Genomic DNA, 115,343 nt, shown 5'->3' on the forward strand with positions numbered 1-115,343 from the left:
TCGCCGGCCGCACCGGCCGGGTCCGGTCCCGCCGGGTTACGCCCGTTCCGGTTCACCGCCGCGATGCCCGGGTTGGACCGGCCGGTGGCCCGGTGGCGTGACGAGATCCGCCGGATCGAGGACCTCGGCTTCGACTCGGTCTCGGTCTCCGACCACTTCACGGGCGGCTGGGCGATGGACCCGCTGGTGGCGATGACGGTGGCCGCCGAGGCCAGCACCCGGCTCAGAGTGCTGGGCATGGTCTTCTGCAACGACTTCCGGCATCCGGTACTCCTGCACAAGGCGCTGGCCAACCTCGACGTCTTCTCCGGCGGCCGGGTGGAGATCGGCCTCGGCGCCGGATGGCTGCGCGACGACCACGACGCGGCCGGGCTGCCCTTCGACCCCCCGGCGGTACGCGTCGCCCGGCTGGCCGAGTCGATCGAGATCCTGCTCCGGCTCTTCGGCGACAAGCCGGTCGACTTCACCGGTCGGCACTACCGGGTCAGCGGGCTGCTCGGGTTGCCGGAGCCGGTGCAGCGCCCCCACCCCCCGCTGCTGGTCGGTGGCGGCAGCCGGCGGATCCTCGAACTCGCCGGTCGGCGCGCCGACATCATCGGGATCAACCCCCGGCTCGCCCCGGACGTCGACCCGCTGGCCGCCCTCGCCGAGATGAGTCCGGAGCGCTTCGCCCGGAAGCTGGCCTGGGCCCGGGACGCGGCGACGGCCGCCGGGCGGGATCCGGCCGACCTGGAGTTCCAGTCCCGGATGTTCGACGTACGGGTGGTGCACCGGGGCGTCGCGCATCGCGCCTCGTCCAGTCACGCCCGACTCGTCGACCCGGCCGCGCTGGCCGCCTCGCCGTCGGTACTGCACGGCAGCGTGTCCGAGTGCGTCGACAGGCTCCTCGCGCTCCGCGACCGGTACGGCGTCAGCTATCTGCACCTCGGCGGCAACCTGGACGCCGCCGCCCCGATCGTGGCCCGGCTGGCCGGACGATGACCGCAGCGGATCCCTGCGGCGGGAGGGGTTTCGGAACCGGCCGCGACAGGAGTCGTCCGGAGGTCCTCCGAGTACAGTAGATCCGGTAAACAGGAACGCGTCCGGCGGGTTGAGTTGACCTTGTGAACTGGGCGCGATAGTACGGCTCGGGCCTTGCGAAGCACCCCGGTAAGTCTGCAAGTATGTCCCAATGCCCCAGCAGCCGTCCTCCCCTCTCGCGTTCTTCGACAACGCGAACTCGCAACCAGACTTCACGGTGGCCCTGCGCGGCTACGACCGTGAGCAGGTCAACAGCCACCTGGGCCGATTGACCGCCGCACTGAACCAGTCCGAGCAGGCCCGCGCCGAGGCCGAGCAGCGGATGAACGACGCACAGCGCCGGCTCCGCCAGGCCGAGCAGCGACTCGCGTCGGTCGAGCAGAAGCTCACCGACACCAACAAGCAGCTCGAGGAGAACAACCGCCCCACCCTCTCCGGCCTGGGCACCCGGGTCGAGCAGATCCTGCGCCTCGCCGAGGAGCAGGCGAACGACCACCGCGGCGAGGCCAAGCGCGAGTCGGAGGGCATCCTCTCGGCCGCCCGGCTGGAGGCGCGGGAGATCACCGACAAGGCCCGCGCCGAAGCCGCCGCGATGAAGGCCAGCGCCGAACGGGAGGCGGGCAGCGTACGCACCGCCGCCGAGCGGGAGGCCGCCGAGGCCCGGGTACAGGCCCGCCGGGAGGCGGACACCCTGCGCGCCGACGCCGAGCGGGAGACCAAGCAGCTCCGTACGGTGACCGCGCACGAGGTCGCCGAACTCAAGTCCACCGTCGAGCGGGAGGTGGCCACCCTCCGGGCCACCGCCGAGCGGGAGATCACCCAGCAGCGTGCCAAGGCGGCCCGGGAGGCCGAGGAGAAGCGCGCCGAGGCGACCAAGCTGCTCACCGACGCCCGGGACAAGCGCGACAAGGACCTCCAGGCGCTGGAGCTCCAACTCGCCGAGCGCCGGGAGAAGGCCGAGCGCGAGGAGTCGGAGCGGCACGCCGCGCAGGTGGCCCAGACCCAGAAGCTGGTCGCCGAGGCCGAGCAGCGGGCCCGGGCGGCACAGGACCGCGCCAAGGAGATCGAGCAGCGGGCCGAGGCGCGTCGGGTGGAGTCGGAGCGGAGCGCCAACGAGACCATCGACAAGGCGAAGGCGCTCGCCGACAAGACCCTCAACGAGGCCCGCGCCGAGGCGCACCGCCTGCTCACCGAGGCGCGTACCGAGGCCGACCTGACCACCCAGGCAGCTCGCCGCGAGGTCGAGGACCTCACCCGGCAGAAGGACGCCGTCACCTCGCAGCTCGGCCAGATGCTCTCCGGCCTGGCCGGCATCGTGCCGGGTGTGGGTGGGGCAGCCGCCAAGCCCGAGGCGCCGAAGGCGCCCGCCGCCGAGAAGGCCGAGGCGGAGGAGCGGGTTCCCGCCGACGCGACGAGCTGACCCGACGCCGGTCGCGGGTCGGACTGCGGGGCAGCAGCACGGCCGGGGCCGTACCGGAACTTCCGGTACGGCCCCAAGTGCTGCGCGGCGTACGGTCCGATAGGTCTGACAATGTCACCACCAGCGAGCTTCGTCCCATCAAGCCCCGCCGGGTATCGCCGCAGAACTGGGCGACCCGTGTGAGGATGGGAGTATGTCGCACGGCGAGGAACTGTTTGCCCTGAACGGGGACGTGGCTACGGAGCCGAGCTTCGAGCCGGCCTTTCGGGGCTACGACAAGGGGCAGGTGGATCGGTACGTCGCTCGCGCCGAGAACGACATCGCCACCCTGGCGGCCCAGCGTGAGCACGCGTACACCCAGATCCACAATCTGGCCGGCCAGGTCGAGGTGCTGCAACGCGACCTCACGGCGGTACGCCGGCAGATCGGCGTGGTCGACCGGGCGTCGTTCCGGCACCTCGGTCCGGTGGTCGAACAGATCCTGACGCTCGCCGAGGAGCAGGCCGAGATCATCCACCGGGACACCCTCCAGGAGATCGAGGCCCGCCGGGCTGAGGCGGAGCAGGTGCTCGAGGATGCCCGCCAGCAGGCCGCCGACGCCCTGCGTGACTTCGAACTCGCCCTCGCCGCCCGCCGCGCGGAGGAGGAGAAGGTCAACACGGCCCGCCGGGCGGAGGCGGACGCCGCCGTCGCCGCCGCCGCCGAGGAGGCGAGCCGGCTCCGCGAGGCCGCCCAGGCCGCCTTCGAAAAGACCAAGCAGGAGGGCTCCGAGCTGCGCAACCGGGCCGCCGAGGAGGCGAACCGGCTGCGTGAGGCCAGCCAGGCGGCGCACGCCAAGGCCGTACAGGAGGCGAAGCAGCTCCGGGACACGGCCGAGCAGGAGGCGAACCGGCTCACCGAGCTGACCAACCAGCAGGCCCGGGAGCTGACCGAGCGGACCGAGCGGGAGAGCCAGCAGGTCGTCGAGCGGGCCCGCCAGGAGTCGGCCCGGCTGCGGCACGCGGCCCAGCACGAGGCCAACCGGCTACGCGATGCCGCGCAGCAGGAGGCGACCCGGTTGCGCGAGGCCGGACAGGCGGCGCACGTCAAGGCCCAGCAGGAGGCGCAGCGGCTCACCGACGCGGCGAGCCAGGAGGCCGACCGCATGATCGAGATCGCCAAGCAGGAGGCCACCCGGCTGCGCGAGGCCGGCCAGGGGCTGCACGCCAAGGCCAAGCACGAGGCCACCCAGCTCCGCGAGGCCGGCCAGGCGGCGCACGCCAAGGCCCAGCAGGAGGCGACCCGGATCAACGAGGAGACCGCCGAGTACGTCCGCAAGTCCCGGGCCGACGTCGAGGACTACGCCCAGAAGGTACGGGCGGAGACGCAGCAGGAACTGGGCGCCTGGCGGGCCGGCGTCGAGCAGGAGGTGAACCGGCGCCGTACCGCTGCCGAGGCGGAACTCACCGCCCAGCGGAGCGCGGCCGAGCAGGAACTCGCCGCCGGCCGGGCCGCGCTGGAGGAGGAACTCGCCGCCTACCGGGCCGGGGCCGACCGCGAGTTCAACCAGCGCACGTCCGAGCTGGAGCAGGGGTTCCAGCAGCGGCAGGCCGAACTGGAGCAGCAGTTCGACGCGCGGCGGACCGAGCTGGAGGAGTCGTACGAGACCCGCCGGGCGGAGATCGAGGGCGGCGCCGACCGGGTCCGCCAGGAGGCCGACGAGTACGCCGCCCAGGTGCGCGGGGCGGCCGACGAGCAGGCCGTGGAGATCCGCCGGGAGGCCGAGGAGCGCCTCGCCGAGTTGCAGCGGCAGGCCGACGAGCAGGCCGCGACGTCCCGCCGGCAGTTCGAGGAGTACATGGCCACCGCGCAGCAGCACCTGGCCACCACCCAGCAGCACCTGGCGAGTACCCAGCAGGAGTCGGCCGCCGGCCGGCAGCAGTTGGCCGAGGTGATGCAGGAGATCGCCGAGGCGCAGCAGGCGCTCGCCGACATCCGGCAGGAGACGGTCGCCTCCCGCCAGGAGTCCGACCGGATCCAGCGGCAGCTTGCCACCGCGCGGGACCAGCTCGCCGGTGAGCAGGACCGGTTGACCGGTACGGAGCAGTCGGCCCAGCAGGCCGAGCAGCAGTTGGCGCAGGCCGAGGCGGACATGCAGCAGATCGTCGAGGCCGCCGCCGAGCAGGTCGCCGCCGACCAGCACGCCGGATCGGCGGACGGCGAGAAGTCCGGGGCGGGCCGGGTTACCGAGCCGGTGACCGGCGGGGCCGACGGTGGCAGCATCGACGGCGAGCCGACCGTGGCCGCGGTGCCCGGCACCGGTGGCCGGGAGCCGATGCCGACCCGGATCACCAGCACCGGCGACGCCGGAAAGCGGAGCGGCAAGCCGACGGTCGAGGACCAGGGCACCAAGTCGAACAAGGTCACCGTCGACTCCGAGTAGGTCCCCGCACGCGTAACGGGCCGATGCCAACGCACCGGCCCGTTACGCGTGCTGGGCGTGTGAGCGGACTGGTCAGCGTTCAAACGCCGTTCAGTCTGCCTCCAGTCACTCGCCCTAGGTTCGGTACCTGTCGATCGGCATCGTCAGTCCCCTACCCGCAAGGGAGAGAAGACCTATGCGTCGACTCGTCACTGGACCACGGTCCCTCGTCTCAAGCGCGTTGATGACCGCGCTGGCCACCCTGGTCGTCATGGCCGGTCTCGCCGTCGCGCCGACTGCCGCGTCAGCCGCACCCGACGCGGCCACGACGAAGGCGGGCTTCACCGAACTGTCGGAGGTGCCAGCGAGCCTGGCCAAGGGTAACGGCGCAGCGCTGGCCGACCAGGGCATCGCTTCAGTCTACGGCTGCCGGTATGCCCTTATTACCCCGTCCGTCGTTGACTTCATCTGCGTGGTCACGTCGGGCCGGATCCAGCTGTGGATGAACTGCTCGAACTTCTCCAGGTACCTCGGCCCCATCTGGGGCCCCGGCACCTACTCCATCCGCGGAACCTGCCCCTTCCTCTCCACGGTTGTCAGCGTGGGCGCGAACGAGTTCGCCTGATCCGCCTGCCTTGACGGGATCCGGGGTGGCCAGCCGCCACCCCGGATCAGGGCACCAAGTCGAACAGGGTCACCGTCGACTCGGAGTAGACCGTCGGGCCGACTGCTGCTGTGACCTCTTCTTCTTGCTGGGGCCGGCCTTCACGGTCCTTTGTGTACCAAGACGCCGGGCAGATTGTCGGCAACCTGTACGCACGATCCGCCGTTACCACCGGACTGGCGGTCAGGCCGGCCCGCCAGGCCCAGTTAGCCGGCCAGGGTTTTGGTCGCCCTCTCGACCGCGCAGCCGTACCAGAAGCGCTTGGAATTTTGGTAGCCCTTGCTGACGGTGAGTGTGCGGTCCTTGTCCGGCGCCACGGTGACCTCCTTGAACTGGCTGCCGAGGCTGTCGGTGGCGAACTCGCTCTCACCAGCTGTGAAGTCGACCGTGAAGGAGTATTTGAACGCGTGGTCGGCCGAGGAGTTCTGGATCGACAGGTCGAACTTGATCAGCTGGGCCTTGTCGTCATAGCGGCAGTTCGTGCCGACGACCTCGCCCGTCGCGTTCGAGTCGTAGGTCGGCTCAGAGGTGGGCTTCTCCGCGCCGGGGGCGGAATCCGAACCGGACGAGTCGCGACCTATGTCCCGCACGAAGCCGCAGCCGAGACTGGTCAGGGCCAGTACGCTCATCATGGCCGTCACGGCGATGCGGACGCGGCGCTGCTCTCGCACGAAGACCCCCACGATTCAAATTATCGGACAACACCTTACCGCGACTGCATAATCCCCGCAGACCGTGCGCCCGTAACGCCGGCAGGGCCACCTTGTCGAGCACCCTCGACTCCGACCGGTCGGCCGGGCCGACGTACCCTCGCACCCGTCGGACCGGCCCGATAACCTCTGCCGAGACGATCGGTCGGGAGGTTCGAGGTGGGAAACGAGCGGCCAGCGGCGCACGGCGAGCGGCGAGATGGCACGGACGACGGACCGGATGTCGCACCCGGACCGGCCGCGCCGGCCGGCACGGCGCCCGACCCGAGCCCCAGCCCGGCCGCCCCTGTCGCCCCGGGCCCGGCGACCGGCGCGGGCCCGGCGACGGAGCCGAGAAGCACCGCGACGGAGCCGGGGGGCGGGGCGTACCCGGCTGATGGCGTCGACGGTGGTCCGGGCGAGCGGCCGGGCGGCGGCGGGGCAGGGCGGTACGGTCAGCCGGGCCAGCCGCTGCGGCTCAGTCCGTTCCTGGTCGGGCTCACCGGTGGGCTGGGCGTGCTGCTGGCGTACACGATCTTCCTCGCGGTCCGGAACGCGGGCTCGGTGCTGGTGCTGGTCTTCATCGCGCTCTTCCTGGCGATCGGCCTGCACCCGGCGGTGGTCCGGCTGCGCTCCTGGGGGCTGCCCCGTGGCGTCGCCGTGACGGCGGTGACGCTGACCCTGCTCGCCGTCATCACCGGCGCGGTGTACGCGCTGGTCCCGCCGGTCGTCAGCCAGACCGGTGAGCTGATCGGGCAGGTGCCCGACTACGTCACCGAGCTGCGCCGCAACGACGCCGTCAACGACCTGATCGTCCAGTACGACCTGGCGGGCCGGATCGAGTCGGCGGCCACCACGGAGAACATCACCCGGGCCCTGGGTGGGGTCTTCGGGGCGGCCGGGTTCATCTTCGGCGCGGTCTTCAACGTCGTCACCGTGATCGTGCTGACCATCTACTTCATGGCCACCTTCGACCGGCTCCGCGACCTCGGCTACGGCCTGGTCCCGGCCACCCGGCGGGACCGGGTACGGCTGATCGGCGACGAGATCCTCGCCAAGGTCGGCGCGTACATGGTGGGTGCGCTCGCGATCGCCCTGCTGGCCGGGGTGAGTACCTTCGTCTTCGCCATCGTCGTCGGCCTGGCGTACCCGTTCGCGCTCGCCGTGGTGGTGGCGATCTGCGACCTCATCCCGCAGATCGGCGCGACCATCGGGGCGGTGGTGATCAGCCTGGTCGGCTTCGCCACGGACGTGCCGACCGGGATCGCCTGTGTGGTCTTCTTCCTGATCTACCAGCAGCTGGAGAACTACCTCGTCTACCCCCGGGTGATGCGCCGGTCCGTGCAGGTCAACGACGTCGCGGCGATCGTCGCGGCACTGCTCGGGGTGGCCCTGTTCGGGGTGATCGGCGCGCTGGTGGCGATCCCGGCGGTGGCCGCGATCCAACTGGTACTCCGCGAGGTGGTGCTGCCCCGGCAGCAGCACCGCTGACCAGCAACTTCTGTCCGCAATCCGTCTGAAACGAGAATAGTAACCCCTTCAACACGGCTTGTAGTATTCATTCATGGCCAGTAGATCGAGACGATCGGGAACGCACCCCTCCTGAGCTGGGAAGGTGTCTCGACCGCGCGATCGGGTCGACTCGGGGGGAGTCGGCGCGGACCGGCCGAATCGGCGGTGGGCGCCTCGTGGCGCACGAGCGGTGGCCCCTGCCTGTGTGCGAACGCGCCCGTGGGGGGTAGCCGTGACCGACACCAACGCCGGACCTCCGATCGAGCCAGCGGGTCTCGTCCGCCAGCCACACCGCAACCGGCGCCGGGCGACCATCGTCGGGACCTTCGGCGTCACGGCCGCCCTCCTCGCCGCCAGCGGCTATCTCGTACTCAACGTCGCGGGTCAGCCCGTCCAGGCCGCGCCGATGGTGCTCGACCAGCCCGCGACCGTCCTCTGGGGGCAGACGGTCGACCGCCCGATCGAGGTCGCGGCCGACAACGTCACCATCCGGCGGGTGACGGTACGCACCGGCGGCGCCGCCGCCATCGTGATCCGGTCCGGGGTGGTCGGCACCCTGATCGAGGACACCGAGATCCAGTGCACCTCCGCCGGGACTGATGGTGTGGTGCCGGGCGGATACTCGGCGTTACGGGTCCGGGTCAACGGCTGCCGTCAGGCGTTCGGGCAGGCCGACGGCAACCCGGCCACCATCGTCGAGTCCTCGCAGGACGGAAAGCCGTACGGGGGTGCGGTGCCGAGCAGCCCGACCGGGTCGGTCCCGCCACCCGCAACCGACCCCGACTCCCGGGCGATGGCGGAACGGCCGCCGTACGCGCCGGCCGCCGCGCCGCCCACCCCGATCACGTACTGGCCCGGGCCGGGCAACACCGGTGTGCCGGCCGGTACGGCGCTGCGCAACTCCGGATCGCTCAGCCTGCGTACCGCCGGGCAGGTGGTGAGCGGGCTGAACATCGTCGGCTGTGTCACCGTCGCCGCCGCCAACGTGCAGATCCTGCGTTCCCGGATCACCTGCAACAGCACCACGTACTCGATCCGGACCCTGGCCGGGACGACCAACCTGCTGATCCAGGACGTCGAGATCAACGGCATGGCGAAGAACTCGGCCTCGATCTGCTGCGGCGACTACACGCTGCGCCGGGGCAACGTCTACAACATGATCGACGGCCCACGGCTGAGCAACAACACCAGGATCTTCGACTCGTACCTGCACAGCCTGGCCCGGGTCGCCGGCTCGCACAACGACGTGTTGCAGAGCACCGGCGGCAACAACATCATCGTCCGGCACAACACGCTGCTGTCGTACAACCCGGCGACCCAGGACCCGTTCAACTCCTGCCTCACCATCGGCTCGGAGACCAGCCCGTCGCTGACCAACCTGACCTTCGAGGACAACTACTGCAACGGCGGCAACTACTCGATCGGGATCAGTCCCCGGCTGGTCGGCTCCAACATCCTGTTCCGGAACAACAAGTACGGCCGCGACTACCGCTACGGCGTGGTCTCCGGCTGGAACCGGCCCGGAGTCACCTGGGAACGCCCCACCAACGTCTACTTCGACAACGGTCAGCCGGTGGTCTGAGGGCCGGGGTCAGCCGGTGGTCTGCGCCGGGTCCGCCGGGACCCGCGCACCGGGCGCGGGCGCCGGAACCGTCGGCGCCGCCCCGGCCCGGCTCGGCGGCCGGTGCGGCTCCAGCACCGCCGGCTCGCGCAGCCGCTTGCGACCGATCCGGCGCAGCGTACCGAGGGTGGAGCGGAGCTTCTCGACCGTCGACAGGTGCCGCCACCAGAGCCCGGCCATCGGCAGGTTCCGCAGCCGGGGCGTCATCAGGCCGGCGACCCGGAGCGTGCCGAGCCGCCCCCACACCGCACCCCGGGCCCGGAGCAGGTTCGGCTGCGAGGCGGGCAGGATGTCGGCGGTCACCGGGGTCAGCACCAGCGCGCCGGCCGCGATGGCGGCCTCGACCAGCCGTACCCCGCGCTCGGTGCGGGCCAGCACCAGGGACTGGCCCGGGTCGTCGCCGGTCGGCCTGTACCACGGGTCGCCGACCGCCACGTCGGCGAACTCGCCGGTGTGGTCGGCGCAGAGGTAACAGCGCCACTGCCGGTGCTGCTGGAGGATGTCGCCCCAGGACTCGGCGTAGCTCAGCTCGCGCCGCTCCTCCGGCGGGTCGTCGACCAGCCGGGCCCGGGCCGATCCGGGCCAGCCGGCACCCCGGTAGTGCACCGACTCCAGCCGGGTCGGGTCGGCGACACCGAGCCGGTCCAGCATCTCCAGGGTACCCCGGGTGGTGGGGGTGCCGGCGCAGAAGATCGCGATGGTCAGCCCGAGCTTCCGGTCCAGCTCCGGCCGGACCTGCCGGGCCATCCGGACCGCCGCCACGTCGCAGGGCTTGCCGACGAAGACGCACGGCGCCTCGGCCGACTCGACCAGGTCCAGCCGGTCGCAGGGGCTCGCCGGGGCGTACCGGGAGCCGGCGTTCGCCAGCAGTTCGGCCGGGGTACGGGAGAGTCGGGTCTCGTTCAGGTACGGCACGTCGGCCCGGGCGCCGATGTGCAGTACTCCGGCCATCCCTTCGCCGGTCAGGCAGTGTCCGGCCAGTGCGGTCGCCACCCCACCGCTGGAGCCGGCGTACCGGATCGCGGGGTCGGCCGCGTACCCCTCCCAGATCGCCCGGACCGGTCCCCAGGCCGCGCGCAGTTCGGGGATCTCGCCCGGCGCCGGCCGGCTGCTGCCGTGCGCCAGCCGCACCCCCGGGCAGCAGTCCAGCGCCGTCGCCGCACCGGGACCGGCGGCACCGGACCCGACCGGGGTGATCGGCAACGGCCGCCGGCCGTGGTCGAGTACGTCGACCATCCGCACCTCGTCCGGCGCCAGATACGCGCAGACCCCGCAGCCGGTGCAGAGCTTGCCGGACGCGACGTCGTGCACGGTGCGGGGCCGCACCATCAGCGCACCCCGGCCGGCGCTCGGCGGTCCCGCTCGGCCCGGGCCAGCGCCACGAACTCGTCCATCTGGGCGGCGGCCCGGCCGACCGCGTCCGGAGTCCGGACGGCCAGTTCGGCGGCGGTCTCGGCCCGGGCGGTCCAGGAGGTCCAGAGCGCGTCCAGCAGTGCGTCGTCGGCGAGCCGGCGGGCGTCGGCGACGTGCCGGCGCTGCCCCACGCTGGCGAAGACGCCCCGCGCCTTGTCGCTGTACGCCACCACCGCCGCCGGTACGCCGGAGGAGAGCGCCGCGATCGTCGAGTGCATCCGCATCCCGCAGAACCAGCTCGTGTGCCCGATCACCCACTTGCTCTGGTGCGGGTCCAGCCCGGCCGGGGCGAGCCCGACCCGGTCACCGTACCGGGGGGCGAGTGCCGCGTAGAGCCGCTCGCTGGCCACCCGGTCGTCGTCGGCCCCGTTCGGGGTGAGTACGTGCGGGACGATGATCACCCGGGTGTCCGGCTGGTCCAGCAGGCGTGCGCAGAGCCGGTTGGCGACCCGGGAGGTGTCCCCGGCCAGTCCGAACTGGACCCGCCCCTCCGGCCGGGACATCAGCCCGCTCACGTTGATCCCGGCCACCGGCCCCGGATCCGCCTCGAACCACCCCGCCAACCGCTGGTACGCCGGCTCGTCCGGCACCCTCGGCTCCAGCGCGAACGCCACGTCCACGCCCTCCCGGTGCCGCCCCGGGTCGAGGTCGGGGCCGAGCAGGTCGGCCAGGGCCGCGTAGCTCTCCGGATCCCGGGCCCAGGCGGTCCGGGCGCCCCGGACCAGCGCCGCCGCCTCGGCCCGCAGCCGCGCCGACCGGAACGGCCCGTACGTCTGCGGCAGCAACACCAGCGGGCGGCGCCGGAGCAGCGCCAACCGCTTCGGCCAGGCCACGGAACGGAACCGGTGCTCGCCGTAGATGTCGCTGAAGCTGTCCCCGCCGCTGACGTCGAGTACCACGTCGGCGGCGTCGATCCGGGCCAGCCCGGCGTTGCCGAGCCCGCCCAGCGCCGCACTGATCCGCATGTTGAGGTAGGACTCCGGCCGGTGGTAGCGGCGCGAGTGCCGGGCACCGGCCAGCGAGATCGGCACCGGCCGGCCGGCCACGAAGGTGTGCCCGGCGCGCTGCCCCCAACCGTCGTCGAAGACGGTGACGGCCGCGCCCGGTTCCCGGGCCAGCAGCCCGCCCAGGGTCGCCGCCCGCAGCGCGCCGACACCCAGGTTCAGGTGTGCGCCGGGCACCCCGAACAGGCACGCCGACACCGCTCTGGTCCGGGTGCCCGACTCGATCTTCTCGCTCGCTTCGGTCACTGCTCGATCACCGCCTTCTCGCACCGGAACGCCTCGGCGTACCGGGACCGGCACTCCATCCCCCGCAGCCGGGCCAGCCCGAGGAACACCTCGTCGTCCCACCAGTCCCGGGCCTTCTGGGACGGATAGCTCGCGTGCAGCAGCTCGACCTTGCGGCGTACCCGCTGCTCGGTCAGGGGCAGGTAGACGTTGCGCCGGCCCAGGTCGCCGTCCCACTTGGGGATCTCGTAGTACAACACCGTGGCGTCCCGAAACGACGTGGGCACCAGGGCGGCGAGTGTGTGGTGGTCCTGGTGCGCGTCGTCCGGGCTGGGCGCCAGTACCAGGTCGGCGTTCAGGGCCGCGGCGGCGGCGTCCACGATCTCCTTCGCCTCGCCCCATCGGGCCGGCACCCGGCCGTCCGGCAGGTCGTGCAGGGCGAAACTGAGCCGGGCACCGGGCAGGAAGGCCCCGGCCGCCGACCGGGCCTCGGCCTGCCGGGCGGGGGTGCCGGTGAGCAGCACGTAGTGCACCCGGAGCCCGGGTACGTCGCCGAGGGCGAGCAGCAGGCCGCCGGCCCCGATCTCGATGTCGTCCGGATGTGCCCCGAGCAGCACCACCGAGCGGGCGGCGGAGAGGCGCAGCGGCACCATCAGCCGGTCAGCCCCAGGTCGCGGGGCGCACCGGCGCTGCCTGTGGCGGCGAGTACCGGCTCAAGGGTCGCCGGCCGACGGCCCCGGTTGCGGTTGGCGTCCCAGAGCATCCACGGGCAGCGGGCCGAGTGGTAGAGCTGCTCCAGCTCGGCCCGGTCCTTGAAGGTGTCGGCGGCCCGCCAGAACCCGGTGTAGCGCTGGGCGATCAGCCGTTGCTCCGGCAGCAGCCGGTCGAACGCCTGCGGCACCAGGTCCTCCCCCTCGCGGAGCACGTCGAAGATCTCCGGACGCAGGATGAAGTAGCCGCCGTTCTCCCACTGCATCAGCTCGCGGATCGGGCGTACCCGGGTGACCTGGTCGCCGGGGGCGATGTCGATGACGTGGTGCGTCGACTGCACCGGTACGGCGAGCAGGCTGGCCACCGCGTCGGTGAAGCGGAACCGGTCGATCATCTCCGGCAGCGGCGCGTCGGTCAGGGTGTCCGCGTAGTTGGCCAGGAACATCGGCTCGTCCTCGACGTACGGGCGGACCCGGATCAGCCGCTCACCGATGCTGGCCCCAAGGCCGGTGTCGATGAAGGTGATGTTCCAGTCGGTGATGTCGGCGGAGAAGAGCCGCACGTCCCTGCCGTCCATGGCGAGGCTGAAGTCGTTGGAGAGCGTCTCGTCGTACCGCAGGAAGTAGTCCTTGACCGCGACGGCGCCGTAGCCGAGGCAGAGGATGAAGTCGGTGTGCCCGAAGTGGGCGTAGTAGCGCATCACGTGCCAGAGCAGCGGGCGGTCCCCGATCATCGCCATCGGCTTCGGCGCCGAGGCCGCGTCCTCGCGCATCCGCATCCCCAGGCCGCCGCAGAAGAGGACGACCTTCATCACACCACCTCCAGGGCGGGGATCGGGAAGACCAGTCGCCCGCCCCAGTGCCGTACGTAGGCGAGCTGGGCGGAGATCTCGGTGCGCAGGTTCCAGGGCAGCACGAGTACGTAGTCGGGGCGGTCCTCGGCGATCCGCTCCGGCGGGTGGATCGGGATGTGCGTACCGGGCAGGAACTTCCCCTGCTTGTGCGGGCTGCGGTCCACCGTGTATCCCACCAGGTCGGACCGGATGCCGCAGTGGTTGAGCAGCGTGTTGCCCTTGCCCGGTGCCCCGTAGCCGACCACCCGCAGGCCCTGGGCCCGTGCGGTGAGCAGGAAGTCGAGCAGCTCCCGCTTGATGTCGAAGACGGCGTCGGCGAAGCCGAGGTGCCCGGCGACGGTGTGCAGCCCGGCCTCGGTCTCGGCGTCCAGCACCGACTTGACGTTGCCGGACGGCTCCCCCGCCGCCGCGGCCGGCCGGGCGTGCAGCCGCAGCGAACCGCCGTGCGACGACAGCTCGTCCACGTCGACCACGATCAGCCCGGCGGTGGCCAGCGCCCGCATCGCGGTACGCAGGGTCAGGTATTGATAGTGCTCGTGGTAGATGGTGTCGTACTGCCGGCGCTCGATCAGCCGCAGCAGGTGCGGCACCTCGCAGGTGACCAGCCCGGTCGGCTTGACCAGCGCGGCCAGCCCGGCGGTGAACCCGATCAGGTCGGGCACGTGCGCGTAGACGTTGTTGGCGGCCACCAGGTCGGCCCGGCCGTAGCGCTGCGCCAGCTCGGCACCGGTCTCGGCGCCCAGGAACCGTACCTCGGTCCGGATGCCCCGGCGCCGGGCCACCTCGGCGACGTTGCCGGCCGGCTCCACCCCGAGCACCGGCACCCCCTTGGCGACGAAGTGCTGGAGCAGGTATCCGTCGTTGCTCGCCACCTCGGTCACCAGGCTGTCCGGCCCGAGCCCGAGCGCCTCGGTCATCGTGTCGGCGTACCGCCTGGCGTGCGCCACCCACGAGTCGGAATACGACGAGAAATAGGCATAGTCGGAAAAGATTTCCTCTCCGGACACGTACGCCGGAAGTTGCACGAGCAGACAGTTCGAACAGATTCGGACGTGCAGTGGATAGAAGGTCTCGGCCGAATCGAGTCGATCGGCGCCCAGATAGCTCTCGCAGAGCGGCGACATGCCCAGGTCGACAAACGTTTCGGTCAATACCGCCGCACACAGCCGGCATTTGGCATCGGTCATGCCCCACCCACCCCGATATGATCGGAATACCGGCGCGGCGCCCGCCCGCCTGCGCGCCACGCTAACCAGCACTCCGGCGCGGCGGGAGTGGTTGAGTAAAAAGTCCGACAATAGCCCGGCCGGTCAGTGGGCCACCCATAAACTCGCCTTCTCACCCGCGCGACGACGGGAGCTTTGCCGTGCGTGTTCTCGTGACCGGCCACCATGGTTACCTCGGCGGCGTACTCACCCCGATGCTGCGCGCCGCCGGGCACGACGTGACCGGGCTGGACACCGACTACTACGCCGACTGCCTGCTCGGTCCGGCACCGGCTGCCGTGCCCTCGCTCGCGATGGACCTGCGGGACGTCCGGCCGGAGCAGCTCGCCGGATTCGACGCGGTCTGCCACCTCGCCGCGCTCTGCAACGACCCGATCGGCAACCTCAACCCGGAGCTGACCTACGAGATCAACCACCGGGCGACGGCACGGCTGGCCGAGGCCGCCAGGTCCGCCGGGGTGAGCCGGTTCCTCTTCTCCTCCTCGTGCAGCCTCTACGGTGCCGGCACCGACGACCGGCCGCTGGACGAGACCGCCGGCTTCGCACCGGTCACCCCGTACGGCGAGTCGAAGATCCGGGCCGAGCAGGACGTCGCCGCGCTCGCCGACGACGACTTCTCCCCGGTGTTCCTGCGCAACGCCACCGCGTACGGCTTCTCGCCCCGGCTCCGTGGCGATCTGGTGGTCAACGACCTCGCCGCGCACGCCCTGCTCACCGGCGAGGTACGGCTGCTCTCCGACGGCTCGGCCTGGCGTCCGCTGGTGCACGTCGAGGACATCTGCGCGGCCTTCCTGGCCCTGCTGGAGGCGGACCGGGGCACGGTGCACGGCCGGGCGTACAACATCGGGGTCACCGCCGAGAACTACCTGATCCGGGATGTCGCCGAACTCGTCGCCGAGGTGGTGCCCTCCTCCCGGGTGACCTTCGCCGGTGGTGCCTCGGCGGACGCCCGCAACTACCGGGTGAGCTGTGACCTGGTCGCGGCGGAGGTGCCGGGCTTCCATCCCCGCTGGACGGTACGCAAGGGGATCGAGGAGCTGGTCGAGGCGTACCAGCGGTACGGGCTGACGATCGAGGCGTTCGGGAGCGAGCGGCACCAGCGGCTGCGCCGGATCCGGGCGCTCACCGAGGCTGGCCGGCTCGACGCCGAGCTGCGCTGGAGCACGCGGTGACCGGTGCCGGTGGCTCCGGCGGCCGGCAGCCGGTACACCGGTGCACGGCCTGCGGGCGGCACGACCTGGTGCCCTTCGCCGACCTGGGCGAGATCCCGGTCTACTGCGGCGTGCACTGGGCCAGCCGGGCCGAGGCGCTGGCCAGCCCGCTCGGCCGGATGTGGCTGGCGTACTGCCCGGAATGTGGGTACGTCCGCAACCTCGCCTTCGATCCGGCCGTTCTGGTCTACGACACCACCATGGACACCAACCTGCACCACTCTCCCGCGTTCGGCGTCTTCTCGGCGGAACTGGTCAAGCACCTCGCCGGGCGGTTCCCGCTGCGCGGCGGCACGGTGCTGGACGTCGGCTGTGGCCAGGGCGAGTTCCTCCGCGAGCTGTGCCACGTGGCCGGCTGCCGGGGCATCGGCTACGACGCGATGTACGCCGGCCCGCCCGGCCCGGACCCGTCCGGCGCGACCTTCCACCGGGGGCACGCACCGCTGGACGACGACACCGGAGAGTTCGACCTGGTCACCTCCCGGCACTGGTTCGAGCACCTGGACGACCCCTACTCCTTCCTGGTCCGGCTCCGCGAGCTGGCCGGCGACCGCCCGGTGTACGGCTACCTGGAGGTACCGGACGCCGGCTACGACCTGAGCACCGCCGGCTGGGAGGTGATCTATCCGCACGTCTCCTACTTCGACGGATACTCGCTCTGCCGGATCGTCGAGCGGGCCGGCTGGCGGGTACTCGCCACCGGCCGGCTCTTCTCCGGCATGTTCCGGTACGTCGAGATCTCGGTGAACGCGGCACCGCCGGTGGCCGGCACCGAACTGCCCGGGGCCGAACTGCCCGGGGCCGAGCTACCCGGCACCGAGCTACCCGGGGCCGAGTTGCCGGACCTGGCCGACCGGGACCGCCAGCTCGGCTCGATCGCCGGCTTCGCCGCCCGGCACGCCGCCGAACGGGAGCGCTGGCGCGGCACCATCGACCGGCTGCTGGCCGCCGGCGACCGGCCGGTGCTCTGGGGCGCCGGTTCGCGCGGGGTGCAGTTCCTGCACCTGGCCGACCCGGACCGCCGGCTCGCCGCGGTGGTGGACGTCAACCCGCGCAAGTGGGGCCGCTACCTACCGGTGACCGGGCACGAGGTACGGGATCCGGCCACCCTCGCCGGCTCCGGCACCCGATCGGTGATCATCACCAACCCGGCCTACCGGGACGAGATCGACGCCGCGCTGCGCCAGCTCGGCGTGCACGCCGAGCTGCTGGTCGCCTGAGCGGAGGACACGATGGAGCCAGCGCCACGGGTGAGTCTGGGCGTGCCCCTCTACAACGCCGAGCGCTATCTCGAAGGCTGCCTCGACGCCCTGCTCGCCCAGGACTACCCCGACTTCGAGATCATCGTCAGCGACAACGCCTCCACCGACCGGACCTGGGAGATCTGCCAGCGGTACGCGGCGAAGGACACCCGGATCCGGCTCTACCGCAATCCGCGCAACTTCGGCGGGCACGTCAACTACGCCCGGGTGGTGGAACTGGCCCGGGGCGAGCTGTTCAAGTGGGTGGCGTACGACGACGTCTGCCTGCCGGCGTACCTCGGCACCTGTGTGGCGGCGCTGGACGCGGCCGGGCCGCACGCCGTACTCGCCTATCCGCGTACGGTGCTGATCGACGAGGTCGGCGAGGTGATCGGCCCGTACGCCGACCGGCTGGACCTGCGCGACCGCCGGCCGTGGCGCCGGGTGGCCGGGGTGGCGAAGAACATCAACCTCTGCCACGCGCACTTCGGGGTGTTCCGGATGTCGGCGCTGCGCCGGACCGGGATGATCCGCCCGTTCCTCTCCTCCGACTACACGCTGATCGCCGAGGTGGCCCGGCTCGGCGAGATCCACGAGGTGGCCGAGCCGCTCTTCCTGCGCCGGATGCACGGCGCCTCCACCCGGCAGGCCAAGGACGCCAGCCCGGCCTCGGCGCTCGCCTGGTTCGCCCAGAGCGGCAAGCGGGTCCGGGCGCCCCGGCTGCGGATGCTCGCCGAGACGCTGCGCACCCTCTCCACCGGCTCCGAACCGCTCGGCACCCGGCTCAGTTCGGCGGTGGCGTTCCTGGCCACCTGGTGGGCCCGCCGGGTCCGGGTCCGGCTCGGCCGGCTGCGTCGCCGGGTGATCCGCCGGCGTACCAGCGCGGCGAAGGGCAGCGCCTAGGGTGGCCGCGGTCCAGCCCGCCCGGACGGCTCCGGAGCAGCCAGCCAGCATCCCGGCCGAGGACCCGGAGTCGCCCCCGTCGGGCGGCGGCAGTCGGCTGCGCTCGGCGATCGGCTGGTCGTACGTGCTCACCGCCGGCCGGATCAGCTCGTCGATCCTGGTGACCTTCCTGCTCGCCCGGCTACTCGGGCCGAGCGAGTTCGGCCTGGTGGCGATGGCCACCGTCTTCATCACCGTCGCGCAGACGCTGATCCAGCAGGGGCTGGTCTCCGCGATCGTGCAGCGGGACAGGCTCACCCCGGAGCACCTGGACGGCGCGTTCGTGGTGCTGGTGCTGGCCGGGGTGGTGATCGGCGGGCTCACCGCCGCCGCCAGTCCACTGTGGGCGCTGGCCAACCGGGCACCGGAGCTGACCGCGATCTGCGTCGCGCTCTCCCCGCTGGTGCTGTTGCAGGGGCTCTCCATCGTGCCCGAGGCGGTGTTGCGCCGGGAGCTGCGGTTCCGCGCGGTCGCCATCCGTACCCTGCTCGCCTCGCTGCTCAGCGGTGCCGTCGGGGTGGTGCTGGCGCTGGCCGGCGCGGGCATCTGGGCCCTGGTGGCGCAGCAGTTGGTGAACGCGACGGTCGGCCTGGTGGTGCTCTGGTGGGTCTGCCCGTGGCGGCCGAGCCGCCGGCCCCGGCTGGCCGGCATCAAGGACCTGCTGGTCTTCTCCGCCCACTCGGCCAACGCCGGGCTGGGCCTGATGCTCAGCTCCAAGGCGGACGTCCTCTTCACCGGCCTCTTCTTCGGGCCGGTGGCGACCGGGATCTACCGGCTGGCCGCCCGGCTGCCGGACATGCTGGTCGACGTGACGGTCCGGTCGCTCCAGCAGGTGGCGCTGCCGTCGCTGTCCCGGTTGCAGCGGGACCGGGCGGCGCTGGTCGCGCACCTCAACCAGCTCCAGCACCTCGGCGCGCTGGCCGGGCTGCCGGTGCTCGGCATCCTCGCGGCGGCGGCGCATCCGCTGGTCACGCTGCTGGGTCCGCAGTGGGCCGGCACCGAGGTACCGCTCCGGCTGCTCTGCCTCTTCGGCGCCGTCAACGTGTACGGCGTGCTGCTCGGTCCGGCACTCCAGGCGATCGGCCAGCCGGGCAAGCTCGCCGCGATCCTCTGGACCCGGGGCGTACTCGGGGTGGCGATCCTGGCCGCCGTCGGCACCCTCTTCACCGGGTACGGCGACGTCGCCGAGGCGACCGCGGTGGCGGTGGCCGGGGTCGGCATGCAGGTCGTGGTGACCGCCCTCGCGGTCTGGGTCACCGTGCGCCGGGCCGCGAGTGCGTCGATCGTGACCTTCCTCGCCCCGACGGTGCCGGCGATCCTGGCTGCGGTGGCCGCCGCACTGGTGCCGCTGGCGGTGGCCCGGACCGGCCTGGACGCCGGGCCGCTGGTCGAACTGCTGGTGCTGGGCGGTACGGCCGGGCTGGTCGCCGGGGTGCTGCTCTGGGCCACCGACGCCCGGCTGCGCCGACTGGTGTACGCCCGACTCCCCCGCCGCCGCAGCAGGGTCGAGGCCGGCGCGACCGTCAGATGATCGCCGTCCTGGCACTGCTGGACGGTCGCGGTCTGTTTCCGTCGTTCAGCGGTTGCGATGGTAGGCGATCCAGTCCCGGAGTCGCTGCCGTACGGCGGGTGGCACGTCAAGGGTCTCGATCCGTTCCGCGACGACCTTCGGGTCGATGAGGCCGCACCGGATGAGCGCGGCGGTGAAGACGAAGTCCTTCTCCCGACCGGCAACAAGCTTCGACACCACGCAATCGTGTGGATCGAGCAGATAGCCTCGTCCAGGGGCCGTGCTGGCGGTCTCCACCACGACGAGCCGGTCGCGCCAACCGGTCGGCAAGACTGCTGTCGAAACGCTCACGCCCTGTGCGTAGTAGCCGTACATCTCGTGGAAGGCGGAGAGTTCACCGATTGCGCCGTCGACCTGATCCGCCTTCTGGTCGTCGGGATCGTCGAAGAAAGCCACGTCCACCTCGATGGAGGCGGTCGCCTCCGGCGGAAGCACCTCCTCGGCGATCCCACCCAGCACGGACTGGCTGCCGATGACCAGCACCTCGGAATCGCCGGTGATCTGAGAGGCGGCCCGTAACACATGTTCCAACTGCTCGCGCCTCATGCCGCCCGGTCGCTCCGCCAACTCTGCGTGAATGCCGCCAGCACCGCTCTACGCTCGGCCTCGGGCAGGACGCCTGCGAACGGTGAGTTCTGCCGCAACTCGACATCGTCAGGGCGACGGGAGGTCAGGACCGTCAAGACCGACTCCACCCCGGCGTCGAGGACTTCCCGCCAGCGTTCGAGCCACTTGGCGGCCATTCCGTCCGGGTGTACTGAGCGTAACCGTTCGAGGTTTGCCGCCGCCTTCGCCAGCACCCCGTCGGGATCACTGACCAGACGCCCCGCGACCGCGCGGTGCAACCACAACGCCTTGAGCTGATCCCGGGTCAACTCGGGCCGCAGAACCGCTTCGACGTCGCTGCGACGCAGGCGGCGATGCGATCCGATTCTGACGTACGGCAACAATCCCTGTTCACACATATCGACCACATGCTGACGGGACGACCTGAGCAACACTGCCGCCTCGCCGGTCGTCAGAAGATCGTCCTCACGTGCAGTCACAGCTCAAGCATGTGCCAACAAACACCAAAAACGCAAGCACAATGCCGCGATCGACTTACTGGGCCGCTACCAGTGGCAGCAAGGGCTAGCCGGTCGGCCAGCGCAGTACGCGCGGGTTGGCCAGATCGTCGTTGTCGACGAGTACGTCCGCCCGGGTGGTCGGGTCCGCCTCGGTCCGGTAGATCTGCTGGCCCGGGAGGTAGCGCTCCTGGTAGCGCTCCCGGACCGACTCGGCGCTGCCGAACAGCTCCAGGTCGCGGACCAGCGCCCGGCGCAACGACTCCGCCGGGCCGATCGCCAGGCTTGAGCGTAGTGGTTTGGTCAACGGGAGGTGGTGCCGCTGATCGAGGCGGTTCCGACCATCGCGGCCGGCGGGGTGAAGACGACCGCCTTGCCGTCGGCCAGGATCAACTGGTTGACCGAGTACTGCACCGCGTCGGTGCCGGTCGGGTTCTCGATGCCGATGGTCGCCGAGTTGCCCAACTCCCGACCGGCGTTCAGCCCGGCGTAGTTGAAGACGATCTGGCCCCACTCGAAGAGCACCACCTGGAAACTGATCCGCGCGGCCGGTGCGCCGGAGAGGCCCACGTCCTTCCACTCCACCACGAACTGCCGGTCCGGTGTGCTGCCGAGCAGTGCGGTGCGGACCCGCGACTCCGGGTGCATCACCAGGTCGTCCCAGAACGGATAGAGCACGGCGTTCGGTGTCGCGGCGTACGGCAGTGCCCGGTTCACCGGCCAGGAACCGCGCGGGTCCACGAAGGACAGTACGCCGTTCACGTCCACCCACGCCTTCGCGTGGTGCTGCCCGTAGTACGGGAACGAGAACGGCAGCGCCACCGACGCGGTGTCGTTGTCCCCGGTCAGCGGCAACTCGGTGGGACCGGACGTCAGGTACGCCCGGCCGGCGGTCGTACACGTGTAGCCGAAGCCGTCCGCGCAGCTACCCGGCGCGCCGTCGTAGGTGGCGGTGTAGGTGGCGGTGGTCGCGGCCGGCGCCGTGATCACGTGGGTCGCGGCATCCCCGTCCGACCAGTTCTGGAAGGTGTACGTCCCCGGGCCGAGCCGCTGCGGCCCGGGCGCGCTGACCGTGTTGGTCGAGCCGACGATCACCTGCACGGCGTTCGGGGTGGTCAGGCTGCGGCCGTTCAGGTTGACCCGCAGCCCGGCGGGCTTGGTCGCCAGCTTGAGCTGCACGGTCTTCGGGTCCAGCCGGAGCGTGGTGCTGCCGGTCAGCCCACCGCTGTCCGTGGCGGTCAGCGTCAGCTCCAGATAGGACGGATATTCGTGGTCCGGGGCCAGGAACGTCCCGGAGGCCACCCCGGTCAGCTCGCGTACCGGATGGCTGTGGCAGTTCTCCGGGGTGGTGCAGTGCATGTTGACCAGCGTCCAGGAGAGCGCCGAGGCCGGCAGCACGCCCTGCTGCGGGTCGGTGGCCCCACCGCTGAACGTGACCGTCTGGCCGGTCGCCCAGCGCAGCGCCGCGGTCGGCTGTTCGATCACCGGTACCGGGGCGGCGGTGCCGACCCTGATCTGCACCGTCGCGGTGTCGCTGAGCCCTGCGAAGTCGACCACCCGCAGCCGGGCGGTGTAGGTGCCCACCGAGGTGTACCGGTGGGTCACGTTCAGCCCGGTCGCGTCCACGGTGCCGTCGCCGGTGAAGTCCCACTGGTATTCGAGGATGTCGCCCAGGTCCGGGTCGGTCGAGCCGACGGCGTCGAAGGAGACGTCCAGCGGCGCGGTTCCGCTGGTCGGGGTCGCCCCGGCGACCGCGTTCGGCGGCTGGTTCCCGGAGCTGTAGTGGAACCGGCGTACGGTGCCGCCGAGCAGGTCGACGTAGTACAGGTCGTTCTCCGGGCCGATCCGCAGGTCCACCACGCCGGGGGCGATCGCGAACGGCACGATCCGGGCCGGGTCGGGCAGCCCGTTGGTGCCGGTCCGCATCGCCCAGATGCAGCCCCGGGAGTAGTCGGCGAAGAACAGCGCCCCGGCGTACGTCGCCGGATAGCCGCCGCCACCACTCGGATAGAACGCCACACCGGCCGGGGACGAACCGCCGGTCGGGCAGCCGTCGCCGGCCACCACCTGCTGACTGTGCTGGTAGGTGTAGTACGGCGGGGTGACCGTGCCGGCGGTTTGCGGATAGAGGCTCTCGCAGAGCGACAGGTTGGCCGCGTTGTAGCCGCCCTGTGGCGCGTTCCCCTCGTAGCACGGCCAGCCGTAGTTGCGGACCGGCCCGACCGCCGGGTCGACCACCCGGTTGATCTCCTCCCAGGTACGCCAGCCGACGTCACCGATCCAGACCTCGTTGCTGCCCGGCCGGAACGTCCAGCGGTACGGGTTGCGCAGCCCGTACGCGAGGATCCGCCGGTTGTTCGGGTCGCTGCTCGCCGCCAGCGGGTTGTCCGGCAGTGCCGCCCCGGTGGTCGGCGAGATCCGGATCAGGGTGCCGGAGAGCCCGGTCGGGTCGGCCGGGGTACGGATGTCCTGGGACCGCAGCGCGCCGCCCTCGGCGCTCGGCGGCGTCATCGCGGCACCGGCCGGTGCGGGCGGGTCGGCGCACGGGTTCGACGGGTTGCCCGCCTGCCCGTAGTCGGTGAAGGTCGCCGACGCCCCGTCCCCGCCGGCGACGTAGAGCGCGCCGTCCGGGCCGAACGCCAGGTCACCGATCGAGTGGCTCTCGATCTGGTGGCACCAGTCGTGCAGCAGCACCTGCTCGCCGCCGGTCATCACGTCACCGTCGGCCCGCAGCCGGGACACCCGGGCACTGGCCTCGCAGTTCCCGGTCACCGGGCAGGTGTCGTTGTACGTCGGCGCGCTCCCGCCGACCACGCCGTCGTAGGTGTAGCTGAGGTAGACGTACGGGTCGGTGGGGAAGGTGGGTGGCAGGGCCAGGCCGATCAGGCCGAGGTCCTCGTAGTCGTACACCTTGGGACGCAGGTCGGCGAAGACCGTCGGCGTGTTGTCGGCCAGGCTGTCGAAGACCTTGATGATGCCGCTCTTCTCCGCGACGAAGATCCGGCCGTCCGGCGCGAAGACCAGCTTGGTGGGCCGGGTCAGCCCGGTGAAGACCACCTGCTGGGTGAAGCCGGGCGGGATCGCCGCCGCGGGTTCGGGTTCGAGCGGGGGCAGCCCGACCACGACCGGTACGCCCAGCACGATCGCCAGGGTCAGTGCCCAGCTCCGCCGCGCCGCTCGGGACATGGCTGCCTCCCTCCACGGCACCGCCGAACGGTCGGCGGCTGCCGCGCTCCAGGATCACCGTCCGTAGCGGGAGGGGCTGTCGCGAGGTTGACCAGGGCGGCTAACTGACCGGGCGCTCCTTAACGACCGATCAGCTACCCTGGTCAACCGTTCGCACAGCCCCACCCTGGTCATCGGGCAGGAAACAGGGGGCTGCGGCGGGCACCCCTGGCGACTACGAAGGGTTGCGACCCGGTCGGCCGGAAGACCACCGAGGTACCGTCCACCAGGGCCGGCTGGTTGACCGAGTACGGCAGCGCGACCGTACCGGTCGGATTCTCGATGCCGACCGTCGCCGAGTCGCCCCGCTCCCGTCCGCTGGTGTTCAGGTCCCGGTAGTTGAAGACGATCTCGCCGTTCTCCGCGATCACCACCTCGAAGCTGATCCGCGCGGAGGTGGAGCCGTACATGCCGCTGTTGCGCCACTCCACCACGAAGCGGCGGTCCGGCGCGGTACCCGTCACCGCGGTCCGGACACTGGAGTCGGCCCGTACCCAGAGGTCGTCCCAGAACGGGTAGAGCGCCGCGTTCGGCGCGCCGGCCGCCGGCAGCACCGAGTTGGCCGGCTGCGGCCCGCCCGGGTCGAGGAAGGAGACGAACCCGTTTCCGGAGACCCAGGCGGTGCGGTAGGTCTGTCCGAAGAACGGCACCGGGAACGGCAGCGGCACCGAGGTCACCGCGTCGTCCCCGGCCAGCGGCAGCACCGTGTCGGCCGGCACCCAGGGCCGGCCGGTCTCGGTGCCACAGGTGTAGCCCGGCGCGGTGCCGCAGCCGGCCGCGCCGACGTACGTCGCCGTGTAGGTGAGCGCCGTCGTGGGCGCGGTGACGACGTGCGTCGCCACGCCACCGTCGGACCAGCCGGTGAAGGAGTACGCCAGCCCGTCGACCGTCTGCGGACTCGGCGCGCTGACCGTGTTGGTCGAGCCGACGATCACGGTACGGGTGAACGGGGCCGTCCCGGTGGTCGCGCCGACGCTCAGCCGCAGCCCGGGCGGGTTGCTGGCGAAGGTGAGGTCGACGGTCCGGGGGTCGAGCCGGCGTACCACGGTGTTCGACAGGCCCTGCCCGTCGGTGGCGGTCAACTCCAGCTCCAGGTACGACGGATACTCGTGGTCCGGCGCCACGAACGACCCGGACGCCACCCCGGTCCACTCCTGGAGCTGGTGGGTGTGGCAGTTGCCGACCGACTCGCAGTGCTCCATCCGCAGCTTCCAGCGCAGCGCCGACGCCGGCAGGGTGCCCTGCTGCGGGTCGGTGGCCCGGCCGGCGAAGTCGAGCGTGTCGCCGACCCGCCAGGTGGTGCCGACCGTCGGACTGTCCAGGAGGGCGGTCGGGGCGCCGTTGCCGGGCTGGATGGTGACCGTGCTGCTGGCCGAGACGCCCAGCGTGTCGGTGACGGTCAGCGTCGCGGTGTGGCTGCCGGCGGTCGGGTAGCGGTAGGTGGCGTTCGGGGTGGTGGCGTCGACCGTACCGTCGCTGGTGAAGTCCCACTTGTAGCTGAGCCGGCCGGCGTCGGCCGGGTCCGGGTCGGTGGAGCCGGTGCCGTCGAAGGTGACGTCGAGCGGGGCGGGCCCGCTGGTCGGGGTCGCCTGGATCACCGCGGTCGGCGGCTGGTTGCCCGGGAAGTACCGGATCCGGCGTACGGTGCCGCCGCCCAGGTCGGCGTAGTACAGCTCGGCACCGGGGCCGATCGCCAGGTCGACCGGTCCGGCGGCGGCCTGCCCGAACGCCTGGAGGTTGGCCGGGTCCGGCAGCCCGCCCGGGGTACTCGGGCGCATCGCCCAGATGCAGCCGCGCGAGTAGTCGGCGAAGAAGAGCGCCCCCGCGTACGCCGCCGGATAGCTGCCGCCGCTGCCCGGATAGAACGCGAGCCCGGAGACCGCGTCCCCGCCCGACCCGCAGTTCTCCCCCGGCACCACCGCCGCACTGTGGTGGTACGTGTAGTACGGCGCGGTCTGCCCGGCCCCGGTGTATAGCGTCTCGCAGAGGTTCAGGTTGGCGTTGTCGTAGCTGCTCATCCGGGCGGCACCCTCATAGCAGGGCCAGCCGAAGTTGGTGACCCTCGCCCTCGGGTCGACGATCCGGTTGACCTCCTCCCAGGTGTTCCAGCCGACGTCGCCGAACCAGATCTCGTTGGTACCCGGCCGGATGGTGAACCGGAACGGGTTGCGGGTGCCGTACCCGACGATCCGCCGGGTGTTCGGGTCGCCCGCGCCGATCGCCGGGTTGCCCGGCGCCGCCGCCCCGGTCTCCGGGTCCAGCCGCAGCACCGTGCCGTCCAGCCCGGTCGGGTCGGCGCTGGTCCGGACGTCCTGGGCGCGCAACGCCCCGCCCTCGGCGGTCGGCGGCGTCATCGTGCCGCCGGGCGGGTCGCCGCACGGGTTGGCCGGGTTGCCCAACTGGCCGTAGTCGGTGGTGCTGAAGCTGGCGCCGTCGCCGGCCGTGGCGTAGAGCATGCCGTCGGCACCGAACCGCAGGTCGCCGACGGAGTGGCTGGGGTACTGCTGGCACCAGTCGGAGATCAGCACCTGCTCGGCACCGGTCATCACGTCGCCGCTGGCCCGCAGCCGGGAGAGTCGGCCGGTGACCAGGCAGCGGCCGTTGTTGGCGTCGCCGCAGGTGTCGTTCCACACCGGAGCGGTCCGCCCGGGGGGCGCGTCGTAGGTGTAGAGCACGTAGACCCACGGGTTCGCCGGGAAGTCGGCCGGCAGCGCCAGCCCGAGCAGGCCGCGGTCCCACTGGTTGTGCACGTTGGTGGAGAGGTCGGCGAAGACGGTCGGGGTGGGGTCGGCCAGGTCGGCGTACACCTTGATCCGGCCGCCCTTCTCGGCGACGAAGACCCGCCCGTCCGGGGCGAACTCGAGGTTCGTCGGCTGGTCCAGCCCGCTGAACACCACCTGCTCCTGGAACCCGGTCGGCAGCGTCACCGCCGACGCCGGAGATCCGCGCAGCGGCGCCAGGACGCTCCCCAGCAACGCCAGTACCAGACCCAGTCGCAAGCCCCGCCGCAGCCGCATGGCCCACTTCCTCTCCACGTGGCGAGCGGCGGTCACGACCCGCGACTGTGAACCGCAGCTCACCTTTGTCGGCACAGAGTAGTTTTCGACGCAACACTTGCGACCCGTCCGCGTCTAATCGCGAATCCGGACGAAGATCGATGAAACCGCGCTTCCCCGACCGTTCGCCCCCGATGCCGCCGAATTGGTGTTGACCAGGGCAGCATCGTGCCACCACACCCCGATACGCGGATGAGCGAGTGAAGGAACAATCGTACGATCGGTCGCGACCTTGTAAGTAACTCGACACTTACACCAATCCACGGTCCTTGCCCGGGCCGGGCCGGTAGAGCAATGTCTTGGTAAGCGCCGGGCCGGTAGCGGGATAGCCCGGTGCGAGAAACAGGCTCATTCGGGTCGCGGCGTAATCGCATACGCCGCGACCTTCCATCGAAAACGTCGTCCGAGCTGCGCGGATGAGGAGTTAGAGATGGCCGATCGACGCCCCCACGTTGTCATCGTGGTGGTAAATCTGCCAGCCGAGCGGGACCGCCGGGTGATCCGGGAGTGCCAGGCCCTGGAGGCGGCCGGCTACCGGGCGTCGGTGATCTGCCCACGCGGACCACGACGGCTCACGGTACTGCCCGGCACCACCGCGACCAGGATCCATTCGTTTCCCCAGCCACTCGCGGGCAAGGGAGTGCTCTCCTTCGCCGCCGAGTTCGCCTGGGCACTGGTCGCCGTCGCCACCCGGCTGCTCGGGCTGATGCTGCGGACCCGGGTGGACGCCGTCCAGGCGTGCAATCCGCCGGACGTCTTCTGGGTGGTCGGGCTGCTGATGCGGGCCCTGGGCCGACCCTTCGTCTTCGACCACCACGACCTGAGCCCGGAACTCTACGAGTGCAAGGCGGCGCAACCCCGGCCGAGTGTGCTGTGGATGCTCCGGCTCTTCGAGCGGCTCTCCTGGCGTACCGCCACCGCCGTGGTCGCCACCAACGAGTCGTTCCGGGAACTGGCGGTCGGCCGGGGCGGCTGCCCACCCGAGAAGGTGGTGGTGGTGCGCAACGGGCCGGCCCTGGCCGAGGTGCGACGCGGCGGCGACGGCGCGGACGGGGACGGGGACGACGCCCGACAGAAGGTGGTCTACGTCGGGGTGATCAACCCGCAGGACAACGTCGAGGCCACCGTCCTCGCCGCCGAGCGGCTGGCCGGGCTGCGCGGCACCGACGACTGGGAACTGGTGGTCGCCGGGGACGGCGAGAGCATGCCGGAGCTGCGCCGGCTGGCCACCGAGCGGGGGGTGGAGGACGTCGTACGCTTCACCGGCTGGCTGGAGGCCGACGAGGTCGACGCGCTGCTCTGCTCCGCCTCGATCGCGATCCAGCCGGACCGGCCGAGCCGGATGGCCGAGATGTACACGATGGCCAAGACGGTGGAGTACGTGGCCCGGGGCGTACCGGTGGTCGCGGTCGACCTGCTGGAGACCCGGCGTACCGCCGAGGCGGCGGCGAGCTATGTGGAGAGCGGCAGCCCGGACGAGTTCGCCAAGGCCATCGACCAGCTCCTCAGTGACGAGCACGCCCGGGCGGCGATGAGTGCGACCGGGAGACAGCGGTTCGTCGATGAACTCGCCTGGGATCACCAGGTGAAGTCGTACATCCGACTGTGGGATCGATTGCTCCGCCCGTCGCTCAGCGACTACAACGAAGTTTCACACGGTAACGGGGCCGATGCCGCGCGTCTGCCGATCTGACCACCCGCACCGCACTTCCGCACCTTGCGAAAGGGCCCGCCCGATGGACCTTCTCGACCTGCTGAAACTCATGTTTCGGCGGTGGTACGTCTCGGCTCCGATCGTCGTCGTGACGCTCGGCGCGGCCCTCGCGTTCGGACTGGCGATCCAGCCCGAATACAAGACCGAGGTCGCGATCCTGCTCGTACCGCCGACCACCTCGGCGGCGGCCCCGGCCTCGAACGCGACACCCCGGCCGGGCAACCCGTGGCTGCGGATCGGCGAGAACGCGATGGCCCAGGCCGTGCAGATCTCCACCTCCGCGCACGACGCCCGGACCAAGATCGCGGCGGCCGGCGGCGACCCCGACTACGAGGTCGGGCTGGTGACCCGGAGTTCGATCCTGACCGTGGCGGTGACGGCGGCGACCGAGGAGAGCGCCCGGAAGACCGTCGAGGCGGTGACCACACTGATCCACGACGAGGTCGCCGGGCAGCAGGCGCAGTACAAGCCCAACCCGGGGGAACAGATCACCACCGAGGTGCTGGATCCGGGGCTGAACATCGTGCAGTCCCGCTCCAACGTGCTGCGGGCACAGGTCGTGATCGCGGCGATCGGCATCCTGCTGGCCGCCGTCGGTGCCGTGGTCTACGACGCGGTGGCCCGCCGTCGGGCGAGCGCCCGGCTCGGCCAGCGCCGGGACGCGCGTACCCCGATGGCCTGGAACGCCGGCCAGCCGGTGAGTGCCGGCCAGGCGGTGGTCAGCACGCCGCGACCGGCGCCGGTGGTCTCGCCGGCCCCGATGGCCCGGGCCGCGCCGGTGGCCACCGGTCCCGGACGCGAGCCGACCCAGCCGCTCTCCCGGCGCGGCGCGCACGGCTCCGCCGACCGGGCGCACCCCGTCGACGACCGCTACCCCGGCTCCCCGGCCGACGAGCGTTACCCGGGTTCACCCGCCGACGAGCGTTACCCGGGGCCGCCCGCCGACGAGCGCTACCCGGGCTCACCGGTCAACGAGCGGGCCGGCGGGCACCTGGGGCACGACCGGGGAGTCGGGCAGGGCGGCAACGGACGCGGTCCGGCGGCCTCGGGCGAGGAGACGATCCTGCTCACCACCGCCCGGAACGTCGTGGACGATCCGGACCGATGATCCCCGGGCAGCCCACGAGCGCCGGCTGACGGCGCACGGACGAGACGAGCGACGTGCCGACCTACCTATCCGCGCGGCGGTCCGACACGGTGTACGACGGCATCACCCCCGCCGTACGCCACTTCCCGGACGCCACCGCCGCGGTCATCGCGTCGATCATGCTCGCCTACCTGCTCCCCTTCCGGCTGGTCTTCCCACCGCTGAGCGACCTCGGCAAGCCGGGGCTGATGGTCGGGTTCGGCCTGCTGGTCTGGTGGGCGCTGAGCCGGCTGCACCCCAGCCTGGTCACCCGGGGCCAGCAGCCGATGCGCTGGGCGATGGCGATCTACCTGGTCACCCTCTTCCTCTCCTACGTGGCCGGGCAGGGTCGCGGGATGCCGGTGCTGGAGGCGAACGGCGCCGAGCGGACCCTGCTGATGGCGCTCGCCGGGGCCGGGATTCTGCTCGCCGCCGCCGACGGGGTACTGACCCGGGAACGCATCGACAAGGTGCTGGGCTGGTTCTGCTGGGGCGCCGCCTTCATGGCGTTCGTCGCGCTGGTCCAGTTCGTGACCCGGATCGACCTGACCACCTACATGAAGCTGCCGCCGCTGCTGACCTTCCACAAGGAGGTGGTCGGGTTCCGCGACCGGGGCGGCGACGGGCTGGTCCGGGTCGCCGGCACCGCCGGGCACTACATCGAGTTCAGCGTGCTGATGGTGATCGGCCTGGTGGTGGCGATCCACTTCGCCCGGTTCTCGTCGACCCGGCGGGACCGGCAGATCTACGCCGTGCTGGCGATGTTCCAGGCCGCGGTCATCCCGATCTCGCTCTCCCGCACCGGGGTACTCGCGCTCGGCGCCGCGATCCTGCTCTTCATCCTGGTCTGGCCGCTGCGGACCACCTTCAACGTACTGGTGGTCGGCTGTTTCCTGACCGCGCTGATCCAGGTCGCCCGGCCCGGCCTGCTGGCCGCGATCAAGTCGTTGCTGCTGGCCGGCGAGAACGACCCCAGCGTGCAGGCCCGGGTGGAGGACTACGACTACGTGGCCCCGTTCATCCGGGAGCGCCCCTGGCTGGGGCGCGGGATCGGCACCTTCCTGCCGGAGCTCTACCAACTGCTGGACAACCAGTGGCTGACCACCCTGGTCCAGGGCGGCATCGTCGGGGTGGCCGGGCTCGCCGTCCTCTTCCTCTCCGGAGTGGTGGTCGCCGGCCGGGTACGCCGGTTCGCCCGTACCGAGCGGGACCGCGACCTGGCGGCGGTACTGGCGGTGGCGATCGGGGTGGCCGGCGTTTCCGGGTTCACCTTCGACTCGATGTACTTCACGACGTTCTTCATCACGGTGCACGTGCTGCTCGGCCTGACCGGGGCGCTGTGGCGGCTGACCAGGGCGGAACGCACCAACCGGATCGAGTCGGGCCGGCCGGGCCGGCAGTCCGACGAAGCCGAGCCGGTGCCGGCGGCGGCACAGGCATGACGGAGCGGCGTGCGGCAGCACCCACCTCCGGCGGACCCGAGCGGAGGTGGGCGGTCGGATGACCGGCGACGGTGGCATCGACATCCTCATGATCACGTACGACCGGCCGGAGTACGTCCGGCTGTCGCTGCCGCACCTGCTCGACACCTGCCCGGCGGACGCCCGGGTGTGGCTCTGGCACAACGGCACCGACCAGCCGACCCTGGAGGCGGTCGAGGAGCTCCGGCACCATCCCCGGGTACACCGGTTCCGACACAGTCCGGTCAACGCCGGGCTGACCGAGCCGACCAACTGGCTCTGGACCGAGGCGACCGGCTCCTACCTGAGCAAGGTGGACGACGACTGCCTGCCCGACCCGGACTGGCTGACCATCCTGCGCGGGGCGCACCGGGACGTACCCGGGTTCGGGGTGATCGGCACCTGGCGGTTTCCCGCCGAGGACGTCGAGCAGGCGCTGGTGGCGGCGAAGCTGGCGGACTATCCGAACGGGCACCAACTGTTCCGCAACCACTGGGTGCAGGGCAGCGGCTATCTGATGAAACGCGAGACGCTGACCCAGGTCGGCCCGCTGGCCGGCGACGAGACGTTCACCGCCTGGTGCCTGCGGGCGGCCCGACTCGGCTGGCTGAACGGCTGGTACCACCCGTTCCTCCCCGAGGACCACATGGACGACCCGCGCAGCCCGCGCACCATCTACCGCACCGACGCCGATTTCGTGGCCCGCCGGCCGCTGTCGGCCCGGCGTACCGGGGTGACGACCCTGGCGGAGTGGACGCAGCAGATGCGGCACTCGGCCCGGGTGGTCCAGGCCGCCCCGCTCGACCTGCGGGAATACCAGGGCTGGCGACTGCGCCGCCGCAACGCCACCCGACGGATCCGGCTCGCGCTGACCGGGCGGGCGCCATGGTGACCGTGGTGGTCGCCGCACACGACGAGGCGGCGGTGCTCGGCCGGACCCTGCGGACCCTACTCGCCGACGCGGAACCGGGCGAGTTCGAGGTGGTCGTGGTGGCGAACGGCTGCACCGACGGCACGGCGGCGGTGGCCCGGTCGGTGCCCGGGGTCCTCGTGCGGGAACTGCCCGAGCCGGGCAAGCCGGCCGCGCTGAACGCCGGTGACGCGGCGGTGCGCGGCTTTCCCCGGATCTACCTCGACGCCGACATCGCGCTGGAGACGGCCGGGGCCCGCGCGCTCGCGGCGGCGGTCACCGCGCCGGGGATCCTGGCCGCCGCGCCGCGCCGCCGGCTGGACACCACCGGGCGGCCCCTGCTGGTACGCGGCTACTACGCGATCAACGGGCGGCATCCGGCGTACCGGAACGCGCTCTTCGGCCGGGGCGCGATCGCGCTGTCGGCAGCCGGCCGGGCCCGGTTCGGCGCGTTTCCCGACGTGGTCGCCGACGACCTCTTCCTGGACGGTCAGTTCACCGAGGCGGAGAAGCGGGAGGTGCCCGAGGTGGCGACCGTGGTGGCCACCCCCCGGCGCACCGCCGACCTGCTGCGCCGGCTGGGCCGGGTCCGGGCCGGCAATGCCAGCCTGCGCGCCGCCGACGACCGGGTACGCCGAGCCCGCCGTACCTCCTGGCTGGTCGACGTGGTGCTGCCCCGGCCGTGGCTGCTGCCGGCCGGGGTCTGCTATGCCGGGCTGACCCTGCTGGCCGCGACGTCGGCCCGCAGACCGGCGGTCCGGGACGGTTGGGGACGCGACGAGTCCACCCGTGCTCCGGCTCCGGCCGAGGCCGACGGTGCCACCGGAGCCGCACCGTGAACCCGGTGGTGAGCGTGGTGGTGGTCTCCTACCAGACCCGCGAGCTGATCCTGACCGCGCTGGCCACGCTCCGTACCGCCTGCCCGGCGGAGCCGTACGAGGTGATCGTGGTCGACAACGCCTCCACCGACGGGTCGGCGGCAGCGGTCGCGGCGGCCGTCCCGGAGGCCCGGGTGGTCCGGCTGGCCCGCAACGTCGGCTTCGGCCGGGCGGTCAACGTCGGCGCGTCCCGGGCCCGGGGCGACTGGCTGCTGCTGCTGAACCCGGACACCGAACCGGTCGGCAACCTCATCGGCGAACTGCTGGCGTTCACCCGGGCCCGCCCCGGGCACGGCATCTACGTCGGCCGCACCCTCGGGCCGGACGGCAGCGACGACGGGCACTCGGTCTTCGGCCCGCCCTCGCTCTGGACGCTCACCTGCTTCGCCACCGGACTCTCCAAGGTGTTCCCCCGGTCCCGGCTCTTCAACCGGGAGGCGCTGCCCTGGCTGGACCGCTCCGCACCGGTCCGGGTACCAGCCGCCTCCGGCTGCCTGCTGCTGGTCCGGCGCTCCCTCTTCGCCCAGCTCGACGGCTTCACCCCGGACTACTTCATGTACTGCGAGGACCTCGACCTCTGCCTGCGGGCGACCGCGATCGGGGCCCGTCCGGTACTGGTGCCGGCCGCCCGGGTACTGCACGTCGGCGGGGCCGCCTCGACCAGCGCCGGCAAGCGGGTGATGCTGCTGCGCGGCCAGGTCACCTTCCTCCGGCTGCGCTGGTCACCGACCCGGGCCGCGCTGGGCCGGACGCTGATGGCGGTCGGCATCGCCGCCCGGGCGACCGCCGCCCGGCTGACCGGCCGGGCCGGCTACTGGCGGGAGGTGTGGCGGCAGCGCCGGACCTGGCTGGCGGGTTGGCCACCGGCGGCCGGGCTGCCCCCGGTCGAGGTCACCGAGCCGGTGCCGCCCGGCCCGCGCGGCACCCCCGACACCGACGGCTGAGCCCTCTGGTTCGGCCCTGGGCCGAGCCCTCGGCGACCCTCGAAGACGCTCTTCGGGATGTAGCCGGTCACGACCTGTTCAGCCCCGCTGCTCGTCCGGCATCGGCAGATCGGCGAAGGCCGCGACGGTGCGGTCGGCGTACGCGCTGGCGTCGCCGGTCTCCATCGGCCCGTCCCAGGTGGTCGGCAGCGGTACCGGTACCGCCGGGTTGACCCGCCGGACCACCTCGTCGAGTACGGTCTCGGCGTCGCCGACCCAGAGGTGCTTGGCCCCCGGTACGCCGAGCACCTCGGCCTGGGGCACGACCGCGAAGCGTCGACGGGCCTCGTCCGGCCGGAGGTAGTCGTCGAACTCCGGAATCAGCGCGGTCAGCGGCTTGCCGGACTTCGCCCACGCGGCCAGGTCGGCATCGGTACTGCTGCGCAGCGGCGGGGAGAGCAGGATCGCGCCGGCGATACCCGGGTCGCAGCCGTGCCGCAGGGTCAGGTCGGTACCGAACGACCAGCCCAGCAACCAGATGTTCGGCAGTTCGGCGAACTCGGCGTACTCGATCGCGGCGGCAACGTCGTACCGCTCGGCCTCGCCGCCGTCGAAGGTCCCCTCGCTGGTGCCGCGTACGCTGCTGGTGCCCCGGGTGTTGAAGCGCAGCACCGCGAGGTCGGCCAGCGCGGGCAGTCGCCAGGCGGCCTTGCGGAACACGTGGCTGTCCATCATCCCGCCGTGGGTGGGCAGCGGGTGCAGGCAGACCAGGGTGGCGACCGGGTCCCGGTCGGCGGGGAGCGCCAGTTCGCCGACCAGCCGCAGGCCGTCGGCGGTGTGCAGCTCGATCTCCTCCCGGCGGGCGGGCAGGATGCTGGCGGCGCGGATGGCGGGACTCACGGGGATCAGTCTGACCCGGTCCGGCCGGAGGGGGCAGCGAACCCGGGGACAGCGTGACGAAGATCCCTCGGATCGGGCGGCGGGTCAGCCGTACCGGGGGGCGCTGCGCGAGCGTTCCACTCCCGGGCCACGCCGGTCCCGGGCCCGCCAGCAGCCGGTGTGCCAGTGCCGGCGGTCGGTCAGGTCGCCCTGCCCGTCGGCCGGCCAGGCGACCAGGTGGGCCACCCCGGGGCGGATCTCCTGGGCGCAGCCGGGGCAGCGGTACGTCTTGGTCGCCGCGCTGCCCGGGATGTCGCGTACCTGCCACTCGCCGTCCCGCCAGCTCTGCACCGAGCCGACCCCGCGCTCCAGCCGGGTACGGTCCAGCGGCGGTCCTTCCTCCGGACGCGGACGGTTACGACGCGGGCTCACATCTTCCAGGGTACGCAGCCGCCGGGCTAACCCGATCAAGGCTGCTGACCTGGCCTTTCGTCGCCTTCGGTGGCTGTCGGATCACGGTCAGCGCACGCGCTGCCGCCGCGAACAGGAGTTAACGTCCACGAACACCCCTCGGCCGACCATCCGGACTCGCAGCGAGGAGGACGCCATGTGGCGCAGACGTACCGCGATGGTCGTGGTGGTCGTGGTTCTGGTCGCGCTGGGCGGCGTCGCCGGGCCGACCCCGACTCCCGCCTGGGCCGCCGGCCGTGGCGAGCAGGTCCTCGGAGACGTGAACGGCGACGGTTTCACCGACCGGATCACCCTCGGCCTGGTCCAGCCCGACCTCTGCTCGGTGATCGTCGAGTACGGCACCTCGTCCGGCGACTACCGGCTGCCGGTGGCGTTCGTCTACCTTCGGCCCGGCGGCTCGGGCACCGGTACCCGCTGTCCGGAGCTGGGCGTCGCCGTCGACCTGAACGGCGACCGCCGGGAGGAACTGGTGGTGGCCTGGTATCCCGGGCCGCCGCCGACGGTTCCGTACAACCTGATGGTCCTGGACAACTCGTTCCAGCCGTCGTCCGGCCTCGTCTCGGCGATCTTCGCCCCGTACCACCTCGGCACCGCCGACTTCGACGGCGACGGGCGGGAGGACGTCTACTCGGTGACCGACCAGGGCCAGGGCATCGAGACGTACCTGAACCCGGGCACCGGCAGCCTGGTCCAGGGACCCGAGGAGTGGTGCGCCCGCCCGCTCGAATACGACCTGCGGGACTTCGACCTGAACGGCGCGACCGACCTGGTCAACAGCTACACCGAGCGTTGCCTCTCCGGAACGGCCGTGGTCAGTGGCGTCGCGGTGGTCCTCGACGACGGCTCGACCCAGGAACTCCAGCACGATCCGGCCGGGCTGGACACCTGGGTCACCCGGGTGGTCAACGCCAACGGGGACCGGATCCCCGACATCCGCACGGTCTCCAGGCTGACCGGCGCGACCGAGTACTTCATCGGCACCGGTGCCGGGCAGTTCGTCCGGTCGCCGAAGGCGAACACCGACTCCGTACGGCTCAGCAACGACAAGGCGGTGACGGTCGCCGTACGGGCCAACGACCTCGCCAGCAGCCAGGCGCAGCTCAGCATCACCGTCCAGCCGAGATACGGCACCGCCCGGGTGATCAGCGGCGGACGGATCGTCTACACACCCCGGCCGAACCATGGCGCGACCGACCGGTTCACGTACCAACTCACCGAGGGCACCCGCCGCAGCAGCGCGGTGGTGTACATCCGGTGGAGCCCTTAGGAGGCGTGCCATGAGGGGTAGCAGGATCGCCGCGATAACGGTGGCGATCATGGCGACGGCCGGTGGCCTCGGCGTACGGGCGCCGCTCGGCTGGGCGGGCGGGCCGGGTGAGCCCATCGTCGCCGACGTGAACGGGGATGGCCGGCCGGACCGGGTGGTACTCGATCTCACCGTGGGAGCCGTGACCACCTGCCGGGTCGTGGTCAGCCTGGGACAGGCCGGCGGCGGGTACGCGGCGCCGCAGGCGTACGGCTACCTGACCCTGCCGGCGGCGGAGCCGAACTGCGCGGACATGGGCGTGGGGCTCAACCTGGACGCGGACGCCGCCGCCGAACTCGCGCTGACCTGGTTCGCCGGGCCGCCGTCGACCGTCCCCAACACCCTGCTGGTACTGGACAACTTCCGGGTCACCCGCGGCTTCAACACGATCTTCCAGCCCAGCTTCATCGGCACCGCCGACTTCAACGGCGACGGGCGGCAGGACATCTACGAGTGGACCGACCAGGGCGAGGGGTTCGCCACCTACCTCGCCACCGGCTCCGGCACCCTGGTGCCCGGCCCGGTCCGGTACTGCTCCGGCCCGTTGCAGCCCCGGCTCGCCGACTTCAACCGGAACGGGGCGATGGACGTCGTGATCGCGTACGTCGAGGGCTGCGGCCCGTACTTCAGCGGCGTGGCGGTGGTCCGCGACGACGGCAGCCTGGTCCACCTGCACACCGACGTGCTGGGCCTGGCGAGCTGGACGGTGCAGACCGACGACGCCAACCACGACGGCCTGGTCGACGTGACCACCCACAACGAGTCGACCGGGGAGATCGCCACGTTCATCAGCCTCGGCGACGGCTCCTTCGTCCGGGCGCCGGTGGCGATCCGGGACTATCCCACGGTCAGCGGCAGCAGGGCGACCAGCATCCAGGTACTGGCCAACGACTACGCCACCGACCGGACCAGGGTGACCATCTGGAGCCCGCCGCAGTACGGCACGGTCAAGGTCACCACGAACCGCACGATCATCTATACCCCGAACCCGACGCACGGCACCAGCGACACGTTCGTCTACCGGCTCAGCCAGGACGGCCGGACCAGCAACGCCGCCGTCAGCCTGAGGATCACCGGCTGACCCGGCCGGTCGGCGCCACTACCCCACAGCGGGCTCACCAAACACCGTGTCAGATTACGGTCAGCGCGCACGACATCACGATGCGTGCACCCTAATCTCCTGCTGAGAACGTCCAGGCTGGGCGGGGAACCAGGTCCGAGGAGGCACCATGTGGGGCCTACGCATCACCACCGTCGCCATCGTCCTGGTGGCCGCCGCCGGAGTGGCCACACCGGCCGCCCGGGCCGGCTGGCAGGACGAGCCGATCATCGCGGACGTGAACGGGGACGGCCGCGCCGACCGGAACACCCTCGGCACCCTGCCCGGCACCTCCGACTGCGCGGTCCGGGTCGAACTCGGCCGGGCCGGCGGCGGCTACGGTCCGGCCCGGTCCTACCGGTACCTGACGTCGGTGCTCTACTGCCCCGACATGGGCGTCGGCCTCGACCTGGACAGCGACCCCGCCAACGAGCTGGCGGTGACCTGGTTCGCCGGCCCGCCGCCGTCGATCGCCGACACCCTGCTGGTACTGGACGACTTCGCCGTCTCGGCCGGCTTCGACACCATCACCCAGCCCAGCTACATCGGCACGGCCGACTTCAACGGCGACGGCCGACAGGACGTCTACGAGTGGACCGACCAGGGTGACGGCTTCACCACCTACCTCAACACCGGCACCGGCACGCTGACCCCCGGCCCGGTGCGGTACTGCTCCGGCCGGCCGCAGTACCACCTCGCCGACTTCGACGCCGACGGCGCGATGGACGTGGCCCTCGCGTACGCCGAGGGGTGCGGCACGTACTTCACCGGCGTGGTCGTGGTGCTGGACGACGGCACGGTGGTGAACCTCCAGGGGGACGCCTACGGCGACGACTTCTGGACGGTCGCGGTGGCGGACGTGAACGGCGACGGGATCCTCGACGTGCTCACCACCAGCGAGGTGACCGGGGTGCAGAGCGTCTTCATCGGCACCGGTACCGGCACCTTCGTGCGGGCCCCGACGGCGATCCGGGACAGCCCACGGGTCAGCGCGGTCCGGGCGACCGGGATCCAGGTACTCGCCAACGACTTCGCCACCAGCGGCACCCGGGTCACCATCGTCACCCCGCCGGCACACGGCACCGTTCAGGTCACCACCGGCCGGACGGTCATCTACCGGCCGTACCCGAGCCACAGGGCCAGCACCGACCGGTTCGTCTACCGGCTCACCGACTCCGGCCGGACCAGCAACGCGGCGGTCAGCCTGCGGATCGCCCGCTGACTCCCCCACCGGCGGCCCGTCCGGTTGGCAGTCAGCCAGCGGCCCGTCCGGTTGGCGGTCAGCCAGCGGTCCGTCCGGTTGGCAGTCAGCCAGCGGCCCGTCCGGTTGGCGGTCAGTCGGCGGCTGCCTCGCGGAACCGTCGGCCGGCGGTGACCAGCTGCTCCAGCAGTGGTGCCGGGGCCAGCCCCGGTTCCCGGGACTCCCGGTAGAGCGACCGCTGGACCCGCAGCGCCAGCTCCGGGCTGACCGCGTCCAGCACCTCGAACGGGCCGGCCGGATAGCCACAGCCGAGCGTCATCGCGTGGTCGATGTCGTCCACTGTGGCGTACGACGCCTCCAGCATCCGGACCGCGTCGTTCAGGTACGGGAAGAGCAGCGCCCGCACCACGAACCCGGCCCGGTCCCCGCAGACCACGGCGGTCCGGCCCAGTCCGGCGCAGACCGACCGGGCGGTGGCGACCGCCTCGGCCGAGGTGCGGACGGTACGCACGATCTCCACCACCGCCCCGGCCCGGGTCGGGTCGGGCAGGTGCAACCCGACCACCTCGGCCGGCCGCCGGGCGGCCATCGCGACGTCGATCACCGGCAGCGTGCCGGTGGTGGTGGCGAGCAGCGCCTCCGGCTTGCAGACCTCGGCCAGCCCGGCGAAGAGGGCCCGCTTGGCCGCCAGGTCGTCGGCGACCGCCTCCACCACCAGGTCGACGTCGGCCAGCTCCGCCAGCTCGCCGGTCCCACCAGGGGACACCACCAGCACGTCGTAGCCGGCCTGGCCGAAGAGTTCGCCGAGCCCGGTGGCGGCGTCACCCGAACCGACCACCCCGACCCTGCGCACCGGTCGGGCACCGTCGAGCGGCTCCGCCGCCGGGGTCTGTCCATCGGGTACGACGGTGGCCGAACCGGGCCGCTCGTACCGGTAGAAACCCTGGCCGGACTTGCGGCCGAGCAGTCCCGCCGTGACCATCTGGCGCAACAGCGGCACCGGGGCGTGCCGCCGGTCCCGGCCACCCCGCCGGTACATGGTGTCCAGGATCTCGTACGCCGTGTCCAGGCCGATCAGGTCCAGCAACGCCAGCGGCCCCATCGGCAGCCCGCAGCCGAGCCGCATCGCGGTGTCGATCTCCTCGCGGTCGGCGTACCCCGACTCGACCATCGCGACGGCCTGGTTGAGGTAGCCGAACAGCAGGGCGTTGGCGACGAAGCCGGCCCGGTCGGCGACGGTCACCCCGACCTTGCCCAGCCGGGCGCAGAGCGCCTGCACCGCGCCGACCACCTCGGCCGAGGTGGTCACCGTCCGGATCACCTCGACCAGTTTCATCACCGGCGCGGGGTTGAAGAAGTGCATCCCGACCACCCGGTCCGGTCGGCCGGTCGCCACGGCGATCTCGGTGACGCTCAACGAGGAGGTGTTGCTCGCCAGGATCGCGGTCGGCCGGCAGATCCGGTCCAGGTCGGCGAAGAGCCGTCGCTTGAGGTCGAGCCGCTCGGGTACCGCCTCGATCACCAGGTCGACCTCGGCCAGCGCGGGCAGCCCGACGGCGAAGGTGACCCGGTCGAGCAGCGCGTCCCGGTCGGCGCTGCTCAGTCGGCCCCGGGCCACCGCCCGGTCGGTGGAGCGGGCCAGGGTGGCCCGGCCGTGGTCGAGAGCCTCCGCGGTGATCTCGACGGCGACCACCTGGAGGCCGCTGCGGGCGAAGACCTCCGCGATTCCGGCGCCCATCGTGCCCAGTCCGACGACGCCGACGGTGCCGATGGTGCCGCTCGTCTCGCCTGCCACCGCTGGCCTCCCGCTCCGAACCCGGGCGGCCGACTGAACGGCCGCTAAGTCACCTGCGGCGAGTCTGCCACGGCCCGCCCGGACACCTCGGCCCGGTGCCGGTCCGGCCTCCCTAGAGCAGGTCCAGCAGGGCGGCGGCGAACTCGACCGGCCGCTCGATGTTGGGCGAGTGACCGCAGTCGGCGAAGACGATCTCGCGGTAGCTGCCGCCCGCCGCCGCGTACCGGTCCAGCACGGCGCGGGTCTGCCCGACCATCGGCTGCGGCGGGCACGCCTGCGCGCCAGGCCACCCGGGCAGTAGGCCGAGCGCACCGAGCTGGGCCAGGTCGAAGAGGGAGGTGTCCGAGACGATCACGTCGGAGTCGCCGCGTACCCAGGTGATCGGCGGCTTCTCCGGTACGGCGACCAGCTCGTCCGCGATCCGGAAGTGCTTCGGCGCCAGCGAGTTGAGCACGCCCCGGTCCCCCGGTGCCGTCCCCGGCCAGTTGTCGCTGGACTCCGCGGTGCCGGGGTAGTTGTCGTCACCGGTCGCGGTGGAGAGCACCGAGTCGAGCAGCAGTTCCTCGTCCGCGCCGAGGCTGGCCGGGTCGGCGACGTACGCGGTGTGCAGCACCACGCGCGGGCTGGTCCGCTCGGCGGTACTCCGGTCACCGGCGGCCAGCCGGGCGACGAAGTCCCGGTTTCCCGTCCCGCCCCCGGTGCCGGCGAAGTCCGGCGTGGTCGGGGTACCCGCCAGGTCCCGGGTGCCGCCGAAGCCGTACGGCGAGACCGGCGCCGCCAGCAGCAGCCCGGCCACCCGGTCGGGGTGGTCGACCAGCAGCCGCATCGCCACTCCCCCGCCCAGCGAGTGCCCGACCAGCACCGGCCGGGTACCCGCCGCGCCGAACAGGACCGGCTCGTCGAGCAGCGCGGCGACGTCGTCGGCGAAGACCCCCAGCCCACGGGTGGCGTCCACCGGCGCGACCTCGGTACCGCCGTAGCCGCGCAGGTCGGGGGCGACCAGCCGGAGGTCGGCCGGCAGGTGCCGGAGCAACGGCTGCCAGAAGTCGGCGGACGAGCAGTTGCCGTGGATCAGCAGTACCGGGCGGCCGTCTTCGGGGCCCGCCACCAGCACCCGCTGCCGAATGCCGTTCGCCGATATCTCGTGTCGCCGGATCTCCATCCGAGCGATGATGCCAGCCGGTCCCGGACGGCGACATGTGGCCGCCCACCACATCCCGAGGCCGGACCCCGCCTGTGCAGCTACTTCCCGCCGAGGTGTCCCGGCCCGGCCGATGCCGGTGCCCTCGCCGATCAGCAGCCCGTCGGCGTCCCGGCCGGCGGTGTCACTGGAAGGCGAGGTACGCCCAGGTCGTTCCGCCGACGAGGGCGACACAGCCGCCGATCATCAACAGCATCCGTCGGGAGCGGCGGGCGGGCGTCCCCATCACCTGGGTCGGCTCGGCGAGCGCACTCCCGGTCGGGGCCGGGACGGGCGGCGCCAGCGAGCGGCGGAAGGTGCCCAGTTGGTCGGTGGCGGCGGCACCGGGATCGAAGAACCGCAGCTCCAGGTTGCCGAGCCGGATCCGGTCCCCGTCCCGCAGCTCGGTGTGCCCGGAGAGTCGCTCGTCGTTGAGCCAGGTCCCGTTCGTCGACCCGGTGTCGGTCAACAACACCCGGCCGGCGGCGAGTTCGACGGTGGCGTGCCAGCGGCTGACCTTGGGATCGTCCAGCAGCACGTCGACGCCGTCCTCCCGACCGATCCGGCGTACCCCGGGGTGCAGCCGAAAGCTGGCGCCCCTCAGTGGCCCACTGGTCACGGTCAGTATCGGCAACAGCTCAAGTTGGTCGGACATGGATTTCTCCATCCGGCTTCGCCCCCCACCGACGCGGCAACGTCGGCCCCCGGGTCAGCTTCCCATCCGACCCCGCCCGGTTCCACGTCCTGCCGGTTCGAGTCGCGCTGGCCGGGAAGCGGATCCGGGCTCGCCGGTTCGGCCGAGGGGGCATCGGGACGCGGCGATGCGTATACCTACCCGTGGGTAATCTTCGGGTCTAGACTTCCGCCATGACGACCGTGAACGCTCCCGGCGTACCCGGAATCTCCGACGGCGAGCTGGTCTCCACCAATCCGGCCACCGGGGAGCTGGCGGGGCGGTTCCCGGTCGCCGACGCCGAGGCCGTCGAACGGACCGTCGAACGGGCCCGGGTCGCGGCGGACTGGTGGGCCGGGCTCGGCTTCGCCGGCCGGCGGAACCGGCTGCTGCGCTGGCGGGCGCTGCTGGCCAACCGGATCACCGAACTCGCCGAACTGTCGCACCTGGAGACCGGCAAGCCGATCGCCGACGCCGTGGTCGAGTCGTTCAGCGCGATCGACCACCTCGACTGGGCGGCCCGGAACGCCAAGCGGGTGCTCGGCCCCCGCCGGATGCGGTCCCGACTGGTGGTGGCCGAGTTCTCCGCCCGGCTCGAATACCGGCCGTACGGCGTGGTCGGGATGATCGCGCCGTGGAACTATCCGGTACTGACCCCGCTGGGCGCCTTCGGCTACGCGCTCGCCGCCGGCAACGCGGTGGTACTCAAGCCGAGCGAGTACACCCCGGCGGTCGGGCAGTGGCTGGTCGACACCTTCGCCGAGATCGTCCCGGAGCAGCCGGTGCTACAGGCCGTGCACGGCCTCGGTGACGTCGGTGCCGCACTGTGCCGGTCCGGCGTGGACAAGATCGCGTTCACCGGCTCCACCCGTACCGCCAAGAAGGTGATGGCCGCCTGCGCCGAGACGCTCACCCCGCTCGTCGTCGAGGCCGGTGGCAAGGACGCGGTGATCGTCGACGACGACGCCGACCTGGACGCCGCCGCCGAAGCCTGCGTCTGGGGCGCCCTCACCAACGCCGGCCAGACCTGCATCGGCATCGAACGCGCCTACGTCACCGCAGCCGGCTACGACGCGTTCGTCGACAAGGTGGTGGCGAAGGCCCGCCGGCTCACCGTCGGCCCCGACGGTACCGACCTCGGCCCGATCACCATGCCCGAGCAGATCGCCACGATCCGCCGGCACATCGAGGACGCGATCGCGCGGGGCGGCCGGGCCGTGCTCGGTGGACCGGACGCGGTCCAGCCGCCGTACGTGCACCCGACGATCCTGGTCGACGTACCCGAGGATTCCGACGCGGTCCGCGAGGAGACCTTCGGGCCGACCCTGACCATCAGCCGGGTGGCCGACGCCGACGAGGCGCTGCACCGCGCGAACGCGGTCCGGTACGGCCTCGGCGGCGCCGTCTTCGGCCGGCGTCGCGCCACCGAGATCGCCGGCCGGATGCGCTCCGGGATGACGGCGATCAACTCCACCCTGACCTTCGTCGGGATGCCGACACTGCCGTTCGGTGGGATCGGCGACTCCGGGTTCGGCCGGATCCACGGCGCCGACGGGCTGCGCGAGTTCGCCCGGGGCAAGGCGGTGACCAGACGGCGCGGACCCTCGGTACTGCCGGCGATGACCTTCGAGCGGACTCCGGAGCAGGTGGAGCGCATCGTCAGGGCGGCCAAAATTATGTACGGGCGGTGACCCTGAACTGACCGATCGTAGGGACAAATGGACGACTAGGACATCCCTGGCCGCCTCCCGCATCGGTACCGTTCGCCCAATGGGGCTGCACGCGTTGCGATTCCGCCTGGTCGACAGCGAGAACTCCTGGGGTGCCCGGCGGCGAACGCGCCGGGCCGGATGGCTCGCGGAGACGTTCCCGGACCTGGCCCAGATGTCCGTCATCGACCTCGGCGGACGGGTCGGCACCTGGGCACAGGCCCCGGTACGCCCGAAACACGTGCACGTGGTGAACCTCGAAGAGGCCCCGGCCGACGTACCGGAGTGGGCGGAGGTGGACCGGGGTGACGCCTGCGCGCTGCCCCGGCACATCGCCAACCGCCGCTACGACCTGGTCTTCTCCAACTCCGTACTGGAGCACGTCGGCGGGCACGAGCGCCGGCTGCGGTTCGCCGAGACGGTGCACGCGCTCGCCGGCGCGCACTGGGTGCAGACCCCCTACCGGTACTTCCCGATCGAGCCGCACTGGATCGCCCCGGGCATGCAGTTCACCCCGGTACGGCTGCGGGTCGCGCTGGCCCGCCGCTGGCCGCTGGCGCACACCCGGCCGGACTGCCGGGAGACGGCGATCCAGCAGGTGCTCTGGACCGAACTGGTGGACCGGTCCCAGATGCGGCACTACTTCCCGCACTCGCGGATCCGGGCCGAACGGCTGGCCGGGCTGATCAAGTCGCTGATCGCGGTCCGTACCGGCGGCTGAGCGGGGTCAGGTCGCGTACGCCGGGTCGGCCAGGCTGACCAGGGTGGCTCCGGTCGAGTCGTCCACCAGGGCGACCCGGACCCGGTCCGGTGCCACCTCGCCGGCCGGTACCGCGAAGACCGCCGTCGCCGCCCGCCCCTGGTAGCGGGCCGAGTAGCAGACCATCCGCCAGGACTCCTCCAGCCAGTGATCCCGGACGTCCGAGGTGAGCAGCGTGCCGACCTGCCGGTACGCGGCACTGAGCTGGAGTTGCTGCACGCTGGCCAGCAGCGGTACCCCGGAACCGCCCCGCAGCGGATGGGTGAGCCGGGCCCGGAGCCGGCGCAGCGGCAGCAGCCAGTACGAGTCGAACTCGGGGGAGAACGCGACCACCAGCGCCGCCTCGGCCAGCAGCAGTCCGGCCGACGCGGCCGGGGATCCGGTCAGCGCCGGCAGCCAGTACGTGCCACCGGCCGCGATGCCGACGAGCCCGGCCAGCACCAGCAGGCCGGCCCGGGCGATACTGCGCCCGGTGACCGGGGTGGCCTTGGCGCTCAGGCAGCCGCACGAGGCGTCGGGTGCGACGCGTCTGGCGTACCCGAGATAGCCGACGAAGCCGGCGGCCAGCGCGGCGGCGGCCAGCGGCTCGGCGACCGGGGCCGGTGGCAGCACCAGCAGGATGCCGAGCAGCAGTTCGGCCCCGCCGAGCACCCGGTACGCCGGCACCGCCCGCTCGGCGCCGAGCAGCGTGCCGAGCGCCGAGGTACGCGCCTGCTCGGCCGCCCGCCGGTCGAAGAGTTTGATCCGGGCCGACCAGATCAGCACGACGCCGACCAGCAGGGACTGGAGCGCCGCCAAGGACTGGAGCATGATCCCCTCCTCTCGTTCCAGGCGTCGGGGAGGGCTCCTCCGCAGATCGGACGGGCCCTCCCCGACACCGTCAGTTGGCGGCGTAGACCGTGGCGATGCTGATCTCGTTGGTGTCGGGGTGCCAGGCGCCGATCACCTGCACGTGCCCGCCGACCTTGAGCAGCGAGACGTCGGAGATCGCCGGGGTGCCGTTGTAGACCGCTGCGGTGGTGCCGGGTACGACGTGCCCGATCAGCCGCTTGCCGTGGTGGTCGAGGTGCAGCACGTTGCGGCCCACCGAGGCGATGTGCGCGGTCAGGTTGACGATGTTGGCCCAGAGCGAGTCGGCGGCGAGGGTGCCGTCGGGCAGCCGTACGCCCCGGACGTACATGCCGTCGCCCTTTTCGAGCCGGTCGAAGGTGGTCGGCTGGAACTTCCAGATGCTGGTGCCGTTGGTGACCTGGATCCGGTGCAGCGCACCGTCGGAGCCGGCCAGCAGCACCACACTGCCGGTGATCGAGGTGACCCGGCCCTCGGCGAAGTTCGGGTCGGGTGCACCGGGCTCGATCTTCACCGGTTCGGCGGCGAAGGCCGCCTCCGGGGCGAGCGAGCCGAGCGCGGTGGCTCCGGCGATGCCGGCGCCACCGAGTACGGCCGTGCTGAGCAGTCGTCGACGGTCCATCGTGGTCGCCATCGTGGAGCCCTCCCTACACCGTGTCGACAGAGCAGGGCCGGAGCCCGGTGGACAGACTGGCGATCGCGCTGTACGCCGCCGGGGTCAGGTCGATGATCCGGTTGGTTCCGCAGGACGAGCCGCAGCATGCGCGCTCACCGCAGAACAGGTCGGTCTGCGGCCCGCAGTCGGCGATCGAGGTGCCGACCCGGGCTCCGTTGCAGAGGTTGGTGGTGTAGTGCACGAACCCGCAGGTCCGACGTGCGAGGCTGGTGCCGCAGACGTGCGGTCGGGTGATGTCCAGGCATGCCTGCGAGGCGTTCGGCCAGGCGTGCTGGAAGTTGCCGGAGGTGCAGGTGCCGCAGGCACCCCGGCCGGTCGACGCGCACGGGCCCCAGGCACTGCCGCAACAGAACCAGGACACCTCTCCGGTCACAGCTGCCATGATCGGTCCTCCCTTCGGGGGTTTAAGGGAAACGACATTGATCAATATTGACGACAATTATTACGGCGGAAATCCACGTAGTCAATCGATGTTCCTGAAAGTTTTCTTCACCTTCGCGGCCAAGGGCTCGGCACCCCCACGTCCTCGACGCTCGCGCGAGAAAGGTGACAGAAGCTGACCTAACCAGCCGCTAGCGTGCCGGCATGACGAGCTTCGAGACCGACCCGTCCCGCCCCCGTCCCGGGAGGCTCCGCTGATGCGGCGGCTCTCGTTCGCGCAGGTCTGCGCCCGACGCCTGGAGCGGCAGGGGCTGGCCGGCCCGCTGCCCGGTACCGGGCTCGCCGACGTGGCGGCGAGGCTCGGCGGGGTGCACGCGCAGGTACTCTCCGCCGCCGAACTCGCGATCGGGCTGCGCACCACCCGGGCCACCCGGCTCGACGTACGGGTGGCGCTCTGGGGCGAACGCAGCCTGGTCAAGACCCGCGGCCCCCGGTTCACCGTGCACCTGCTGGCCACCGCCGATCTTCCGATGTGGACCGGAGCCCTCTCGGCGCTGCCGGTACGCCCGCTCGAACTGCTCACCGGGGAGCAGGCCGAGCAGGTCATCGCGGCGATCGCCGAGGCGCTGCGGGACGACGAGCTGACCACCGACGAGCTGACCGAGGCGGTGGTCGCGCGTACCGGGCCGTGGGCGGGAGAACCGGCGATGGCGGCGTTCCAGGGCTGGTGGCCGCGCTGGGTCGAAGCGTTGTCGCTGGCCACCGCGCGCGGGGCGATGTGCTTCGGGCCGAACCGGGGCCGGCTGGTGACGTACACCAACCCGGCCCGGTGGCTGCCCGGGTTCCGGCCCACCGACGGGCGTACCGCGCTCGCCGAGGTGCTCCGGCGCTACCTGTACGCGTACGGGCCGGCCACCCCGGCACACTTCGCGCAGTGGCTGGCGGTGCCGAAGGGCTGGGCGACGAAGCTGTTCGACTCGCTCGCCGGGGAGTTGGAGCAGGTCTCGATGGCGGGCTCTCCGGCCTGGGTACTGGCCGGCGACACCGACGCGCCGGACGAGCCGCCGCGCGGGGTGCGGCTGTTGCCGTACTTCGACGCGTACCCGGTCAACTGCTTCCCCCGCGCGGAGGTCTTCCCCGGCCCGGCCGCCGCGCGGGCGCTGGCCGGCGGCCAGGCCGGCAACTATCCGGTACTGCTGGTCGACGGGCTGGTGGCCGGGGTCTGGCACCAGCGCCGCTCCGGCCGGCGGATCGACGTCACCGTGGAGTCGCTTGTGGACCTCAGCGCACGGCAGCTCGGCGAACTCGACGAACAGGTGCAGCGGGTCGGCGAGATCCTGGAGGGCGCTCCCCGGCTCACCCTCGGCGAGGTGGCCGTCGGCCCGCACGCCTGACCCCAGCGGCTCGGCCCGCACGCCTGATCCGGGCGACTCGGCCCGCACGCCTGACCCCGACGGGCTCGACCGGTGGTGCCCGAGATGCTCAGAACAGCGTCAACTCGTCCCGTTCGATGCCGCGCAGCCGGTCGTAGTTCACCGCCACGCACCGGATGCCCCGGTCGGTGGCGAGCACCCGGGCCTGTGGCTTGATCTCCTGGGCGGCGAACACCCCGCTGACCGGCGCCAGCAGCGGATCGCGGTTGAGCAGCTCGAGATAGCGGGTGAGCTGCTCCACCCCGTCGATCTCGCCGCGCCGCTTGACCTCGACCGCCACGGTGGCCCCGGCGCCGTCCCGGCAGAGCAGGTCGACCGGGCCGATCGCGGTCATGTACTCCCGGCGGATCAGCGTGAACCCGTCGCCCAACTCGGTGGGGCTGGCGGCCAGCAGCTCCTGGAGGTGCGCCTCCACGCCGTCCTTGCGCAGCCCCGGGTCGACGCCCAGCTCGTAGGAGGTGTCCTGGAAGATCTCCTCCAGGGTGATCCGCAGCTCCTCGCCGGCCTTGTTGACCACCCGCCACACCCCGGGGGCCTCCTCCAGCCGGCACGGCGGGCTCATCCAGTTCAGTGGTTTGTAGGCCCGGTCGTCGGCGTGGATCGAGACCGACCCGTCCGCCTTCACCATCAACAACCTGGTCGCCAGCGGCAGGTGCGCCGAGAGTCGTCCGACGTAGTCCACGGCGCATCGCGCAATCACCAACCGCACCCGACGAGGGTAGCGGAGCACTCGGGTCCGGCTGGGCGCGCCGTCCTGGCGCGTCGGTGCCATCCTGGACCCGTGCTGGAAGCCCTCACCGGAACCGGCCTTGCCGCATCGGCCGGTCTCAACGCGTACATCCCGCTGCTCACCATGGGGCTGCTCGCCCGGTACAGCGAGGTGGTGAACCTGCCCAGCGGCTGGCAGTGGATCTCCAACGGCTGGGTACTGGCCATCCTGGTGGTGCTGCTCGCCGTCGAGGTGGTCGCCGACAAGGTGCCGGTGGTCGACCACGTCAACGACGTGGTGCAGACCGTCGTCCGGCCGACCGCCGGTGGGCTCGCCTTCGGGGCGGGTTCCGGAGCGGAGACGGTCACGGTCAGCGACCCGGGCCAGTTCTTCGGCTCCCACCAGTGGGTGCCGGTGGTGATCGGGGTGCTGATCGCGCTCGGCGTACACGGGGTCAAGGCCGCCGCCCGGCCGGTGATCAACGCCGGTACGGCCGGCTTCGGCGCCCCGGTGGCGAGTACCGCCGAGGACGCGACCAGCGTGCTCTTCTCGCTGTCGGCGATCCTGCTGCCGGTACTGGTCCTGCTCTTCCTCCTGCTCGTGCCGCTCTTCGTGATCTGGGTGGTACGCCGACGCCGACGCCGCCGGGCGGAGCGCCGGGCCGCCCGGGCCGCGCGGGAAGAGTCAATGGTGGAGTACTGACGATCCGGGGGTGACGGGGGCGGGCTGCGGCTGGCATCCTCGTCCAGGTGCTCGCGAAGATCTTTCGGGTGTCCCTGGTCACCGTCACCGCCGCCGCGCTGGTCGGCGCGCTCGTCCTCGTGGTGACCGTGCTCCGGGACGGCAGCACCTCGGCCACGCCGTCCCGGGTCGACCCGGTCCAGGTCACCGCTCCGGCAACCGAGGGCACACCCGGCGGCCCGCCGCCGGCCACTCCGGCCACTCCGGAACCGACCACCCCGGCCCGCTCCGCCGACGCCTCCCGGACGCCCCGACCGGGCAGCGCGGACCGACCCGGTGCGACCCGACCGGGCACCCGGCCGCCGGTGGTGGCGCACGGGCCACGTACCGGGAACCTGGTGGCGCTGACCTTCGACGCCGACATGACCGACGCGATGCTCGGCAACCTGCGGGCCGGACGGGCCCGGTCGTACGCCAACCTGCGGATCGTCGAGCTGCTGGAGCGGGACCGGGTTCCGGCGACGTTCTTCCTGACCGGCAAGTGGGTCGAGCGCTATCCGGAGCTGACCCGGCGACTCGCCGACAACCCGCGGTTCGAGCTGGCCAATCACACGTACGGGCACCTGGCGTTCACCAGGGACTGCTACGGGCTGCCCCGGCTGCCGGCCGAGCGGATGACCGAGGACGTGGCCCGGACCTTCCGACTGATCGAGCCGTACGGTGGCCGGCAGACCCGGTACTTCCGGTTCCCCGGGCTCTGTCACGACGCCGCCGCGCTGGCCGCGCTCGCCCCGCTCGGCCTGACCGTGGTGGACGGGGACGTGGTCAGCGGAGACCCGTTCGCCACCGCCTGGCGGCCGATCGTGCGCGCGGTGCTCTCGAAGGTCCGGCCCGGCTCGATCGTGGTGCTGCACCTCACCGAGGAGAACGCGGCGATGACCGACGAGGCGCTGCCGCACATCCTGGCGGGCCTGCGGGATCGGGGGCTGCGCCCGGCGCCGCTCTCCGAGGTGCTGGCCGGCGGATGATCCGGCCGACCCGGTGACCGGTACGAACGGTCCGTCACGCATAGTTGACCCATGGCAGAGCAGCTCGCGATCTCCGTACGGGGGTTGCGCAAGGCGTACGGCGGGACGGTCGCGGTGGACGGCGTCGACCTGGCGGTCTCCCGGGGCGAGGTGTTCGCGCTGCTCGGCCCGAACGGGGCCGGCAAGACCACGACCGTGGAGATCCTGGAGGGCTACCGGCGCCGGGACGCGGGCGAGGTCAGCGTGCTCGGGGTCGATCCGGACCGCGCGGACGGGCGCTGGCGGTCCCGGGTCGGCATCGTGCTCCAGGGCACCGGCGAGTTCGACGACCTGACCGTGGCCGAGGTGGTGCGGCACTTCGCCGGCTTCTACCCCGACCCCGACGATCCGGACAAGGTGATCGAACGGGTCGGGCTGGCCGGCAAGGCGAAGGCGCGTACCCACACCCTCTCCGGTGGGCAGAAGCGCCGGCTGGACGTGGCGCTCGGCATCGTCGGCCGACCCGAGCTGCTCTTCCTGGACGAGCCGACCACCGGCTTCGACCCGGAGGCCCGGCGCGAGTTCTGGGAGCTGATCCGGGACCTGGCCGCCGCCGGCACCACCATCGTGCTGACCACGCACTACCTGGACGAGGCCGAGGCGCTCGCCGACCGGGTGGCGGTGATCACCGGCGGGCGGCTGGTCGAGGTGGCCGCCCCGGCCCGACTCGGCAACCGGGCGGAGGCGCTGGCCACGGTCGCCTGGCGTACCCCGGAGGGCGCCGTCGAACGGGTCGAGAGCGCGACGCCGACGGCGCTGGTCGCGGAGTTGGCCGCGCGGTTCGGCGGCGAGGTGCCGGGGCTGACCGTCACCCGGCCCACCCTGGAGGACGTCTACCTGAAGATGATCGGGCACCGATGAGCACCTCGACCACCGCACCGGAGACCACCGGCAGGCCGCCGACGTCCGCACCGTCCCGGCGGGTCGGGCCGGTCGCGCTCGGCCTGCGACAGGGCCGCCTGGAGGTACGCCAGTTCCTGCGCAGCCGCGAGTCCGTGGTCTTCACCATGCTCTTCCCGGTGGTGATGATCCTGATCTTCGCGTCGATCTTCAAGGGTGAGATCGGCGGCGGGGTCCGGTTCACGCAATACTTCGTGACCGGCATGATCGCCACCGGCCTGATGACGGTCGGCTTCCAGAGCCTGGCCATCCAGATCCCGATCGAGCGGGACCGGGGCGTACTGAAGCGGCTGCGCGGTACCCCGATGCCGAAATGGGTCTACTTCGCCGGCAAGATCCTCATGGTCGCCGTTATCGGTGTCGCCGAGACCGTGCTGCTGCTCGCCGTCGCCGCGCTGCTCTTCGACCTCGCCCTGCCGCAGACCGCCGACGCCTGGCTCACCCTGTTCTGGGTCTCCGCCCTTGGCATCACCGCCTGCACCCTCTGCGGCATCGCGTTCTCCTCGCTGCCCCGCACCGGGCGCGGCGCCTCGGCCACGGTGACCCCGGTGGCCCTGGTACTCCAGTTCATCTCCGGGGTCTTCTTCGTCTTCACCAGCCTGCCGAGCTGGATGCAGCAGGTCGCGGCGATCTTCCCACTGAAGTGGATGTGCCAGGGCCTGCGCGCGGTCTTCCTGCCGGAGTCGTTCGGCGCCCAGGAGCCGGCCGGCTCCTTCGAGCTGGGCCGGGTCGCCCTGGTGCTCGGTCTCTGGTGCGTCGTCGGCCTGGTGCTCTGCCTGACCACCTTCCGCTGGACCAGCCGCCGCGACGGCTGACCCCGGTCCGCCACCCGGCCGACCCGCCGACTCCGGTCAGTACGAGTAGAAGCCCTTTCCGGTCTTCCGGCCCAGGTCGCCGGCGGTGACCATGCGCTGCAACAGCTCCGGCGGGAAGAACTTCTCGTCGGCGGTGTCGGCGTAGATGTTCTTCGTCGCGTGCAGCAGCACGTCGGCGCCGGTCAGGTCGGTGGTGGCCAGCGGCCCCATGGCGTGCCCGAAGCCGAGCTTGCAGGCGGTGTCCAGGTCCTCCGGCGAGATCACCCCGGACTCGACGAGCTTGACCGCCTCCATCACCAGGGCGGTGATGAGTCGGGTGGTGACGAAGCCGGCGATGTCCCGGTTGACCACCACGCAGGTCTTGCCGATCTCCTCGGCGAACGCCCGGACGGTGGCCAGCGTCTCGTCGCTGGTCTTGTAACCCCGGACCAGCTCGCAGAGCTTCATCATCGGGACCGGCGAGAAGAAGTGGGTGCCGACGACCGACTCCGGCCGGGCGGTCGCCGCCGCGATCTGGGTGACCGGGATGGCCGAGGTGTTGGTGGCGAGTATCGCACCGGGGGCGCAGATCCTGTCCAGCGCCCGGAACACCTCGTGCTTGATCTCCAGCCGCTCGAAGACCGCCTCGACCACGATGTCGGCGTCGGCCGCCGCCTCCAGCTCGGTGGTCGAGGTGATCCGCTGGAGTGTCGCCTCGACCTCGTCGGCCCCGATCGTGCCCTTGGCCGCGAACTTCTCCAGTGACGTACGGATGCCGGACAGGCCGCGCCGGGTGGCGGTGTCGTCCAGGTCGCGCAGGGTGACCTGCCAGCCCGCCCGCGCCGCGACCTGGGCGATGCCCGAACCCATCAGACCGGCCCCGATGACCGCGAGTCGACCCGCCATGTGCGCACTCCTTCGGCTGGATTGTGTCCTCGTAGAGCACCTTAACGGTCGCCCCGGGCGCCACTACCCGCCGGTAACAGGTTCGGGCCGGCGGCACCCCGGGGCAGGTCCGGATGCCATCGGCCCGACGGTGGTCGGCGCGGGGCCGCGACGGCTCAGCCGGCGCGCGGCGGCGCGAGCGCGATGCTCCAGGCGACGGTCCGGTCCAGTGTCACAAGGTGAACGCCGGCTCTTCTGGCGCGGTCGCCCGCTCCACCTCGACCCCCAGGCTCCGCAGGTCGGCGATGAAGTCCGGATAACCCCGGTCGACGTGGTGCACATGCGAGACCTCGGTGACCCCGTCCGCGCAGAGCCCGGCGATCACCAGGCCCGCGCCGGCCCGGATGTCGGTGGCCCGCACCGGGGCGCTGGAGAGCCGCTCCCGGCCCCGGACCACCGCGTGGTGCCCGTCGGTCTTGATGTCCGCACCCAGCCGGGCCATCTCGTTCACGAACATGAACCGGCCGTCGAAGATGTTCTCGGTGACCAGCGAGGCCCCCTCGCTCACCGAGGCCAGCCCGATCGCCATCGGCAGCAGGTCGGTGGCGAAGCCCGGGAACGGCAGGGTCACCACGTCCACCGCCGACGGCCGCCGGTCCAACCGCACCCGGAACGCGTCGGCCCGGGTCTCGACCAGGCAACCGGCCGAGACCAGCTTGTCGAGCGCGATCTCCAGGAAGGCCGGGCTGGCGCCGGTCACCGTGACGTCGCCCCGGGTCATCGCCGCCGCGAACGCCCAGGTGCCGGCGACGATCCGGTCGCCGACCGTGGCATGCCGGACCGGGCGTAGCTCCGAGACCCCCTCGATGCGCAGCATGGAGGTGCCGGCGCCGTCGATCCTGGCACCCATCTGGGTCAGCATGGTGCAGATGTCCACGATCTCGGGTTCCCGGGCGGCATTGTCGATCTCGGTTACGCCCCTGGCCAGTACCGCCGCCATCACCAGGTTCTCGGTGGCGCCGACGCTGGGGAAGTCGAGCCAGATCGTCGCGCCGTGCAGCCCACGGGGCGCCGAGGCGATGACGAAGCCGTGCTCACCGGAGATCTCCGCGCCCATCCGGGCCAGCCCGGCCACGTGCATGTCCAGGCCGCGCGAGCCGATGGCGTCGCCGCCGGGGTGCGCCACCCGGACGTACCCGCGCCGGGCCAGCAGCGGGCCGAGCACGCAGATCGAGGCGCGGAGCCGGCGTACCAGGTCGTAGTCCGCCTCGGTGCCGGGATCCGCCGGTACCTCGATCGACACCGAACAGGACCGGGGCGGGCCGCCGTCCCCGCCCGCCGCCTCGGCACCGTCGTCGTCGAACGAGACCGCACAGCCGAGCCGGCGCAGCACCTCGGCCATGATCGCGATGTCGGTGATCCGGGGTACGTTCGTGATCACACTCCGCCCCGGGGCGAGCAGCGCCGCCGCCATCAGTTTCAGCGCGGAGTTCTTGGCACCCACGACGTGCACCTGGCCTTCCAGCCGAGCGCCGCCACCGACTCTGATCACGTCCACGTCGCAAATCGTAGAGTCGTCCGCCCCACCCGGCCCGGTGCCGTCCGGCCAGCCCTGCCCCGCCGACGGCTCGGCCGGTGTCGACGTCCGTACGCTGTTCGTCATGGCCGTCCACCTCACCCGTATCTACACCAGGACCGGCGACGCCGGCACGACCAGGCTGAGCAACAACGAAGAGGTCGCCAAGACCGACCCGCGGATCGGCGCGTACGCCGACGTCGACGAGTGCAACGCGGCGATCGGAGTGGCGCTGGCCCTCGGGCAGCTCGACGAGGACGTCCGCGCCGTACTCGGCACGATCCAGAACGATCTCTTCGACGTCGGCGCCGACCTCGCCACCCCGGTGGAGCCGGAGCCGGCGTACCCGCCGCTGCGGGTCACCGAGGAGTACGTGCGGCGCCTGGAGGGCTGGTGCGACCGGTACAACGCCCGACTGGCCAAACTCGACTCCTTCGTCCTGCCCGGCGGCACCCCGGGAGCGGCGCTGCTGCACGTGGCCCGCACGACCGCCCGGCGGGCCGAGCGCTCGGCATGGGCGCTGATCAGCTCCGAACCAGATCGAACCAGCACTCTCCCGGCAAAGTATCTCAACCGCCTCTCGGATTTGCTGTTCATCCTGGCAAGAACCGCAAATCCGGCCGGAGATGTGCTATGGGTGCCGGGTGGCCAGCGCTGACCCGCCCGACCCCGGTGACGCCCCGACCGGGCTGACCCCCGACCAGCCACCCGTCCCGCCTGGCGGCCTGCACCACGTCGAGATCTGGGTGCCGGACCTCGACCGGGCCACCACAAGCTGGGGCTGGCTGCTCGGCGAGCTGGGCTGGACGCCGTACCAGAGTTGGCCGGCCGGACGCTCCTGGCGGCACGGCCCGACCTACCTGGTGCTGGAGGAGTCCCCCGCGCTGTCGTCCCGGCGGCACGACCGGCTCGCGCCGGGCCTCAACCACCTGGCCTTGCACGCCGGCCCGCCCGCCGCCGTGGACCGGCTGGTCGCGCAGGCTCCCGGGTACGGCTGGTCGCTGCTCTTCGCCGACCGCCACCCGTACGCCGGCGGGCCGGAGAACTACGCCGGCTACCTGACCGACGAGTCCGGTTTCGAGGTGGAACTCTGTGCCTCGTCAGTCCCCGTCCCCGGCGGCTGACCGGCCCGGGGCGTCCCGGCCCGCCGGTGCACGCCGCCGACCCACCGGACCGGCCGGCCGGGGCGGCTGCCGCAGCGGGGAGAAGCGGGCCGACCGGAGCCGCCGGTGCAGGGCCGACACCCTCGGCCGGGGCTCCGGCGCGTCCCGTCGGAGGTCGGGACCACCCCGGCTCGCCCGATCCGGGCCGGTCGGCGGGGCGCTCCCGGCGTACCCGGACGGGCTGGACCGGAGTCGGCGGTGCAGCCAGCGCCCGGCCAGCACCCCCAGCTCGGCGGCGAGCAGTGCCCCGGCGGCCAGGTAAAACCAGCCCGGCGGCAGGCCGGTGAGCCGGTCGACGAGTCCGAAGCTGGGATCCACCCCTACACCGTGCCCGTCGTACCCGCCGGTCGGCGTCGTGCCGCGGGCCGCACCGGCTCCGCCGACTGGCCGGTGCGCGGCGGCCGTCCCCTAGGGGCTGCCTCGTGGATCTCGGTGGAGCGAGGCGGAGTCCAGGCGGTGATCCGGCAAGGCGGAGGTTCGCCCGGATACCGGTGTTGTATGCGGACGAACCTCCAACGCCGCCGGGCGCCGTCTGGGCCCGCCGCAGCCCGCCAGAGATCCGCGAGACAGCCCCTCGGGACACACCCCGGCGGGATCACCGGGACGCCGGCGGGAGGGCGCCCGGAGTGTTCTCGTCGCGGATGCCGCCGTCCCGGCCCGGTCCGTCCAGGCCGATCGGCCGGAACTCGTCGTCGACCAGGCCGAGCCGGTGCGCCACCACCGCGGCCTGGACCCGGTTGCGCAGCCCGAGCTTCTCCATCGCCGCCGAGACGTGCGTCTTGACGGTGGTGACGCCGAGGTGCATCCGGGAGGCGATCTCGGCGTTGGAGAGCCCGGCGCCGACCAGGGCCAGCACCTCCCGCTCCCGGCCGCTGAGCAGCCGCCGCCCCGACGGCCGTACGCTGTCCGAGTCGCGTTCGGCGTCCTCGGTGTGCGCCTGCAACGCCCGGTGCACGATCCGGGCCAGTACGGCCGGCGCGAGCAGCGGCTCACCCCGGGCGGCCCGGCCGACCGCGTCCACCAGGTCCTCCGGGGCGCCGTCCTTGACCAGGTAACCGATCGCCCCGGCGCCGAGCGCCCCGTAGATGTTGGCGTCGTCGGCGAAGGTGGTCAGCACCAGTACCCGGGTCGCCGGATGCTGGTCGAGGATCCGGCGGGTGGCCTCGATGCCGTCCATCCGGGGCATCCGCAGATCCATCAGCACCACGTCCGGGCGGAGCCGCTCGGCCAGCCGGACCGCCTCCCGCCCGTCACCCGCCTCGCCGACGATGTCGAACCCGCCGGCGGTACGGAGCAGCAGGGTCACGCCGGCCCGGACCAGGGCCTGGTCGTCGACGACGAGGACTCGTATCGTCACCGCGTCCGCCCGATCGGCTCCGCGTCGACCGCCCGGGTCGCCGTCTTGGCGGAGATCGCCGCCGTCTTCTCCCGGATCGGCAGGTACGCGGCGAGCCGCCAGCCACCACTGCCGGTGGGGCCGGCGAGCAGCGTGCCGCCGAGCAGCCGGACCCGTTCCCGCATCCCGGCCAGCCCGTGCCCGGAGGGGGGCAGCAGCGAGGGCCGGGGCTGCTCCGGGCCGGTGTCCAGCACCTCGACCAGCAGGCCGGTACCGTCCGGCCGGATGTCCACCGAGGCGGTGGCGCCCGGCCCGGCGTGCTTGAGCGTGTTGGTCAGCCCCTCCTGCACCACCCGGGCGGCGGTGGTACGCACCACCAGCGGAGCCTCCCCGACGTCACCGGCCAGGTTCATCCGGACCGCCACCCCGGCCGCCCGGACCCGCTGCTCCGCGTCCATGATCAACTGCTCGGGCTCGATCGGCGGCCCGCCCGCCACGATCGCGTCCGGGTCACGCAGCACCTCCAGCAGCGCCCGCAACTCGTCGAGCACCTGGCCGGCGGTGACCCGCAACTCCCCCAGCGCCTGCACGGCGTCATCCACCCGACCGGTACGCCGGGCCGCGTACTGCGCCGCACCGGCCTGCAACGCGATCGCTCCCACGTGGTGCGCGACGATGTCGTGCAGGTCCCGGGCGATGGCCGCCCGCTCGGCCAGCCGCGCCGCCCGGGTCTGCACCTCCTGCTGCGCCTCGACCTCCCGGGCACGCTCCTCGGCCGACTGGGCCACCCGGCGTACTCGGCCCAGGTAGCGGGCCAGGGCGACCGGGGCGACGGAGATCCCGAAGAAGCCGGCGAGCTGGATGAACCCCTGCTGCCCGGGAAGCAGCCCCGGGCTGTCGGGGCCGATCAGGTAGACCAGCGACGCCGCGTACGACAGCCCCAGCGCCACGGCGGTGCCCGGCCAGTTCGCGCTGTACGCGATGATCCCCAGCGCGGTCAGGGCGGCGAACTGGGCGACGTCGCTGCTCAGCGGGGTGGTCCAGTTGGCGATGCTGAGCAGCAGGCACTCGGCCAGCAGTACCGGCCAGGGCCACCGACGGGCCGCCACCAGGATCAGCCCGGCGGCCACCGTCACCAGCAGGGGCAGCGGCTTGCTCTGCACCACCGGCCAGCCCAGTTTGGCCAGCCCGAAGGCGCCCCCGACCAGGCCCATCAGCACATCAGGCCACCATCTCCGCCGTACCCGCACGTCGGCAACGATACGGAGCCGGAACTCCGGCTGCGACTCCTGCCAACGGTCACGACGCCTCCTCCGAGTGGCCGGTACACCGACCGGCCGGACGACATCGGAGATCCGTCAGGTCGCCTAGCTTCGGTCCGTGCCCACAGAGATGATCTCGTTTCTGGCCCAGTTGGCCCGCGACCCCCGGGCGGTCGGCGCCATCGCACCCAGCGGAACGCCGCTCGCCGAGCGGATCACCGCGACGATCCCCCGGACCGGGCAGCCGCTGGTGGTCGAACTCGGCCCGGGCACCGGGGCGTTCACCCGGGTGATCCAGCGCCGGCTGGCCGGTCAGGGCCGACACCTCGCGGTGGAGATCAACCCGACCTTCGCGGACCGGCTGGCCCGGGAGCATCCGGCGGTCGACGTACTCCAGGCCGACGCCGGAGCGCTGGCCGGGCTGCTCTCCGAGCGGGACCTGCCACCGGCCGAGGTGATCGTCAGCGGCCTGCCCTGGGCCGTCTTCAGCGCGCAGCGGCAGCGGGAGATCCTCACCGCCGTCGTCGCGGCGCTCGCCGACCACGGGGTCTTCACCACCTTCGCCTACCAACACGCCCGCTGGTCGCCACCGGCCCGCCGGCTGCACCGGAACCTCCGGGAGCTGTTCGAGGAGGTCGTCGTCGGCGGGACGGTCTGGGCCAACCTGCCGCCGGCGGTGGTCTACCACTGCCGGCGACCGATCCGGCAACCGGCCGTGGAGGAGCGCGGCGGACCCGGCCGGCACCCCGGGCCGGCCCGTCCCGGAAACCGCTCCGCCTCGCGCGGCCCGGAGTCGAACCGCCCCTGATCCGGCCGCCCCGCGCCGGCCGCAGCACGTCGACGCGCCCGGTCGCGGATCCTCGACGAGGTCGGGCGCCCGGGTCACGCTGTCCCATGGCGAGATCGGGCCGATCGCGAGGTCGGGCTCAGTCGTGTAGGACCAAATGAGAAACCGCCCCCGGAGGGGCGGACTCAAGCCAGGAGAGGAAACCGGTGACCGTGGACTTCGCCATCGCGATCTCCACGGGTGCCTGGTGACTGACACATCGCAGGATCACCCAGTCGGCGGGCATGATGAGCCGCTCCTGACCCTCGGGCAGCCGCCGACGCTCCACGGCGAGGCCACGCCGGGAGAGCACCCGCTTCGGCCGTAGCGCGAAGCTGAACATCCGGTACCAGCGGAGTTCGGTCTCGGCGAACCGCGCGAAGCCCGGCGACCAGCCGCGGCCGTCGAGGATCGTGGAGACCCGCACGCTGAGCCGGATTATCCCGCCGGAGCGGGTCACCAGGGCTCGCCGGACGAAGAGCGCCGCAACCGCGAGGAGCAGCACCAGTACGCCGATTCCGATCCAACGCAAGACCAGCATCGACGTGTCGGATCAGTGGCTCGCGGACTCGGTCACCGGGCTGGCGGTCTCGGCCAGCACCGTGACGCCGGAGCTGGTCACCGAGAGGAAGCCGCCGTTCACCTCGTAGGTCAACTGTTCGCCGTCGGCCAACTTGATGCGTACCTGACCCGGCTCGGCGAGCTGGCCCAGCAGCGGCGCGTGTCCGGGCAGCACTCCGAGCTCGCCCTCGGTCGTCCGTGCGACGACCATCTCGGCCTCGCCCGTCCAGATCTTTTCCTCGACGGCGACGAGTTCGACCTGAAGCTGTGCCACGCTGTCTCCTTGCTGCGGCGGCGGGATTATGGGAAGTCTAGTCCGGCTCCCGCCGCCGCTCCCAGCCGGGTGGCTCCGACCCGGGACCGCTCACTTGGCCTTGTTCAACAACTCCGGATTGTTGATCACGAAGCTGTCGACGGTGCCGGCCTTGATCGCATCGAAGAACTCGTCCGCGATCGGCTGGAACTTCTCGCCCTGGTAGTTGCTGCCGGTGCCGACACCACCGCCGGGCAGCTTGATCATCTGGATCGAGTCCGATCTCAGGTTGCGCAGTGCGAAGCCGAAGTCGATCAGCTTGTTGCCGCGACCACTGAAGATCAGCGACTTACCGGCCGCCCGGATCACCTTGTCCAGCTTGATCGGGTTGGTCACCACGTCCTTGCTCAGCGCCTGGTCGGCCATGGCCCGGACGAACTGCTGCTGGTGCCGCTGCCGCCCGTAGTCGCCGTCGGTCACCCCGTTCTTCGGGTACCGCTGCCGGACGTAGTCCAGCGCCTGCCAGCCCTCCAGGTGCCGGGTGCCCTTCTTGTACTGCGCCTGCGGGCCGACGTAGCCTTCACCCTGGCCGGGGGCCTTGTGCGTCCGGTGCGTACCGTCCGGGCGGCGGTGCTCCGACTTGACGTTCTGGTCGATGTACATCGTGACGCCACCCATCGCGTCGACGATCTTCAGGAACCCGCCGAAGTTGATGATCGCGCCCGCGTCGAACCGCTTGATCCCGGTCACCTTGGAGACCGTCAGGGAGAGCAGTTCGAAGCCCTGGGCCGCGCTCGGCAGCTTCTCGCCGGGCACCTTGCTGCCGTACGACATCGCGGCGTTCAGCTTCGTCCGGTCGCCCGAGAAGTCGGCCTTCTCGAACCGGGGGATGTCGACCAGCAGGTCCCGGGGCAGCGAGAAGAGGTACGCCGAGTCCAGCGTCTCGTTCACGTGCAGCACCATGATCGAGTCGGCCAGCGGCGGGGTCTCCGGCTGCCGCGGGTCGATGCCGACCAGCAGCAGGTTCAACGGGCCCTTGATGTCCGACTTCTTCTCCGCCGCCGGGGCCCCGGCCGCCTGGTCGCCGAAGAGGTCCTCCTCGGCCACCGCGCCCTCGAACCGGGCCAGCACCGCCTCCAGGCCGACCAGCACGCCACCGCTGAGTACCACCAGCACGGCACCGAAGATCGTACAGAGCCGGGCCCAGGTCGGCACGGTGGACTTCTTGCGCCGCCCCTCCCGGATCGGCCGTCCGCCGCTCGACAGATTGCCTACCGAGTCGTCGTCGGCCAGCCCGACGCCGCCGTCCCGACCACGTGCCGGCCGCCCCGTCCGTCTGGTGGACCGGCCAGCGCCCTTGCCGCCCTCGCTCACTGCATCTCCATCCGTCGCGCCCCGGCAAATCTCGCGCCCGTCAATCTAAGGACGGGCGGACATGGCGGAAATGTTGCAGAGACTAGCCATGGATCTCGGTGCCTGTTCCACCGGTACCCGAGCCACCCGGCCGGACCGGCGCGGACGGCTCCGGTGCCAGCCGGTTACCTGGCCTTGTTCAGCAGTTCGGGGTTGTTGATGACGAAGCTGTCCAGGGTGCCGGCCTTGAGCGCGGCGAAGAACTCCTCGGCGATCGGCTGGAACTTCTCGCCCTTGTAGGAGCCGCCCTGGGTGACCCCACCACCCGGCAACTTGATCATCTGGATCGAGTCCGACCGGAGCCCGCGCAGCGCGAACGCGAAGTCGACCAGGTCGTGACCGCGACCGTTGAAGATCAGCGACTCGCCGGCCGCCCGGAGCACGGAATCCAGCTTGATCGGATTGGTCACCACGTCCTTGCTCAGCGCCTGGTCGGCCATGGCCCGGACGAACTGCTGCTGGTGCCGCTGCCGGTCGTAGTCGCCGTTCGGCAGGCCGTACCGCTGCCGGACGTAGTCCAGCGCCTGCCAGCCCTTCAGGTGGGCGTTGCCCTTCTTGTACTCCGCCTGCGGCCCGGTGTAACCGCCGCCACCCGGCTTCAACGTACGCGTCTTGCCGTTCGGCTGCCGGTGCTCCGACTTGACGTTCGTGTCGATGTACATGTCGACGCCGCCCATCGCGTCGACGATCTTCTGGAAGCCGTTGAAGTTGATGATCGCCCCGGCGTCGAACCGCTGGATGCCGGTCACCTGGGTGACGGTCTTGGAGAGCAACTCGAAGCCCTGGGCCGGACTCGGCAGCTTCGCACCGGGCACCTTGCTGCCGTGCGCCATCGCGGCGTTCAGCTTCTCCGTACCGCCGTTGTAGTCGGCCTTGTCGAACGCCGGGATCCGCACCAGCAGGTCCCGGGGCAGCGAGAAGAGGTACGCCGAGTCCAGCGTCTCGTTGACGTGCAGCACCATGATCGAGTCGGCCAGCGGGGACCACTCCGGGGTCCGCGGGTCGATCCCGACCAGCAGGATGTTCAGCGGCCCCTTGATGTCCGACTTCTTCTCCGGCACCGCGCCGGCCGCGTCGTCGCCGAAGAGGTCGGCCTCCTGCACCGCCCCCTCGTAGCGGGCGAGTACCGCCTCGAAGCCGACCAGCCCGGCACCGCTGACCAGTACCAGGAGGGCGCCGAGCATGGTGCAGACCCGGGCCCAGCGCGGCGTCCGGGACCTGTTCCCCCGTCGCCGACCGGAGCCCGCCTGCCCCGGGTCCGCCTGCTCCGGGTCCGCCTGCCCCGGGGCGGGTGCGCCGGTGGCCGGCTGGCCCGGCGTGCCGCCCTGCCGCTGCCGGGCCAGCCAGCGGGATCTGCCGCCCGATCGACCAGCGCTCCTGCCGCCTTCACCCACCAGACATCTCCGTTCGTCGCGCGCCGTTGCCGGGGCGGGCCCACTGGACAGAGACGTTGCCGGTCAACTGGGGGGTTGCGGGCCGCCCACGACGGTACCCGGCAAAGTCGGGTTACCAAAGCACCGGAACCAGATGAAGAACGCCCAAATCGACCAGAACGTGTCGGTGAACAGCAGGTAAAAGACGACGGAGCCGCACCGGCAGGTTGCCGGTGCGGCTCTCGTACGCGTGCTCGCCGGGAACTAGTCCTTCATCAGCTCACGGGCGTTGCGCTCCAGGTCGTCGAGCCCACCGCACATGAAGAATGCCTGCTCGGGGAAGTGGTCGTACTCGCCCTCGGCGATCTTCTTGAACGCCTCGACGGTGTCCTTGACCGGCACGTACGAGCCCTTGATGCCGGTGAAGACCTCGGCCGCGTACGTGTTCTGGGAGAGGAACCGCTCGATCCGGCGGGCCCGGCCGACGGTGAGCTTGTCCTCTTCCGAGAGCTCCTCGATGCCGAGGATGGCGATGATGTCCTGGAGGTCCTTGTAGCGCTGGAGGATCCGCTTCACCTCGGAGGCGACCGCGAAGTGCTCGGCACCGACGAACTCCGGGGCGAGGATCCGGGACGAGGACGCCAGCGGGTCCACCGCCGGGTAGATGCCCTTGTCGGAGATCGACCGCTCCAGGTTGGTGGTGGCGTCCAGGTGCGCGAAGGTGGTGGCCGGCGCCGGGTCGGTGTAGTCGTCCGCCGGCACGTAGATCGCCTGCATCGAGGTGATCGCCTGGCCCCGGACCGAGGTGATCCGCTCCTGGAGCTCGCCCATCTCGTCCGCCAGGGTCGGCTGGTAGCCCACCGCACTCGGCATCCGGCCGAGCAGGGTGGAGACCTCCGAACCGGCCTGGGTGAACCGGAAGATGTTGTCGATGAAGAGCAGCACTTCCTGCTTGTTCACGTCGCGGAAGTATTCCGCCATGGTGAGCGCGGAGAGCGCCACCCGGAGCCGGGTGCCCGGCGGCTCGTCCATCTGGCCGTAGACCAGCGCGGTCTTGTCGATGACGCCGGACTCGGTCATCTCGTGGATGAGGTCGTTGCCCTCACGGGTCCGCTCGCCCACCCCGGCGAATACCGAGGTACCACCGAAGTTGTTCGCGACCCGGGTGATCATCTCCTGGATCAGCACCGTCTTGCCCACGCCGGCACCGCCGAACAGGCCGATCTTGCCACCCTTGACGTACGGGGCGAGCAGGTCGATGACCTTGATGCCGGTCTCCAGCATCTCGGTCTTCGGCTCCAGGTCGGCGAAGGCCGGTGCCTTGCGGTGGATCTGCCACCGGTCGGCCGCCTCGAAGGTCTCGCCCTCCTTGAGGTTGAGCACCTCACCGATGGTGTTGAAGACCCGGCCCTTGACCGCGTCACCGACCGGCACCGTGATCGGCGAGCCGGTGTCCCGGACCTCGGTGCCCCGGACCAGGCCGTCGGTCGGCTGCATCGAGATCGCCCGGACCATGTTGTCGCCCAGGTGCTGGGCGACCTCCAGGGTCAGGGTCTTGGTGCCCCCGGAGAGGGTCACGTCGACGTGCATGGCGCTGAAGATGTCCGGCATGGCGTCGCGCGGGAACTCGGCGTCGACGACCGGGCCGATGACCCGGACCACGCGGCCCGTCGCGGTCTTGGTCTCTGAAGGAGCAGTCATCACACTTCACTTCCCGACGCGGCCAGCGCGTTGGCGCCGCCGACGATCTCACTGATCTCCTGGGTGATCCCGGCCTGGCGGGCCGAGTTCATCTCACGCGTGTAATTCTCGATCATTTCCTCGGCGTTGTCCGTCGCACTCTTCATCGCCCGACGACGGGCCGCCGACTCGCTGGCCGCCGACTCGAGCAACGCCGCGTAGATCCGCGTGTTGATGTATTTCGGCAGCAGCGCGTCCAGCAGCGCGTCCGCCTCCGGCTCGAACTCGTACGCCGGCAGCAGACCCTGCGCCTCGGACCGCGGCCGGTCCTCGACCTCCATCGGCCCGAGGATCCGGGCCACCGGGGTCTGCGACATCAGCGACTTGAACTCCGTGTAGACGATGTGCAGCTCGTCGACGCCGAGCACGCCGTCGATCCCCGGGTCGCCGCCCTCCAGGTCGTCGGCACCGGAGACGAACGCCTTGATCAGCGTCTCGCCCACCTGCTTGGCGTCGGCGAAGGTCGGCTGCTCGGAGAAGCCGGTCCAGCTCGCCTCCACCTTCCGCTGCCGGAACCGGTAGAAGCCGACGCCCTTGCGGCCGATGACGTAGAGCACCGGCTCCTTGCCGTCGTCCTTCAGCCGGGCGACCAGCGACTCGGCGGCCTTGATCGCGTTGGAGGTGTAACCGCCGGCCAGGCCGCGGTCGCTGGTGACCACGACCACCCCGGCCCGGCGGACCTTCGGCCGGGCGGTGAGCAGCGGGTGGTCGATGGCCGCGTTGGACGCCAGCGCGGTGAGCACGCCGGTGATGGCCTGGGCGTACGGCAGCGACGCCGCGACCCGGCCCTGTGCCTTGGCGAGTCGGCTCGTCGCGACGAGCTCCATCGCCTTGGTGATCTTCTTCATCGACTTCGCCGAGCGGATCCGTTGACGAAGAACGCGTACCTGGGCAGCCACCGGTCAGCCCTACTGCTTCTCGGCCGGGGCCGACTCGCCGCCGTCGCGGTACCGGGTGACCGTCTCGCGATCCTGCTCGCCCTCCATCGGCCGGGCCGGTGCCTCGTTGACCCGCACCTCGTCTTCCTTGCCGAGGAACATCTGCTTAAACCGCTTGACGGCCTCGTTCAGCGCGTTGGTGATGTCGTCGTCCCAGTTGTTGTCCGCGATCGACTGCATCGTCGGCTTGTACTGGTGGCGGAGGAACTCCAGGAACTCGGACTCGAAGCGCCGGACCTCGCCGATCGGGACGTCGTCCAGCTTGCCCTCGGTACCGATCCAGACCGAGACCACCTGCTCCTGCACCGGGAACGGCGAGTAGTTGGTCTGCTTCAGCAGCTCGACCAGGCGCGCGCCCCGGCTGAGCTGGTCCTGGGACGCCTTGTCCAGGTCCGAGGCGAGCGCGGCGAACGCCTCCATCTCGCGGTACTGCGCCAGGTCCAGCCGGAGCCGGCCGGCCACCTTCTTCATCGGCTTCACCTGGGCGGCACCGCCGACCCGGGAGACCGAGGTGCCGACGTTGATCGCCGGCCGGACACCCTGGTTGAACAGGTCGGTTTCCAGGAAGATCTGGCCGTCGGTGATCGAGATGACGTTCGTCGGGATGAACGCGGAGATGTCGTTGCCCTTGGTCTCGATGATCGGCAGACCGGTCATCGAGCCGCTGCCCATCTCGTCGGAGAGCTTCGCGCAGCGCTCCAGCAGCCGGGAGTGCAGGTAGAAGACGTCACCCGGGTACGCCTCGCGGCCCGGCGGGCGACGCAGCAGCAGCGACACCGCCCGGTACGCCTCGGCCTGCTTGGTCAGGTCGTCGAAGACGATCAGGACGTGCTTGCCGGCGTACATCCAGTGCTGGCCGATCGCCGAGCCGGCGTACGGGGCGATGTACTTGAAGCCGGCCGGGTCGGAGGCGGGCGAGGCGACGATGGTGGTGTATTCCATCGCGCCCTGCTCCTCCAGCAGGCCCTTCACCGAGGCGATCGTGGAGCCCTTCTGGCCGATCGCCACGTAGATGCAGCGGACCTGCTTGGCCGGGTCGCCGGAGCGCCAGTTGTCCCGCTGGTTGAGGATGGCGTCCAGCGCGACGGTGGTCTTGCCGGTCCGCCGGTCGCCGATGATGAGCTGCCGCTGGCCCCGGCCGATCGCGGTCATCGCGTCGATGGCCTTGATGCCGGTCTGCAACGCCTCGCTGACGCTCTGCCGGGCCATCACGTTCGGCGCCTGGAGCTCCAACTCGCGGTAGCCCTCGTTGGCCAGGTCACCCAGGCCGTCGATCGGGTTGCCGAGCGCGTCGACGACCCGGCCGAGGAACGCGTCGCCGACCGGCACCGAGAGGACCCGGCCGGTCCGCTTGACCCGCTGCCCCTCCTCGATCCCGGCGTAGTCACCGAGCACCACGACGCCGATCTCCCGGACGTCGAGGTTGAGCGCCAGGCCGAGGGTGCCGTCCTCGAACTCCAGCAGCTCGTTGGTCATGGTCGAGGGCAGGCCCTCGACGTGGGCGATGCCGTCACCGGCGTCGGCGACGGTGCCGACCTCCTCACGGGAGACGTCGGGCGAATAGGAGGAGACGTAGCGCTCCAGCGCGCCGCGGATCTCCTCCGACGAGATGGTCAGCTCGGCCATCCTCTTCTTCCTCTATTCAGGGCCCGGTTAACCGGAACGGCGTGGATGTCTTCCTCGGCGCTGCGCGGAGCGTCGTGCTGCTCAGCTCCGCGCGAGCGCGTTTCTGGTGTCGGTGAGGCGGCGCAGGATCGTGCCGTCGTAGAGATCGGACCCGATCTGGACGCGCAACCCGCCCAGTACGTTCGGATCCACCGTCTGCTTGACGGTGACCTCTCGACCGTATAGCTCGGTGAGCTTGCGCCCCAGTCGCTGTTCCTCCTCCTCGGCCAGCGGGGCCGCGACGGTGACGTACGCCACCTGACGGTCCCGCCGGTCGGCGGCCAGCTCGACCAGCCGGGTCAGCGCCCCGGAGAAGGAGCGCCCGCCGAACCCGGCGAGCGCGACCTCGACCAGCTTGACCGTCACCGGGTTGGCCTTGCCGGAGAGCAGCGCACCGGTCAGCTCGGCCCGCTGGGCAACCGGCGCGATCGGGTCGGAGAGGGTGTTGCTCAGCTCCGCGTCGGCGGCGACCACCTGACCGAAGCGGAACAGCTCGTCCTCCACCTCACCCAGGTCGCCGGCCCGGTCGGCGCTGGCCAGCAGCGCCTCCACCCCGAGCCGTTCGGTGCCTTCCAGCAGCTCGGACGGCGCCGACCAGCGGCCGGAGACCAGCACCCCGAGCAGCGCCCTGGCGTCGTCGCCGACCTTGTCGCCGAGCAGCGACTCCAGCAGCGCGGCCCGGTCCTCGCCGGCCCGCGCCGGGTCGGAGAGCGCCCGGCGCAGCCGCGGCTCGCGCCGCAGCAGGCCGGCGACCGACCCGAGTTCGTCACCGGTGGCGGAGATCCGGTCCGCCTCCGTCTGGCCGGCGTACGCGTCGAGACGCTGCCGTGCGGCGGCGTACGACTCCCGGCTGGCGGCCTGCATCAGCTCGCCCGTACGGCGGAGCCGTTGGCAGAGCCGTTGCCGGCGCCGACGCTCTCCAGGTCGGCCAGGAACCGCTCGACCGTGCCCTTGCGTCGCGCCTCGTCGGCCAGCGACTCACCGACGATCCGGCCGGCCAGGTCGACCGCGATCGTGCCCACCTCGGTACGCAGCTCGCGCACGATGGTGGACCGCTCGGCGGCGAGCTGTTCCTTGCCGGCCGCGATGATCCGGTCGGATTCCTCCCGGGCCTTGGCCAGGACGTCCTGCCGGATGCCCTCGGCGTCGGCCCGGGCGTCGTCGCGGATCTTCGCCGCGTCGGTCCGCGCCTCGGCGAGCTGCGCGCGGTACTGCTCGAGGAGCTGGTTGGCCTCGGCCTGGGCGGCCTCGGCGCGCTTGATCCCGCCCTCGATCGCGTCGACCCGAGCCTGGAAGGTCTGCTCCATCCGCGGGAAGACGTACTTCATCAGCATGAAGCAGAGAATGGCGAAGGCGATCGAGCCAATGACGATCTCCTGCCAGAGCGGGATGATCGGATTGTGCTCGGTGCCGCCCTCCGCGGCCAAGATGGCGTACATCGGAACCTCCCGGTTCGAGGAGTACGGCTAGTTGCCGAAGGCGTAACCGAAGGCGATGCCCAGCAGAGCCAGCAGCTCGATGACGGCGAAGCCGATCCAGACGTACGGCAGGGTGATCCGGGACGACTCCGGCTGCCGGGCGGTCGACTGGATGTAGGCGCTGAAGACCAGGCCGACACCGATACCCGGACCGATGGCGGCGAGGCCGTAGCCGATGGCGCTGAGGCTGCCGGTAATTTCGACGGCGGCGAGGGTCGACGACAACATTGGTTGGTTCCTCCTGAAATCACGCGTGACGGCTCACGCGGGACGACAACGGGTGTGCGGTTGTGTGCGGATCAGTGTTCGTCGGCGAGCGCGCCCTGCACGTAGCTGGCGCTCAGCACGGTGAAGATGTAGGCCTGCAGGACGATGACCAGCGCCTCCAGGAAGGTGATCGCGATCGACACCGCCCAGGAGAGCACCGAGATCGGCTTCAGGAAGAACGAGTCCGCGTTCAGCAGTACGAAGCCGCCCAGGGTGAAGACCAGCAGGATGATGTGTCCGGCGAACAGGTTGGCGAACAACCGCAGCGCCAGCGAAACCGGCCGGGCGATGAACGTCGAGAAGAGCTCAATCGGGATCAGCAGCGGCTGCATGAACCACGGTGCCGGCGGCATAAGTGAATGCTTGAAGAACTTTGCGAAACCGTGGTGTCGGATGCCCACCCAGATGAACATCACGTAACTGATGATCGCCAGGATCGCCGGGAACGCGATGTGTGCCATCGGCGAGATCTGCACGAACGGAATGATCTGCCACAGGTTGTTGACGAAGATGAAGACGAAGAGCGTCGTGAGGTACGGCGCGAAGGCGACGCCCCGATGCCCGATCATGTCGACCGCGATGTTGTTCCGGACGAAGCCGTAGATCGACTCGGCGATCCACTGGCCCTTCGTCGGCACCAGCTTCGGGTTCCGGTACGTGACCAGGAAGAAGACGATGGTCAGGGCGACGCCCAGCCAGACGAGCACCGTGAACTTGGTGATCCAGTAGGAGTTGTGTTCCCCCCACGGATAGATCGCCGGCAGGAAGAAATCCTCCACGCTGGGTGGAAACGGAACTTCGCCCTCCGCGAGGACGACCGACTGTCCGATCACCGCGTCCCTTCCCTAGCTAGGGGTGCCGAGCCGGCGGATGACCAGGTAAACGCCCCCGGCCCCGCCCAGCAGGAACCCGATCCCGGTGGCCAGACCATCGGTGTCGAGCCACTGGTCGACCAACCAACCGATGCAGCCCCACACCACCAGACCTCCGATGAGGTATGCCAGCGCGGTCCAACCCTCACCGGCTTCGGGAGTGCCCGAGCCGCCGGGGGGTTGGGGGGTTTGGTCACCGGTCATGACGGCCGAACGATATCAGCCGGGGATACGAGGCTGTGCCTCACCCCCCGCACAACCTTGTTGTGTGGGCGTGTGGGCGGGCGCGTCGTCTGTGGGCACGCTACTCCGGTTCCGCCACCGGGAAAATGACCGATCACTGACAGTTTCTTGTGCCGTCCCGTCAACGGGACTCCGAGCAGGTCCGACCCGAGGTGGGTGACCCGGATCACGCCTCGGGCGAGCGGCGTGTCCGTGCGGCGTGCACGGTGACGACCCACCAGATGTTCGCGCCGGTCCAGGCCACCACCCCGGCGACGACGCCCCAGCCGAACGGCACCAGCCCGACCCAGCCCCGGCCGGCGACCCCGGCCATCACCACACCGATCACGCTGAACTTGGCCACGTACATCGCCAGGCCGAACGGCAGTACCAGGGTGGGGTTGACCGAGTCGGCCCAGGCAATCACCAGGGTGGAGGCGAGGTAACTCAGCGTAACCAGGCCGACGCCGGCTGCCGCGCCCGCCGCGCCGACCCCACCGCCGAGCAGGGCGCCGAGCACTGTGGCGAGGACCAGCAGGCCGGCCGACGCCCCGAGTACCACCGGCAGGTGGGCAAGCCGCCAGTGCCGGTCCGCCGCGCCGGACCCGTCGGCCGGCGGCGACCCGCCGGACCCGCCCGCGCCGGCCACCTCCGGCTCCGTGGGCCGGTCCGCCAGCTCGACCGGCTCCGCCCGCTCAGCCACGGGGGTACGCCGGGAAGGCGGTGACCAGGTCGGCGACGTCCGCGCCGATCGCGGCGAGGGCGTCGGCGCCACCGGGCTCGGCCGGGTCGGTCCGGACGGCCCGGGAGATCAGTTCGCCGATCCGGCCCATCTCCGCCACCCCCATGCCCTGGGTGGTGACGCTCGGGGTGCCGACCCGGATGCCGGAGGCGACCATCGGCTTCTGCGGGTCGTACGGGATGGCGTTCTTGTTCAGGGTGATCGCGGCGGCGTCGCAGCGCGCCTCGGCGTCCCGGCCGGTGATCCCGACGTCACGCAGGTCGATCAGTGCGAGATGGGTGTCGGTACCGCCGGAGACCGGGCGCATCCCCTCCGCCGTGAGGGCGGCGGCCAGCGCCTGCGCGTTCGCAACCACCTGGGCAGCGTACGCCTGGAAGGCCGGAGACGCCGCTTCGCGCAGCGCGACCGCCTTCGCCGCCACGGAATGCATCAACGGCCCGCCCTGGGTGAACGGGAAGACCGCCTTGTCGATCCGCTCGGCGAGTGACTCCCGGCACAGGATCATGCCGCCCCGCGGCCCGCGCAGCACCTTGTGTGTGGTGGCGCAGACCACGTCGGCGTACGGCACCGGGGACGGGATGGCCCGCCCGGCGACCAGCCCGATGAAGTGCGCCGCGTCCACCATGAGGTAGGCGTCGACCTCGTCGGCGATCTCCCGGAACCGGGCGAAATCGATCAGCCGGGGGTACGCGGTGGCGCCACAGATGATCATCTTGGGCCGGTGCGCCAGCGCGAGTTCGCGTACCTCGTCGTAGTCGATCTGCTCGGTGTCCGGGCGCACCTGGTAGCCGACCGGGGCGAACCACTTGCCGGAGAAGTTGACCCGGCTGCCGTGGGTCAGGTGGCCGCCGTGCGGCAGGTCCATCGCCAGCACCGTGTCGCCGGGCTGCACCAGCGCGGCGTACGCGGCCAGGTTGGCGCTCGCCCCAGAGTGCGGCTGGAGGTTGGCGTGCTCGGCCCCGAAGAGCGCCTTGGCCCGGTCGATGCCGATCTGCTCGGCCCGGTCCACCTCGGCGCAGCCGCCGTAGTAGCGCCGGCCCGGATAGCCCTCGGCGTACTTGTTGCTCAACGTGGAGCCGAGCGCCGCCAGTACCGCCGGGGAGGTCAGGTTCTCGCTGGCGATCAACTGCAACCCGCCGCGTACCCGGTCGAGTTCGTCCAGCAGCACCTCGGCGATCTCCGGATCGGTCCCGGCCAACTCGTCGAAGTCCGGCCCCCAGAACGGCGGCTCCCCGGTCCCGGGCCGACCTGCCCGCTCGCTTGACTCGCTCACCCCGGCACCTTCTCGTCGCGCTCGGCATTGGGCCGGGTCCGAGTCTATGGGGTACCCGGGACGCCGCCCGACGACCTGCCGGCGAGCACCGACGGCTCAGGCCGGTCAGGGCCGGTCAGGGCCGATCAGGGCCGGTCAGCGGGGCGGGGACGGGGCCGGCGGGGGTACGACGGCGGTCGGTGCGGGAGCCGGTGGCGGATCGGGCGCCGGGGCGACCGGGTCCGGACCCGGTCCGGCCGGCTCGGGGCCGAGATCGCTCGGGCCGTCACCGAAGGCGATCTCCCGACCGGGCGGGGTGAAGTCCTGCCGCGGTTTGCCGTTCAGCACGCTGGCCAGGGTGGTGGCGACCGCCGTGACGACCTTCTCCTGTATCTCCTCACCGACCGCGTCACTCGGGTCGTCCGGGTTGGCGGCGATCGCCGCCGCCGCGAGCTGCGGGGTGAAAGCGACGAAGGTCTCGGTGGCGTACCCCTCCGCACTGCCGCTCTTGCCGGCCACCGGCTGGTCGCCGAGGATCCTCGTCGCCTCGGGCGCGGTGCCGCCGTCGCACTGCTCGTACGCGGACTGGGCGCCGACCGGGCAGCGCGCCGCGTCGGTCGCCGCCCGGGCCACCTCCACCCCGAGCATCTTCCCGCAGTTCGGTGCGGCGGCGGGCAGTACCTGACCGGTGGAGTCGACGATCGAGAGCACCGGCAGCGGCTTGCAGTACGTCCCCTCCGCCGCCAGCGTCGCGTACGCGTTCGCCAGGTCCAGCGGGGTGGTGGCGGCCACGCCGAGGGTGAACGCCCCCCAGCCCTTCGCCCCGTACGTGGCCAGCCGGGCGTCGTTGCTGGCCCGGAACACGATGCCCAGCCGCTCGGCCATCCGCACCGCCCGCTCCGCGCCGATCCGCTGTTGCAGCGCCACGAAGTAGGTGTTGACCGACCGCCCGAAGCCGTTCCACATGGTGCGGTAGCCGTTCATCCAGGCCGGGTTGGCGTTGGCCGGGCACCAGTAGCCGCCGCAGGCGTTCGGCCCGTCGACCGGATAACTGGTCAGCAGCCGGGACGGCGCCACGTAGCCCGAGCTGAGCGGCAACCCCTCCTCCAACGCGGCGAGCAGCGTGAATATCTTGAACGTCGAGCCGGCCTGGTAGCCGTCGATGCCGCCGCCACCGGCGATCAACTGGTTGACCGTGTTCGGATGGTTGCGCTGCCCCGGCGGGTTGGGATCGAGCCGGTAGTGCCGGTTCACCGCCATCGCCAGCACCCGACCGGTGCCGGGCTGCACCACGGCCATCGGTGCGGCGTGGCGGTTGGCGTAGTCGTACACGGTCAGGGTCTGCCGCAGCGCGGTGGCCTGGATGGCCGGGTCGAGCGAGGTGGTGATCTGGTAGCCGCCCCGGCGCAGCGTCCGCTGCCGCTCGTCGACGGTGAGCCCGAACGCCGGGTTGGCGTTCCACCACTGCTGGAAGTAGTCGCAGAAGAAGCCCCAGTCGGAGTGCCCGTCCGGGATGCCGGCGCAGTCGTTCGGCTGGGCACCCGGCCGCAGCCTGATCGGCTCCGCCTGGGTACGGGCGGCGGTCTCGGCCGAGAGCACCCCGGTCTCGACCATCTCCCGCAACACGTAGCCCCGGCGGACCAGGGCGGCGTCGGGGTTGCCGACGATCGGGCTGTCCGTCTCCGGCGAGCGGACCAGTCCGGCCAGCAGGGCGGCCTCGGCCAAGGTCAGTTGTTGGGCAGACTTGGAGAAGTACCGCTGGCTGGCGGCGGCGATGCCGTACGCCCCGGCACCGAAGTAGGCGATGTTCAGGTAGCGGCTGAGGATCTCGTCCTTGCCGAGCCGGCGCTCCAGCGCGAGCGCGTACCGCGCCTCCCGGATCTTGCGGCCGGCGCTGGTCTCGGTCGCCTCGGCGCGCTGCTCGGCGGTCAGCCCGGGGTCGCTCTTCAGCACGTTGCGGACGTACTGCATGGTCAGTGTCGAGGCGCCCTGCCGTACCTCCCCGCCCACCCGGTTCGCCACCAGAGCCCGGAGTACGCCCTTGACGTCGACACCGCTGTGCGAATAGAAGCGGGCGTCCTCGGCCGCCACCGTCGCCTGCCGCATCACCTCGGCCACCTCGCCGAGCGGGATGTTCGTCCGGTTCTCGTCGTAGAACGAGGTGATCGGGGTACGGCCGTCGTTGGCGAAGAGGTAGGAGCGCTCGGCGGTCGGCGGGGTACGCAGGTCCTGCGGCAGGTCCTCGTAGCGGGCGCTGACCGACTGCAACCCCACCGCCGCCAGTACCGAGGCGGGCAGCGCGGCGGCGGCCAGGAGCGTGCCGGCCAGGATCCCGGCCAGCATCAGGGTCCAGAGCTGGTTCAGCCGCAGCCGGAGCATGGCGTACCTCCCGGGCGGGACAGCGATTCGACGCAACCCGGACAATCGACCGGGCTCGGGGACTCCGTCAGCCTGACGGCTGATTCCGGGCGCCGCAGCCGTTTCACGGCAAACTGGGTCAGATTCACATGTCGGAGTGACAGCGGCTCGGCCGCCGCCAGCAGAGCCGGCGCGTTGCCCGTACCCGGCAGATGACGATGTGGCGGAACCTGCGCCGGGATGCTGCTCCCCGAGGTCAGGACAGCAGATCAGGACAGCAGATCAGGGCGGCAGGTCAGGGCAGCAGGACGGCGGCGAGCGGGCGGACCGCTTCCTCGATCTCGTCGGCGACCCGGCTGAAGCACTGGTCGCCCCGGCCCCACGGGTCGTCGAGGTCGTCGCCGGGCAGCGGGGACGAGCCGCTGCGGGCCGCCGCCACCGCGGCCACCAGGGCGGCGCCCCGGGCGTGCACCGCGTCCGGGTCGGCGGCGTCGGCCGGGGGCAGGGCCGCGGCGTCCACGGTGGGCAGCAGCCGGCCGAACTCGCCGAGCACGAAGGTGCGGTCGGCGGCGTCGGGGCGCAGCGCCACCACGTATTCCTGCTGGTCGGCGGTTGCGGTCAGCACCAGGTCGGCCGCGTCGATGTGCTCCGAGCGGAGCTTGCGGGCGCCGAAGTCGGCCACCTCCCCGCCCCGGGACCGCACCTGCCGGGCGGCCGGCGGGTTCATCTCCTCACCCGCGTGCCAGCCGCCGGTGCCGGCACTGTGGCTGTGCACCAGCCGGTCCGCGTCGTCCGCCTCGGCCGCCGCCCGCCGGGCCAGCCGTTCGCGTACGGCGAGCGCGAGCAGCCGCTCCGCCATCGGCGACCGGCAGATGTTGCCCAGGCAGACGTGCAGGACCGTGAACGGCGGCACTCAGAACACCTGGCCCTGGATGTCCGGTACGACATCACGGAGCTTCTCCAGCGGGATCGCGCCCTGGCGCAGCACCCGGGGCACCTCGCCGGTGACGTCGACGATGGTGCTCGGCACCGGCTCCGGACACGGTCCCGCCTCCAGGTAGGCCCGCACCGCGTAGCCGAGGTGTTCGCGGGCCTCCTCGGCGGTCACCGCCGCCGGCTGGCCGGTCTTGTTCGCCGACGAGACGGCCATCGGCCCGGTCTCCCGGAGCACCTCCAGGGCGACCGGGTGCAGCGGCATGCGTACCGCCACCGTGCCGCCGGTGTCGCCGATGTCCCACTGGAGGCTCGGCGAGTGCTCGACCACGATCGTCAGCGCCCCGGGCCAGAACGCGTCGGCGAGGTCCCGGGCGGTGCTGGGCAGCATGAAGACCAGCCCGTCCAGCGTGCGCCGGGAGCCGACCAGCACCGGCGGCGGATGCTGCCGGTCCCGGCCCTTCGCGTTGAGCAGCGCCTTGACCGCGTACGGGGTGAACGCGTCCGCGCCGATCCCGTAGACCGTGTCGGTGGGGATCACGACCAGTTCGCCGTTCTTGACCGCCTCGACGGCAGCGGCGACGCCTCGGTCACGGTCCGCCAGTGACCGGCAGTCGTAGAGCATCACGAGGAGCCAGTCTGCCACGCCGGAGTCCCTACCGTGGCATGGGGACTTCCGGCCGGTTACCGGCGGGCGCCGCCCCGGCGGGCGGTGCCGGAGCAGGGCCGGTCACCGGTGGACGTCGGCCCGGCGGGCGGTGGCGAAGCGGGGCCGTCCGACCAGGTCCGGATGGTCCTCGATCTCGACGAACCGGCCGTCGGCGCGCAGCAGGTCCGGAACCGCCGTGCCGTGCGTGTCGTCGTGCTCGACCCCGAACACCCCGCCCGGGCGGAGCAGCCGGGCTGCCCGGTCCAGCACCAGCCGGATCACCGCCAGCCCGTCCGGCCCGCCGAAGACCGCGTCCGCCGGGTCGTGCCCGGCCACGTCCGGCGGTACGGGGGTGCCGTCCGGCACGTACGGCGGATTGCAGAGCAGCACGTCCACCCGGCCGGCGTACCCGGACAGCAACTCCGGGTCGGCCACGTCCCCGGCCACCACCTCGATCGGCCGGTCACCGGCACCGGCCCGCTCGGCGGCGTTGCGGCGCAGCCAGTCGAGCGCCGGTGCGGCCCGCTCGACCGCGACCACCCGGGCCCCGGGCACCTCCTCGGCGACCGAGAGCGCGATCGCACCGCTGCCACTGCACAGGTCGACCACCAGCGGTCCGTTGCCGGCCAGGTCGGCGCCGGTCCGGCCCGCCCCGACCTGCCGGGCCCGCTCGATGCCCCAGCCGGCCAGCAGTTCGGTCTCGGGGCGGGGGACGAAGACCCCGGGGCCGACCGCCAGCTCCAGATACCGGAACGCCGCCGAGCCGAGCAGGTGTTGGAGCGGCTCGTGCCGGGTACGCCGCTCGACCAGTTCGGCCAGCCGGTCCCGCTGCTCCGGGGTGAGCGGGTCGGCCACGGCCAGCGCACCGCGCGACACGCCGAGGACGTACGCCACCAGAAGCTCCGCCTCGGTCCGGGCCGGCCCGACACCGGCCCGGGCCAGCGCGGACGTCGCCGCCGCGACCGCGATCGACGGTCTGGTCCGTTCTGTCGCTTCGCGGGGATGCCGAGGAATACGCGTCACGACATAATCATGAAACGTCGGACGGGAATCATCGCGTTGCGGGCGCGTTTCCACCCCGGATCGACTGGGTGCGCAGACCGGTCGAGCGTCCCCGGAGGGCACCGTGGCTCCGGGCGACCGGTCGGCTCCTCGACCCGACGGGGGCTGGCTGGCGAAGGCGATGGAGGTTGTGCGTGAGTTGGCTCGACCGGGTCGGTGACCGGGCCGAGGAGTTGAGACACGCCCGTTCCCTCATGGAGAGCAGCCGATCCGCCGAGGCATGTCTGATCTTCGAACGGGTGGTCCACACCACCGACGACCCGTATTCTCGGGCCGACGCGTTGCTCCAGCGGCTCTCCGCGATCCTCAACCTGGGCCGTACCGCCGAATACACCCGGGCGGTGGAGCAGGCCTTCGACGCGGCCCGGGACCTGCCCGAGCCGTACCTGCACGGGCACCTGCACGCCCTGGCCGCGCTGGCCGCGCACAACCAGGGCGCGCCGGACCGCTGCGTCACCCACCTGGTCCGGGGTGCCCGGGCGCTCGGCTCGGTGGACGACCCCGACCAGGAGACCGCCTGGGGCTGGCACGACCTGGCGATGGCCTACTCCTACCTCAGCTTCCACGGCTACGCCCTGGGCGCCATCGAGCGGGCCCGCCGGCTCGGGCTGGCCGCCGGCATCCCCGAGGAGACCTTCGCCGCGCCCGGCATCCGGCTGCGCAACGCCGTCGCGCTGGACCACCACGGGGACAGCGACGGCTGCCTGCGGGTGCTCCGGGACGTCGGCTGTGACCTGGATCGGTTCGTCGAGGCTGGCACCGCGGGCCAGTTGCGGCCGAGCAGCCGGGCGGCATACGGGTACGCGCTCGCTCGGCAGGCCGCGCTCGGTGCCGCGACCGGCCGGTCGGCCGTACCGGAACTCGATCCCGACTGGCTGCTCGGCAACGGCGGGGACAGCGCGCGTACCCGGGACATGCGGCAGCTCGGCGGGGCGTGCCTGGCCATCGCCGCCGGTCGACCGGCGGAGGCGCTGGCCCGGCTGGAGACCGTGCAGGTCTCGGCCGAGACGCTGGGCGCGGCCGAACTCGCCCGGCTCTCCAGCCTGGCGTACGCCGGGGTCGGCGACCACGCGGCGGCGCACCGGGCCGACCGGTACGCGTTCCGGCTGGCGACCCAGCGCAACGACCGACTCCGGGACGTCTACGTGGACGGCGTCGCGGCCCGGATCGAGCACGAGGAGATGCGCCGGGAGGCAGCTCGCTACGAGGGCGAGGCGCTGACCGACCCGCTCACCGGGCTGCCCAACCGCCGCCGGCTGGAGCGCCACGTCGCCGGGATGGTCGGCCGGGGCGAGCGGGCGGTGATCGGCGTGGTCGACCTCGACGGCTTCAAGGCGGTGAACACCTCGCACGGGCACCACTCGGGTGACCTGGTGCTGCAACGGATCGCCGGGGTGGTCAACCGGGTGATGCGGCGCGGCGACTTCGTGGCCCGGTACGGGGGCGACGAGTTCGTGGTGGTGCTGCCCGGCGCCGGGATGACCGAGGCGGCTGAGGTGGGCCGGCGGATCAGCGCGGCGGTCGCCGCCGAGGACTGGGAGTCGATCATCCCCGGCACCCCGGTCGGGGTGAGCGTCGGCTTCGCCGAGGTGCACGGCTCCGGTACCGGGCTGCGGGACGCGCTGAGCGTCGCCTTCGAGCTGGCCGACCGGGAGATGTCCCGAGCCAAGGCCGGGCCGGGGGCCACCCGATGAGCCAGCCGGCGCCCACGCCACCCGGTGAGCCAGCCGGCGCCCACGCCACCCGGTGAGCCAGCCGGCGCCCACCCAGGCGCCAGCCGGGCCACCCGGTGAGCGGGGTGTGGCTCAGCGACGGGACAGCTCGGTCTCGCCGGCCAGCCGGGCCGAGCGGTCCGCCTCGGCGAGCGCGTCGAGCACCCCGTCCAGCTCACCGGCGAGCGCCAGGTCGAGGTTGTACGCCGTGTAGCCGATCCGGTGGTCCGTGATCCGGTTCTGCGGGAAGTTGTACGTCCGGATCCGCTCGGACCGGTCGACCGTACGCACCTGGGAGCGGCGGGCGTCCGAGGCGGCGGCGTCGGCCTGCTCCTGCGCGTTGGCGAGCAGCCGGGCCCGGAGGATCCGCATCGCCTGCTCCCGGTTCTGCAACTGGGACTTCTCGTTCTGGCAGGAGACCACGATCCCGGTCGGCAGGTGGGTGATCCGTACCGCCGAGTCGGTGGTGTTCACCGACTGGCCGCCCGGCCCGGACGACCGGAACACGTCGATCCGCAGCTCGTTCGGGTCGACGGTGACGTCGACGTCCTCGGCCTCCGGCAGCACCAGTACGCCCGCCGCGCTGGTGTGGATCCGCCCCTGGGACTCGGTGACCGGCACCCGCTGCACCCGGTGTACCCCGCCCTCCCACTTGAGCCGGGACCAGACCCCGTTACCGCCCTCCGGTACGCCCTTCGCCTTCACCGCGAGCGAGACGTCCTTCACCCCGCCCAGGTCGGAGTCCTGCGCGTCGAGCACCTCGGTCGCCCAGCCGTGCCGTTCGGCGTAGCGGAGGTACATCCGGAGCAGGTCACCGGCGAAGAGCGCGGACTCCTCGCCGCCCTCGCCGGCCTTGATCTCCAGGATCACGTCCTTGGCGTCGTGCGGGTCGCGCGGGATGAGCAGCTCGGCGAGCCGGCCCTCCAACCCGGGCAGCGACTCGGCCAGCGACTCCGCCTCGGCCGCGAACGACGGGTCCTCGGCGGCCAGTTCCCGGGCGGCGGTCAGGTCGGCCCGAGCCTGCTCCAGCTCACCGGCGGCCTTGTGCAGCGGGGTCAACTCGGCGAACCGCCGGCCCACCCGGCGGGCGGTGGCCTGGTCGGCGTGGATCGCCGGGTCGGCGAGCCGCCGTTCCAGCTCCGCGTACTCGTCGAGGAGACCAGCCAGCCGATCGCCGCTCATGCTCGTACTCCCTCTGCTGGAACGCGGATGATGTACAGGGCCGGAAGTGGCCGGGAAACGGCACGACGGCGCCCGCCCCCGGCGACGAACCGGAGGCGGGCGCCGTCGACGCGGCTACTTGGCCTTCTTGGCCTGAACCTTGGCGTACTTCTGCTGGAACTTGGCGACCCGGCCGGCGGTGTCGAGCACGCGCTGCTTACCGGTGTAGAACGGGTGGCAGGCGCTACAGGTCTCGACGTGGATCGAGCCGCCCTTCGCCGTGCTGCGGGTCGTGAAGGTGTTGCCGCACGAGCAGGTGACCTCGGTGCTCACGTACTCGGGGTGGATGTTGGGCTTCATGTCGCCTCGGTCCTTTCGTGGATGGTCGCCGGGTCGCCCGCGCCGTCCGTCGTCCGTGTGCGTCCGCGACAGCGGACTGTCGCGGGGCGGTGGCGGACTCGGGCGTGAACCGGAACCGGTGGCCGACTGACCAGTGTGCCATGGCGGCGGAGCCGCCCCGAAATCGGGCTGCACACGTGATCCGTGACGGATAACGTCACTCCTCCCTACCGCATTCCCACCCCGCCGGAAGGCACACCCCGTGGTCACCTCCGCGTCCGATCCCACCCTGCTCGCCCCGGCCACCCGGCTCGCCGACGTCCTCGACCCGGCGGCGCTGGCCGCCGCGCTCGCCGACGGCCAGGTCCGGGTCCAGCGGCATCCGGAACGCCCGCTGGCGATCTACAACTACACCGAGGCGTGCACCTATGCCGGAAACTGGACGCCGGTGACGTTGGCCTGCCGGGGGCTGATCGTGGACGAGTCGACCGGCGCGGTCGTGGCGCGGCCGTACCCGAAGTTCTTCAACCACGACCAGCCCGGGGCCCCGGCGCTCCGACCGGACGCACCGGCGGTGATAACGGACAAGGCCGACGGAAGCCTCGGCGTGCTCTACCCGGACGGCGACGGATTCGCGGTCGCCACCCGGGGCTCGTTCGCCTCCGACCAGGCCCGGCACGCCACCGCCGTACTCCGGGCCCGCTATCCCGGCTTCACCCCGCCACCGGGACGGACCGTACTGGTCGAGATCGTCTATCCGGCGAACCGGATCGTGCTCGACTACGGCGGCCTGGACGACCTGGTGCTGCTCGGCAGCGTGGAGATCGCCACCGGGCGCAGTTCCGGCCCCGAGACGGTGCCGGACTGGCCCGGCCCGGTGGTCGAGCGGCTGCCCCACCGCACCCTGGCCGAGGCGCTGGCCGCACCGGTCCGGGACGGCCGGGAGGGGCTGGTGGTGCACTGGCCGGACACCGACGAGCGGATCAAGATCAAATATCCGGCGTACGTCCTGCTGCACCGGCTGACCTTCGGGCTCAACGCCCGGGTCGTCTGGGAGTACCTGGTCACCGGGCAGGACCTCTCGGCCCGGGTCGCACCGCTGCCGGACGAGTTCCACCGCTGGGTCGACTCCGTCGTGGCCGAGCTGACCGCGACCGTCGAGGCCCGGGCCGCGAAGATCGAGCAGGCGTACGGTGAGATCGTGGCCGGGCTGCCGACCGGATGGACCCGACGCGACTTCGCCGAGCGGGCGTCCCGGCACCCGGAGCGCGCCTTCCTCTTCCGGCGCCTCGACGGCCGCGACTACCGCCCGCAGATCTGGCAGCAGGTCCGCCCCTCGGCGGACTGGACGCCGCAGCACGGCGAGTGACCCGGCCGCCGAGGACGGCGCGGAACCTCGGTCAGCAGGCGTCATGATGGCGACGAGCGGAGCAAGGAGAAGCATGGCCCGACTGATCGTCACCCGGGGGCTGCCCGCCTCCGGGAAGACCACCTTCGCCCGGAAGCTGCAACCCGGGGTGGTCCGGGTGAACCGCGACGACCTGCGCCGGATGCTGCACGGCGAGCGGCTCTTCACCCAGTGGGCCGAGGGTCAGGTCACCGTCGTGCAGCGGGCCCAGGTCGAGGCGCTGCTGCGGGCCGGGGCGGACGTCTGCCTCGACGACACCAACCTGCGGTCCCGGACCCTGCGGGACTGGGCGCAGCTCGCCGCCCGGTTCGGGGCCGACTTCGAGGTGCACGACTTCACCGACGTACCGGTGGACGAGTGTGTCCGGCGCGACGCCGAGCGGCCCGAGCAGGACCGGGTCGGCGAGGAGGCGATCCGGCGGCTGCACGAGCGCTACCTGGCCGGGCGGACACTGCCGCTGCCGGTACCGACCGTCGAGCCGGGCGGGCCGGCGGCCGTCTACACCCCGCCGGCGGACGAGGCACCGGAGGTCGTACTGGTGGACATCGACGGCACGGTGGCGCTGATGGCGGGACGCAGCCCGTACGACATGACCCGGGTCGGCGAGGACCAGCCCAACACCGCCGTCATCTCGGCGGTCCGGGCCATGCACGCGGCCGGTCACGGGGTGGTCTTCTGCACCGGACGGGACGCGTCCTGCCGGGAGCAGACCGAGCAGTGGCTGGCCGCGCACGTCGGGGTGCCGTACCTGGCCCTGCACATGCGGGCCGTCGGCGACCAGCGCCGCGACTCGGTGGTCAAGCGGGAGATCTTCGACCGGGAGATCCGCGACCGCTACCGGGTGGTCGGGGTCTTCGACGACCGGATGCAGGTGGTCAAGATGTGGCGCGGCCTCGGCCTGACCGTCTTCCAGGTCGCCGAGGGCGACTTCTGACCGACTGTCGACCGACCCTGTTTGGAGCGCGGACGCGTCGCTGGCGCGGCTGGCCCGACGCGGCCGGGCCCCGTCCGCACACCGCCACGCACGGGTGCCCGCTGCTGACCTGGACACCAGGTGCGCTACCGCGGCCGGATAGCGCATCTGGTGTCCAGGTCAGCCTGGCGGCTGGGCGTCGACGGGGAGGTCGGTCGGGTGTGCCGCGTTAGCCGCGGGTGAGTGGGACGGTCGCCTGGGTGGTCACGCCGTTGACGGTGACGGCGAGTTGGACGGTACCGCTGGAGCGCAGCGCGGTGAGGCGGCCGGTGGCCGGGTCGAACCAGGCGGCGTGCCACGGCCGCAGGCCGGTTTTCGGTCCGATGTGGAGGTTCGTCGAACCGGACCAGTCGGCGGAGAGCGGGGCGGCGACCGGCACCTGCCGGCCACCCGGCTGGGTGACCGTGGCGGTGACCACGACCGCCGAACCGATCGGCAGGCGCGGCGGCGCGGCCAGGGTCAGCCCGTCGACGTGCGCCCGGGTCTGTGCGGTCACCCACTCCGGCCCCTCGGCCAGCGGGTCGCGTCGGGCGGCTGCCGCCTCGGCCGGGCTGACCGGGTCGACCCCGAACATCGTCCAGCCGCTGAATCCGCCCAGGTGCGGCGCGGTGGACGGGTTCTTGCCGGTGTTGCCGTTGATCAGGTACGGCACCCCGTCGACCCGGTCGGCGGAGAAGCTGCCGACGTGCGCGCCGACGAAGAGCGCGCCCTTGCCGGTCTCCCGCTGGAACTCGGCGAGCCACCGCTCCAGCAGGGCCGCCTCCTTACGATCGCCGAGCTGGCTCGCCTTTGCCGGCGTCGGGTCCCGGGGCGCGTGGTGCTCCAGTACCACCACCGAGCCGACGGCCGGGTCCCGGGCCGCGCCGTCCAGGGCGGTACGCAGCGCCGCCACCTGCCCGAACCCGCCGCCACGCAGGCTGCCGGTGGAGGTGTCCAGGGTGACGAACCGGGTCTTGGTGCCGCCCCGGCGCGGAGCGTGGTCGAAGACCCGGTTGGTCTGGCCGAAGACCGACGTGAAGTTGCTGATCGGGGCGCCCATGATCTCGTGGTTGCCCGGCACGTAGTGGTAGGGCACGGTGCCGCCCAACTCCTCGTCCAGGATCCGTTTGGCCAGCGCGAAGTCCTCCGGATAGGCGGTGTCCACGAAGTCCCCGTTGATCACCAGGAAGTCCGGTCGGGCCGCCTTCACCTCGCGGAGGGTACGGCGGGCCTGGGCGACCAGGTCGCTGTCCGGGGCTGCCGCGACGAACTGGGCGTCGGAGAGTACCGCGAAGCGCCAGGGTGCCCGGTCGACGGTGCCGTCGGTCAGCACCACCCGGTCGGTGCGGAACGGCTCGGCCGGCGCGGTCACCTCGGACGGTACCCGGGCGACGATGTCGTCGATCACCACCTCCCCGGTGTACGCCGCCGCCGCATCGGTCTCGGCCACGTAGAACCGGCGGATCCGCACCGGGTACGCCACGCCGGCCGGTACGGCCAGCTCGACGTACCGCCAGCCGGTCCAGTCGAGGTAGGGGCCGCGCAGTACGTGCTGCTGGTCGAGCGCGTCGTGCAGGTGCAGGCTGGGCCACTCGCCGTGCCCGTTGGCGTAGATCCACATCCCGAACGACTGCGGCTGACCGGCGACCGGGATGTAGGCCGGCGGGTCGGCGTACGCGGCCCGGGTGCCGGTGGACTGGCCGAAGTCGTACGCCAGCTTCAGGCCGGTGCCGGTGCGGCCTGGCACCGGAGTCGCCGAGCCGGTGGCCCGGGCGGCGCTGAACCGCCAACTCGCCGCGTCGTCGAACATCGCCACCGGTACGTCGGTGAGCCCGACCGTCACCGGCAGCACGGTGCTGGCCGCGCCGACCCGTACCGTGACCAGCCCGGCACCGCTGGCCACCTTGGCCCGCACCGACAGGCTGCCGTCGGCGGCCGGGGTGATCTCCAGCAGGTCCCGGTCGTACTCCAGGCGCAGGTCGGCGGGCTCGATCGGCGCGATGTTCCCCTCGGCGTCGTAGCCGACCACGCCGAACGACCCGGTGCCGCCCGAGCCGGCCAGCCCGACCTTGTCCACGGTGCCGTCGATCCGGGTCAGTGGGCCGAGCACGGTCAGCGGCAGTTCGCCCTCTGCCCGGCCCCGCGACGCGGTGACGGTCACCTCGCCGGACCTGCGGGCCCGGAAGACTCCGGCGGAGTCGACCGTGCCGAGGGACGACGGCGCGGCCCGCCAGCTCGGCGTGCCGGCCGCCGGACCGTAGGTCTCGTCGTAGCCGGCCGCCGCCAGTCGCCGAGTCAGCCCGGGAAAGACCCGGTCCGGGCGCCCGCCGCGCACCGGCCCGACGCCCGGCGCCGTCACCGGGTCGAGCAGGGTCTTCAGCCAGTACGCCCGCAGCCGCCCACTCCCCTGCGGCGCGAAGAGGGCGAGCCCGTTCGGTACCGGCCGTTCCGAGCCGTCCGACGGGCTGTTCTCGACCCGGACAGCCGGCTGGCCGGGCTCGCGGGCGAGCAGCGTCGACGAGCCGCCACCGTCGAGGTTGAGCGCGTTGTGCGCGCCAAGTTCAGCCATCATCCGGCCCAGTTCGGTAAGCGTCACGCCCCGGCTGTCCGCCTGCCGTCCGTCCACAGTGAGCAGGAACATCTTCCGACCGTCGGCGGAGAACCCGACCGCGGTCCGGGGTTCGGGGTTGACGTCCCCGATCTCCTGCGCGACCCCGTCCCGGACCAGTACCCGGTTGCCGCCGATCGCGGCGCGCAGCGTGCTGCCGTCGGCGGGCTTCGGTGCGTACCGGAGGTCGACCGGGTCGCCGGGGCGCAGGGCGGCGAGCGCGTCGGCACCGGCCTCCCGGCCGAGCAGCACCGTCGTACCGGCCGGGATCGGGCCGGTTCCGGCGGCGGGGGTGACCGTGCCGACCCGGCCGCCGACCAGGGTGACCTCGGTGACCCGGGTCGCGCCCTCGACCGCCCGGGTCCGGGAGTACGACCCCCAGAGCGGGGTGAAGACGCCGACGCCGCCGGCCACGACCATGTTGTTGAACTGGGTGAGCGTCACCGGTCCGGCCGGCAGCGTGGCGGTGCCGTCGAAGTGCACCTGGACCACCCGGCCCACCCCCTCGGCGGTCACCCCGACCGCCTCGTGGTGCCCGGCGACCGGCGACTGGACCAGTTCGCCGCTGCGGATGCCGATGCCCTGGGCCGCACCCGAGTTGTTGATGTCGAAGAAGTCCCCGTTGACCGCGGCCACCGCACCGGCCCGGTCGGCCGCCCGGCGCAGCGGTTCGGCTTTGGCCACCTCACCGGAGTTGACGTAGTCGACGGTGAGCCCGCCGGTCAGGTCGGCGGTGAGCGCGTCGGCCCGGAGCCAGCCGTTGGCGTCGTACCGGTCGAAGGAGGTCAGGTCGAGGCCGGGCGCGACCGGCCGGGTCCGGGTGTCGGTCACGATCCCGTCGGCGGCGGCTGCTGCGACCGGCGCGGACGACGACGCCGGGTACGACGAGGCGGCCGGGGCCTCCTCCGGCGCGGTGGCGGCGGCCGAAACGGGTGGCGGCACCACGCGCACCGGTTCGGCGTACGCCGGGACCGGGCCGGTGAGGCTGAGGGACGGCACCAGGAGCAGCAGCCCGGCGAGGCGGGCGGTTCGGCGGCGGGTCACCATGCCGGGTAGTCAACCCGACGGCGCACAGAAGTTTCAAGAGTCGACGCGTGAACCGAAGGAAAACTACACGAGCGCGCCGGAGCCCTCGGCGGGACACGGGAGCCCTCGGCGGGACGCCGGTCGAGCGGACGGGTCCCGCCCGGACGACTTCCCCCGGACGGGACCCCGCCGACCGCCGCCGACCGACCGGCGGCCTCCGGTCAACTGCCGCAGATGCCGTACCCGGTGAGGCTCCACGCGTTCGGCGGACCGCCCTGGTACTCGTCCGCCCAGGTCGAGGTGCTGTCCTCGTCGATGACGTTCAGCCCGGAGAGCAGTACCCAACCGTTGCCGGCGTTGATGTCGGCCCCGACCCCGTAGAGCGCCTTACCGGCCGGGCAGGACTGGCTGAACGAGGCGTGCCCCAGGGCGTCCGGACCGGCCGAGCCGGAGATCCGCTCCAGTCCGGCCGGGTTGGTGGCACAGACCGCGTACGCCGTCACGCTCCAGGCCGGCGGCGGGTTCGCACCCGCGACCACCACCCCCCGGGCGGTCACCGAGCGCAGGTCGGCCGAGGGCACCGCCTGGTCGAGCAGGACGGCTCCGGCACCGCCACTGTTGATCCGGCCGCCCGCGCCGATAACCCGCTTGGTGCCGCAACTGACGGTGACGTACTGCGTCTGGGCCGGTCCGGTGGCCGAGACCACCTGCCAGCCAGCCGGTGCCGGAGCACAGATCGCCTGGCCGGTCACCGCCCAATCGTCGAGGAAGTCGTCGTCACCGGCCTCACGCATCGTGACGCCGAAGCCGGTACCGCCGGCCAGCGGTTCGAGCCGCTCGATTCCGACGTGTCCCCAGGCGCTCTGCGAGACGGCCAGGTATCCCCCACCGCCGGTGACCACCTTGCCGGCCGGGCAGGACGCGGTCACCGCCTTGTCGCTGCTGTTCCGGGCCGAGTTGACGCCGACATTCACCAGACCCGGCGGATCGGCCACGGCCGGGACGGCCGGGGCCCACGCCACGGCGACGGCCGCCGCGACGAATCCACCGAGTACGGCGAGAACTGGTCGTGCGGGTCTGCTCATCGTGCTGCCTCCTGTCCCCCACCGGGGGCCGACCACCGGCCACCCGGGCGCCCGCCCGGCCGCAGGTGGTGGCGGTGCCACCCGCCACGGGCCGGGACGGCGGTGCGGATCCAGCCTGGAAGCGGCGGCTTGGCGTCCGCTATCCGACCGCTTGCCGTCGACCCCTGCGACGACGCCGCACCTACGATGAGGACCTGCGAGGCAACCGTGAGGTGGGCGATGCGCTGGTGCCTCCTCGGCCCGGTCGAAGCGACGGTGTCCGGCCGCCCGCTGGCCATCCGTCGGCCGCAGCACCGTGGCCTGCTGGCGCTGCTGCTGCTCAACGCGAACCACGTCGTCTCGGTGCCGCAGATCGAGCGGGCGCTGTGGGGAGACCGTCCTCCGGCCAGCGCCCGTACCCAGGTCCAGGTCTGCGTCTCGCAGCTTCGCGCCGCGCTGCGTACGACGGATGCCGCGCACCTGCTCGCCCACCGGGCCGGCGGGTACCGGCTGACCGTCGCCGCGCACGACCTCGACCTCGCCGAGTTCACCGCCGCCGTGGACCGGGCCCGGATCGCCGCCCGACACGGGCGGCCGGCGGAGGCGGCCGGACACCTGCGGGCCGGGCTCACCCTCTGGCGCGGCCCGGCGCTGGCGGGCGCGGCCGGCGCCTTCGTGCCGGCCGCCGCCGCCGAGCTGACCGAACAGCGGCTGGCCGCGTACGAGCAGCTCGCCGAGGTCGAACTGGCGCTCGGCCGGCACGAACGGCTGCTCGACACGCTGCGACCGCTGCTCGCCGACCATCCCCTGCGGGAGCGGCTGGTCGCCCGGTACATGCTGGCGCTGGCCGGCTCCGGTCAGCAGGAACCCGCGCTGCGGCTCTACGACGTCACCCGGTCCCGGCTCGCCGAGGAACTCGGGATCGAACCCTGCGCCGAACTCGCCTCGGCACACCTGCGGGTACTCCGGCACGAGGTGCCCGCCGCCGCACCGGCCGTACCGTCGGCGTCCCCGGCCGCCGGGCACGCCCCGACCGGCGTGGGCGCACCGGCCGGTGCCGGCGGCGCGGTGGTACCGGCACAGTTGCCGGCCGACGTCGCCGGATTCACCGGGCGCGCCGCGCCGCTGCGCCAACTCGACGCGCTGCTGCCGGAGGCGCCCGCCGGTGCGGGTACCCCGGCACCGGTGGTGATCTCCGCGATCGGCGGCACCGCCGGGGTCGGCAAGACCGCTCTCGCCGTGCACTGGGCACACCGGGTCGCGCACCGCTTTCCCGACGGCCAGCTCTACGTCAACCTCCGGGGCTTCGACCTCGACGGGCGGGCGGTGGCCCCGGGCGAGGCGCTCCGGGACTTCCTGGACAGCCTGCGGGTACCGCCGCACCAGGTGCCCGCCGAGGAGTCCCGGCAGGCCGCCCTCTACCGCACCCTGCTGGCCGGCCGGCGGATGCTGATCCTGCTGGACAACGCCCGCGACGCCGACCAGGTACGCGCCCTGCTGCCCGGCGCTCCCGGCTGTCTGGTCGTGGTGACCAGCCGCGACCGGCTCGTACCGCTGCTGGTGGCCGAGGGCGCCCGCCCGCTCACCCTGGATCTCCTCTCCACCGCGGAGGCCCGCCAGTTCCTCGGCCGGCGGATCGGCCCCGCGCGGCTGGCGACCGAGCCGGAGGCGGTGGACGAGATCGTCGAGCGGTGCGCCCGGCTCCCCCTGGCGCTGGCCGTCGTCGGTGCCCGGGCCGCGGTCCATCCCGGGTTCCCGCTCGCCGCCCTCGCCGGCGAGCTGCGGGACGCCCCGGACGGGCTGGCCGCGTTCGACGACGCCGATCCCGCCACCGGAGTCCGGGCCGTGCTCTCCTGGTCGTACCGGGCACTCGGTGCCGCCGAGGCCCGGCTGTTCCGGCTGCTCGGGCTGCACCCGGGCCCGGACGTCGCACTGCCGGCGGCGGCCAGCCTGGCCGGTCTGCCGGTGAGCCGGGTACGGCCGCTGCTGGCCGGGCTGACCCGGGCACACCTGCTCGCCGAACACGAGCCCGGCCGGTACACCTTCCACGACCTGCTCCGGGCGTACGCCGTGGAGCTGTGCCGGCGCGACGACGCCGACCCCGAACGCGCGGCGGCCCGGCACCGGATGTACGACCACTACCTGCACAGCGCCCACGCGGCCGACCACCTGCTGGATCCGCACCGGCTCACGCCCCGGGTCCGGCTGACCCCGACCCGGCCCGATGCGACCGTCCAGGAGCCCGCCGGGCACGCCGGGGCGATGGCCTGGTTCACGGCCGAGCACCGGGTACTGCTCGCGGCGGTCGCCCAGGCCGCGACGACCGGGTTCGACGGTCACGCCTGGCGGCTGGCCGCGGTGGTCACGACCTTCCTCGACCGGCAGGGGCACTGGGGCGACCTGGCCGGCGCCCAGCACCTGGCGTTGGCGGCGGCGCGGCGGCAGGCGGACCGGACCGGGCAGGCCCAGGCGCACCGGGGACTGGCGGTCGCGTACACCTGGTTGGGCCGGCACGACGAGGCACACCGGCACTACCAGCGCGACCTCGACCTCTACGCCGAACTCGACGACCGTGCCGGCCAGGCGCACACGCACGTCGGCATCAGTTGGCTGCTCGCCCGGCAGGGCCGGCACCGGACAGCCCTGGAACACGCCGAACGCGCCCTGCTGCTCTACCGGGCCACCGCCTCGACGGTCGGGCAGGCGAAGACGCTCAACAACATCGGCTGGCTACACGGCCGGCTCGGCGACCACCACCGGGCCGCCGCCTGCTGTCAAGCCGCCCTCGCCCTGCACGCCCGCAACGACGACCGGCGCGGCGCCGCCCTGACCTGGGACAGCCTCGGGTACGCCCACCACCGGCTCGGCCAGCACGACCGGGCCGTCGAGTGCTACCACCGGGCGCTGGACCTGCACCGGGAACTCGGCGACCGCTACGACGAGGGCGAGGTACTCGCGAACCTCGGCGACGCCCACCACGCCGCGGGGGACTGCGCCGCCGCCCGTACCGCCTGGCGGCAGGCCCTGGAGATCTACGACGAGCTACAGCACCCGGACGCCGACCAGCTCCGGGGGCGGATCGCCGAACCGGACCGGGTGCCGGCCGGTGGGACCACCCGGGCGAGCGGCTGAGGACGCCATCCGGCTCCGCTGAACGGCCCGGAACACTGCTTCGCTGAACCGGCCCGGAAACGCACATGGGGCCCGGCCTTAAACTCGGCCGGGCCCCACGGACGTGCTCACGGTGTCGCTGTCGGCGGAGGTGTTACTCCCCCGGCGTCGACTTCGCGATCTGCATCAGGAACTCGATGTTGGTCCGGGACTGCTTGAGCCGGTCCAGCAGCAGATCCAGCGCGGCCTGCGAGTCGAGCGAATGCAGCACCTTACGCAGCTTGTGCGTGATGGCCAACTCCTCCGGGGCCAGCAGGATCTCCTCCTTACGGGTGCCGGAGGTGTGGATGTCGATGGCCGGGAAGACCCGCTTGTCGGCGATCTTCCGGTCCAGCTTCAGCTCCGCGTTACCGGTGCCCTTGAACTCCTCGAAGATGACCGTGTCCATAACGGAACCGGTCTCCACCAGCGCGGTGGCGAGGATGGTCAGCGAGCCGCCGTTCTCGATGTTCCGCGCCGCGCCCAGGAACCGCTTCGGCGGGTAGAGCGCGGTGGAGTCGATACCGCCGGACATGATCCGACCACTGGCCGGTGCGGCCAGGTTGTACGACCGACCGAGCCGGGTCACCGAGTCGAGCAGTACGACCACGTCGTGGCCCAGCTCGACCAGGCGCTTGGCCCGCTCGATCGCCAGCTCGGCAACCGTGGTGTGGTCCTGCGGCGGGCGGTCGAAGGTGGCCGCGACAACCTCGCCCTTGACCGAGCGCTGCATGTCGGTGACCTCTTCGGGCCGCTCGTCGACGAGTACGACCATCAGGTGGCACTCGGGGTTGTTGTGGGTGATCGCGTTGGCGATCGCCTGCAACACCATGGTCTTACCGGCCTTCGGCGGCGACATGATGAGCGCCCGCTGACCCTTGCCGATCGGCGTCACCAGGTCGATGACCCGGGTGGTCAGGATGTGCGGCTCGGTCTCCAACCGGAGTCGCTCCTGCGGGTAGAGCGGGGTCAACTTGTAGAACTCGGGACGCCGCTTCGCCTCGTCCGGGTCCATCCCGTTGATCGTGTCGAGCCGCACCAGCGGGTTGTACTTGTCCCGCCGCTGCTCGCCCTCCCGGGCCGCGCGTACCGCACCGGTGACCGCGTCACCGCGGCGCAGGCCGTATTTCTTGACCTGGGACATCGACACGTAGACGTCGTTCGGGCCGGAGAGGTAGCCGGTGGTCCGGACGAAGGCGTAGTTGTCCAGTACGTCGATGATGCCGGCCACCGGTACGAGCACGTCGTCCTCGTTGACCTGCGGCTCCCGGCCGCCACCGCCCTCGCCGTTCTCCGCCCGGTCGCCCCGGCTGCCCCGGCGCCGGTCCCGGAAGCGGCTCCGCCGGCTGCGCCGGCCGCCGCCCTCACCGTCGTCGTCGTCGTTGTCCCGGTCCGCCGAACGGTCCCGGTCCGCCGATCGTTGTCCACGGTCGTTCCGCGACTCGCCGCGCTCGCCCCGGTCATTCCGCTCGTTGCGGTCCCGGCCGTTGCGCGACTCGCCCCGGTCGGCGCGGTCTCCGCGCTCGCCACCGTCGGTCCGCTCGGCACCCTCGGCCCGCTCCGCGCGGTCACCACGCTCCGCGCGGTCACCACGGTCGGCCCGCTCCGCACGCTCGGCCCGCTCCGTCGGCGCCGCCTCGGTCTCCACCTCGGCGGTGGCGGCAGCGGCCCGGCTGGACCGGCGGGACGTGCGGGTCCGGCCCTCGCCGCCAGCGGCGGCGGTGGCGGGCACCTGCTCGGCGGCCCGGCGCTCACCGTCCGGCCGGTCGGCGCTGTCCCGCACCTCGGCCCGGACCTCGTCGCGAGCCGGTGCGGCGGCGGCCGACACCTCGGCACGCGGGCGCGGCGCACCGCCGCCCGCGGAGTTGGTGGCACCAGCCTGCCGTTCCGAGATGGCGGCGATCAGCTCGCCCTTGCGCATCCGGGCCGTACCGGAGATGCCGAGCGACGCGGCCAGGCTCTGCAACTCTGGCAGCAGCATCGCCGACAGCCCGGTGCCGGTCCGCCGACGACGGGTGGCGCCTGCGGTGGCTTCGCCAGCGACGTTGGAAACATCCGACGTCACGTCGGTGGTGTCGCTCAATGGATTCCTTCCCTCGATAAGGCCGGGGCTGCCCGTGGCCCGAAGTGCTGGCTGGCCGGGCGGCCTCGGTACACCCGTCTCGCTTGACGCGTCACGGGAGTCTGTAACACAGCAGCCGGTTGGTTTCCCGACCCACCAACATCGGTGGGCAGGTCTCGCCGTCTGCGGCGACCTGTGGAAACTGCGGTGCGGCGTAGACCTAGGCAGGGGTGAGACGGGCTGACCGCCGAGAGCTTCGGGGGTGCACCGACCCGCAGGAGTCGCATTGCTTCGCGGCTGTGCTAAGTCTAGAGCGTAATCAACTCTTCCGACCTGCGGCAACAGGGTCCCGCTCGGCGTGTCCCAGTCTACCCCTATCAACCCGGGCCCCGGCTACGTCTATCGGCAACCTTTGCGCGGTCCAGCCCATTCCCGCCTCGAAAATCTCGTCGGCGCCGGTGAGCGCGAGGATCGACGGCCCCGCCCCACTGACCACAGCCGGCACACCAGCCGCACGCAACTCGGCCAGCCGGGTGGCGGTGCCCGGCATGCCGGCCGCCCGGTAGCGCTGGTGCAGCCGGTCCTCGGTCGCCTCGAAGAGCAGCGCCGGATCGGTGGTCAGGGCGTGCACCAGCAGGGCGGCCCGGCCGGCGTTGCGGGCCGCGTCGACGTGCGGCACCGTCGCCGGCAGCGCCGCGCGGGCCGTCGCGGTCAGGCCACGCTCCTCGGGCACGAAGACCGTGGCCCGGACCTGTGGCGCGACCGGCAACCGGACCGCCCGGGCCGGACCGCCCGACTCCGTCCAGGCGATGGTGAACCCGCCGAGCAGGCACGGAGCGACATTGTCCGGATGCCCTTCCAACTCGGCCGCCAGCCGCAGCGCCGCCGCGTCGTCGAGCCGCCGCGTCCCGTCCTCGACCAGGGCCCGGGCCAGTTGGATCCCGGCGACGATCGCCGCCGACGAGGAGCCCAGCCCGCGCGCCTGGGGAATCCGGTTGACGCACTCCACGGCCAGCCCCGGCGGCTGACCGCCGAGAGCGTCGAAGCCGGCCCGGATGGCTCGGACGACCAGATGGTCGTCACCGGTCGGCAGCTCCCCGGCCCCCTCTCCGGTCACCTCGACCCGGCAACCGCTGGTCGTCGTCCGGGCGCTGACGTCGTCGTAGAGCGCCAGCGCCAGACCGAGCGCGTCGAAGCCCGGGCCGAGGTTGGCGCTGGTCGCCGGCACCCGGACCCGGACCGGTTCGGAAACGAAGGTCGGCCGCATCCGGCTCATGCTAGGCGCACCGGGACCGGACTCCGCCGTCCGGACCCCGGAACGGCACCGACCGTTCGTACCCGGACCCGCCGGAATGCCCGGCTACGCCGACCCGGAGCCGCCCGACTCCCCACCGCCCGCCCCGATCCTCCCCGGCCCCCAGCCGTCCGCCTCGGCCCTCTCCGGCCCGCCGCCGTCCGGCGTACTTTCTGGCTGCCTGCCGTCCGGGTCCCTGTTGTCCGGGTCCGCTGGTGGTCCGGCCGGGCTGCCAGCTCGGGCCGGCTTCGGCGGGCGGCCGGCCGAGCGCAGGGCCAGCCGCAGGGCGTACTCGATCTGGGCGTTGACGCTGCGGATGTCGTCGGCGGCCCATCTCGCGATCGCCTCGTAGACGTGCGGGTCGAGCCGGAGCAGGAGTTTCTTGCGTTCCGCCATGGGCGCGCGAACCTCAGCCGTAGAGGGAGCCGGTGTTCACCACCGGTTGGGCGGCCCGGTCACCGCAGAGTACGACCAGCAGGTTCGCCACCATCTGCGCCTTCCGTTCCTCGTCCAGCTCGACCACGTGCTCCTCGCGCAGCCGCTCCAGCGCGTTCGAGACCATACCCACGGCACCCTCGACGATCTTGAAGCGCGCACCCACGATCGCACTCGCCTGCTGGCGGGCCAGCATCGCCTGGGCGATCTCCGGGGCGTACGCCAGGTGCGTGGTACGGGACTCCAGCACCTCCACACCGGCCAACTCGACCCGTTCGCGCAGTTCGGAGGTCAACTCGTCGCTGACCACCGAGCTGTCCCGCAGGCTGGCCCGCCCCGAGTCGTGCGCCTCGTACGGGTAGCTGGTGGCCAGGTGCCGCACGGCCGCCTCGGACTGCACGGCGACGTACTCGACGTGGTCGTCGACCGCGAAGACGGCCTTGGCGGAGTCGACCACCTGCCACACGACGACGGCGGCGATCTCCACCGGATTGCCGTCGGCGTCGGAGACCTTGAGCCGGGCGGTCTCGAAGTTGCGCACCCGGAGCGTGACCTTCCGCCGCATGGTGAACGGCCAGGTCCAGTGCAGGCCGGCCGGCCGGATGCTGCCCACATAACGGCCGAAGAACTGCACCACCTGGGCCTCGTTCGGGTTGACCACGGTGTATCCGGTGGCCACCACCGAGAGGAGCAGGGAGTAGACGACGCTGACCACCGCGATCCGGAGCTCGAGACTCGGCTCGTCGAGCGCCGGCACGATGACCGCGACCCCGACGGCGGCCAGGACCAGCATGATCGCGGTGGGAATGAACCCCGAGATCCGGAAGGCGGCTCGTTCCATGACATCTCCCTGCTAGCGAAGTGATATCACAAGGATATCCACCACCCCTCCCCACGTCGACCCCGCACCGGACAAGGTCGCGCTACTTCCGGGAAAGAGTCCGCTCGGGCGGCAGTACGGGCCCTACTTCCGGGAAGGAGTCCCCTCCCTCAGGGGGTGGCGGGGTCGGGGGTGGGGAGGCGGCGGGTCGCGGTCCACCAGGTGAGGGCGTATATGAGGGTGGTCAGGCCGGCGCCGGCCAGGACTGCTCGTTGGTCGACGTGGTCCACCACGCCGGCCACCACGAGTTGGCTGAGCGCTATCGCCACGGTCGCCAGCATCATGTCGGTGGCGAAGACCCGGCCGCGTAACCGGTCCGGCACCTCGCCCTGCAACGCGTAGTTGGACATCACCCAGTTGCTGCCGCCGGCGAGGTGCGCGACGAAGACCAGGACCAGCACCAGCGGGAACCACCGGGTCACCGACACACCGAGATAGCCGAGCCCGTAGAGCGACATCGACAGGGCGAGGCCGGTGAAGAGCCAGGAGTGGTGCTTCAGTACCCGACGCATCAGCAGCGGGCCGACCAGCGCGCCGGCACCGCGTACCGCGAAGAGCAGGCCGGTGCCGATCGGGCCGACCCCGTAGAGGGTGGCCAGCAGGGGAAAGACGGTCAGCACGCCGTTGCCGAGGCCGACCGCGCTCTTCACGGTGACCAGTGCCAGCACCCGGGGACGGTGCCCGATATACCGCATCGCCTCGCCGAGCGCCGTCCACGGGTGCGGAGCCGGCAGGCCGGGCTCGCGCGGCTGCTGCAACGGCCGGCGGATCAGCCAGGTCAGGCCCGCGGCCACCGCCAGGCCGGCCAGGGCCACCCAGAAACAGGCGTACGGCCCGACGGCCGCGGTCAGCACGCCACCGAGGGACGCCCCGACGATGCTCATCGTGCCCCACGCCGAACCGGCGATCGCGTTCGCTCCGGCGAGATCCTCCGGCTCCACCACGTTCGGCAGCGCGGCCGACGCGGCGGGCGAGTAGAACGCCTTGGCCACCGCCACCGCGCCGACCGCCACCAGTGCCAGCCAGGCGGTGCCGGGGCCGCGTACCCCGAGCAGCAGCACGATCGCGGCCAGCGCGGTGAGGTTCGAGACGATCAGGATCCGCTTGCGGTCCAGCCGGTCCGCGACCGTGCCGGCGTACGGCAGCAGCAGGGCGAGGATGCTGTTGTCGACGGCGAGCACCAGGGCTCCCCACACGCCGCTGCCGGTCAACTCCGGAAGGAGTACCAGCAGCGGCACCATCACGAACCAGTCGGCCCCGAAGACCACGAGTTCGGCGGCGAAGAGGCGGCGGAAGTCCCGGTTTCGGGTAAGGACTGAAACGGCAGACGACACGTACCGGGACCCTACCCGGCCGTGATCCGCGCCGGCACGGGGACGAGGACCGGTTCCGGGTGGCGGTATCCAGGGCCACCCGCGACCGGTCCTCGTCGTGTGCTCTCGTTCTCTCCAGCCGGATCGTGTGCTCGTCAGCCGGTCAGTTCTCCGGTCGGTCAGCTCTCCGTCGGGGGTAGCGGCGACTTCCGGCTCTTCGGCAGCCGGAGTACCTCGAACTGGTCCGTACCGTCGATCAGCGCACCGGACGGCGCGGGGTGCGCCGGCACCGGGCCCGGCGAACCGCCAGCCGGGCCGGCGGCGCGGGCGCCGGCACCGACCGGCACCGGCGCACCGGCCGGTACGCCGAACTCGGCCGCCTCGTCGGCGCCGCCCGACCCCGTCCCGGAGCGGCGCCGGCGGATCCGGTCCTTGGTGTTCTCCACCATCGTGTAGAGGGTCGGCACCAGCACCAGGGTGAGCAGCGTCGAGCTGATCAGGCCGCCGATCACCACGATGGCCAGCGGCTGCGAGATGAACCCGCCCTCACCGGTCAGCCCGAGCGCCATCGGCAGCAGGGCGAAGATGGTCGCGATCGCGGTCATCAGGATCGGCCGCAGCCGGCGCCGGCCGCCCTCGACCACCGCCTCGACCACGCCCATCCCCTGGGCCCGGTACTGGTTGATCAGGTCCATCAGCACGATCGCGTTGGTCACCACGATGCCGACCAGCATCAACACACCGATCAGCGCCGGTACGCCCAGCGGGGTGCCGGTGGCCAGCAGCAGGCCGATCGCACCGGTCGCCGCGAACGGGATGGAGACCAGCAGGATCAGCGGCTGGATCAGGCTGCCGAAGGTGGCGACCATGATCACGAAGACGATCGCGATCGCGGCCAGTACCGCCAACCCCAGGTCGGCGAAGGCGGACTGCTGCTCGGCGCTGACGCCACCGATCTCGAACGTCGCGCCCGGCACCTCGATCCCGTCCAGCTTCTCCCGCAGTACCGTGGTGGTGGCACCCAGGTTGGAGCCGGTGGACGTACCGCTGATCGTCACGCTGCGCTCGCCGTCGATCCGGGTCACCGCGAGCGGGCCCTGTACCTCGGTCACGTCGGCGATGTCGTCCAGCTTCACCCCACCCGGGCCGGGCGGCCCCACCGGCAGGGCCCGGAGCGCCTCGATCCCGGCCGGCGGCTGCCCGGTACGCAGCACCACGTCCTGCTGCCGGCCGTCCAGCGACACCTGGCCGAGCGGGCTGCCCCGGAACTGCTGCGCCACGAGCTGCCCGACGGCCGCCTCGGAGAGCCCGAGCCGGGCGGCGGCGGCCCGGTCCACCTTGACGTCGATCCGGGGGGCGCTGTCGGCCAGGCTGCTGCGTACGTCGGTGACGTCCGCCGTCTCCGCCATCGCCTTGCTGACCTGCTCGCTCGCCCGGGCCAGTACGTCCTGGTCGGCGGCGCGGACGATCACCTGGATCTCGTTCGTCGCACCACCGCCCGGTCCACCGCCCCCGCCGAAGCTGACTTCACCGGCTCCGGTCAGCTTGTCGAACTCCGCCCGGAGCGCGTCCTCGACCTTTCCGGCGTCGGCCTCCTCGCCCAGCGCCACCGAGAAGCTCGCCTCGTTGGCGCTGCCACCGCCGCCGAACGGGTTGCCACCGCCCCCGCCCACCGTCACCTGGTACGACTCCACCCCGTCGGCGCCGGAGAGCACCCGCTCGACCTGCTTCGCAGCGGCGTCGGTGGCCGCCAGGCTGCTGCCGACCGGCAACTCCTGGCTGATGCTCAGGGTGTCCTGCCCGGAGTCGTCCAGGAAGTTCGTCTCCAGCCGGGTGGCCAGGCCGAAGGTGCCGAGCAGCACCACCAGGCCGAGTGCGACGGTGAGCCAGCGCCGCCGGGTCGCGAACCGGATCACCGGCAGGTACCCGCGTTGCAGCGGGCTGCGCAGTTCCTTCTCCTCGGCTGCCCGCCGGACCGCCTCCTCGCTCGCGCCGCCGTTCGCCGGCCGGAGGAACCAGTACGCCAGTACCGGGATGATGGTCAGCGACACCAGCAGCGAGGCGAGCAGGGCCACCGTGACGGTGATCGCGAACGGCGCGAAGAGCTGGCCGACGAAGCCGCCGACCAGCACGATCGGGGTGAAGACGGCGACCGTGGTGAGAGTGGACGCGACGACCGCGCCGGCCACCTCGCGTACCCCGCCGAGGATGGCGGTGCGCTTGTGCTCGCCGTACCCGAGATGTCGTTTGATGTTCTCCAGGACCACGATGGAGTCGTCGACCACCCGGCCGACCGCGATGGTCAGGGCGCCGAGGGTGAGCAGGTTGAGCGAGTAGTCGCCGATCCAGAGCGCGATCAGTGCCACCAGCACCGACAGCGGGATGGAGACCGCGGTGACCAGGGTGGACCGGACCGAGAGCAGGAAGACCAGGATCACGAGTACGGCCATGACCAGGCCCAGCAGGCCCTCGGTGGTCAGGCTCTCGATCGACTTCTCCACGAACGGCGCCTGGTCGAAGACCACGGTGAGGGTGGCGCCGGAGGCGGTGGAGAGGTCGGCGAGCCGATCCCGGATGTCGTGCGAGATCCGCACCGCGTTGCCGTCCGGAGTGGCGGTGACCATGATGCCGAGGCTGTCCGCGCCGTCGGTCCGGGTGAACGAGGTCGGCGCGGCGAGCTGCTGCTGCACGGTGGCCACGTCGCCGAGCCGGACCGGCTGGCCGGACCGCCCGGACAGGAAGATGCCGGCCACTTCCTCGACCGAGCCGATCCGGCCGCCGACCTGGACCGTCCGGGTCTGGTCGGCCTCGGTCAGCGCCCCGGCCGGGATGGTGACCCCGTTGGCCCGCAGCGCCTCGCCGATCGCGGTCGGCGAGACGCCGGAGGCGGCCAGCTTGGCCGGGTTGGGGGTGATCACCAACTGCTCGTCGCGGGCACCGGTCACCTCGACGGTACGGACCCCGTCGATCGCCTCCAGCTCCGGTACGACGGTCTCGGCGAGCTTGCCGGCCAGGGCCCGCTCGTCACCGTTGCCGGCCGCCGCGAGTACCACCGCCGGTAGGTCGTCGGTGCTGCCGGCGATCACCTGCGGCTCGACGTTCTCCGGCAACGAGAGCCGGTTCAACGCGGTCTGCATCTTGTTGACCGCGTCGTCCACGTCGGTGCCGAACTCGTACTCGACCTGGAGGGTGGCGCTGCCCTCCTGTGAGGTCGAGGTGACCTTTGTCAGCCCGGCGATCCCCTGGATGCTGTTCTCGATCGGCTCGGCGACCTGCTCCTCCACGACCTCCGGCCCGGCGCCCGGGTACGGCGCGATGATGAAGGCCGCCGGAAACTCCAGCGAGGGCAGCAGCTGCTGCTTCAGCGACGGTACGGCGTACACGCCGAACGCCGTGACCACGATCGCGATGAGCGCGACAAGTCCTCGGTTGGCGAGACTGAGTCTGGCGAGGAACGACATCAGCGGCTCACTCCTGTTATCGAGTTGGCGCGAGAAGGCGATCGCGCGAGTTCCGACTCGGCGCGGCTGGGGAAAGTCTGCCTGACCCGGAACACCGCCCCGGCGTCGGGGCGCTGGGCGCAGAGTGCGGGTTGACCGGCCCCGGCGACAACTCCGACTCAGCCGCCTCTCAGCAGCTCCACCGTGCCCGGGGCGGCAGCTCCACCGTGCCCGGTGCGTGCCGGACGGGACTTGTCCGGTGCCCGACGGGCGGGACTTGTCCGGTGCCGGCCGGACGGACGGGCGGGACTTGTCCGATGCCGGACCGGCGGGGCTTGTCCGATGTTCGACGGGCGGGGCTTGTCCGGTGCCGGCCGGCAGTGCGGCAGGGCGGCAGTGCGGCCCGGACCGGGCTCAGGCCAGGTCGAGGGCGCGGGCGGCGGTCGGCACGTCGTTGCGGATGGTGATCGGCGAGGGTGCGGTGGAGATCGCCCACTCCGGGTCCTTGAGGCCGTGCCCGGTGACGGTGCAGACCACGGTGGAGCCGCTCGGCACCCGCCCCTCGGCGGCCTGTTGCAGCAGCCCGGCGACGCTGGCCGCGCTGGCCAGCTCGACGAAGACACCCACCTCACGGGCGAGCAGCCGGTATGCCGAGAGGATCTCCCGATCGGTCACCGCCGAGATCAGCCCGCCGGAGGCGTCCCGGGCGTCCACCGCCTTCGTCCAGCTCGCCGGGTTGCCGATCCGGATCGCGGTGGCGATGGTGGACGGTTCGCGGACCGCCTCGCCGGTGACGATCGGGGCGGCGCCGGCGGCCTGGAAGCCGTACATCCTCGGGCGGCGGGTGGCGTTGCCGGCCTCGGTCTCCTCCGAGTAGCCCATCCAGTACGCGGTGATGTTGCCGGCGTTGCCGACCGGCAGGCAGTGGATGTCGGGGGCGTCGCCGAGCGCCGAGACGATCTCGAACGCGGCGGTCTTCTGGCCGTGCAGCCGGTCGATGTTGACCGAGTTGACCAGGGCCACCGGGTAGTCCATGGCCAGCTTGGCGGCGAGCGCCAGGCAGTCGTCGAAGTTGCCGTTGAGCTGGAGCAGCTTGGCGCCGTGCACCAGCGCCTGGGCCATCTTGCCCAGCGCGATCTTGCCCTGCGGCACCAGCACGGCGCAGGTCAGCCCGGCCCGGGCCGCGTACGCCGCCGCCGAGGCGCTGGTGTTGCCGGTGGAGGCGCAGATGATCGCCTTGTTGCCGGCCTCGACCGCCCGGGAGACCGCCAGCGTCATCCCCCGGTCCTTGAACGAGCCGGTCGGGTTGGCGCCCTCGACCTTGAGATAGACGTCACAGCCGAGCCGTGCGGAGAGCACCGGAGCGGGCAGCAGCGGGGTGTTCCCCTCGTTGAGGGTGATCACCGGGGTGGCCTCGCTGACCGGCAGCCGATCCCGGTACGCCTCGATCAAGCCCCGCCACATCTCGCTCTCCTCGCGTCGCGGTCCCGCCGGCCCGTCGGCGGCGGACACCTCCTCCACGGTGACCCAGGGTCGCCGATCCGCTGCTCGCGCACCACCCGCTAACCATCTGGCGGGACGGGGGTCGATCAGGCAGTACGCCGACTAGCGGTCGCCGCCCTCGACCCGGAGCACGCTGGCGATCGACCGGACGATGTCGAGTCGGCGCAGTTCGTCGACGGTGGCGGCGAGCGCGGCGTCCGGTGCGGTGTGGGTGACGATCACCAGGATCGCGTCGCCGCCCCGGCCCACCGGTCCGGTCGCCCCGTCCGCCGGACCCGTCGGCGCGGGGGCCTGTCGGACCGTGGCGATCGACACGTCGTGCCGGGCGAAGACTCCGGCGACCGCCGCGAGTACGCCCGGCCGGTCGGCCACGTCGAGGCTGATGTGGTAGCGGGTGACCGCCTCACCCATCGGCCGGATCGGCAGCGCCGCGTACGCCGACTCGCTGGGTGCGCGTACCCCGGCCAGGTGGTTGCGGGCCGCCGCGACGATGTCGCCGAGTACGGCGCTCGCGGTCGGCGCGCCCCCGGCGCCGCGCCCGTAGAACATCAGCTCCCCGGCGGCGTCGGCCTCGACGAAGACCGCGTTGAAGGCGTCGCCGACGCTGGCCAGCGGGTGGCCGACCGGGATCATCGCCGGGTGCACCCGAACGCTGACCGACTCGGCGCCGCTGGAGTCCGGCCCCCGGGAGGCGATGCAGAGCAGCTTGATGGTGCAGCCCATCGCCTTGGCGCTGGCCACGTCGGCGGCGGTGACCTCGGTGATCCCCTCCCGGTGCACGTGCGCGGCGGTGACCCGGGTGTGGAAGGCCAGCGAGGCCAGGATGGCCGCCTTCGCGGCGGCGTCGAAGCCCTCCACGTCGGCGGTCGGGTCGGCCTCCGCGTAGCCCAGCTCGGTCGCCTCGTCCAGCGCCTCGGTGAAGCCGGCGCCGGTGGCGTCCATCGCGGAGAGGATGAAGTTGGTGGTGCCGTTGACGATGCCGGTGACCCGGGTGATCGAGTCGCCGTGCAGCGACTCGCGCAGCGAGCGGAGCAGCGGGATGGCCCCGGCCACCGCCGCCTCGTAGTAGAGGTCGGCCCCGCCCTCGGCCGCCGCGTCGTGCAGCGCCCCGCCGTCCTCGGCCAGCAGCGCCTTGTTGGCGGTGACCACGCTCTTGCCGGCCCGCAACGCCTCGACCAGCCAGCTCCGGGCCGGCTCGATCCCGCCGACGACCTCGATCACCAGGTCGACGTCGTCCCGTTTGACCAGGCCGAGCGCGTCGGTGGTGAACAGCGCCGGGTCGACCGGCAGCTCACCCCGGTCCCGGCCGAGCCGGCGTACGGCGATGCCGGCGATCTCCAACGGCGCACCGACTCGTGCGGTCAGGTCGGCGGCCTGCTCGTGCAGCAGGCGTACCACCTCCGCGCCGACGGTGCCGCAACCGAGCAGAGCCAGACGGACTGGTGTCGTCATGCCACATCCAATGCGAGCAGATCGTCTTCGGTCTCCCGCCGGACGATCACCCGCGCGCGCCCGTCCCGGACCGCCACGACGGGCGGCCGGGGAACATGGTTGTAGTTGCTGGCCATGCTCCGGCAGTAGGCGCCCGTTCCGGGCACGGCGAGAAGATCTCCGGGCTGCACGTCGGCGGGCAGGAATTCATCCTTCACCACCACATCCCCAGCCTCGCAATGCTTTCCCACCACCCGGGCCAGGATCGGCTCGGCGGTCGACCGCCGGGAGGCGACGGTCGCCGAGTACGACGCCCCGTAGAGCGCGGTACGGATGTTGTCGCTCATCCCGCCGTCCACGCTGACGTACGTCCGGATCCCGTCCACGTCCTTGACCGTGCCGACCTCGTAGAGGGTGAAGACGGCCGGACCGATGATCGCCCGACCGGGCTCGATCGAGAGCCGGGGTACGGCCAGCCGCAGCCCCTCGCACTCCCCGTCCACGATCTTGTTGAGCCGCTTCGCCAGGTCGTGCGGCGGCGACGGATCGTCCTGGGTGGTGTACGCGATGCCGAAGCCACCGCCGAGGTCCAACTCCGGCAGCTCCACCCCACGGGCGTCCCGGATCTGCGCCTGGAGGCCGAGGATCCGCCGGGCGGCCACCTCGAAGCCGCTGGTGTCGAAGATCTGCGAACCGATGTGCGAGTGCAGCCCGCGCAGTTCGAGTACGTCCTCGTCGAGAATCCGGAACGCGGCGGCGGCCGCCGCCCCGCCGGCCAGCGAGAAGCCGAACTTCTGGTCCTCGTGCGCGGTGGCGATGAACTCGTGGGTGTGCGCCTCGACGCCGACGGTGACCCGGACCAGCACCTCGGGGCGGACGCCCCGGTCCCGGGCCAGCGCGGTCAGCCGGTCGATCTCGTGGAACGAGTCGACGACGATCCGGCCCACCCCGGCGTCGACGGCCCGGGCCAGCTCGGCCGGGGACTTGTTGTTGCCGTGGAAGCCGATCCGCTCGGCCGGCATGCCGGCGGCCAGCGCCACCGCCAGCTCCCCGCCGGAGCAGACGTCCAGGTGCAGGCCCTCCTCGGCGATGATCCGCACCACGGCGCGGCAGATGAACGCCTTGCCGGCGTAGTAGATGTCCTGGTCCGGGAAGGCGGCCCGGAAGTCCCGGCAGCGGGACCGCAGGTCGTCCTCGTCGAGCACGTAGGCCGGGCTGCCGAACTCCGCCGCCAGTTCGCGGACGCCGACGCCGGCTACCACCAGGGCGCCGTCGGCGTCCCGCGCCACGTTGCGCGGCCACAGTTGCGGCACCAGCGTGTTGACGTCCTCCGGGGTACGCAGCCAGGCCGGCCCCCGGACCCCGAGGTCGCCGTGCAGTGCCCCCGCTTCGTGAGCGCGCATCGTGTCGTCGTCCCTTCGCTACCCGCGTGCCACCGACCGGCCCACTACTCCGGGAGCCGGGAACGGCTCACATCTGCCCGGCTCACATCTGCTCCGGTCACATCTGCTCCGGGGCGGAGACGCCGAGCAGCGCCAGGCCGTTGGCCAGGACGATCCGGGTCGCCTCGACCAGCCAGAGCCGGGCCTGGGTGAGCTGCTCCGACACCGGCTGGCGGCCGAGCGGCAGCACCTGGCAGGCGTCGTTGAACCGGTGGTACGAGCCGGCCAACTCCTCAAGGTAGCGGGCGATCCGGTGCGGTTCGCGCAGTTCGGCCGCGGTGGCCACCACCCCGGGGAACTCGCCCAGCGACTTGAGGAGGTCGTTCTCCTTCTCGTGGCTGAGTAGCCCCGGGTCGAAGGCGTCGCCCCGGCTGATCCCGAGGTCGACGGCGCGGCGCAGCAGCGAGGCGATCCGGGCGTGCGCGTACCGGACGTAGTGCACCGGGTTGTCGTTCGAGTTCTTGGTGATCTCGTCGATGTCCAGGGTCAGCGGCGAATCGGTCGAGGAGCGGGCCAGCGAGTAGCGGGCCGCGTCCACGCCGACCGCGTCGACGATCTCGTCCAGCGTGATGATGTTGCCGGCCCGCTTGGAGAGCCGGACCGGCTGGCCGTCCCGGACCAGGTTGACGAGCTGGCCGATCAGAATCTCGATGTTGAAGTCGGGGTCGTCCCCGGCGCAGGCGGCGATCGCCCGGAGCCGGTTGACGTAGCCGTGGTGGTCGGCGCCGAGCAGGTAGACGCACTTGTCGAAGCCGCGCTCCCGCTTGTCGATGTAGTACGCCGAGTCGGCGGCGAAGTAGGTCAGCTCGCCGTTGCTCCGGATCAGCACCCGGTCCTTGTCGTCACCGAAGTCGGTGGTACGCAGCCAGATGGCGCCGTCGGCGTCGTAGACGTGACCCTGCTCGCGCAGCCGGCCCAGGGCGTGCTCGATGGCGCCGCTGCTGTGCAGGGTGCGCTCGGAGAACCAGACGTCGAAGTGCACGCCGAACCGCTCCAGGCTGGCCCGCATCTCGTCCAGCATGAGCTGGTAGCCCCGGTCCCGGAAGACCGGCACCGCCGCCTCGGCCGGCAGGTCGCGCAGATCGGGGCGCTCGGCGACGATCCGCTCGGCGATCTCGCTGACGTACTCGCCGGCGTACCCCTCCTCGGGGGTCGGCTCGCCCTTCGCCGCCGCGTACAGCGACTGGCCGAACCGGTCGATCTGGGCGCCCGCGTCGTTGACGTAGTGCTCGCTGGTCACCTCGGCACCGGCGGCGGCGAGGATCCGGCGCAGCGAGTCGCCGACCGCCGCCCAGCGGGTGTGCCCGAGGTGGATCGGGCCGGTCGGGTTGGCCGAGACGAACTCCAGGTCGACCCGCTGCCCGGTGAGCCGCTCACTCCGCCCGTACGCCTGACCGGCCTGGACCACCTCGCGGGCGAGCTGGCCGGCGGCGGCCGGGTCGAGCCGGAGGTTGAGGAAGCCGGGCCCGGCGATGTCGACCGACTTGATCCCCGGGGTCCGGGCCAGTTCCTCGGCGAGGGCGGCGGCCAGTTCCCGGGGCGGCAGCCCGACCCGCTTGCTCAACTGCAACGCGATCGTGGAGGCGTAGTCGCCGTGCTCGGGGTTCCGGGGTCGCTCCAGCGGCACGGACTCGGGCAGTACCGAGTGATCCAGACCACGCCGGTCGAAGACGGCGTGGGCGGCGGCGAGAACGGCCTCGGCGAGGTTGGCGGGAGTCACCGAACCATGCTAGCGGGGGTAGACTCGGTCACTCGGTGGCGACCCTGCGCGTGTGCGGCCCGCCATCCCCTGACCGACCGACCTGACGAGGGACCATGAGCATCAGCACCTCGGGCGGCGAACAACGCCGTCCGTCCGTGGTCAGCACCGGCAAGAAGGCGCCGGCCGGCGGTAAGCCCGCCGAGGGTGAGAAGGGGGCCGGGGCCAAGCCCGCGGGGACGGCCGCCAAGTCCGGCTCCACCGCCAAGTCCGCGTCCACCGGCAAGTCCGGCTCCACCGGTAAGTCCGGTTCCGGCGCCCGGGTGCCGGCCGGCCGTGGCGGCGGGAGCGGGGGCGCGGGCGCGGGTGGGAAGAAGCCCCAGCAGCGCCGTCCGGTCACCCCGGTCAAGGTCAGCCAGGGCCGCTCGTGGGGCTCCATCGGCCTCTTCGTCGCGGTCGGCGTCGTCGCCGTCGCCATCATCGGGTACGGCGCGTACGCGGTGGTCCAGAACGGCAAGAAGTGGGAGGACAAGGCCGCCGCGATCGACGGGATCGTGAACTTCCGGGAGAGCGACCCCTCGGTGGTGGAGCCGTTCCCCGGCAAGAACTCGCACGAGCCCGGCCCGCAGACCTACAAGGTCAACCCGCCGGTCGGCAGCTCGCACAACAACGCCTGGCAGAACTGCATGGGCGACGTCTACGACGCACCGATCGCCAACGAGCACGCGGTACACAGCCTGGAGCACGGCGCGGTCTGGGTCACCTACAAGTCCGACCTGCCGGCCGACCAGGTGGAGCAGTTGGCCGGCAAGGTCCGGGGCAACGAGTACATGCTGATGAGCCCGGTGCAGAACCTCGACCGGGCGATCTCGATCCAGGCCTGGGGCTACCAGCTCAAGCTCGACAGCGCCACCGACGGCCGGATCGACGACTTCGTCGAGGCACTGCGGCAGAACGCCAGCATGGAGCCGGGCGCCCCCTGCTCCGGCGGCATCACCGCCACCGGTACGACGCCGCGGGACAACGTCCCGGGTGACCAGCAGCAGCCTGTGCCTCCGGCGGGCGGATGATCAGCGTGGCCACCGAACCGGGGACGGTGGCGACCGCCGCCGTGCCAGCGGACGACGAGGTCGCCGGCCGTGGCTCGGGTAGATGGGCCGCCGGCACCGCCCCGCTGGCCCTCGCCATCCTGCTGGGTCTGCTACTCGGGTTCGCCGGCGGGCTGCTCGCCCCCGGCCTGCTCCGGCCCGGGGACGGCTCGCCCGAGGCCGGGTTCGCCCGGGACATGTCGTCGCACCACGCCCAGGCGGTCGAGATGTCGATCCTCGCCCACGAGAAGACCACCGACCCCGACGTGCGTACCCTGGCCGCGGACATCGCGCTCACCCAGCAGGCCCAGATCGGCATCATGCAGACCTGGCTCAAGCAGTGGGACCTGAGCCCGACCGGCCGGCAGCCCCGGATGGCCTGGATGCCGGACGGCGCGGGCACGATCAAGAACGGGCTGATGCCCGGCATGGCCACCGACGCCCAGCGGGCCGAGTTGCGCGCCGCCACCGGCCGCGACTTCGACGCGCTCTTCCTGCAACTGATGCTCGACCATCACCTCGGCGGCATCCACATGGCGGAGGGCGTCCTGGAGCTCTCCGACGACGAGCAGGTGACCGAGCTGGCCAAGTCCATGGTCGCCGGGCAGAAGAAGGAGATCCAGCTGATCCAGACCCTCCAGGGCAGGATCGGCACCCGCTGACCCGGACTCACCCGTAACGCCTGGTCCGGCGGCCGTCCCACGGGACGGCCGCCGGTTCCGTTTCGGAGTGGGTTTCGGAGCGGGGTACGCGATGCCAGATGTTTCCCTTACAGTCCGACTTCGGCTACTTGCCCGCTTTGACAAGCTTTCTCCACACATAACGTGACCAGTCGGGATCTGCGGTCGTTGTCCAAGACATGACGGTTGCTCTCCGGGACGGACGTCGGTCGGTCACCAGCTGGTGCCGTCGGCACACGATCGGCGGGGACGGCGCGGTCGCGGCCGTCCGGCGGGGACAGCGGTCCGGCGAGGCGGGGACGCTCAGCCGCGACCAGGAACTGGAACTGATCGAGACGCTGCGCGGAAGCTACCCCGACCAGTTGGGGCTGGACGACGAACTCTGGACCCGGCAGAGCGTCGCCAGCCTCGTACACCACCGGTACGGTCTGCCGGTCGACACCAGCGAGGTCGGCGGCTACCTCCGGGCCTGGGGCCTCGGCCCCCGCCAGCCCACCGACCGGGCCTGCGGGCTCTGCGTCGACGCGGTGGCCCTCTGGGTGGAACGGGAGTATCCGGCGATCGTGCGCTCCGCCCAGGAGCACCGGGCCGAGTTGTGCTGGATCGGCCGGACCCGGCTGCACGGAGTGGTACCCGCCGCCGACGTCCTCTCCGCCGTCTCCGTACGCGGCCGGGTGCGGTTCCTCATCACCACCCCGAACGTCGACCCGCCCCTCCCCCGGGACTTCCTGCTTCGGCTCAGCGGGGCGGAGGGGGAGGCCGTACACGTCGTGGTCGACGGCTCCTGGACCCGGGCCGAATGGCCCCGCCGGCTGCCACCCCGAATCGTGCTCCACCCACTCCCGAGCTGCGGCCGGTAGCGACCGTCTTCCCTGGTACGTCCGGCGGCACCGACCCGACGGATACCGATTCGTGCCCCGGCGGCCGTGCCTGCTACTCTTCCTGGGTCGCTGAGCCCCCGTAGCTCAGGGGATAGAGCACCGCCCTCCGGAGGCGGGAGCGCAGGTTCGAATCCTGCCGGGGGCACCTTTGACGACCAGCACAGAAACGCCCCTGACCAGGCGGAATCCGGTCAGGGGCGTTCTTCGTGTGTCCGGCTGCGTCCGGCCGTCATCGACCGTTGGCGGGTGTCTGTGCCGAATACGTGCCGAAGTTCGGGCCGGTCAGTCGTGTGGGTCCTGGACGAGGTGTTCATCGGGTACCACGGCGGCCTGTGTCTGACCTGGAGCACCTACCCTGGGTCGACCCGACCCATCCGCCCTGACGAACGGCCCGGTGTCAGCGGCTTCACCGATCAGAATTCTTCCGCCACGTCGTCGGTTCTGTTAGCCCCCTCGCACCGGTGGAAGGATTGGTGACCATGACCGACGCTAGACCGCTGGGCGCTGACGAGGCCACGTTCATCGCGGTGGTTCGCTCAGGCGATACGGCGCGGTTTGCGCTCATCACGGAGCGCCACCGGCGTGAGCTTCAGGTGCACTGCTACCGGATGCTTGCGAACTACGAGGACGCCCAGGACATGACGCAGGAGACGTTCCTGCGAGCGTGGAACAAACGGGAGTCGTTCAAGGGCCACGCGGCCCTGCGGACCTGGCTGTACCGGATCGCGACGAACGTCTGCCTCGACTTCCTGGCGAAGCGCAATGACCGCACACCCGTACCGTCCGGGCTGTCGGACTCCGGCTCCGAGGTGCTGTACCTGCAGCCGTACCCCGACCGGATGCTCCCCGAGGACCCGCAGGAATCGGTGGTGGCGCGGGAGACGATCGAGCTGGCGTTCATCGTCGCCGTCCAGCACCTGCCGCCGCGGCAGCGGGCGGTGTTCATCCTGCGCGACGTCGTCGGCTGGCCGGCGTCGAAGGCCGCCGACGCCCTCGAGCTGACCATCGCATCGGTGACCAGCGCACTGCAGCGGGCGCGCGTGACGATGCGCGAGCAGCTGCCCGACCGCCGCCTCGACTGGCGCAGCCCCGCCGCCCACGAGCTGTCGAACGACGAGCGCGGCGTGGTGAAGTCGTACATCGACGCCCATGAGCGCAACGACCTCGACCGGCTGATGTCCCTGCTCCGCGACGACCTGCGCTTCGTGATGCTGCCCGAGGCGGGCACCTCGGTCATCACGGCCAAGGACGCGGTGGACGGCTGGGTCTCCGGTGGACTCTTCCAGCCCGGCTACGACGACTGGCGCTGTATCGCCACGACGGTCAACCGCATGCCCGCCGCCGCGCTGTACCTCCGCACCCCTGACGACCCGGAGTACCGGTTGTTCAACATCGCGGTCCTGCACATCGTCGACGGGAAGATCGCCGAGCTCACCGGATTCGACGCCACCGACAAACCATGGCTGGACCTGCCCCCGACACTGTGATCAGACAAGTCCCCGTCGTCGACGAGTCCAGCGCCACGGGCCACCGTCACCGAAGTCACCGCGGAATGAGCACCCCGACCAGCTGAACACCAACGTGACAACGCGAACACCACCGCCCCGCCGGCGTTGCCGGCGGGGCATCTTGATGCCCGAAGAACGTCAGGAAGGATTTCGACCCGGCCTCACGAACCGAGCAACTGGCCCGTGCTCATCGCCTCGTCTCGTATCGGGTAACCACGGCCCCGCACCCCCGGGTGCCGACGGGCCGGGGTGCGGGGCGACGCAATCCTCGACCCCGAGTGGGCGAGGGCGGGGTCGGCTGGGAAGCCGCTCGGGATGTGCTCGACCGTGCGGGGTGGTACTCCCGCACGGTCGAGCGCCGTACCGGTGAAAGACTCAGCCCGTCGGGTGCGGCTCAGGGGAATCTCGGGGTCGAGTGCGTTCCGCCCGGCGGGCCGAGCCCGGCATACTGGGGCACCGGTGCCCAGAGAAAGTGAGCCGTGGCCGCTGCGATAGACGGATACCTCGCCGAACTCGACCGTGCCCTGCGAGGGCCGCGGCGGGTCAAGACCGGTCTGCTCCGGGAGGCCCGGGACAGCCTGGTCGACGCGACCGAGGCGTACGTGGATCTCGGCCTGACGCCCGAGGTCGCCGCCCGACGCGCGGTCGACGACTTCGGTGAGGTTTCCCGGATCGCCCCCGGATATCAGGCCGAACTCGCCCTGGCCCAGGGCCGGCGGACGGCACTGCTGGCCTTCGCCAGCCTCATCGTGCAGCCGCCGATCTGGCACCTGGTCTCCTGGCAGGCGGCCGAGCCGGATCCGCTGCCCGGGCTGGCCGGGGTCCTCGACATGCTGGTGAGCCGGCTGGGGACGCTGGCCGTGGTCGTCGCACTGCTCGCCGTCTGGGCCTCCGGCACCGGGGTACGTCGACTCGGCGCAAACCCCCGGGTCATCCGGCTCACCGGGATCTTCGCCTTCACCGCGGCGGCCACCTTCAGCCCGATCGGCCTGATGCTCGCGCTCTTCAGCCCGGCAACCGGCCCGATGGCCCTGGCCCGGTTGCCGATCGCACTGGTCGTCCTGATCCTGCCGATGCTGCTCGTGGCGCTGAACGGCGCACGCTGCCTCACGACGGCCCGCGCGGCGACGACCGCCCGCTGACCCCAGGCTCCCACTGAGACCTCGCACACCCGGGTAACCCCTGATTCGTCCACGTTGGACAGCACGGCCACCTGCCCAACCATCACCCGCCAAGCCCCCTTCGGTGCCGCCGGCCGAGCCGTCTTCGCTTATGTAGTTATGCTACATGTAGATTGCTAACCCGTCGACGAGCGCGCTGCGGAGCGACCGGCGGGCGGACCCGAGAACGCGAGGAGATCCGACAATGCCGACCGAATCAACTCCTGCCGAGCGGCCCGAGGGCGGGTGGCCCGACGGCGACGTGCCGGCTCGGACGGGCCGGGACGGGCCGCCCCAGGCCGGCTTCTTCGCCCGGGTGGCCGGGTGGGCGTACCGGCGGCGGTGGGTCGCGCTGCTGACCTGGGTCGTCGTGCTGGTCGGTCTCGCCGTGGCGGCCCAGGCGATCGGGACGGACTACCACAACGACCACTCGCTGCCCGGCACCGAGTCCCAGGCCGCCACGGACACGCTCCGGGAGCACGGCTCGCGGCAGACGGCGGGCAGCCTCCAGATCGTCCTGCACCACCCGGGCGGGATCGGCACCGCCGAGGTCCGGCAACGCGTCGAGCCGATGCTCGGCCAGGTACGCGGGATGGCCTCGGTGGCCGAGCTGACCAGCCCGTACGACGACCAGCGCGCCGTCTCCGCCGACGGCACCATCGGGTACGCCACGGTCACCCTCGACAAGCCCAGCGAGGAGGTGCCGGCCGAGGACGTACGGGGCGTCATCGAGACCGCGCAGGCGGCGGCCGGGGACGGGCTGCGGGTGGAGTTGGCCGGTGACCCGGTGCGGGCCGCCCAGGAGAGCGAGGGTGGCGCGGCGGAGGGCGCCGGCCTGCTGGCCGCCCTGGTCATCCTGGTGATCCTCTTCGGTTCCCTGCTCGCCGCCGCGCTGCCGATCGGGATCGCGATCTTCGCCGTCGGCAGTACGCTCAGCCTGGTCGCGATCGCCTCGCACGTGGCGACGGTCGCCGACTACACCGCCCCGCTGATGGCCCTGGTCGGGCTCGGCGTCGGCATCGACTACGCGCTACTGGTCTTCTCCCGCTTCCGGTCGGAGCTGCTGCACGGCGCCGACCGGGCCACCGCCACCCGGATCGCCCTGGACAGCGCCGGTCGTACCGTCTTCTTCGCCGCCTGCACGGTGGTGATCGCCCTGCTCGGCCTCGTCGTGCTCGGCCTCGGCTCGCTCCAGGGCGTGGCCGTGGCGGTGGCGCTGACGGTGCTGGTCACGATGCTCGCCTCGCTCACCCTGCTCCCGGCGCTGCTGGCCATCGTCGGCGGTCGGGTCGAGCGTGCGATCCGGCGCCGCGCGGCGCGGGCGAAGCGGGCCGAGGGCGCGGTGTGGCGGCGCTGGTCCGGGTTCGTGCAGCGCCGGCCCTGGTTGGCCCTGCTGCTCCCCACGGCGCTGCTGGTGCTGCTCGCGGTGCCGGCCCTGGACATGCGGCTGGGCTTCGCCGACGCCGGCAGCGACGCGCCGACCTCGACCAGTCGGCAGGCGTACGACCTGATCTCGACCGGGTTCGGCCCGGGGCAGAACGGTCCACTGGTGGTGGTCGTCGAGGGTGGCCAGCCGGCCGCGACCGAGGTGGGCGGCGCACTGGCCGGAGTCGCCGGAGTCGCCTCGGTGACCCCGCCGTTCCCGGCACCCGACGGGCAACTGCACACCCTGCTGCTCTTCCCCAACTCCGCCCCGCAGGACGCGGCGACGATGGACCTGGTGGAGCGGCTGCGTACCGAGGTGTTGCCACCGGTCGAGCGGAGCACCGGCGCCCCGGTCTCGATCACCGGCGGTACGGCGGCGGCGGTCGACTTCGCCGACGCGATCGAGGAGCGACTGCCGCTCTTCGTGGTCGTGGTGGTGGGCCTCTCCGCACTGCTGCTGGTACTCGTCTTCCGGTCCCTGCTCATCCCGGTCAAGGCGGCGGTGCTCAACCTGCTCAGCGTGGCCAGCGCCCTCGGTGTGATCACCTACGTCTTCCAGTACGGCAACCTGGGCGTCCAGCCCGGTCCCGTCGAGGCGTTCGTACCCGTACTGATCTTCGCAATCGTCTTCGGGCTCTCGATGGACTACGAGGTCTTCCTGGTGTCCCGGATGCACGAGTACTGGGAACGGCACCGGGACGCCCCGGGCGCGATCCGGGAGGGCCTGGCCACCACCGGACGGGTGGTGACGGCCGCCGCCGCGATCATGATCGTGGTCTTCAGTGCCTTCCTCTTCGACCCGGGCCGGATGCTGCAACAGTTCGGGCTCGGCCTGGCGGTCGCGATCTTCGTGGACGGTTTCGTCATCCGCTGCCTGATCCTCCCGGCCGTGATGCAGCTCTTCGGCGCCCGCGCCTGGTGGCTGCCGTCCTGGCTGGGCCGCCTGCTGCCCCGGGTCGCCCTGGAACGCCCCGAGGCGGCCACCCCGGTCACCGCCGGGGTCGAGAGGTCCACTCTGGTCTGACAAGGTCGTCTCTGGTCCGACCGGGTGTGCTGGGCGGGCGGCGGGGCTACGATCGGGCGCGTGCGAGAACCGCTGACCATCGCCGTCGCCCAGCCGCCCTGCCTGGCGTACGACGTGGTGGCGAACGCCCGGAGCCACGCCGAGGCGGTCCGGTCAGCCCGGGCCCGGGTGGTGGTCTTTCCCGAGATGTCGCTCACCGGCTACGAGTTCGACGCCGCCCCGGTCGACGCCGACGACCCACGCCTCGCCCCGATCGTGGCGGCCTGCGCCGAGACCGGCTCGCTGGCGCTGGTCGGCGCCCCGGTCCCCGGCGACACCGGACGGCCGCACATCGGCGTCCTGGCCGTGCAGGGCGGCGGCGCCCGGGTGGCGTACCGGAAGATGTGGCTGGGCGGGGCGGAGCCGGAGCACTTCGCCCCGGGCCACGCCCCGGCGGTGGTCGAGCTGGCCGGCTGGCGGCTCGGGCTCGCGGTCTGCAAGGACACCGGGATACCCCGGCACGCGGCCGACACCGCCGCGCTCGGCATCGACGGGTACGTCGCGGGCGTGCTGGACTCGGCGGCGGAGTGGGGTGTGCAGGACGAGCGGGCCCGTCGGGTCGCGGCCACCCACGGGGTCTGGGTGGCGACCGCCAGCTTCGCCGGCTCCACCGGTGCCGGCTACACCGACGCCGCCGGACGGTCGAGGATCTGGGACCGGGTCGGCCGGGTGGTCGCCGAGGCGGGACCCGAGCCGGGCACGGTGGTCCGAGCCACCCTGACCTGACCGACGCGGCTCACTCCGGCCCGACCGACGCGGCTCACTCCGGCCCGACCGGGCCGACTCGCTACCCGCTCCCGCTACACGCTTTCGCTGGTCGCTACGGCCGCTCGCTCGGCAGCGCACCCGCCCCGCCGCCGAGCTGCTCCCCCAGCCCGGTACGCAGATAGCGCAGTCGCCGGCCGACCCGCTCGCCGACCACCAGGCCGGCGTCCCGCAGCGTGGTCAGGTGGTGCGAGGCGGTGGCCGGGGCCAGCCGCAGGGCGTCGGCCACCTCGCCGGTGCTGTGCGGCACCGCCAGCAGGGTCAGCACCGCCGCCCGGGTCGGGCCGAGCAGCGCGGCGAGGGCCGGCGGAGGCGGCTCGACCAGTGCATCTGGTCCCACCGTGGCACCGGGTCCGGCCGGCGCAGCCACGTCGGCGGCCGGCCTC

The 115,343-nt window shown here is 72.0% G+C and carries 98 protein-coding genes and 1 tRNA gene (2 of these 99 cut by a window edge); 41 read left to right on the plus strand and 58 right to left on the minus strand.

What is annotated here, in order from left to right; all coding sequences use genetic code 11:
- From Pma05_RS11815 to Pma05_RS11830, 4 genes are all read left to right on the plus strand, one after another.
- Positions 1 to 981, plus strand: partial view of a TIGR03621 family F420-dependent LLM class oxidoreductase gene (locus Pma05_RS11815; protein ID WP_203857393.1) — the 3' portion only. Its footprint begins 63 nt before the window's first position; the window shows 981 of its 1,044 coding nt (coding positions 64-1,044); the start codon falls outside the window, past its left edge; the stop codon is at positions 979 to 981.
- A gap of 190 nt (positions 982 to 1,171) precedes the next feature.
- A complete protein-coding gene (locus Pma05_RS11820; RefSeq protein ID WP_203857394.1) occupies positions 1,172 to 2,440 on the plus strand; it encodes a coiled-coil domain-containing protein in 1,269 nt (422 codons plus the stop codon).
- 193 nt (positions 2,441 to 2,633) lie between these two features.
- Positions 2,634 to 4,862, plus strand: coding sequence for a hypothetical protein (locus Pma05_RS11825; protein ID WP_203857395.1), 2,229 nt, complete (start codon positions 2,634 to 2,636; stop codon positions 4,860 to 4,862).
- A 223-nt stretch (positions 4,863 to 5,085) separates the two neighbouring features.
- Positions 5,086 to 5,466, plus strand: coding sequence for a hypothetical protein (locus tag Pma05_RS11830; RefSeq protein ID WP_203857396.1), 381 nt, complete (start codon positions 5,086 to 5,088; stop codon positions 5,464 to 5,466).
- A 245-nt stretch (positions 5,467 to 5,711) separates the two neighbouring features.
- On the opposite strand, the gene Pma05_RS11835 is transcribed toward Pma05_RS11830, so the two are convergent.
- Positions 5,712 to 6,188, minus strand: coding sequence for a hypothetical protein (locus tag Pma05_RS11835; RefSeq protein ID WP_203857397.1), 477 nt, complete (start codon positions 6,186 to 6,188; stop codon positions 5,712 to 5,714).
- 186 nt (positions 6,189 to 6,374) lie between these two features.
- Between Pma05_RS11835 and Pma05_RS11840 the strand changes: the two genes are divergently transcribed.
- Both Pma05_RS11840 and Pma05_RS11845 read left to right on the plus strand, forming a co-directional pair.
- The gene (locus tag Pma05_RS11840; RefSeq protein ID WP_203857398.1) at positions 6,375 to 7,685 is read left to right on the plus strand and encodes an AI-2E family transporter; all 1,311 of its coding nucleotides are present in this window, start codon (positions 6,375 to 6,377) and stop codon (positions 7,683 to 7,685) included.
- A 253-nt stretch (positions 7,686 to 7,938) separates the two neighbouring features.
- Positions 7,939 to 9,288, plus strand: coding sequence for a glycoside hydrolase family protein (locus Pma05_RS11845; protein ID WP_203857399.1), 1,350 nt, complete (start codon positions 7,939 to 7,941; stop codon positions 9,286 to 9,288).
- Positions 9,289 to 9,297: 9 nt separating this feature from the next.
- Here Pma05_RS11845 and Pma05_RS11850 read toward each other — a convergent pair whose 3' ends face one another.
- Genes Pma05_RS11850 through Pma05_RS11870 form a run of 5 tightly spaced genes read right to left on the minus strand, consistent with a single transcriptional unit; the run spans position 9,298 to position 14,720 of the window.
- Positions 9,298 to 10,656 carry a Coenzyme F420 hydrogenase/dehydrogenase, beta subunit C-terminal domain gene (locus tag Pma05_RS11850; protein ID WP_203857400.1) on the minus strand — a complete coding sequence of 453 codons (1,359 nt, stop codon included), beginning with the start codon at positions 10,654 to 10,656 and terminating at the stop codon, positions 9,298 to 9,300.
- Positions 10,656 to 11,990 carry a polysaccharide pyruvyl transferase family protein gene (locus Pma05_RS11855; protein WP_203857401.1) on the minus strand — a complete coding sequence of 445 codons (1,335 nt, stop codon included), beginning with the start codon at positions 11,988 to 11,990 and terminating at the stop codon, positions 10,656 to 10,658. Before Pma05_RS11855 ends, Pma05_RS11850 begins: the two co-directional genes overlap by 1 nt.
- A complete protein-coding gene (locus Pma05_RS11860; RefSeq protein WP_203857402.1) occupies positions 11,987 to 12,622 on the minus strand; it encodes a PIG-L deacetylase family protein in 636 nt (211 codons plus the stop codon). The genes Pma05_RS11855 and Pma05_RS11860 overlap by 4 nt, the downstream gene beginning before the upstream one ends.
- Positions 12,622 to 13,491 (minus strand): glycosyltransferase family protein, encoded by an 870-nt coding sequence (locus Pma05_RS11865; protein ID WP_239312215.1) that lies wholly within the window; start codon positions 13,489 to 13,491, stop codon positions 12,622 to 12,624. The genes Pma05_RS11860 and Pma05_RS11865 overlap by 1 nt, the downstream gene beginning before the upstream one ends.
- A complete protein-coding gene (locus tag Pma05_RS11870) occupies positions 13,491 to 14,720 on the minus strand; it encodes a class I SAM-dependent methyltransferase (protein WP_203857403.1) in 1,230 nt (409 codons plus the stop codon). Before Pma05_RS11870 ends, Pma05_RS11865 begins: the two co-directional genes overlap by 1 nt.
- 179 nt (positions 14,721 to 14,899) lie before the next feature.
- Between Pma05_RS11870 and Pma05_RS11875 the strand changes: the two genes are divergently transcribed.
- Genes Pma05_RS11875 through Pma05_RS11890 form a run of 4 tightly spaced genes read left to right on the plus strand, consistent with a single transcriptional unit; the run spans position 14,900 to position 19,684 of the window.
- Positions 14,900 to 15,931: an NAD-dependent epimerase/dehydratase family protein gene (locus Pma05_RS11875; RefSeq protein ID WP_239312217.1), complete on the plus strand. Its 1,032-nt coding sequence runs from the start codon at positions 14,900 to 14,902 to the stop codon at positions 15,929 to 15,931.
- Entirely contained in the window at positions 15,928 to 17,190 is a 1,263-nt protein-coding gene (locus Pma05_RS11880; RefSeq protein WP_203857404.1) for a class I SAM-dependent methyltransferase, read from the plus strand. The genes Pma05_RS11875 and Pma05_RS11880 overlap by 4 nt, the downstream gene beginning before the upstream one ends.
- Before the next feature lie 12 nt (positions 17,191 to 17,202).
- A complete protein-coding gene (locus Pma05_RS11885; protein ID WP_203857405.1) occupies positions 17,203 to 18,114 on the plus strand; it encodes a glycosyltransferase family 2 protein in 912 nt (303 codons plus the stop codon).
- Position 18,115: 1 nt separating this feature from the next.
- Positions 18,116 to 19,684, plus strand: coding sequence for a lipopolysaccharide biosynthesis protein (locus tag Pma05_RS11890; protein WP_203857406.1), 1,569 nt, complete (start codon positions 18,116 to 18,118; stop codon positions 19,682 to 19,684).
- Between the two features lie 45 nt (positions 19,685 to 19,729).
- Here Pma05_RS11890 and Pma05_RS11895 read toward each other — a convergent pair whose 3' ends face one another.
- The 5 genes from Pma05_RS11895 to Pma05_RS11915 form a co-directional block, all read right to left on the minus strand.
- Entirely contained in the window at positions 19,730 to 20,245 is a 516-nt protein-coding gene (locus Pma05_RS11895) for a DUF6036 family nucleotidyltransferase (RefSeq protein WP_239312260.1), read from the minus strand.
- Between the two features lie 20 nt (positions 20,246 to 20,265).
- Positions 20,266 to 20,769: a helix-turn-helix domain-containing protein gene (locus Pma05_RS11900; protein ID WP_203857408.1), complete on the minus strand. Its 504-nt coding sequence runs from the start codon at positions 20,767 to 20,769 to the stop codon at positions 20,266 to 20,268.
- Positions 20,770 to 20,854: 85 nt separating this feature from the next.
- On the minus strand, positions 20,855 to 21,094 hold the full coding sequence (locus Pma05_RS11905) for a nucleoside/nucleotide kinase family protein (RefSeq protein WP_203857409.1): 240 nt from the start codon (positions 21,092 to 21,094) through the stop codon (positions 20,855 to 20,857).
- Positions 21,091 to 23,973 carry a PQQ-dependent sugar dehydrogenase gene (locus Pma05_RS11910; RefSeq protein ID WP_203857410.1) on the minus strand — a complete coding sequence of 961 codons (2,883 nt, stop codon included), beginning with the start codon at positions 23,971 to 23,973 and terminating at the stop codon, positions 21,091 to 21,093. The genes Pma05_RS11905 and Pma05_RS11910 overlap by 4 nt, the downstream gene beginning before the upstream one ends.
- A 170-nt stretch (positions 23,974 to 24,143) precedes the next feature.
- The gene (locus Pma05_RS11915; RefSeq protein WP_239312219.1) at positions 24,144 to 27,065 is read right to left on the minus strand and encodes a PQQ-dependent sugar dehydrogenase; all 2,922 of its coding nucleotides are present in this window, start codon (positions 27,063 to 27,065) and stop codon (positions 24,144 to 24,146) included.
- A gap of 433 nt (positions 27,066 to 27,498) precedes the next feature.
- Here Pma05_RS11915 and Pma05_RS11920 point away from each other — a divergent pair, with 433 nt between their 5' ends.
- From Pma05_RS11920 to Pma05_RS11945, 6 genes are read left to right on the plus strand one after another with little or no spacing between them, the layout of a single operon-like run.
- Positions 27,499 to 28,761 (plus strand): glycosyltransferase family 4 protein, encoded by a 1,263-nt coding sequence (locus Pma05_RS11920; protein WP_203857411.1) that lies wholly within the window; start codon positions 27,499 to 27,501, stop codon positions 28,759 to 28,761.
- Positions 28,762 to 28,804: 43 nt separating this feature from the next.
- Positions 28,805 to 29,890 carry a YveK family protein gene (locus Pma05_RS11925; RefSeq protein WP_203857412.1) on the plus strand — a complete coding sequence of 362 codons (1,086 nt, stop codon included), beginning with the start codon at positions 28,805 to 28,807 and terminating at the stop codon, positions 29,888 to 29,890.
- 53 nt (positions 29,891 to 29,943) lie between these two features.
- Positions 29,944 to 31,350 carry an O-antigen ligase family protein gene (locus tag Pma05_RS11930; protein WP_203857413.1) on the plus strand — a complete coding sequence of 469 codons (1,407 nt, stop codon included), beginning with the start codon at positions 29,944 to 29,946 and terminating at the stop codon, positions 31,348 to 31,350.
- Positions 31,351 to 31,408: 58 nt separating this feature from the next.
- Positions 31,409 to 32,260 (plus strand): glycosyltransferase family 2 protein, encoded by an 852-nt coding sequence (locus tag Pma05_RS11935; protein ID WP_203857414.1) that lies wholly within the window; start codon positions 31,409 to 31,411, stop codon positions 32,258 to 32,260.
- On the plus strand, positions 32,254 to 33,117 hold the full coding sequence (locus tag Pma05_RS11940; RefSeq protein ID WP_203857415.1) for a glycosyltransferase family 2 protein: 864 nt from the start codon (positions 32,254 to 32,256) through the stop codon (positions 33,115 to 33,117). Before Pma05_RS11935 ends, Pma05_RS11940 begins: the two co-directional genes overlap by 7 nt.
- Positions 33,114 to 34,100, plus strand: coding sequence for a glycosyltransferase family 2 protein (locus Pma05_RS11945; protein WP_203857416.1), 987 nt, complete (start codon positions 33,114 to 33,116; stop codon positions 34,098 to 34,100). The genes Pma05_RS11940 and Pma05_RS11945 overlap by 4 nt, the downstream gene beginning before the upstream one ends.
- A gap of 78 nt (positions 34,101 to 34,178) precedes the next feature.
- Here the strand turns inward: Pma05_RS11945 and Pma05_RS11950 are convergent, their stop codons facing one another.
- Complete coding sequence (locus tag Pma05_RS11950; protein ID WP_203857417.1) at positions 34,179 to 34,979, minus strand: alpha/beta hydrolase; 801 nt, start codon at positions 34,977 to 34,979, stop codon at positions 34,179 to 34,181.
- Positions 34,980 to 35,063: 84 nt separating this feature from the next.
- Positions 35,064 to 35,345, minus strand: a complete 282-nt coding sequence (locus tag Pma05_RS11955) for an Rv1322 family protein (protein WP_372441457.1) — start codon at positions 35,343 to 35,345, stop codon at positions 35,064 to 35,066.
- Positions 35,346 to 35,565: 220 nt separating this feature from the next.
- Here Pma05_RS11955 and Pma05_RS11960 point away from each other — a divergent pair, with 220 nt between their 5' ends.
- The 3 genes from Pma05_RS11960 to Pma05_RS11970 all read left to right on the plus strand — a co-directional run bounded on the left by Pma05_RS11960 (position 35,566) and on the right by Pma05_RS11970 (position 39,056).
- Complete coding sequence (locus tag Pma05_RS11960; RefSeq protein ID WP_203857419.1) at positions 35,566 to 36,696, plus strand: Ig-like domain-containing protein; 1,131 nt, start codon at positions 35,566 to 35,568, stop codon at positions 36,694 to 36,696.
- A gap of 10 nt (positions 36,697 to 36,706) precedes the next feature.
- On the plus strand, positions 36,707 to 37,816 hold the full coding sequence (locus Pma05_RS11965) for an FG-GAP-like repeat-containing protein (RefSeq protein ID WP_203857420.1): 1,110 nt from the start codon (positions 36,707 to 36,709) through the stop codon (positions 37,814 to 37,816).
- Positions 37,817 to 37,964: 148 nt separating this feature from the next.
- Positions 37,965 to 39,056: an FG-GAP-like repeat-containing protein gene (locus tag Pma05_RS11970; RefSeq protein ID WP_203857421.1), complete on the plus strand. Its 1,092-nt coding sequence runs from the start codon at positions 37,965 to 37,967 to the stop codon at positions 39,054 to 39,056.
- A gap of 112 nt (positions 39,057 to 39,168) precedes the next feature.
- On the opposite strand, the gene Pma05_RS11975 is transcribed toward Pma05_RS11970, so the two are convergent.
- The 3 genes from Pma05_RS11975 to Pma05_RS11985 all read right to left on the minus strand — a co-directional run bounded on the left by Pma05_RS11975 (position 39,169) and on the right by Pma05_RS11985 (position 42,665).
- Positions 39,169 to 40,830, minus strand: a complete 1,662-nt coding sequence (locus Pma05_RS11975; protein WP_275414678.1) for a 3-hydroxyacyl-CoA dehydrogenase family protein — start codon at positions 40,828 to 40,830, stop codon at positions 39,169 to 39,171.
- Between the two features lie 112 nt (positions 40,831 to 40,942).
- Entirely contained in the window at positions 40,943 to 41,992 is a 1,050-nt protein-coding gene (locus tag Pma05_RS11980) for an alpha/beta hydrolase (protein WP_203857422.1), read from the minus strand.
- A 163-nt stretch (positions 41,993 to 42,155) separates the two neighbouring features.
- Positions 42,156 to 42,665, minus strand: a complete 510-nt coding sequence (locus tag Pma05_RS11985; protein WP_203857423.1) for an FHA domain-containing protein — start codon at positions 42,663 to 42,665, stop codon at positions 42,156 to 42,158.
- Between the two features lie 212 nt (positions 42,666 to 42,877).
- On the opposite strand from Pma05_RS11985, the gene Pma05_RS11990 reads away from it, so the two are divergent.
- Both Pma05_RS11990 and Pma05_RS11995 read left to right on the plus strand, forming a co-directional pair.
- Positions 42,878 to 44,374 (plus strand): aldehyde dehydrogenase family protein, encoded by a 1,497-nt coding sequence (locus Pma05_RS11990; protein ID WP_203857424.1) that lies wholly within the window; start codon positions 42,878 to 42,880, stop codon positions 44,372 to 44,374.
- A 79-nt stretch (positions 44,375 to 44,453) separates the two neighbouring features.
- Positions 44,454 to 45,113, plus strand: coding sequence for a class I SAM-dependent methyltransferase (locus Pma05_RS11995; RefSeq protein WP_203857425.1), 660 nt, complete (start codon positions 44,454 to 44,456; stop codon positions 45,111 to 45,113).
- 6 nt (positions 45,114 to 45,119) lie between these two features.
- Here Pma05_RS11995 and Pma05_RS12000 read toward each other — a convergent pair whose 3' ends face one another.
- The 3 genes from Pma05_RS12000 to Pma05_RS12010 all read right to left on the minus strand — a co-directional run bounded on the left by Pma05_RS12000 (position 45,120) and on the right by Pma05_RS12010 (position 47,059).
- The gene (locus Pma05_RS12000) at positions 45,120 to 45,962 is read right to left on the minus strand and encodes a MauE/DoxX family redox-associated membrane protein (protein WP_203857426.1); all 843 of its coding nucleotides are present in this window, start codon (positions 45,960 to 45,962) and stop codon (positions 45,120 to 45,122) included.
- 70 nt (positions 45,963 to 46,032) lie between these two features.
- Positions 46,033 to 46,635 (minus strand): cell wall protein, encoded by a 603-nt coding sequence (locus tag Pma05_RS12005; RefSeq protein WP_203857427.1) that lies wholly within the window; start codon positions 46,633 to 46,635, stop codon positions 46,033 to 46,035.
- A gap of 13 nt (positions 46,636 to 46,648) precedes the next feature.
- Positions 46,649 to 47,059, minus strand: coding sequence for an RlpA-like double-psi beta-barrel domain-containing protein (locus tag Pma05_RS12010; RefSeq protein WP_203857428.1), 411 nt, complete (start codon positions 47,057 to 47,059; stop codon positions 46,649 to 46,651).
- A 256-nt stretch (positions 47,060 to 47,315) separates the two neighbouring features.
- On the opposite strand from Pma05_RS12010, the gene Pma05_RS12015 reads away from it, so the two are divergent.
- Positions 47,316 to 48,452, plus strand: coding sequence for a winged helix DNA-binding domain-containing protein (locus tag Pma05_RS12015; protein ID WP_203857429.1), 1,137 nt, complete (start codon positions 47,316 to 47,318; stop codon positions 48,450 to 48,452).
- 88 nt (positions 48,453 to 48,540) lie between these two features.
- On the opposite strand, the gene nucS is transcribed toward Pma05_RS12015, so the two are convergent.
- Positions 48,541 to 49,200 carry an endonuclease NucS gene (gene nucS / locus Pma05_RS12020; protein ID WP_203857430.1) on the minus strand — a complete coding sequence of 220 codons (660 nt, stop codon included), beginning with the start codon at positions 49,198 to 49,200 and terminating at the stop codon, positions 48,541 to 48,543.
- Positions 49,201 to 49,272: 72 nt separating this feature from the next.
- On the opposite strand from nucS, the gene Pma05_RS12025 reads away from it, so the two are divergent.
- The 4 genes from Pma05_RS12025 to Pma05_RS12040 are packed head-to-tail and all read left to right on the plus strand — an operon-like array spanning position 49,273 to position 52,663.
- Positions 49,273 to 49,902, plus strand: coding sequence for a DUF4126 domain-containing protein (locus Pma05_RS12025; protein WP_203857431.1), 630 nt, complete (start codon positions 49,273 to 49,275; stop codon positions 49,900 to 49,902).
- Positions 49,903 to 49,949: 47 nt separating this feature from the next.
- Positions 49,950 to 50,909, plus strand: a complete 960-nt coding sequence (locus Pma05_RS12030) for a polysaccharide deacetylase family protein (RefSeq protein WP_239312221.1) — start codon at positions 49,950 to 49,952, stop codon at positions 50,907 to 50,909.
- A 51-nt stretch (positions 50,910 to 50,960) separates the two neighbouring features.
- Complete coding sequence (locus tag Pma05_RS12035) at positions 50,961 to 51,809, plus strand: ABC transporter ATP-binding protein (protein ID WP_203857432.1); 849 nt, start codon at positions 50,961 to 50,963, stop codon at positions 51,807 to 51,809.
- Positions 51,806 to 52,663, plus strand: a complete 858-nt coding sequence (locus tag Pma05_RS12040) for an ABC transporter permease (protein ID WP_203857433.1) — start codon at positions 51,806 to 51,808, stop codon at positions 52,661 to 52,663. The genes Pma05_RS12035 and Pma05_RS12040 overlap by 4 nt, the downstream gene beginning before the upstream one ends.
- 36 nt (positions 52,664 to 52,699) lie before the next feature.
- Here Pma05_RS12040 and Pma05_RS12045 read toward each other — a convergent pair whose 3' ends face one another.
- On the minus strand, positions 52,700 to 53,548 hold the full coding sequence (locus Pma05_RS12045; RefSeq protein ID WP_203857434.1) for a 3-hydroxyacyl-CoA dehydrogenase family protein: 849 nt from the start codon (positions 53,546 to 53,548) through the stop codon (positions 52,700 to 52,702).
- A 211-nt stretch (positions 53,549 to 53,759) separates the two neighbouring features.
- Positions 53,760 to 55,190 carry a UDP-N-acetylglucosamine 1-carboxyvinyltransferase gene (murA, locus tag Pma05_RS12050; protein ID WP_203857435.1) on the minus strand — a complete coding sequence of 477 codons (1,431 nt, stop codon included), beginning with the start codon at positions 55,188 to 55,190 and terminating at the stop codon, positions 53,760 to 53,762.
- Between murA and Pma05_RS12055 the strand changes: the two genes are divergently transcribed.
- Both Pma05_RS12055 and Pma05_RS12060 read left to right on the plus strand, forming a co-directional pair.
- A complete protein-coding gene (locus Pma05_RS12055; protein WP_203857436.1) occupies positions 55,189 to 55,761 on the plus strand; it encodes a cob(I)yrinic acid a,c-diamide adenosyltransferase in 573 nt (190 codons plus the stop codon). The genes murA and Pma05_RS12055 overlap by 2 nt on opposite strands.
- Positions 55,762 to 55,792: 31 nt before the next feature.
- Positions 55,793 to 56,227: a VOC family protein gene (locus tag Pma05_RS12060; protein ID WP_239312264.1), complete on the plus strand. Its 435-nt coding sequence runs from the start codon at positions 55,793 to 55,795 to the stop codon at positions 56,225 to 56,227.
- Here the strand turns inward: Pma05_RS12060 and Pma05_RS12065 are convergent.
- The 3 genes from Pma05_RS12065 to Pma05_RS12075 form a co-directional block, all read right to left on the minus strand.
- Positions 56,204 to 56,584 (minus strand): hypothetical protein, encoded by a 381-nt coding sequence (locus Pma05_RS12065; RefSeq protein WP_203857438.1) that lies wholly within the window; start codon positions 56,582 to 56,584, stop codon positions 56,204 to 56,206. The two genes, Pma05_RS12060 and Pma05_RS12065, sit on opposite strands and share 24 nt — an antisense overlap.
- Positions 56,585 to 56,861: 277 nt before the next feature.
- Positions 56,862 to 57,623, minus strand: a complete 762-nt coding sequence (locus Pma05_RS12070; RefSeq protein WP_203857439.1) for a response regulator — start codon at positions 57,621 to 57,623, stop codon at positions 56,862 to 56,864.
- A complete protein-coding gene (locus Pma05_RS12075; RefSeq protein ID WP_203857440.1) occupies positions 57,620 to 58,852 on the minus strand; it encodes a sensor histidine kinase in 1,233 nt (410 codons plus the stop codon). Before Pma05_RS12075 ends, Pma05_RS12070 begins: the two co-directional genes overlap by 4 nt.
- 130 nt (positions 58,853 to 58,982) lie before the next feature.
- On the opposite strand from Pma05_RS12075, the gene Pma05_RS12080 reads away from it, so the two are divergent.
- Positions 58,983 to 59,672, plus strand: coding sequence for a class I SAM-dependent methyltransferase (locus Pma05_RS12080; protein WP_203857441.1), 690 nt, complete (start codon positions 58,983 to 58,985; stop codon positions 59,670 to 59,672).
- 118 nt (positions 59,673 to 59,790) lie between these two features.
- On the opposite strand, the gene Pma05_RS12085 is transcribed toward Pma05_RS12080, so the two are convergent.
- The 18 genes from Pma05_RS12085 to prmC all read right to left on the minus strand — a co-directional run bounded on the left by Pma05_RS12085 (position 59,791) and on the right by prmC (position 77,429).
- Complete coding sequence (locus Pma05_RS12085) at positions 59,791 to 60,231, minus strand: DUF2550 domain-containing protein (RefSeq protein ID WP_203857442.1); 441 nt, start codon at positions 60,229 to 60,231, stop codon at positions 59,791 to 59,793.
- A gap of 12 nt (positions 60,232 to 60,243) precedes the next feature.
- The gene (locus Pma05_RS12090) at positions 60,244 to 60,525 is read right to left on the minus strand and encodes a F0F1 ATP synthase subunit epsilon (protein ID WP_203857443.1); all 282 of its coding nucleotides are present in this window, start codon (positions 60,523 to 60,525) and stop codon (positions 60,244 to 60,246) included.
- Between the two features lie 90 nt (positions 60,526 to 60,615).
- Positions 60,616 to 61,770 (minus strand): LCP family protein, encoded by a 1,155-nt coding sequence (locus Pma05_RS12095; protein WP_203857563.1) that lies wholly within the window; start codon positions 61,768 to 61,770, stop codon positions 60,616 to 60,618.
- A gap of 272 nt (positions 61,771 to 62,042) precedes the next feature.
- Positions 62,043 to 63,311, minus strand: a complete 1,269-nt coding sequence (locus Pma05_RS12100) for an LCP family protein (protein WP_239312223.1) — start codon at positions 63,309 to 63,311, stop codon at positions 62,043 to 62,045.
- A gap of 243 nt (positions 63,312 to 63,554) precedes the next feature.
- Entirely contained in the window at positions 63,555 to 64,991 is a 1,437-nt protein-coding gene (gene atpD / locus Pma05_RS12105) for a F0F1 ATP synthase subunit beta (RefSeq protein ID WP_203857444.1), read from the minus strand.
- The gene (locus Pma05_RS12110; protein WP_203857445.1) at positions 64,991 to 65,929 is read right to left on the minus strand and encodes a F0F1 ATP synthase subunit gamma; all 939 of its coding nucleotides are present in this window, start codon (positions 65,927 to 65,929) and stop codon (positions 64,991 to 64,993) included. Before Pma05_RS12110 ends, atpD begins: the two co-directional genes overlap by 1 nt.
- A gap of 9 nt (positions 65,930 to 65,938) precedes the next feature.
- On the minus strand, positions 65,939 to 67,594 hold the full coding sequence (gene atpA / locus Pma05_RS12115) for a F0F1 ATP synthase subunit alpha (RefSeq protein WP_203857446.1): 1,656 nt from the start codon (positions 67,592 to 67,594) through the stop codon (positions 65,939 to 65,941).
- A gap of 81 nt (positions 67,595 to 67,675) precedes the next feature.
- A complete protein-coding gene (locus Pma05_RS12120; RefSeq protein ID WP_203857447.1) occupies positions 67,676 to 68,497 on the minus strand; it encodes a F0F1 ATP synthase subunit delta in 822 nt (273 codons plus the stop codon).
- Entirely contained in the window at positions 68,497 to 69,072 is a 576-nt protein-coding gene (locus Pma05_RS12125; protein ID WP_203857448.1) for a F0F1 ATP synthase subunit B, read from the minus strand. Before Pma05_RS12125 ends, Pma05_RS12120 begins: the two co-directional genes overlap by 1 nt.
- A gap of 27 nt (positions 69,073 to 69,099) precedes the next feature.
- Positions 69,100 to 69,339, minus strand: a complete 240-nt coding sequence (locus Pma05_RS12130; RefSeq protein WP_107260457.1) for an ATP synthase subunit C-like protein — start codon at positions 69,337 to 69,339, stop codon at positions 69,100 to 69,102.
- A 71-nt stretch (positions 69,340 to 69,410) separates the two neighbouring features.
- Positions 69,411 to 70,211 carry a F0F1 ATP synthase subunit A gene (atpB, locus tag Pma05_RS12135; protein WP_203857449.1) on the minus strand — a complete coding sequence of 267 codons (801 nt, stop codon included), beginning with the start codon at positions 70,209 to 70,211 and terminating at the stop codon, positions 69,411 to 69,413.
- A 12-nt stretch (positions 70,212 to 70,223) separates the two neighbouring features.
- Entirely contained in the window at positions 70,224 to 70,454 is a 231-nt protein-coding gene (locus tag Pma05_RS12140) for an AtpZ/AtpI family protein (protein WP_203857450.1), read from the minus strand.
- Between the two features lie 205 nt (positions 70,455 to 70,659).
- Positions 70,660 to 71,121, minus strand: a complete 462-nt coding sequence (locus Pma05_RS12145) for a hypothetical protein (protein WP_203857565.1) — start codon at positions 71,119 to 71,121, stop codon at positions 70,660 to 70,662.
- A gap of 46 nt (positions 71,122 to 71,167) precedes the next feature.
- Positions 71,168 to 72,487, minus strand: coding sequence for a serine hydroxymethyltransferase (gene glyA / locus Pma05_RS12150; RefSeq protein ID WP_203857451.1), 1,320 nt, complete (start codon positions 72,485 to 72,487; stop codon positions 71,168 to 71,170).
- Between the two features lie 135 nt (positions 72,488 to 72,622).
- Positions 72,623 to 74,845: a transglycosylase domain-containing protein gene (locus tag Pma05_RS12155; protein ID WP_203857452.1), complete on the minus strand. Its 2,223-nt coding sequence runs from the start codon at positions 74,843 to 74,845 to the stop codon at positions 72,623 to 72,625.
- Positions 74,846 to 75,119: 274 nt separating this feature from the next.
- On the minus strand, positions 75,120 to 75,737 hold the full coding sequence (locus tag Pma05_RS12160; protein WP_203857453.1) for an arsenate reductase/protein-tyrosine-phosphatase family protein: 618 nt from the start codon (positions 75,735 to 75,737) through the stop codon (positions 75,120 to 75,122).
- Entirely contained in the window at positions 75,738 to 76,481 is a 744-nt protein-coding gene (locus tag Pma05_RS12165) for an L-threonylcarbamoyladenylate synthase (RefSeq protein ID WP_372441458.1), read from the minus strand.
- A 6-nt stretch (positions 76,482 to 76,487) separates the two neighbouring features.
- Positions 76,488 to 77,429, minus strand: coding sequence for a peptide chain release factor N(5)-glutamine methyltransferase (gene prmC / locus Pma05_RS12170; protein WP_203857454.1), 942 nt, complete (start codon positions 77,427 to 77,429; stop codon positions 76,488 to 76,490).
- A 173-nt stretch (positions 77,430 to 77,602) separates the two neighbouring features.
- Between prmC and Pma05_RS12175 the strand changes: the two genes are divergently transcribed.
- Positions 77,603 to 79,162: a GGDEF domain-containing protein gene (locus tag Pma05_RS12175; protein WP_203857455.1), complete on the plus strand. Its 1,560-nt coding sequence runs from the start codon at positions 77,603 to 77,605 to the stop codon at positions 79,160 to 79,162.
- Between the two features lie 111 nt (positions 79,163 to 79,273).
- Here the strand turns inward: Pma05_RS12175 and prfA are convergent, their stop codons facing one another.
- Positions 79,274 to 80,362, minus strand: coding sequence for a peptide chain release factor 1 (gene prfA / locus Pma05_RS12180; RefSeq protein WP_203857456.1), 1,089 nt, complete (start codon positions 80,360 to 80,362; stop codon positions 79,274 to 79,276).
- A gap of 114 nt (positions 80,363 to 80,476) precedes the next feature.
- Entirely contained in the window at positions 80,477 to 80,701 is a 225-nt protein-coding gene (gene rpmE, locus Pma05_RS12185; protein ID WP_130462188.1) for a 50S ribosomal protein L31, read from the minus strand.
- Between the two features lie 241 nt (positions 80,702 to 80,942).
- On the opposite strand from rpmE, the gene Pma05_RS12190 reads away from it, so the two are divergent.
- Positions 80,943 to 82,049 (plus strand): RNA ligase, encoded by a 1,107-nt coding sequence (locus Pma05_RS12190; RefSeq protein ID WP_239312225.1) that lies wholly within the window; start codon positions 80,943 to 80,945, stop codon positions 82,047 to 82,049.
- Between the two features lie 73 nt (positions 82,050 to 82,122).
- Positions 82,123 to 83,022: a phosphatase domain-containing protein gene (locus tag Pma05_RS12195; RefSeq protein WP_203857457.1), complete on the plus strand. Its 900-nt coding sequence runs from the start codon at positions 82,123 to 82,125 to the stop codon at positions 83,020 to 83,022.
- Positions 83,023 to 83,230: 208 nt separating this feature from the next.
- Here the strand turns inward: Pma05_RS12195 and Pma05_RS12200 are convergent, their stop codons facing one another.
- Together Pma05_RS12200 and Pma05_RS12205 are read right to left on the minus strand one after the other, a co-directional pair.
- Complete coding sequence (locus Pma05_RS12200; RefSeq protein WP_203857458.1) at positions 83,231 to 86,695, minus strand: phosphodiester glycosidase family protein; 3,465 nt, start codon at positions 86,693 to 86,695, stop codon at positions 83,231 to 83,233.
- Positions 86,696 to 86,895: 200 nt separating this feature from the next.
- Positions 86,896 to 87,759 carry a hypothetical protein gene (locus tag Pma05_RS12205; RefSeq protein ID WP_203857459.1) on the minus strand — a complete coding sequence of 288 codons (864 nt, stop codon included), beginning with the start codon at positions 87,757 to 87,759 and terminating at the stop codon, positions 86,896 to 86,898.
- Positions 87,760 to 87,978: 219 nt separating this feature from the next.
- Here Pma05_RS12205 and Pma05_RS12210 point away from each other — a divergent pair, with 219 nt between their 5' ends.
- Positions 87,979 to 90,870, plus strand: a complete 2,892-nt coding sequence (locus tag Pma05_RS12210; protein ID WP_203857460.1) for an AfsR/SARP family transcriptional regulator — start codon at positions 87,979 to 87,981, stop codon at positions 90,868 to 90,870.
- A 133-nt stretch (positions 90,871 to 91,003) separates the two neighbouring features.
- Here Pma05_RS12210 and rho read toward each other — a convergent pair whose 3' ends face one another.
- From rho to argS, 10 genes are all read right to left on the minus strand, one after another.
- Positions 91,004 to 92,971, minus strand: coding sequence for a transcription termination factor Rho (rho, locus tag Pma05_RS12215; protein ID WP_203857461.1), 1,968 nt, complete (start codon positions 92,969 to 92,971; stop codon positions 91,004 to 91,006).
- 298 nt (positions 92,972 to 93,269) lie between these two features.
- Positions 93,270 to 94,217, minus strand: coding sequence for a homoserine kinase (gene thrB / locus Pma05_RS12220; protein WP_203857462.1), 948 nt, complete (start codon positions 94,215 to 94,217; stop codon positions 93,270 to 93,272).
- A gap of 93 nt (positions 94,218 to 94,310) precedes the next feature.
- Complete coding sequence (locus Pma05_RS12225) at positions 94,311 to 94,640, minus strand: type II toxin-antitoxin system antitoxin (protein WP_203857578.1); 330 nt, start codon at positions 94,638 to 94,640, stop codon at positions 94,311 to 94,313.
- A gap of 13 nt (positions 94,641 to 94,653) precedes the next feature.
- Complete coding sequence (locus Pma05_RS12230) at positions 94,654 to 95,520, minus strand: SPFH domain-containing protein (RefSeq protein WP_203857463.1); 867 nt, start codon at positions 95,518 to 95,520, stop codon at positions 94,654 to 94,656.
- Between the two features lie 149 nt (positions 95,521 to 95,669).
- Positions 95,670 to 96,893, minus strand: coding sequence for an MFS transporter (locus Pma05_RS12235; RefSeq protein ID WP_203857464.1), 1,224 nt, complete (start codon positions 96,891 to 96,893; stop codon positions 95,670 to 95,672).
- Positions 96,894 to 97,051: 158 nt separating this feature from the next.
- A complete protein-coding gene (locus Pma05_RS12240; protein ID WP_203857465.1) occupies positions 97,052 to 100,333 on the minus strand; it encodes an efflux RND transporter permease subunit in 3,282 nt (1,093 codons plus the stop codon).
- 393 nt (positions 100,334 to 100,726) lie between these two features.
- Positions 100,727 to 101,776: a threonine synthase gene (thrC, locus tag Pma05_RS12245; RefSeq protein WP_203857568.1), complete on the minus strand. Its 1,050-nt coding sequence runs from the start codon at positions 101,774 to 101,776 to the stop codon at positions 100,727 to 100,729.
- 141 nt (positions 101,777 to 101,917) lie between these two features.
- A complete protein-coding gene (locus Pma05_RS12250; RefSeq protein ID WP_203857466.1) occupies positions 101,918 to 103,267 on the minus strand; it encodes a homoserine dehydrogenase in 1,350 nt (449 codons plus the stop codon).
- Complete coding sequence (gene lysA, locus Pma05_RS12255) at positions 103,264 to 104,649, minus strand: diaminopimelate decarboxylase (protein WP_203857467.1); 1,386 nt, start codon at positions 104,647 to 104,649, stop codon at positions 103,264 to 103,266. The genes Pma05_RS12250 and lysA overlap by 4 nt, the downstream gene beginning before the upstream one ends.
- 97 nt (positions 104,650 to 104,746) lie before the next feature.
- Complete coding sequence (gene argS / locus Pma05_RS12260) at positions 104,747 to 106,408, minus strand: arginine--tRNA ligase (RefSeq protein ID WP_203857468.1); 1,662 nt, start codon at positions 106,406 to 106,408, stop codon at positions 104,747 to 104,749.
- 95 nt (positions 106,409 to 106,503) lie between these two features.
- Here argS and Pma05_RS12265 point away from each other — a divergent pair, with 95 nt between their 5' ends.
- The 8 genes from Pma05_RS12265 (at position 106,504) to Pma05_RS12300 (ending at position 114,918) form a co-directional block, all read left to right on the plus strand.
- The gene (locus tag Pma05_RS12265) at positions 106,504 to 107,457 is read left to right on the plus strand and encodes a thioredoxin-like domain-containing protein (protein ID WP_203857469.1); all 954 of its coding nucleotides are present in this window, start codon (positions 106,504 to 106,506) and stop codon (positions 107,455 to 107,457) included.
- Positions 107,454 to 108,137 (plus strand): DUF305 domain-containing protein, encoded by a 684-nt coding sequence (locus tag Pma05_RS12270; protein ID WP_203857470.1) that lies wholly within the window; start codon positions 107,454 to 107,456, stop codon positions 108,135 to 108,137. The genes Pma05_RS12265 and Pma05_RS12270 overlap by 4 nt, the downstream gene beginning before the upstream one ends.
- Before the next feature lie 197 nt (positions 108,138 to 108,334).
- A complete protein-coding gene (locus tag Pma05_RS12275; RefSeq protein ID WP_203857471.1) occupies positions 108,335 to 109,015 on the plus strand; it encodes a winged helix-turn-helix domain-containing protein in 681 nt (226 codons plus the stop codon).
- 94 nt (positions 109,016 to 109,109) lie between these two features.
- Positions 109,110 to 109,181 (plus strand) — tRNA-Arg (locus tag Pma05_RS12280).
- Positions 109,182 to 109,515: 334 nt separating this feature from the next.
- Complete coding sequence (locus Pma05_RS12285) at positions 109,516 to 110,523, plus strand: RNA polymerase subunit sigma-70 (protein WP_203857569.1); 1,008 nt, start codon at positions 109,516 to 109,518, stop codon at positions 110,521 to 110,523.
- A gap of 500 nt (positions 110,524 to 111,023) precedes the next feature.
- Positions 111,024 to 111,686, plus strand: coding sequence for a permease prefix domain 1-containing protein (locus Pma05_RS12290; RefSeq protein WP_203857472.1), 663 nt, complete (start codon positions 111,024 to 111,026; stop codon positions 111,684 to 111,686).
- 223 nt (positions 111,687 to 111,909) lie between these two features.
- Positions 111,910 to 114,153 carry an MMPL family transporter gene (locus Pma05_RS12295; protein WP_203857473.1) on the plus strand — a complete coding sequence of 748 codons (2,244 nt, stop codon included), beginning with the start codon at positions 111,910 to 111,912 and terminating at the stop codon, positions 114,151 to 114,153.
- Positions 114,154 to 114,213: 60 nt separating this feature from the next.
- Positions 114,214 to 114,918 (plus strand): carbon-nitrogen hydrolase family protein, encoded by a 705-nt coding sequence (locus tag Pma05_RS12300; RefSeq protein WP_203857474.1) that lies wholly within the window; start codon positions 114,214 to 114,216, stop codon positions 114,916 to 114,918.
- Between the two features lie 94 nt (positions 114,919 to 115,012).
- Here the strand turns inward: Pma05_RS12300 and Pma05_RS12305 are convergent, their stop codons facing one another.
- Positions 115,013 to 115,343: the 3' end of an ArsR/SmtB family transcription factor gene (locus Pma05_RS12305; protein WP_203857475.1), read on the minus strand. It continues 737 nt past the right edge of the window; the window shows 331 of its 1,068 coding nt (coding positions 738-1,068); its start codon lies beyond the right edge, outside the window — the gene reads right to left on this strand; its stop codon occupies positions 115,013 to 115,015.

Source organism: Plantactinospora mayteni, from assembly GCF_016862935.1.
Classification (GTDB): domain Bacteria; phylum Actinomycetota; class Actinomycetes; order Mycobacteriales; family Micromonosporaceae; genus Plantactinospora; species Plantactinospora mayteni.

Excerpts from the sequence above, each read along its gene's own strand:
- Pma05_RS12155 (WP_203857452.1), bottom strand. The coding sequence starts at position 74,845 with ATGCTCCGGCTGCGGCTGAACCAGCTCTGGACCCTGATGCTGGCCGGG.
- Pma05_RS11965 (WP_203857420.1), top strand. The coding sequence starts at position 36,707 with ATGAGGGGTAGCAGGATCGCCGCGATAACGGTGGCGATCATGGCGACG.
- Pma05_RS11970 (WP_203857421.1), top strand. The coding sequence starts at position 37,965 with ATGTGGGGCCTACGCATCACCACCGTCGCCATCGTCCTGGTGGCCGCC.
- Pma05_RS11865 (WP_239312215.1), bottom strand. The coding sequence starts at position 13,491 with ATGAAGGTCGTCCTCTTCTGCGGCGGCCTGGGGATGCGGATGCGCGAG.
- Pma05_RS11935 (WP_203857414.1), top strand. The coding sequence starts at position 31,409 with ATGACCGGCGACGGTGGCATCGACATCCTCATGATCACGTACGACCGG.
- rpmE (WP_130462188.1), bottom strand. The coding sequence starts at position 80,701 with ATGAAGCCCAACATCCACCCCGAGTACGTGAGCACCGAGGTCACCTGC.
- Pma05_RS12205 (WP_203857459.1), bottom strand. The coding sequence starts at position 87,759 with ATGAGCAGACCCGCACGACCAGTTCTCGCCGTACTCGGTGGATTCGTC.
- atpD (WP_203857444.1), bottom strand. The coding sequence starts at position 64,991 with ATGACTGCTCCTTCAGAGACCAAGACCGCGACGGGCCGCGTGGTCCGG.
- Pma05_RS12240 (WP_203857465.1), bottom strand. The coding sequence starts at position 100,333 with ATGTCGTTCCTCGCCAGACTCAGTCTCGCCAACCGAGGACTTGTCGCG.
- Pma05_RS12055 (WP_203857436.1), top strand. The coding sequence starts at position 55,189 with ATGGCCGTCCACCTCACCCGTATCTACACCAGGACCGGCGACGCCGGC.
- prfA (WP_203857456.1), bottom strand. The coding sequence starts at position 80,362 with ATGAGCGGCGATCGGCTGGCTGGTCTCCTCGACGAGTACGCGGAGCTG.
- Pma05_RS12275 (WP_203857471.1), top strand. The coding sequence starts at position 108,335 with ATGACGGTTGCTCTCCGGGACGGACGTCGGTCGGTCACCAGCTGGTGC.
- Pma05_RS12195 (WP_203857457.1), top strand. The coding sequence starts at position 82,123 with ATGGCCCGACTGATCGTCACCCGGGGGCTGCCCGCCTCCGGGAAGACC.
- thrC (WP_203857568.1), bottom strand. The coding sequence starts at position 101,776 with ATGTGGCGGGGCTTGATCGAGGCGTACCGGGATCGGCTGCCGGTCAGC.
- Pma05_RS11860 (WP_203857402.1), bottom strand. The coding sequence starts at position 12,622 with ATGGTGCCGCTGCGCCTCTCCGCCGCCCGCTCGGTGGTGCTGCTCGGG.
- Pma05_RS12125 (WP_203857448.1), bottom strand. The coding sequence starts at position 69,072 with ATGTACGCCATCTTGGCCGCGGAGGGCGGCACCGAGCACAATCCGATC.
- Pma05_RS11940 (WP_203857415.1), top strand. The coding sequence starts at position 32,254 with ATGGTGACCGTGGTGGTCGCCGCACACGACGAGGCGGCGGTGCTCGGC.
- Pma05_RS12200 (WP_203857458.1), bottom strand. The coding sequence starts at position 86,695 with ATGGTGACCCGCCGCCGAACCGCCCGCCTCGCCGGGCTGCTGCTCCTG.
- Pma05_RS11960 (WP_203857419.1), top strand. The coding sequence starts at position 35,566 with ATGTGGCGCAGACGTACCGCGATGGTCGTGGTGGTCGTGGTTCTGGTC.
- Pma05_RS12045 (WP_203857434.1), bottom strand. The coding sequence starts at position 53,548 with ATGGCGGGTCGACTCGCGGTCATCGGGGCCGGTCTGATGGGTTCGGGC.
- Pma05_RS11920 (WP_203857411.1), top strand. The coding sequence starts at position 27,499 with ATGGCCGATCGACGCCCCCACGTTGTCATCGTGGTGGTAAATCTGCCA.
- Pma05_RS12265 (WP_203857469.1), top strand. The coding sequence starts at position 106,504 with ATGAGCATCAGCACCTCGGGCGGCGAACAACGCCGTCCGTCCGTGGTC.
- Pma05_RS11910 (WP_203857410.1), bottom strand. The coding sequence starts at position 23,973 with ATGTCCCGAGCGGCGCGGCGGAGCTGGGCACTGACCCTGGCGATCGTG.
- Pma05_RS11850 (WP_203857400.1), bottom strand. The coding sequence starts at position 10,656 with ATGGTGCGGCCCCGCACCGTGCACGACGTCGCGTCCGGCAAGCTCTGC.
- Pma05_RS11830 (WP_203857396.1), top strand. The coding sequence starts at position 5,086 with ATGACCGCGCTGGCCACCCTGGTCGTCATGGCCGGTCTCGCCGTCGCG.
- Pma05_RS11825 (WP_203857395.1), top strand. The coding sequence starts at position 2,634 with ATGTCGCACGGCGAGGAACTGTTTGCCCTGAACGGGGACGTGGCTACG.
- thrB (WP_203857462.1), bottom strand. The coding sequence starts at position 94,217 with ATGCGGCCGACCTTCGTTTCCGAACCGGTCCGGGTCCGGGTGCCGGCG.
- Pma05_RS12000 (WP_203857426.1), bottom strand. The coding sequence starts at position 45,962 with ATGCTCCAGTCCTTGGCGGCGCTCCAGTCCCTGCTGGTCGGCGTCGTG.
- murA (WP_203857435.1), bottom strand. The coding sequence starts at position 55,190 with ATGACGAACAGCGTACGGACGTCGACACCGGCCGAGCCGTCGGCGGGG.
- Pma05_RS12250 (WP_203857466.1), bottom strand. The coding sequence starts at position 103,267 with ATGACGACACCAGTCCGTCTGGCTCTGCTCGGTTGCGGCACCGTCGGC.
- Pma05_RS12285 (WP_203857569.1), top strand. The coding sequence starts at position 109,516 with ATGACCGACGCTAGACCGCTGGGCGCTGACGAGGCCACGTTCATCGCG.
- Pma05_RS11990 (WP_203857424.1), top strand. The coding sequence starts at position 42,878 with ATGACGACCGTGAACGCTCCCGGCGTACCCGGAATCTCCGACGGCGAG.
- Pma05_RS12015 (WP_203857429.1), top strand. The coding sequence starts at position 47,316 with ATGCGGCGGCTCTCGTTCGCGCAGGTCTGCGCCCGACGCCTGGAGCGG.
- Pma05_RS12295 (WP_203857473.1), top strand. The coding sequence starts at position 111,910 with ATGCCGACCGAATCAACTCCTGCCGAGCGGCCCGAGGGCGGGTGGCCC.
- Pma05_RS12225 (WP_203857578.1), bottom strand. The coding sequence starts at position 94,640 with ATGGCGGAACGCAAGAAACTCCTGCTCCGGCTCGACCCGCACGTCTAC.
- Pma05_RS11820 (WP_203857394.1), top strand. The coding sequence starts at position 1,172 with ATGCCCCAGCAGCCGTCCTCCCCTCTCGCGTTCTTCGACAACGCGAAC.
- Pma05_RS11995 (WP_203857425.1), top strand. The coding sequence starts at position 44,454 with ATGGGGCTGCACGCGTTGCGATTCCGCCTGGTCGACAGCGAGAACTCC.
- Pma05_RS12130 (WP_107260457.1), bottom strand. The coding sequence starts at position 69,339 with ATGTTGTCGTCGACCCTCGCCGCCGTCGAAATTACCGGCAGCCTCAGC.
- Pma05_RS12010 (WP_203857428.1), bottom strand. The coding sequence starts at position 47,059 with ATGGCAGCTGTGACCGGAGAGGTGTCCTGGTTCTGTTGCGGCAGTGCC.
- Pma05_RS12210 (WP_203857460.1), top strand. The coding sequence starts at position 87,979 with ATGCGCTGGTGCCTCCTCGGCCCGGTCGAAGCGACGGTGTCCGGCCGC.
- Pma05_RS12140 (WP_203857450.1), bottom strand. The coding sequence starts at position 70,454 with ATGACCGGTGACCAAACCCCCCAACCCCCCGGCGGCTCGGGCACTCCC.
- Pma05_RS11985 (WP_203857423.1), bottom strand. The coding sequence starts at position 42,665 with ATGTCCGACCAACTTGAGCTGTTGCCGATACTGACCGTGACCAGTGGG.
- atpA (WP_203857446.1), bottom strand. The coding sequence starts at position 67,594 with ATGGCCGAGCTGACCATCTCGTCGGAGGAGATCCGCGGCGCGCTGGAG.
- Pma05_RS11925 (WP_203857412.1), top strand. The coding sequence starts at position 28,805 with ATGGACCTTCTCGACCTGCTGAAACTCATGTTTCGGCGGTGGTACGTC.
- Pma05_RS12005 (WP_203857427.1), bottom strand. The coding sequence starts at position 46,635 with ATGGCGACCACGATGGACCGTCGACGACTGCTCAGCACGGCCGTACTC.
- lysA (WP_203857467.1), bottom strand. The coding sequence starts at position 104,649 with ATGCGCGCTCACGAAGCGGGGGCACTGCACGGCGACCTCGGGGTCCGG.
- Pma05_RS12230 (WP_203857463.1), bottom strand. The coding sequence starts at position 95,520 with ATGGAACGAGCCGCCTTCCGGATCTCGGGGTTCATTCCCACCGCGATC.
- Pma05_RS12040 (WP_203857433.1), top strand. The coding sequence starts at position 51,806 with ATGAGCACCTCGACCACCGCACCGGAGACCACCGGCAGGCCGCCGACG.
- Pma05_RS11870 (WP_203857403.1), bottom strand. The coding sequence starts at position 14,720 with ATGACCGATGCCAAATGCCGGCTGTGTGCGGCGGTATTGACCGAAACG.
- Pma05_RS12120 (WP_203857447.1), bottom strand. The coding sequence starts at position 68,497 with ATGCAGGCCGCCAGCCGGGAGTCGTACGCCGCCGCACGGCAGCGTCTC.
- Pma05_RS12035 (WP_203857432.1), top strand. The coding sequence starts at position 50,961 with ATGGCAGAGCAGCTCGCGATCTCCGTACGGGGGTTGCGCAAGGCGTAC.
- Pma05_RS12085 (WP_203857442.1), bottom strand. The coding sequence starts at position 60,231 with ATGCTGGTCTTGCGTTGGATCGGAATCGGCGTACTGGTGCTGCTCCTC.
- Pma05_RS11885 (WP_203857405.1), top strand. The coding sequence starts at position 17,203 with ATGGAGCCAGCGCCACGGGTGAGTCTGGGCGTGCCCCTCTACAACGCC.
- Pma05_RS12270 (WP_203857470.1), top strand. The coding sequence starts at position 107,454 with ATGATCAGCGTGGCCACCGAACCGGGGACGGTGGCGACCGCCGCCGTG.
- Pma05_RS11980 (WP_203857422.1), bottom strand. The coding sequence starts at position 41,992 with ATGGAGATCCGGCGACACGAGATATCGGCGAACGGCATTCGGCAGCGG.